Genomic DNA, 115,343 nt, shown 5'->3' on the forward strand with positions numbered 1-115,343 from the left:
GTCCCAGCGGGCGATACTTGCTCCTGCGTCGCATTGTCTCGCCCGCTGGGACGCGAGACGGCCGCGAACCGTCGCTCGTCGGGCTCGCTCCCTTGGGGCTGGGTGGGGGCTTGGAACGAGACACTTGGGGGTTCGCCGAGGGGGGTTTCGGGGGGTGGGGTGGGATGGTCGGCTTTGTTGGTCCATCCGTTGGGGTGGCTGGTCCGAATCAGAGGGGTAGGCATCTACCTCCTGGAGAAGGAAACCATGGTCAATTCTAAGACCGGTATCCATCGTCGCGTGGCTCGGCGCACCACCACTTCTTTGTTGGTGGGGACGCTGCCGGTGGCCGTGGCCATCGCTGCCGCTCCCGCGTTCGCGGCGCCGTCCGCGTGGCCGTCGGCTGTCGGTGAATCCGATTTCGGTGTGCTGGGCGTACCGCTGGCGGCCGTGGCGGAACCGGAGCCGGGTGCGTCTGTCGATCCCGGTGCGCCGGGCGTTCCGCCTGCCTCTGCGAACACCATTCGGATCGGGGATATCGAGACCGGTAGGCCCGATTTCGTTCCGCCGGATATCGCGCAGCAGATCAATGACGGGGCCGAAGCCGCCGAGTCGTCCTTGTCGGATGCGCTGGAGTCGGCGGGGGTGGAGCATGCTCGGTCCGATCGGGTTGCCGAGGATGTGCTCGGGGCCAGTGTGGTCGGGGCGAGCGTCGGGGCGACTCTGGCCAGTCCGGTGGCGGCTACCAGTGCGTTGATCGGGGCGGCGACGGGGCTTGTCGTCGGTATTCCGTTTCTGCCCGCGGGCCTGGTGGTCATGCCGGTGGTGTGCGGGGTGATCGGGTACGGGGTGATCGCCGCGCCCGCGATGGCTATCGGGGCGGCGGTGGGGGCCGCGGTGGGGGCGGTCGAGGGGTTCTCCGCGCCGCTGCCGTCCGATCCGGGTGCGCCGCAGCCGGAGGCGGGCGCGTAGACCGCACCCGCGCTGTCACGGCCTCGGTGTCTCGCGAAGGCGCCGAGGCCGATCCGGTCAGCGTCGGGTGACGGAGGTGGGCAGGTGGGCGAATCCGCGGTTGTTCGAGGAGTGGATGCGCGCTGCCCGCTCGTCATCGATCTCGTAGTCGGCCACCGTCGACGCGATTTCCTGGAGTGCGACACGCAACTCGAGGAGGCCGAGATTGGACCCGAGGCAGTGGTGTCGTCCGCTGCCGAAGATCAGGGCCGCTCCGGTGTCGCGGTCGAGGTCGAAGCCGTCGGGATCGTCGAAGACCTCGGGATCTCGGTTGGCGGCGCCGGTGAGCAGGAGCATGCGGGCGCCCGCGGGGACCGTTACGCCGTGGAGTTCGAATTCGGTGGTCGCGGTGCGTAACTGGGACTGGGTCGCGGGGTCGTAGCGCATCGACTCCGCGATCCAGTCGTCGATGCGGCCGCCGAGGGCCGCGCGGCGCTGGTCGGGGTGCTCGGCGCCGGCGTGCCAGATGTTGCCCAGGGTGAGCATCGTGGTTTCGATGCCCGCGCCGACGAGCAGGATGAGGACGCCGACGATTTCCTCGGGGGTGAGTCGGTCGTCGCCGTCGGCGGCGTCGAGCAGGGCCGAGAGCAGGTCGTCGCGGCGGTCGCGGGCGCGTTCGATGGTCAGTTCGGTGTAGTAGCCGACGAGTGCGCCGATCGCCTGCACCGCCTCGGGGCGCAGGTCGGTCGATTCCTCCTCGGTGTACATGATCTGGGCGCCGAGTTCGCGCAGCTTGGCGCGGTCGGATTCGGGCACGCCGACGAGTTCGGAGATCACCTCGGTGGGGTAAGGGCCCGCGAATTCGGCGATCAGGTCGAATTCGCCGCGTTCGATCAGGGGCGCGAGCAGTTCCTTCGCGATGGTGCGCAGTCGCGGTTCGAGGGCCTGCACGCGGTGCTGAGTGAAGGCGCGCACCACGAGTCCGCGCAGCCTGGTGTGCTTGGGCGGATCCATCGCGACGAACGAGAAGAACTGTTCGGCCTGCGGACCCCAGAACGCGGGTTCCATGCGCAGGCCGTTGGCGCTGGAGAACCGGTCGGAATCACGCAGCGCGGCCAGCACGTCGGCGTGGCGGGACAGCGCCCAGAAGTCGTCGGCCTCGTTGCGGAATACGGGGGCCTGCGCACGCAGCCTGGCATAGTACGGGTACGGGTCGGCATGGACGTCGAAGTCATAGGGGCTGTACTGCAACGGCACGATACGGCCTTCCTTGGGCGCGAAAGTCGGGCTGACAGAATGGACACTAGTCGAGATGAATTGAGGGCGTGGTGGACTCGGATTCGACGTGGCCGGTGATCGATACCTCCAAACCGCATCCGGCCCGGCGCTACGACTACTGGCTCGGCGGCAAGGACAACTATCCGGCCGACCGGGAATCGGCGGACGCGGTGGCGGCCGGATTCCCGACGGTGCGGCTCGCCGCGGTGGAGAATCGCAGTTTTCTGCGCCGCGCGGTGACCTTCCTCGCGGCGGACGCGGGCATCCGGCAGTTCCTCGACATCGGCGCCGGACTGCCGACGGCGGGCAATGTGCACGAGATCGCCCAGGACATCGCCCCGAGCTCACGCATCGTCTACGTCGACAACGATCCCATCGTCCTGCTGCACGCCCGCGACCTGCTGCGCAGTTCCCCAGAGGGCGCGACCGCCTATATCGACGCCGACCTGCGCGACCCCGAGTCCATCCTCACCGCCCCCGCCGTGACCGAGGTGCTCGACCGCAGCGAGCCGATCGCGCTGATGCTGGTCGCGGTCATGCATTTCATCACCGACAACGAGGAGGCGTATCGGCTGGTGCGCACCCTGTGTTCGGCCATGCCGAGCGGCAGTTTCCTGGTGCTGTCGCACGCGACCAGCGATCATCTGGCCGCCGAGGACCTCGCCGACACCGACGCCGCCAACCTGCGCAGCGGTGTCCCGTTCCGACTACGCACGGGCGCCGAGATCACCGAATTCTTCCGAGGATACGAACTCGCGCCGCCGGGAATCGCCTCGGTGATCAACTGGCGACCCGACTCGTGGCGCCCGCATCCGCGCCCGGAAGCGGTGTCGATGCTCGCCGGGGCCGCACGAATCCCCTGATCGCGACGACTCGGGACGCACTCAGTCGCGATGCGCCACGTCGTACCAGAGGTTCGGGACCGACCAGTCCCAGCGCTCGGCGTCGCAGCGGCCGAGATCGATCCGCTCGTGGCCGAGTTCGGCCCTGACCGCCGCCGCGTCGAGGTCGGCTTGTTCGCGCAGCGCTTCCTGATAGCACTGCATGGAACCGCCGACGCTCGCGCCGTACAGGAGCAGGCCGCGTCGCAGGTGCCGCCACAGTGCGCTCACCGAGATGCCTAGTCGCATCGGAACCTCCTCGACCTCGGTGCGGTCACGATACCGACCGCGCGGGCGCCGCGGGCCGGAATTGCGATGATTCCAGTCGAAAAAATTGTTTTCTGCGAAAAACCGAACGGTCCGGTCAGGTCGGCCGATAAAGTTTTACTACGATGCGCGCACCGGATCCGAATGAGATCCGCACACCCCGAAGCGCGGTCCCGAGAATTCGGTGACGAAACGAGACGCATCGCACTGGACAGCGACTTCCGTCGTGGAAAAGGGGTTCCAGATGAGCGTCAACAATTCACGTGTCCGCCTCGCGACCTACGCGCTGCTCGCCGGTATCGCGGCCGTGATATTCGGCGCGACGACAACCGCGCAGGCGACGCCGCTGTGGCCGGGCGGACCCGACATCCCCGGCCTCCCGGCCATCGTGCCGCCGCTGCCACCCGCGCCGGTATATGCGCCCTGCTCGGCCGATACCCGCCTCTGCATGCGACTTTCCACCAACGAGGCCTGGCTGATGGAGGATGGGCGGGTCACCTACGGCCCGACGCCGATCTCCCACGGCCGACCCGGCTACGAAACGCCGCCGGGTCGATTCCGCGTCGCGTTCAAGAAGGAAGACCACTGGAGCACCATGCACAATGCGCCGATGAAGTGGGCGGTGTTCTTCAACGGGGATATCGCCACGCATATCGGACCGATCGAAGAACAGTCGCACGGCTGTATTCGCATGACTCCGGAAGGCGCGGAAGCGACATATAATCACCTGTCGCCGGGCGATATCGTAGAAGTCGTGGAATGAGATCGAACCGCGCCGCGAAAAGTAACCGAATCGAATCGCGGCGAAAGCACCGACTCCGCCGCGCCGGACTCACCGTCGCCGTCGGCATCGGTGTGACGGCGGCGGGCTGCGGCGGCGGCGAAACCGACGGGATCGCCGTCGCGCCGCCGGTGCGGCCCCCGCCCGTCGCCGCGATCGTGGTCACCATCGAACACCAGCACTACGGTGCGCTGCCGCCGATCACCCCCGGCGCCCGCATCACCGTGGTCAACAACGACCTGGTCCGACACAGCGTCACCAGCAAACGGCCGGGACTGTTCGACCTGGTCGTCGAACCCGGCCGCGCGGTGACCTTCACCGCGCCCACCGAGATCGGCTCGCACCCGTTCTACTGCCGCTACCACGCCTTCATGGACGGCTGGCTCAGCGTTCGCACCTGAACGCGGCCGCGCGCCGGGACTATCGTAGGAAATGTGGGTGTCATCGGAGAACTGTTTCCCGGCAAGAAGCTGACCGACGAGAGCGGGCAGACCGGCGACGGGCAGACACATCGCCCGCGCGTCGAACTCGACCTCGACGCGGGCGTCATCCGGCTGTCCGGCCCGCCGTCCGAACCCGACGACGAATCGGCGGACTGACCGGGCATTCAATCCAGCGCGGCGATCTTGCGACCGAGCAGGGCGCGTTCGCGCTCGTTGCCGCACAGCCCGATCGCCGCCTCGAATTCCGCGCGCGCCTCGTCGCGGCGCCCCATCCGGCTCAGCAGCTCACCGCGCACACTCGGCAGCAGATGCGAATTCCCCAGCGCCGCACCGGCGACCAGCTCGTCTACGATCGGCAGCGCGGCGGCGGGCCCACTCGCCATCGACACCGCGACCGCCCGGTTCAATTGCACCACCGGTGACGGCGCGAGCCTGCCGAGCGCCTCGTAGATCAGCACCACCCGTTCCCAATTCGTCTCCGCCACCGACAGCGCGACGGCATGGCATTCGGCGATCGCGGCCTGCAGACCGTAGGCGCCGAGACCGCGGCCGAGCCGTTCGGCCTGCGCGAGCGCGGCACGACCTCGGACGATCGCGGCACGGTCCCAGCGGCGGCGGTCCTGATCCTCGAGCAGCACCGGCTCACCATCGGGGCCCGTGCGCGCCGGGAACCGGGCCGCGGTCAGTTCGAGCAGCGCGAGCAGGCCGTGCACCTCCGGTTCGGTCGGCGCGAGGCGGGCAAGCACGCGCGCGAGCCGCTGCGCTTCGCCCGCGAGGTCGAAGCGGATCAGGTCGCCGCCCGAACTGGCCGACGAGCCCTCGGTGAAGATCAGGTAGATCACGCTCAGGACCGAACCGAGCCGTTCGGCCCGTTCACTCGCCCGAGGCGGCTCGAAGGGCACGCGGGCCGCGCCCAGGGTCTTCTTCGCGCGGGTGATCCGCGCCTGCACGGTCGCGGTCGGCACCAGGAATGCCTTGGCGATCTCGTCGCTGGTCAAGCCGCCGACCACGCGCAGGGTGAGCGCGACCCGCGCCTCCCTGGACAGCACCGGGTGGCAGGAGATGAAGATCAGGGTGAGGACGTCGTCGTCTATCCGGTCGGGATCCCACAGCACGTCGTGGCCGTCGGGGTCGGCTTCCGCGGGGGCGGCGCCGGTGAGGGCGCCGCCCTCGCCAAGGTCGCGGGCGAGAGCGGCGTAGCGGTCGTCGAGGGAGGAGCGGCGGCGGAAGGCGTCGATGGCGCGGCGGCGGCCGACGGTGAGGAGCCAGCCGACCGGATTGTTCGGCACGCCCTCGCGTGGCCAGGTCACCAGCGCCTCGGCCAGCGCCTCCTGGGCGAGGTCCTCCGCGAGCGCGAAATCGCCGGTGTACCGCGCGAGTGCACCGACGATCCGAGCCGACTCCATTCGCCACACTGTGTTTATGGCCGCGCCTTCGGCGCGGCGGGGTTCGCGGCCCCTTTTGTCTCGCGTCCGAGCGATCGATACTCGCGCCTGCGGCGCATTGTCTCGATCGCTCGGACGCGAGACGGCCGCGAACCCTTTGGGGGGTTCCTCGGCCGGGTGCGCGACGGTGTCGGGCGGGTCGGGGTTGTCGCTCACGCCCGCACAATACGTGCGGGCCGTCGACTTGTCCCTCGCGCGTGGGGGCGGGCTCAGTTCGACTGCTCCGGTCCGGTGCAGTGGGCCACTCGTCCCTCACGCGTGGGGGGCGGGCTGGTTGATCAGAGCTGGCCGGTGGCCTCGCGCCATGCTCGTTCCTTCTTGATCCACTCGTTGTCCTGGGGGAACTCATCGATCGTCGGGACTCGGCGGATCTCGGTCTTGAGGCCGGGGCCGCTGAGGGGGGCGCGCTTGGCCCATTCGATGGCCTCCTCCTTGGAGGCCACGTTCAGGATGTAGAAGCCGCCGAACAGTTCCTTGGTCTCGCCGTAGGGGCCGTCGGTGACGACGGGGGTTTCCGAGGAGTGGTCGACCACAACGCCTTCGGAAGCGTCGGCGAGTCCTTCGGCGGCTACCAGCACGCCCGCACGGATCATCTCGTCGTTGTAGCGGCCGATGGTCTCGAGCATCTGCTCGAAATCGATCTCGCCCATGTTCGCGTACGCCTCGTCGGTGGCGCGCATGACCAGCATGTACTTCATGACTGTCTCCCTGTTCGTCCGGGTCCCTCTCGGACCCTCTCACACACTGGTCGAACGGGTACGGCGTCGGATCGACACGTCCGCCGAACTTTTCTCGAAATCTTTTTCCGGCCGTCGCGACGACCCGGCTAACGCGGGTTCACCAGGCGGGTCTCGTAGGCGTAGATGGCGGCCTGGGTGCGGTCGCGCAGGTCGAGTTTGTCGAGTATCCGGCCGACGTGGGTCTTGACGGTCTGATCCGAGATCACCATCTCCCGCGCGATCTCGGAGTTGGACAGCCCGCGCGCGATCAGGATCAGCACCTCGGTCTCGCGGGCGGTGAGGTCGGCGGGTTTGGCTCCGGTCTCCCCCGTTCGGCCGGTGCCCTGGCGCGCGAATTCGGCGAGCAGGCGCTTGGTGACCGAGGGGGCCAGCAGCGCGTCGCCGGTCGCGACCACGCGCACCGCCTCGCCCAGCGATTTGGCCGAGGACTCCTTCAGCAGGAATCCGGACGCGCCCGCGCTCAACGCCGAGTACACATACGCGTCGAGGTCGAAGGTGGTCAGCACGATCACCTTGGTCGGGCCCGCGGCGGTGATGGCGCGGGTGGCTTCGATCCCGTCGCAGACCGGCATCCGCACATCCATGAGGACCACATCGGGTCCGAGACGTTCGGTCTCGAGCACCGCCTGCCGCCCGTCGGCGGCCTGCCCGATCACCTCGATGTCGGGCTGGCTGTTCAGCAGGACGGCCAGACCCTCGCGCACCAGTTCCTGATCGTCGGCGATCAGCACGCGTATGCTCTCGATCTCTTGTTCCGTCAAGGGAATTCGCCCCTCCTGCTACCGGTCCGCCGCCCCGCGGGCGGACCACATGGACACAGCGTAATGCGCGGCGCGGCGGCCGCATCACTCCCGAGAGCTACTCGAAAAGACCGCTCCGAGGTTGGATGTGGTCGAGGGCCGCCGATTCCTACTCTCGGAATATGATCGAAGCACGTAGCTTGACCAAGCAATACGGCAAGACTCGGGCCATCGACGAGTTGACCTTCACGGTCGAGCCCGGCCGGGTCACCGGGTTCCTCGGCCCCAACGGTTCGGGCAAGTCGACCACCATGCGGCTGATCCTCGGCCTGGACAGCCCGACCTCGGGCACGGTGACCGTCCTCGGTCGCCGCTACCGCGAACTGAAATACCCGCTGCACACCGTCGGCGCGCTACTCGACGCCGGTGACGTGCTCGGGTCGCGCTCGGCCGCGCAGCACCTCGCCTTCCTCGCGGCGAGCAACGGCATCGCGCCGCGGCGGGTGGACGAGGTGCTCGACCGGGTCGGGCTGACCGATGTGGCGGGGAAGAAGGTCAAGGGCTTCTCCCTCGGCATGCGGCAGCGGCTCGGTATCGCGGCGGCGATCCTCGGCGATCCGGCGATCCTGATCCTCGACGAGCCGGTGAACGGGCTGGACACCGAGGGCATCCGCTGGATCCGGCAGACCTTGCGTGCGATGGCCGACGAGGGCCGCACCGTACTGCTGTCGAGTCACATGATGAGCGAGACCCAGCTGGTCGCCGACCACCTGCTGGTGCTGAGCCGAGGCAAGCTGATGGCCGATCAGCCCACCCGCGAATTCGTGGAGCGGCACAGCGAGCCGATGGTGCTGGTGCGCAGCGCCGATCTCGCGGAGTTGGCGGCGGCGGTCGGCGCGGACCGCGTCGAGATCCGCGGCGATATCGGCACCGTGCGCGGACTCCGGTCGCGAGAGGTCGGCCGGATAGCCGCGGCACGCGGCATCGCGCTCGACGAACTCACGCCGATCCACGACTCGGTCGAGGACGTGTTCACCCGGCTGGTCTCCGGCCTGCACACCTTCGCTCCCCACGAATCATTACAGGAGTCAGCATGACCACCATCTCCGCGACGACCGTCCCCGCGACCTTCGAACCGCCTTCCGTCTCTTCGGGTTTCCGGGCGGCCATCGGCTATCAGGTGCGGTCCGAACTGATCAAGATCCGTTCCGCGAGGTCGCTGTGGCTGCTGCCGACGCTGGCGGTGGTGATCGGTCCGGTGGCCGCGATGATCGTCGGCCTCTCCAACAGTCTGGAGAAGTCCGACACGGTCATCGGCGGCGCCTTCACCGCGACGACCTTGCCGCTTGCCCTGTTCGGCGCGTGGGGCGCGCTGGTGGTGACCACCGAGTACTCCTCGGGCACGATACGGACGGTCCTCGCGGCCACACCGCGGCGGCACCTGGTCTACCTCGCGAAAGTCCTTGTCGCCACGGTGGTCTCGACGGGCGTCGGCGTACTGTCGACGGCATTGACCTACCTGGTCGGCATCGCGGCCATCGATTCGTCCAAATACGCGGCGGGTCAGCCTTTTCCGGGGCTGCTCGGCATCGTCGCGGTATTCCCGACGGTCGCGCTGTTCGGTATCGCGGTCGGCATCCTGATCCGCAGTTCGGCGGGTGCGGTGGCCGCGGTCTCCGCGCACGTGGTGCTGCCCGAGGCGGCGTCGGCGGCCGCGTTCGGTGAACTGCACAAACTGTCGACGCTGGTGGCCCCGGGCGCCATCGTGGCGAAACTGTCGCAGAGCGCCGACGCCGCGCCGGAATTGATGGGCACGCTCGGCGGCTGGCCACGCTTGGCCTTCGCCGCGATCCTCACGCTCATCGTGCTGGTTCTCGCCCGCCGCGCCCTGCTGCGCCGCGACGTCTGACCCCACCCCTTCGAACATCAGGAGTGCACATGCCCCAGCCGATCGGGCGGTCGATCGTCCGCCTCGGATACCAGATTCCCGACTTCAACTACGGCGGCGCCGTGGCGGAGATATTCCCGACGGTGATCGCGCAGGCGCGGGAAGCCGAACGCGCCGGATTCGACACGGTTTTCCTCACCGACCACTTCTATCAGCGCTTCGGCCCGCCGCACGGGCCGACCTTGGAGGCGTATACCGCACTCGGCGGACTCGCCGCCGCCACCGCGACCGTCAAATTGTCCACGCTGGTCACCGGCAACACCTATCGCAATCCGGCGCTGCTGGCGAAGATGATCACCACACTCGACGTGATGAGCGGCGGCCGTGCGGTTCTCGGTCTCGGCGCGGGCTGGCTGGAGTTGGAGCACAAATCCTACGGATTCGAATTCGGTTCCGTCAGTGATCGTTTCGACCGACTGGACGAGGCGCTGCGCATCATCCGGCCGATGCTGCAAGGGTCACGACCGTCCTTGGACGGCACGTGGTACCGGGTGGAGAACGCCATCAACGAACCGAGGGTGCGCGACGACCTGCCCATCATGCTCGGCGGCGCGGGCGAGAAGAAGACCTTCGCCCTCGCCGCCAGGCACGCGGACCATCTCAGCATCGGTTGCGACGCGGTGGATCTGCCGCGCAAACTCGACGCGCTGCGGCAGCGGTGCGAGGAGATCGGCCGCGACCGTGCGACTCTCGATGTGAGCTACCTCGCGTTCGTGGCGATCGCCGAGACCTCGGAACTGGCCCATCGCACCGTCGACGAGATGTTCGCGACGCGGGTGAAAGATCCGGCGCGGGCCGAACAGGTGCGAGCCTCCATGGCGGGCAAGCTGTTCATCGGCGATCCCGAGGAGGTCGCGGATCAGCTCCGCGACCGAATCCTGCGCCACGGGGTCGACGGGCTGATCGTCAACATGGTCGCCAACGGGCACGAGCCGGGAGTGCTGGAGCTCGCCGGAAAAGCGTTGGGGCCGTTGCTGAAACCGTGATCGGGCGGGTGTCACGGAAGGTGGTGTTCGAGACCGCCGTGACACCCGGCGGGGTGGCCCGACCCGGCTCCAGCCGTTGACATGGCAACAGTCCGAAATGTATAGTCCGGCCCGTAGGTTGCTTGGGGAGTGGAGTAGGCGGATTACGAAACGCGGAAGTTCCACAACAACCGAAACAGGGTCGATCGCCACCATTCGCGACACGGCCTGAAACGCCACCGCCACAAGCGACGGCCCCGCAGTGCGCACGTCGCAACCCGACATGGGAGGAGTGAGCTCTTGACGCCCCTCAAGCTCAGCCCGACGTCCTATCTCGTGCTCAGCCTGGTCGCACGGACAGGACCGTGCACACCATTCGACATCAAGAAACACGTGGACCGTTCGATCGGATTCTTCTGGTCCTTTCCGCACTCCCAGATCTACGCCGAACCCGAACGCCTGACCGAGAAGAAGTTGCTTTCCGGCTATCAGGAACCCACAGGTCGCCGTCGACGAATTTATAGTATCACCGATCTCGGCCGGGCAAAACTGGACGAATGGCTGTCGGCGAGTTCCGAGGATCCGACCCACGAACTCCGGGACAGCGGTTTGCTGAAACTGTATTTCGGCAGCCTGGCCGCACCCGAGGATGTCACCAAGATGGCCGACAACGAGAAGGCGGCCCACCAGAGTCGACTGGACCGCTATCTCACCGCACACAAATCGCTGTCCAAGCTCCCGGACAGCGATGCCAACGAACTCATGGTCTTGGAATTCGGAATCAAATATGAATCACTCGCTGTGGAATTCTGGGAACGGGTCGGCGAACGTCGATGAACAGACCAGTCGCCTTTCTTCGCGCCACCGCGGCGCCCGTCATGCCACGCGATCGACGGACTCCGAGGCGGCGGCGACCGTCGCCGCGATCCGCCGCGCGTCTGCTGCCGAGTAGCTGGGAATTTCGGGATGGGCGCGCTTGCACAGACCGCTCAGCACCCGACCCGGCCCGACCTCGACGAAGGCGTCGGGACCGAAATCGACCACGGTGGCCATGGTCTCGCTCCAGCGCACCGCACCGGCGAGCTGGCGGCGCAACGCGGCCCGCGCCTGCTCCCCCGTCCACACCGGCCGCGCGGTGACATTGGCGATCACCGGCAGCACCGGGTCGGCGAAGCGCACACGGGCCAGATCCGCGGCGAACTCGGCCTCGACGGGCGCCATCATCGAGCTGTGGAAGGGCGCGCCGACCTTGATGCGCTTGACCTTCACCTCCGCGCGACCGAGCGCCTCGACCCGCGCCGTGAACGCGGCGACGCCCGCGACGGCGCCGGACACCACGGTCTGGTCGGCGCTGTTGTAGTTGGCGGGTTCGACCACCGCGCCGGTGTCCGCGCGCACCTCGGCGCACAGCCGCTCGACCTCGGTGCCGGGTAGGCCGAGCGCGGCGGCCATGGCGCCCGGCGTCGACGCGTTGACCTCGGCCATCAGCACGCCGCGACGGCGCACCAAGGCGAGGGCATCGGTCCAGTCGAGGACGCCCGCGGCGACGAGCGCGGTGTACTCGCCGAGGCTGTGGCCCGCGACGACCAGGGGCTGTGGCAATTTTTCGGCAAGCACCCGGTAGGCGGCGAGGCTGGTGATGAATACCGCGGGCTGGGTGATATCGGTCTGTTCGAGACGCTCCTCGGGCCCCTCCCAACAGAGCCGGGACAGCTCGAATCCGACGATCTCGTCGGCCGTGCGGAACAGGGGTGCGACGACTTCCGGATACGCGTCACAGAGGTCGCGTCCCATACCGACGCGCTGCGAACCCTGTCCCGGAAACAGGTACGAAGTTGTTTTCATTCGGATGCTCCAACGAATACTTGGGAGATGATCGGCAAACCCGCGGACCGGGATGTGCGCCGCGCCGCCGCGGCCGTGCCCCCGGTGCGATTATGCGCGGCCGGACGCCGCAATTCAATGGTCGCGGAAATAAGTCAACCGCGACGTGATTTCCACCCGAACGGGCATGTGTACCGTACACATTCCGGCCCGCGCCGACCTGAACGCGGAAAATCGGAGTGATGCTGATCACTTTTCGTCCCGGAAAATAGAAGAAATATTGGCGCGAAAAACTGTTGGACATTGTGTCCGATTATTCCGCGCACCACCCCCGCGCGGCCCGCGCCGGACGCCCGAAAAATAGCCCGCTGCCAGGCAATTCGGACACATCCGACAAATGCCCCCGAGGCCACTCCGAACGAAACGGACCCGAGCGTCTCACTTGCGACATGTGGCCTGGGTCACGTTTAACCCCGGTTGCGTCACCTATCTGCGGCTTGGATCATCGTTTTCGGAAAGTGTGGAAGCGATCGTTCGAACCGAACGGTCCCCGCACCTCCGACCAGCAGTGCCACGGGGAGAATTCATGTCATCTACGCGTACCGCACTGGTAACCGGCGGATCCGGTGGGATCGGGCAGGCCATCTGCCGTCGACTCGCCTCGGACGGGGTCTTCGTCGCGGTCAACTACTACCGCGGCGAGCAGGCCGCCAAGGAGGTCGTCGCCGAAATCGAGCACAACGGCGGCACGGCGATCGCGGTCCAGGGCGATGTCTCGCTCCCCGAGGACGCCGAGCGGGTCGTGCGGGAGACCGTCGAGGCCGCCGGGCGCCTCGACATCCTGGTCAACAACTCCGGGATCACCCGCAACCGCCTGATCATGCAGATGGAACACGACGACTGGCTCGACGTCATGCGGGTCAACTTCGGCGGTGTCTTCAACTGCACCAAGGCGGCGAGTTCCGTACTGGCGCAACAGGACAGCGCGGCCATCGTGAACGTCTCGTCGGTCATGGGGCAGCGCGCCTGGCTCGGCTGCGCCAACTACGCCGCCTCCAAGGCGGCGATCAACTCCTTCACCAAGGCCTCGGCGGTCGAATTCGCCCGCTTCGGCATCAAGGTGAACGCGGTCCTCCCCGGTTTCGTCGAAACCGAGATGATCGCCGACGTGCTCAGCGGCGGCAACGGCGACGGCGTCATCGGCCAGCTCCCGGTGCCGAGCGCGACCACCGCCGACGAAGTCGCCGAGGTGGTCGCCTTCCTCGCCGCCCCCGACACCCCGCACATGACCGGCGCGCTGCTGCCGATCGACGGAGCGGGCGGGGTGACCCTGCTTTTGGGAAAGCCGCTCAAGAAGTCTCGCCGCTGAGCCCAGCTCCCGGCGCCCGCCACCGAGCGCAGCTCGCCTGGACCACAGCCGAGCGCAACTCGCCTCGACCCACCGCCCAGCGCGGCTCGCAGGCGTCAACCGCCACCCGTAAAGACGCGGGGGCGCAACCGATTTCCGAGTCATCGCGGACCGAAATCGACTGTCGGCGGCCGTACACGATGCCGTGTCCGTCGCCGTTGTTCCAGGGGCCCGCCGTTCTCCGGCGCCATTCCCCCGGCACGGAATTCACGATCTCGCCATCCTCGCGCACGTCGACGGCGCAGCCACCGTCACCCGTCGCGCGAAGCACCGCACCCGAGATCGCCTCCACCCCACACGATGTCGTGCGGCGTGGCGCGGCGCGACTACAGCGCCGAGATTCACCAGACAGCGCAGTTCACACCCGAGGAGTACAGCCATGTCCGAAACCAGTGTCATCGACGCCGTCCGCGAGATCGTCGCCGAAGCGGTCGCCCTCGACATCGATGAGGTCGGCGCCGACGCCACCCTGTTCGACGAGGTCGGCGCCGAGTCGATCGACCTGCTCGACATCCTGTTCCGCATCGAACGCAGGCTCGGCGTGAAGATCACCACGACCGAGCTCAGCGAACGCATCCAGGGCGGCATCCCCGACGAGCAGTTCGGCACCGAGGACGGCCTCGTCTCCGATATCGGTCTCGAACAGCTCGAGAAGGTCATGCCGCAGATCGACAGGGCCGAGCTCAGCGGCAATCTCGCCGCCGAGGACGTGATGAACCTGTTCACCGTGCGCAATCTGGCGAACATGGTCGAACAGCACGTCGGCGCGACGGCCTGAGGCGGCGGTCATGCGATTCCATCTGGTCGACCGCATCCACTCCGTCGAGCGATGGCACGGCATCGAGGCGGTCAAGCACACCAGCTCCAGCGAAACCTATTGGTCCACCGATGATCTCGGGCCGTACATGCCGATGGCCATCCAGCTGGAGGTGCTCGCGCAGAGCGCGGCGTGGCTGGTCTACCTGAGTACCGAGCGCACCCGGCGCGCGGTACTGCTCTCGGTCGGTTCGGTCATCACGCGGGCGAAGGTGCGTCCGGGTGACGAGATCCACGCGACGGCCGAGATCCGCTCCACCGGCGACACGATCGTGGTGTCGGGGCGGTTGCGGGTCGCCGACCGGGTGGTGCTCGACGTGGAGGACCTCATGTGCGCGCTCATCGACGCCGACATCCTCGAGGACGCCGATTCGGTGCGCGGGCGCGAAGAACTACTGCGAAGCGGGGAACGAGCATGAACGGCGGTCATGGTCGGCGCGCTCAGCGCGACGTCGTCGTCACCGGCATCGGCGCGGTGACACCGGTCGGGAACACCGCGCCCGACACCTGGTCCGCGCTGGCCGCGGGCATCAGCGGGATCGGGCGGATCTCGACCTTCGATCCGGGGTCGTTCTCGGTCCGCATCGCGGGTCAGGTGCGCGACCTCCCGGACGCGCCCGCGGCGATGGACCTGAGCCGGTGGGAATTGCTCACGCGGGCAGGGCGATTCGGCGTGGTCGCGGCGGCCGAGGCGGTCGCGGACGCGGGCGGGTTCGCCGCGCACCACGAGCCGGGCAACCGAGGGGTTTTCGTCGGCGGGCACGTCGGCAGGCCGGAACCGGAGGAATTGGCGCAGATCGGGCTGGTGCGCAGGCGCAGCGCGGGCGCCGAGATCCACCGCCGCGATCCCGAGAGCACGCTGCGCTGCGACCAGGGCGTCGACCTGGCCGCGATCGCCGAGGTGGCCGGATGTCGCGGTCCGATCAGCGGGATCAGCACCGCCTGCGCCTCGGCCACCCACGCGATCGGCGAGGCGATGCGCCGCATCCAGGCGGGCGAGATCACGATGGCCGTCGCGGGCGGCCAGGACTCCCTGACCACCTGGCTCGACGTGTCCGGATTCGCGCTGCTCGGCGCGCTCACCACCCGGTACAACGACGACCCGACCAGGGCGTCGCGGCCCTTCGACGCCGAGCGCGACGGGTTCGTGCTCGGTGAGGGCTCGGTGCTCATGGTGCTCGAGGACCGCCGCATCGCCGAGGTGAGGGGCGCGCGGATACTGGGCCGGGTCTCCGGTTACGCGTCGACGATGAACGCGTACCGGATCACCGATTCCCCGCCCGACGGCGGCGGCTCGATCACCGCCATGGCCAATGCCATCGCCGACGCGGGCGTGGAGCCGGACGCCGTCGACTGCGTCTACGCGCACGGGACGAGCACACCGGGCAACGACATCTCCGAGACCGCCGCCATCAAGAAGGTGTTCGGGGCGCACGCCTACGAATTGCTGGTGACCTCGCCGAAGTCCATGACGGGCCATCTCACCGCGGGCGCGGGTGCGCTCAACGTGCTCGGCGCGCTCTACGGATTCCGGGACGGCCTGGTGACGCCGACGATCAACCTCGAACACCCCGACCCGAAGCTCGACCTCGACTACGTGCCCAATCACGCACGTGCGAGCGAGGTTTCGACGGCCGTGGTGAACTCGTTCGCCTTCGGCGGCACCAACGCCTCGCTGGTCCTGGAGGCGCCGTGAGCGTCGACAGCATTCTGTCCGCGCCGCGCTGGGGCGCGGCCACCGGCCTGCGAGTGCCCACCGATCAGCTCGCGCTGGCGGGCGGGTTGTGTCTGGATCGCCTGGTCGAACTGCACGTCGGCAAGCGCGCGGTCGCCGTGGCCAATGTGCCGAATACGCTCACCGTCTTCGACACGCACTTCCCGCGCTTCCCCGTGCTGCCGGGAATTCTACTGCTGCACGGCATCTCGAATCTCGCCGACAGCCTGCTCGCCGCCACCGCGGGCGGGCAGTGGCAACTCGCCGGCGTGCGGCGGGTGCAGTTCCGCCACTACGTGCGTCCCGGCGATCAGCTCAGGGTCGAGGTCGACCTGCGCGATCACGACACCACGGGCGCCCGCGTGACCGGGCGGATCAGTCGCGGCGACACCGTGGTCGTACTCGCCCGCGAGGTCACCATGTCCAATTCCGACGCACCCGAGGAGAACTCATGAATCGCGTGGTCATCAGCGGTATCGGCGTCGTGTCACCGCTCGGGGTCGGCTTCCGGGAGACCTGGAAGGCATTGCTGGCCGGGCACAGCGCGGTGCGCCGCATTCAGCACTACGATCCCGCGTCGCTGCGCACCAGCCTCGGCGCCGAGATCCTCGAATTCGACGCCAAACCCGCGGTGCGCAGCCGCAAGTCGCTGCGTCTGATGACGCGGGCGAACCAGTTGGCCCACGTCGCGGTGCGGCACGCCGCCGACGAGGCGGGCATCGATCCGGCGTACGCGGACAACGACAGGGTCGGGGTGTTCCTGGCCAGCGAGAACCAGATCGCCGACCCGTCGCACGTGCTCGACGCCACCGTCGACGCGCGGGAGGAGGACGGGTCGATCGACATGGCGCGGCTCGGCAAGGCGGCCGCGGACATGTATCCGCTGTTCTTCGTGGAGGGACTGCCGTCGGCCGAGATGTTCTTCCTGTCCGACGAATACGGCTTCGCCGGGCCGAGCGCCTTCGGGTCGGGTTCGGCGGACGCGGGCGTCAGCGCCATCGGCAACGCCTACCGCGCCATCGCCCGCGGCGACACCGAGATCGCGGTGGCGGGCGCCTTCGACGACGCGGTCTCCTGGTGGGGCATGTCCAAGATGGACCGGCTCGGCCTGCTCACCGACCGCACCGACGCCGAGGCGGTGCGTCCCTACGATCGCGATTCCTCGGGAACCGTGCTCGGCGAGGGGGCATGCATGGTGCTGCTGGAGAGTTACTCGAGCGCGACCCGACGCGGTGTCCGGCCCTACGCGGAGATCGTCGGATTCGGCGGCGGCTGGAATCCGGTGACGCCCGGCGAATTCTGGGGCGACGGAACGGGTCTGGGCAATGCGGTGCGCTCGGCACTGCGCGAGGCCGCCGTCGCGGGCGGCGACATCGGGTACGTGGCCGCCGACGGGTCGGCGGTGGCGCGCGCCGATGCCGCGGAAGCGCGCGGCCTGCGGGCCGGACTGGGCGCGGGCGCGGACTCCGTCATGGCAAGCAGCGTGCAACCCGCGGTCGGCCAATTGCTCTCCGCCACCGGTGCTTTGAACGTCGCACTGGCCGCGGCGGCATTACGCGAGGGCGCGGTGCCACCGACCCTGAACCTCGACATCGTCGCCGCCGACTGCGACCTGGACTGGGTGCCCGGCTCGGCACGCGACCTGACATCCGACTACAGCGTGGCGATCGGCCGCGGCCTATCCGGCCAGTCCGCCGCCCTCGCACTCAAACGCATCTGAACGCCGACGGGTTCGCGGCCGTCTCGCGTCCGAGCGATCGAGACAATGCGCCGCAGGCGCGAGTATCGATCGCTCGGACGCGAGACAAAAGGGGCCGCGAACCCCGCCGCGCCGAAGGCGCGGCCATAGACACAGCAGGAGCAACCAGTGCAGGAACAAGCAGCAAGACAGCCGATCCCGCTGCGCACCGTCGTCGTGGTCGGCGTCGGTGCGGTGACTTCGCAGGGTGACAACGCCAAGGCGCTGTGGGACGGCGTCAGCACCGGTCACGTCGCGATTCGACCGGTGGAACACTTGCCGATGCGGGAGTACCTGACCGAGATCGGCGGCGAGGTGCTCGCCCCGGTGCCCGCCTCGCCGATCGCCGCGCGGGTCGGCGGATTCCGCGACCGCGCTTTCGATTTCGCCTTTGCGGCAGCGCACGAGGCGATGGACGCCGCGCATACCCTGATCTCCGGGGTCGCCCCGGAGCGCCGGGCCATCGTGCTCGGCACCTGTAACGCGGGCCTGCTCAGCACCATGGCGTGGCTGGGCGACGGCGACGGCGACGGCCCCGCCGAACTCGCCGCCTACGGCCCGCCGCAGGCCATCGCGGAATCGCTGGCCGCCGAATTCGCCTGTCGCGGACCGGTGCTCTCGGTGAACACCGCGTGCGCGGCGGGCGCCAACGCCATCGGCTACGCCGCCGACCTGATCGCCTTCGGGCGCGCCGACATCGTCCTCGCGGGCGGCACCGACGCGCTCTCGGATGTGGCCTACGCCGGATTCAACTCCCTCGGTTCGCTCTCCCCGACACCCGCCGCCCCGTATCAGGACAAGCGGACCGGCCTGTCCCTCGGCGAGGGCAGCGGGATGCTGGTGTTGGCGCGCGCCGACCTGGTGGCCGCCGCCGATATCGAACCGCTGTGCGAGATCATCGGATACGGCCTGTCCGCCGACGGCTACCACCCGACCGCGCCGCGCCCGGACGGCACCGGCGCGGCTCGCGCGATCCGCGCCGCCATGGCGTGGTCGGATCTCGGCGAGGACGATATCGGCTACATCAACAGCCACGGGACCGGAACGCCGCGCAACGACAGCGCGGAGGCCGCGGCCACCCGGCTCGCGCTCGGCGACGCCGCGGATACGGTGCCGGTGAGCAGTTCCAAGTCCATGATCGGGCATCTGCTCGGCGCGGCGGGCGCGGTCGAGGCCATCATCACCGTGGGCGCGCTGCGCAACGGCGTGCTGCCGCCGACCGCGAATCTCGTTGTGCCCGACGCGGAATGCCGCCTCGATCATGTCGCGGTGGAGCCGCGCGTCGCCACGCCGAGCCATGCGATCTCGAACAACTTCGCGTTCGCGGGCGCGAATGCCAGCGTCACCTTCGGGCGCCGCCCTCGCGGTGTGACGCGGCTCGCGCCGACGCGCACCCGTGTGGTGCTGACCGGGGCGGGCGCGGTCGGAGCGGCGGGCGTCGGCGTCGAGGCGGCGTTGCGCGCGCTCGACGAATCCCGCGACTGCGCCCGGCTCGAGGACGGTATGCGACTCGGCCGCGTCGACACCGACCCGTCCGGGCACCTGACCCGTCGCGAGGCGAGGCGCATGGACCGGCTCGGGCTGCTGTCCACCTTCGCGGCGAGCGAGGCGCTGCGTGCGGCGGGCGGCGACCTGATCACCGACGATCCCGACCGGGTCGGCGTGGTGTTCGGCACCGGCATCGGCCCGATGCAGGCCATGGAGCAGTTCGTGCGGCCGTTGCGCGATGAGGGGGCGGCCGCCGCCAATCCCGCGGTGTTCCCGAACACCGTCTACAACGCGGCGGCGGGCAGCGTCGCGACCCTGCTCGGTGCGCTCGGCCCGACCTCGACGGTCACCGCGGGCCACGCCGCCGGGGCCAACGCGCTGTGCTATGGCTACGACCTGGTCTCGGTGGGGCGTGCGACCGCGATCCTGGCCACCGCGGCCGACACGCTCACCCCGCTGGTCGCGCTGGCCTACCGCCGCCTCGGCATCCCGATGGGCCCCGACGATTCGTTCACCCTCGCCGAGGGCGCCGCCACCGTGGTGCTGGAGAGCCGCGACAACGCGCTGCGCCGCGGCGCCACCGTGTACGCGGAGGTGCTCGGGCACGCGGCGGCCTCCGACGCGCTCGGCGCGGGCCGCACCGATCCGCGCGGCGCCGGTGTGGAGCGGGCGGTGCGTTCGGCCATCGACAGCGCCGGGCTCTCGGTCTCCGATATCGAGCAGGTCTGGACCAACGAGGTCGGCTGGCGCGCGGTCGACGGACCCGAGCGACTGGCCCTGCGCCGGGTCTTCGGTGACGGCGGCCCGCGCCGGATCTGCCCGAAGCGCGCGATCGGCGAGCAGATCGGCGTCGGCGGCCTGCTCGCGTCGGCCATGGCCGCGTTCCACGCCGACCGCCCGCGCGGCGGTGCGGTGCTGGTGAACAGCTCCTCGCTCGGCGGAACGCATTTCAGCGTCGTGCTCGCGCCGCACTGATCGAACCCTGGAACCACAGACCGAACGAAGGACAGCACCGCATGAACACCACAACCATGTCGGTTCGGGTCGTGGGAACCGGCAGCTACCTGCACGGCGACCCCATCGACAACAAGCAGATCGAGGCGCTGGTCGGCCCGGTGCCCGAGGACATCCTCGAGGGCATCCAGGTTCAGCAGCGCCATTGGATGATCGACCCGAAGACCGGCGATCATCTGATCACCAACTCCGAGATGGCCGCCAAGGCCGCGGCGGCGGCGATAGCGCAGGCCGGAGCGAGCCCCGGCGACATCGACCTGATCGTGATGTCGACGGCGAGCCCGGAATACCAGCTGCCGCCCGCCGTCACCTTCGTCCAGCAGCATCTCGGCATCCCCGAATGCGCCACCCTCGAGATCCGCTCCGGCTGTGCCGGTTTCGTCGAGGCCGCCGATATCGCGCGCGGCTATCTGGAACGCGGGACCTTCCGCACCGCGCTGGTCGTCGGCGCCGAGGCCATCTCCCCGCTGCTGGTCCCGCTCTACCGAGGCATGGATCCGGAGCGGGTCAGGATGCGGGATCGCCTGGTGGCCTACACCTTCGGCGACGGCGCGGGTGCGCTGATGCTGCGCGCCGAGGAGGCGGGCCCCGACGCGCGGGCCGGTGTGCTCGGCTCATCGATCCTCACCATGGGCGGTGCGAAGAAGCCAGGTATGCAGGTGATCGGCGGCGCCACGCACGCGCCGCTGCACGTGCAGGCCGCGGCGAAACGGCTGGTGAAACTCGACGTCGACGTGGTCGAGTCGGGCAAGTTCATCCCGCACATGATCACCCGTTCGCTGCGGGAACTGTTGCGCGCCGGTGACATCACCGCCGAGGACGTCGCCCTGTGGGTGGTGCCGGAGGGCAACGCGGGCTATATGACGAGCGAACTCGAGGCGGCCGGGCTGCTCACCGACGAATGGCTCGCGCTGCGCGACAAGGTGTACGAGAACATCGCGCGGGTCGGCGCGACCGGGTCGGCGGCGGTGCCGCTGGCGCTGGACGAGGCCGCGCTCGAGGGGCGGCTGCGCGAGGGCGACATCGTCATGCTGCTCGCCATCGAGACCAGTAAGTGGAAGTACGCGGGCATGACCCTGGTGTGGGGCGATCGACGGTGACCGCGACGGAACGCTTCCGCACCGGGACGACCACCTTGGAATACGCCCGCCTCGGCACCGGCGACGGTCCCGCGGTGTGCATGCTGCACGGGTTGGGCGCGCGGTGGCAGACGTTCCGACCGCTGGTGCGCGGCCTCGGCCCCGGCTGGAACATCTTCGCGCCCGACCTGCGCGGGCACGGCAGGTCCGACTGGGTATCCGGCGGCTACGCACTCGCCGATTTCGCCTCCGATGTCGAACAGTTCCTCGACGAGGTGGTCGGCGAACCCGTTGTGCTGTTCGGACATTCGATGGGCGGGTGGATCTCGGCCATGGTCGCGGGCGCGCGGCCCGACGCGGTGCGCGCCGTCGTCATCGTGGACTCGGCGCTGTACCACCTGGGGCAGGATCAGCGGGCGGCGATGGCCGCCTACGCGAATCCGACGCACGCCATGCGGTCGCTCGCGGTCTCGCTGCGACTGGCCGACCCGGAGTTGAAACAGCGCTGGGTGGAAGGCCGCAACCAGCGCGAACAGGATCCCGACGCGATGCTGGCGCGGCTGCGCTGCCCGGTGCTGCTCGTGCAGGGGGATCAGGAGGCCGGTGGCCTCATGACCGACGACCACGTGCGGCGCGCGCTGTCCGCGCTCGCCGACGGACACCACGTGTTCGTGCCGGGCGCTGGTCACGCGGTGCACGCGAGCGCACCGGCCCGCGTGGCGGCCGCGCTGCACCGCTTCGTCGCCACCGAACTCGGAGCAGGCGAACTCGGCGGATTCGCGGTCGAACGTGCCGCGGTGGAAACACCTTCCTGAAGGGAGAACTCGGATGACCGAATTACTCGAAGGCGTCAGCAGACGCCACACCGACCAGGAGACGACATGGGTGAAATGCCCATCCTGTTCGGAATACCAGTACAAGCGCCGCTTGGAACGCAACCTGCGGGTATGCGCGGGCTGCGGGCACCATCTGCGGATCACCGCCGCGCGACGGCTGGCCATTCTGCTCGACGAGAACTCCTGGGAGTCGGGTGATCACGAGGATATCGAGACCGAGGACATCCTCGAGTTCCGCGACCGCAAGACCTACCGGCAGCGCCTCGACGAAGCGCGCCGCAAGACCGGCGCGCACGATGCCGCCGTCTTCGGCTCGGGAACGCTGGCGGGGCACCGAATCGCGGTGGCGGCCATGGAGTTCGGCTTCATGGGCGGCTCGATGGGCAGCGCGGTCGGCGAAGTGGTCACCCGCGCCGCGGAATTCGCGGTGGCCGAACGCCTTCCGCTGCTCCTGAGCTGCGCTTCGGGCGGCGCGCGGATGCAGGAGGGCGGCATCTCGCTCATGCAGATGGCCAAGACGAGTCAGGCCATCGCGCGCATGCACGAGGAAGGTCTGCTCGTGCTCTGCCTGCTCACCGACCCGACCTTCGGCGGCGTCACCGCCTCGTTCGCGATGCTCGGCGACATCCTGGTGGCCGAGCCGGGCGCGCTGATCGGTTTCGCGGGCCCGAACGTGATCCGCCAGACCATCAACGCCGATCTGCCGCCCGGCTTCCAGACCGCCGAATTCCTGCTGGAACGCGGCATGTTGGACGCGGTGGTGCCGCGCCCGCAATTGCGCTCCTACCTGGCGAAGGTACTCACCGCGCACGCCGTGCACGCACCGGCGGGCTACGACGCCGCACCCGTGATCCGCACCGACCCGGACCAACTCACCGCCCGCCCGCCCGAGGCCGTGATCAAGATCGCCCGCGACCGCGCGCGCCCGACCACCCTCGGCTTCGCGGCCGTCGCCTTCGACTCGTTCTTCGAACTGCGCGGCGACCGCCTCTTCGGCGACAGCGCCGCGCTCGTTGGCGGACCCGCGATCATCGCGGGTCGCCCGGTGATGCTGATCGGCCACGAAAAAGGCAGCGACACCAAGGAATCCATCGCCCGCAACTTCGGCATGCCCGAACCCGAGGGTTACCGCAAGGCGCTGCGGCTGATGCGGCACGCGGCGAAATTCGGCATGCCGATCGTGACACTGATCGACACCCCCGGCGCCTATCCCGGCCTCGGCGCCGAGGAACGCGGGCAGGCGGGCGCCATCGCCCAGGCGATCATGGAGTCGAGCAGACTGCCGGTGCCGATCGTCGCGGTCGTCACCGGCGAGGGCGGCAGCGGCGGCGCGCTGGCCCTCGGGGTCGCCGACCGGGTGCTGATGTTCGAGAACTCCTACTACTCGGTGATCAGTCCCGAGGGCTGCGCGGCCATCCTGTGGGGCGATCGCGGGGCGGCGGCACAGGCCGCCCATGCCATGCGGATCACCGCGCCGGAACTGCTGCGGCTCGGCGTCGTCGACGGCGTCGTGCCCGAACCGGAGACCGCCTCCGACGACGTCGTCACCGCGGCCGCCAATCTGCGCGCCGCGGTGGCGGGCGCGTTGGCCGAACTGTCCGCGACGCCCGACCTGGTCGCCGCGCGCTACCGCAAATTCCGCCGATTCGGAATCGGATCGCCCTCGATGATCGGAGCACAATCGTGAACGCCTTCCGCCCGACCACCGCCGACCACCACGGCGACGACGGTTCACTCACCCACCTGATGCGCGAGGCGCGGTCGCTGGTCGCGGGCCTGGACCGGCAGCCGCGCAGGATCGCGGTGCGCGCGGGCGACTGCACCGTCGAGATCGAATGGCCCGACACCGCCGAGAGCGCGGGCGTCGCGGGCCACGAGCGGATCGCGCTCGCCGCGCCGCCGAGCGAGGCCGAGCAGACCGACGCCTTCACCGTCGATTCGCCGCTGGTCGGGCATTTCTACCGGGCCGTCGAACCGGGCGCCGAGCCGTTCGTCACGCCGGGTCAATATGTCGAGCAGGGCGAGGTCGTCGCGATCGTCGAGGCCATGAAACTGATGAACCAGATCACCGCACCCGCGGCGGGCCGGGTCATCGAGGTACTGCCCGCCGACGGCGACGTGGTCGAATTCGGGCAGCGCCTGATCGTCTTCGAACCGGTCGAGCACGCGCCGATGGAGATCGCGTCGTGAGCGGCGCGGCCGCGGCGGGTCCGATCAAGACCGTCCTGATCGCCAATCGCGGCGAGATCGCACTGCGGGTGGTGCGGGCCTGCCGCGAACTCGGATTGCGAAGTGTCGTGGTGTATTCGACCGCCGACGCCGATTCGCTGCCGGTGCGCGCCGCCGACGACGCGGTGTGCATCGGGCCGCCGGAACCGGGACGCAGCTATCTGAACATCCCGAACGTTATCGGCGCGGCGCTGCGCAGCGACGCCGACGCCGTGCACCCCGGCTACGGATTCCTTTCCGAGAGTCCGGATTTCGCCTCGGTGTGCGCCGACGAGGGCCTGATCTTCGTCGGGCCGTCCTCGGAGGTGATGGCGAGTCTCGCCGACAAGGCGGTGACCCGCGCGCTCATGACCGACGCGGGCCTGCCGCTGCTGCCCGGCACCACGGCGGCGCTGCGCGACGCGGAGGAGGCCGAGCGGATCGCGGGCGAGATCGGCTACCCGGTGATCCTGAAGGCCATCGCGGGTGGCGGCGGGCGCGGCATGCGGGTGGTGCGCTACCCCGACGAACTCGCCGACGCCTACCGCCGCACCCAGGCCGAGGCCGGACTCGCCTTCGGCGACAGCGGCCTGTACGTGGAGCGCTACCTCGAGGGCGCGCGCCATATCGAGGTGCAGATCCTGGCCGACCGGCACGGCAATGTGATCCATCTCGGCGAGCGCGACTGCACCGTGCAGCGCAGGCATCAGAAGTTGATCGAGGAATCGCCGTCGCCCGCGCTGGACGAGGCGACGCGGGCCGCGATCGGCGCGGCCGCGGTGGCGGGCGCGCGTTCGGTCGGCTACCAGGGTGCGGGGACGATGGAGTTCCTGCTCGATCCCGACGGCGGGTTCTGGTTCATGGAGATGAACGCCCGCCTGCAGGTCGAGCATCCGGTGACCGAACTGGTCACGGGGGTGGATCTGGTGGCCGAGCAGTTGCGCGTCGCCCAGGGCGAGCCGCTGTCGCTGCGGCAATCCGATGTCGTGTTGCGCGGTCACTCGATCGAATGCCGGATCAACGCCGAGGACCCGCGGCGCGATTTCGCCCCGTCGACCGGTCGGGTGGAGCGGTTCCGGCCGCCGGGCGGCCCGTGGGTGCGGGTCGACAGCCATCTCGAGGAGGGCATGTCGATCTCGCCGTACTACGACGCCCTGCTGGCGAAGGTGATCGTGTGGGCCGGTGACCGCGAGGCGGCCATCGACCGGATGCGGCGCGCGCTCGAGGAACTGACGCTGACCGGCCCCGGCCTCACCACCTGCGCCGAATTCCTGCGCGACACGATTCTCGGCAACGCCGAATTCCGTTCGGGCGATTTCGATCTCGATTTCGTTCGACTCGTTACCCAAAGGCCATAGTCCGAAAAGTATAGTACTATTCGGATGGAGAACTCTCTTCCTGCTCTGGAGTGCGCAATGACGACAACGAACGGACGAGTGATCATCCTCGGCGGCGGCATCGGCGGCCTGTCCGCGAGCATCGCCCTGCGGAAGGTCGGCATCGACGCGACCGTCTACGAACAAGCGCCTGCCTTCGGCACGGTCGGCGCATCCCTACAGGTCTGGGTCAAAGGGATGAAGGCGTTCGCCGAACTCGGCCTCGCCGACGAGATCCGCCGCCGCGGCGCCGAAGTACACCGGCAGCAATTCTTCAACCAGCACGGCACGCCGCTCTACCACGCGCCGCTGGCGGATCTCGCCCGTACCTACGGGGCGCCGATGCCGGTGATGATCCGCCGCTCGGAGGTGATCGAAACCCTGTCCACCGCACCCGATCTCGGCCCGGTCGTCTTCGACCACCGAGCCACGAGGATCGACCAGGACGACACCGGCGCCACCGTCACCTTCGAGAACGGGCGGCGCGAACGCGCCGAACTGGTCATCGCCGCCGACGGCATCAATTCCCGCACCCGCCAGGCGATCCTGCCCGAGGTGAAGATACTCACCGCGGGCTACGTGATCGTGCATGCCGTCGCACAGCACGAACCGCCGTGCGGCGCCAATAATTTCTCACTGTTCTTCGGACGCGGCACCCGGATCGCGATCAAAGACTGCGGCAACGACCACATCTTCTGGGCCGCGGCGCTGCGCGATCCGGCGGTCGCCATCGGCGAACCCAACGAACTGGTCAAATACGATCTGCTGCGCCGCTTCTCGGTATTCCCCGAACCGGTGCACAACCTGATCCGCGCCACCGCCGCGAACGCCATGCTGCACCACGAGGTGCGCGCCCTCGGGCCGATGCCGACCTGGAGCAGCGGACGTGTCGCCTTCCTCGGCGACTCGGCGCACGCGGTCACGCCGAATCTGGGGCGCGGCGCCAGCGAGGCCATCGTCGACGCCATCGTGCTCGCGCGTCAGCTGGTTCCGATCGACATGCGCGACCGCGGCGCGCTGGCGGGCGCGCTGGCCGTCTACGAGACCGCGCGGCGGCCGGAAAGCTCGGCGCTACAGAAGGAATCGTGGAAGATCGGGACGATCTCCTCCTGGCAGGGGTTCGCGGCCACCAAGGCCAGGGATCTGATGATGAAGACCGTCGTCGGCCGCAAGCAGGTCGCCAAGATCCACGGCGAATTCCAGATCGACGTGCCGTCGCTGACCTCCGCCGCGGTATGACCCGGCCCGCGCTGCGCTCCCGTCCGCCACCGACGACGGAGTCGGGTGCACGGCGATGTTCCGAACCCACCTCTCGGACCGGGAGTTCGGGCCGAACGGCGCCGCGCCGGACCTCCGCGGGCGGTGCGGGCGCCTGCACCGATCGACCGGGCCGCGCCACTTTCGCACCTCCGAGTGACACCGCTGTCGAACCACCGGCGCTGCCGTCGAACCACCGGGTGGCGCTGCTCTCGAACCGTCACCACTCCCCGAGACGACGGGGCGCGGCGATACCGCGCAGATCGGAGCCGACATGACAACGACCGCACAGTTCGACCTGCCCCTCGTTCGGACCGAGGCGGCGCCGCGATGAGGCATATCGCGGCCGACGTCCTCGACACCTGGCTGCGCGGGCTCGGTCCGCGCGCCAGGTTCACGGTCGCGGCACTCGCCTCGATCGCGGCCTTCGCCGTGGTCCTCGTCACCCTGCTGGCCGCCACCGAACTGCCCGAACAGCAAGCGCTCGGGCTCGCGGCGGCCCAGGGTGTCGCGCTGTTCGCCGCTACCAGGGCGCCACTGCTCGGCGTCGGGGTCTCGCTCACCGCGGTCGCCGCCGCCTCGCTCGCGGCCCGCACGGCGGTCTGGCTTGACCCGATGCTCAACAGCCACTTCGTCGTCCTCGGCGTGGCCGCCTTCCGCATGCCGGTGCGGCAGGTGGTGATCGCGTGGGTCGCGACGGTCACCCTCGGCTGCGTTCTCGCGCTGTACCTGCGACCGCACGAATGGCTGGTGCAGCTGCTGCTCGCGACGGTGGTCTCCGGACTGCTGTCGACCACGGTTGTCGCGGTGCGCGCCCTGGCCTCGACCACCGCGAGCCTGAGCAGGCAGCGCGACGCCGCCGAACGACAACGTCAACGCACCATGCACTGGGAGGAACGCGCCCGCATCGCGCGCGAATTGCACGACATCGTCGCCCACCACATGACCGTCATCGCGATCCGGGCCGAGGCCGCGCGCTACCGCGACCCCGACATCACGGCACACACCGTCGCCGAACTCGCCACTATCCGCGACAGCGCCACCACCGCGCTCGCCGAAATGCGACACGTCCTCGACGTGCTGCGCAACGGCGATTCCGGGGTGATGCCGCAACCCACCCTCGACGACATCGCCGAACTCGTCGAATCCGCGCGCGCCGCGGGCACCCGCATCGACCTGCGCTTCCACGGCGACACCTCGAAAACCCCCGCGGGCGTCGAACTGTCCGGCTATCGCATCGTGCAGGAGGCGCTGAGCAATGCCATCCGGCACGCGCCCGGCGCACCCGTGCGCATCGAGATCACCGCGACCGGCGAGGCGATCCGCGTGCACGTGGACAACCCGTTGGCGCCGCGCCCCGTGGCCGCCGCGGGGTCGGGTCACGGGCTGCTCGGCATCCGCGAACGGGTCGCGATGCTGGGCGGCACCATCGACGTCGGCCCGTCGAACGGGAAATACCTTGTCGCGGCGATACTCCCGATTCCGCGAGAAGCGTGAGGCTCGGCCGAACCGGTGCGGTCGTTCGCCGGCTACGATCACGTGGTGGACGACCTATTCGCGATGGACGACGAGCAAGCCCTTGCGTGGGATCTCCGCGAACGGAAATACCGGGCGAACGACTACTACGGCGAGGGCCGTCCCGCCGCGATCGACATTCTCGACGGCTCAACCGGCCTGCTCGTCACCGCGCCGCATTCCCTGCACCATTTCCGGCACGGCCGCAAGAAGCCCGCCGACCGCTACACCGGCAGCTACGCCGAACTGCTGCACGCGGCGCTCGACGCGACGGCCGTCATTCCCACCGGGCCGATCGGGCGCTGGGAGAACTGGGAGGACCGCGACGATCCCTTCCGGCACGCGCTGGATCGCCTGAGCACACCGTCCACGCTGGTCGTGGACCTGCACGGCATGTCGGACCGGCACGGCGTGGACGTCTGCCTCGGCCTCGGTCCCGCGCCTACCGCGGCGAGCGAGGAATTGGCGCATCGCCTCGCCGAAGAGCTACACCCCTACCAGGTCTCGATCAACACGCCCTTCGCCGCCACTCCGCACTACACGGTGACCGCCTACGTCCAGACGCGCACACCCGCCGACGCCATCCAGATCGAAATGGCGGCCAATATCCGGAATCCGGTGCTGCATCCGAAAAGATCCGGGGACTTCCTCGGCCGCCTGATCCGCGGCCTGGAGAGATTCCGAACCTGATCCGCGACGTCATCCGGGGATGGTGAACACCGTCGACACGTCGGCTCCCACGGTCCGCAATACCTGCCCCGTGAAGGTCGCGGTGCCGACGACCAGTACCGAACCCGTGCCCATGAGTTCCGGCAGCGCGTCGTCCTCGACCCACGACCACGGCCACGCGCCGGGGTCGGGATACGGCAGGTGGGATCCGCGCATCCGCACGAAATATCGGGCGGTGCCCACACCGTGCAGTTCGGCCACGAAACCCGCGAAATCCTTGTGCGCCGGAACCGACACTACGATCTTGTCCGGCAACCCGCCGAAACGGTCGGTGGCGAATTCCAGCGCGGCAACCAGGCCGTCCCGCGATATGGCGGAGTCGATGACCACCGCGGCGTCTCGATACCGGTGTTCGGACAATCGGCCGGGATAGTTCACGGTCGCGAGCGTGCGCGCCAGCGCCGCGCTGTCGACGGTCCGCTCGTTCATCGAGCACACCGCGAGACCCGCGCGCACACCGGCGGCGGCATTGCGTCCGCCGTAACCGGGGGCGAAGGCGGGCTCACCGGAGTCCACCCAGATCGGTTCCGCCCCGACTCGCGCGCACCGCGCCACGACCTCGCGCCGCACTTCCTCGGTCTGCGGCAGGCTCACCACCGCGCGCGTCGTCTCCGACACCACACCGAGTTTGTCACGGGCGATATCCACGACCGTCGGCCCGAGCACATCCCGATGCTCATCGAACACCCGCGTGAGCAGAACCGCGTCCAGGGCGAGCAACGACAATTCGTCACTGCGCCCGCCGATTCCGGCCTCGACAACCAGCACATCGCAGCCACACGCCAGCAATGTGTCGATTCCGCCGAGCAGATAAAGACCGCTCGGCGACAGATAGCCTGATTCCGCATCGGGCGCGGGCAGTTCCGCCCGCACCGCGGCGATCTTCTCGAGCATCGCGCGATAGGTACCGTGTTCCAGTATTCGCCCGTCGATGCGAATTCGGTCGATATTGTCGGTCACCCCCGGACTCGTGACGGTGCCAACGGTGAAACCGGCCGCCGCCGCGGTCGCCGACGCGTATATCGCCGCGGTCCCTTTGCCTTTCGACCCAACGACGCCGAGCACCGTCACCGCGCGCGAACGCTCGGGCAGCTCCAGAATCCGCGCCACCGCCCCCGCTCGCTCCAGACTTCTGGACGAGACCCGCCGGAGTCCGGACCATTCCTCGAAAATCGCCCGCTGCTCGAGGTCTTTCAAGCCACCGTCCACGGCGGAAATGTACACGTCGCGAATCCGCGCCGACGCGAACGTCGTGTCTGTGCCGACGCGAGCGTCGTATCTGCGCCCACGCCAGCGTCGTATCTGCGGTGCGGCATTTCGTCGAGCCTCTGCCCGCGAGACCGCCATCGACAGGCTGCGGCGCGTGGTGATCACCGCCCTCCGCATCCCCGAACGCACACCATCACCACCTCGACGGGCCCTCAGCGCGTCGACGGTCGTCGCAGCGAGCGGCGCCAGCAGTGGCCTCGGCACCATCCCGCCGAGCACCGCCTGCTGATACCGGGTCTACCCGCCGTCGATCTGGTCGGCGCTGTTGAGCAGCTGCGCCGCGATCCGGCAGGCGTCACCGCCGGTCAGTTCGGTGGCGATGGCCTGCACGATCATCTCCAGGCACACCTGACGCTCACCGTCGGAGTCGAGCGCGGTGACCCGCACCGCGATCGCGAGACCGCTGGCGAACGCGTCGGGTTGCCGCACCACCATGAATGGCCCGCGATGGCGCACACCAGCGGCGTCGGTTTCGCGATCGAGTTGCCCGTGGCCGAGACACCACGCCGGGCAGTCGCCGTCGGCGGGCGCGAGCCGCAGGTCGGCGCCGACCATCAGGATCTGCGCCACCTGCCGCGCCTCGACGCCCGTCATCTCGACCGTGAGCCCGTTCGGGTCGACCAGTCCGATCGTGCTGTGCCGCCTGCGCCCGCGATCGTGGGCCACCACCTGCGTCCAGATGCGACGTGCCGGTTCGGATTCGGGAATGTCCTCGAGATCGACGGCGAGTTCCGCGCCGTAGTGCACGCCGCCGTCCCCCGCATCCTCCGGTATCGGCTCGCGGTGGTCGACGCACCAGGACGGACAGGAAAAGACAACGGCCACAACGACTCCCCACAAGTCACCCGAACTCCGGACCTCCCCTGACCAGGGTCCGCCACTTCACTGTAGCGCCTGTGCACCGCCCCGCACCCACGACACCCCGCCGAATGTCGTTTCCGGCGTGGAAAGTTCGCCGAGAAGTCGCCACCGGAGGTCATCCGGAACGGCCGTGCCCATCCGCGCGGACGCGGTGGTTCCGTTCGGTAGCTCGTCCCGCGAAAGCCGCTGTCGCGGAATGCTTCCGTGGGCCGCGAGAGTTCGAGAACCGACCCGGAACTCAGCCGAGGTCGAACGGCCCTTTCTGGATCACGGCGGCGAGCTGGCCGAGATCGATGCCGAGGTCGGACGTTGCCGACACGCAGGCCGCGACGTCCTTGCGCAGGAAGGGTCCCGCGACCTTCTCGAACTTGTCGAATCCGCCCATGCGGCGGATCGAATCCGCGGCGTAGCTGCGGGCACTGGCCTCCGACAGCACGTGCAGCAGCTGGTCGTCGGCGATGCCGAGTTCGCGTCCCACCTCGGCCGCCACCGCGACCAGTTGCGCGTTCGCGGCGAACAACGCGTTGTTCACCAGTTTCACGCCGAGTGCGCTGCCGAGCGCACCGGTGGCGATGATCGAGGCGGAATAGGCGGCGAGCACCGGCCGCACACTTTCCACGGCCTCGGGCGGGCCGCCGAGCAGCACGGTCAGTTTCCCGGCCGCGATGTCCTCGGCCGAGCCACTGACCGGCCCGTCGAGCAGGGTGGGGCCGTCGGGGCGCAGCGCGGCCAGATCCTTGATCGTGGAGACGGTTCCTGTGGTGTGCGAGACGATCACCGCGTCGGGTCGCGCGGCCGCGAGCAGGCCGTCGTCACCGCCGAGCACCTCGACCAGTTGGCTGTCGGAGAACAGGCAGGCGATCACGATATCGCTCGCGGCGGCGGCCTCGGCGGCGGAGTCGACCACTTCCGCGCCCGCGTCGCGCAACCGGTCGCGCACCTCTGCCCGCCGCGCGAAGACCACGGTCCGGTATCCGGCCCCGACGAGCCGCAGCACCATCGGCTCGCCCATCTGACCGGCTCCGACGAATCCGACGACCTGCGACATCCGCGCACTCCTCACTCGCAGCCCGCCCACCCCACGGTCCCGACCAGCGGTCGTTCGGAGGTGAACAGATAACCATCCAGTAATGGCAACTGTAACAGTGCGGTCCGGTATCGCGCAGAGACTTCGACCCAAGCGGCGCAGACCGAACCAGCCCGCGGGGGCCCGACGCCCCAGCGCGTCGAACCGCGACACGCCGTATGTAGCCGGGCAATAGCGACAATGTCGAGTCGAACCGCAACCCCGGTCCACAATCGTGTGCTATGCGCCATCTGCCTGGAATCGGGCCCGCCAGGCAACTGAGTTGCCGGGTCGAACTCGCGTGGCCGGGCAATCACGGGCTGTGGTGGAATCCGCATCTGCAGGGCACCCACGACCAGATCGCCGGTGCGCTCGACGAGTTGGCGGTCCGGGTCCGCATCGACCCGCTCACCCGCGTGATCCTGCGCGTCGACCCGGCCGCCCGCATCCGCTGCAATCTCGAACTGAGCGCCGCCGCGCGCATACTCACCCACCACCACCCGGCGGTCGACCTGGCGGAACTGCCCGCGCTGTTACGCGAGCACGCCCGCGCCATCCGCGGCCGCACATCCCGTCACTAGCGCTTGGCCGCGGCGTCGTCGGGGAAGAAGAAGCGCCGCGCGTTGCCGTACAGGAAGTTGTCCATCACATCGTCGGGCAGCGCGAGCGCCGACGCCTCGGGCACCACCCGGCGCATCGGGAGCACCGGCCAGTCCGACGCGAAGAGCACCTTGTCCTTGCCTCGGGTCCGCATGTAATGCAGCAGGCTCTCCGGAAGATATTTCGGCGACCACGCCGATGTCATCAGACGCAAGTTCTCGTACTTCAGCAGCAGCCGGATCGCGACGTCCCACCACGGATCGGCGCCGTGGATCATGCACAGCCGCAATTCCGGGAAATCGACGCAGACGCGGTCCAGATAAATCGGATTCTGCGCCTCTCCGGGAATCGGCGGACCGGGCAGCCCCGTATTCATGCACAGCGGCACATCGAGTTCCGCGCATTTGTAGTACAGCGGATAGTAGACCGCGTCGGTGGGCCGGAATCGTCCCTCACCCCAGAATCCGGGACCGGTCACCGCGTAGGCCAGCGGCAGATCCGCGGCCATCGAGGAGAATTCCCGCAGCGCGGCGACCGGATGCTCCAGATCGACGCCGCCGAGCGCGACCGCGAACCGATCGGGCGCCGCGTCGATGAATTTCCGCACCGTCGGCGACGGCTGCGTCACCGAATACGTCAGGATCGCCTTCTCGACACCCTGTTCGTCCATCTCGTCCAGCAGCTCCGCCAGATCGGTCGGCGCGTACATCGAAGTCGGCCCGCGAAAGTAGTCGTCGCGCACCTTCAACATCCAGCCCGGCTGCTCCCGCTCCCCGAAATGCACGTTGACCAGGCAATCGATAACTCTCGGCATGACCGCTCCGCACTCGTCACGCGATCCGCGCGGCCCGGGCGAAACCCTCGCCGCACCTCACACCGGAACCGCTTCTCATATTTTCGAACATTAGCATCGAGGTATCGAGTCGACAACCACACAGTTGACACTACTGTTGCGGAGACGGGCGCGCTCCGGGCGCAGAAGGCCGACCCGGATCCGAAAGACGCTCACCGAGCTGTTCGGGGACGGAGGCCGCGGTCCTGAAGGTGACCGAGTAGCGCACCAGCTCGGGGTGTCCGTCGACCGACGCCGCGGCGCCGAAGTCGAGCAGGACGGGCCATTCGTCCGTCCTGGCCAAGTGGGCGCGCACGTGCCGGGCGATGAAACCCGGGCGTTCGCGGTCGCTGAGTCGTTGCGGAACGAAGACGTCCATGGTGTCGCGACGGGAACGTGGCATCCGTCGATAGTCGACCGAATGCCTTCGACCTGGCGTCGGACACGCCGTTGACCGGTGTGCACCGGGCGGTCAGGACGGCACGCGCGGGTCACGACCGAGGTAGCGGAGGAGTTCGTCCACCGCGGGCGTCGCGCTCTGCCCGGCCGCGTCCACCACCGGCCCGTAAGCGCCCCACTGCCGCAGCGGCTCCACCGTGCCGGTGGCGGCGGCGAGCAGGTGACCGGCGAGTTCGTCGGTCAACGGCGAAGGCCGACCGGTCGCCACGGCGATGTCCCAGGCGTGCACGGCCGCGTCGAGCGCGCACAGGACGGCGGCGATCGGGGTTGGCAGCGGACCGTGCGGCAGCGGGGTCGGGACGGTTTCGGCGGCGTCGGTGACCGTGGCCCACGCCGTCGCGGTCACGGCGATCGCGTTCTCGACCAGTGCGGCGGCCGTGCCGTCGAGCTGCCCGGATGGCGCGAACGGATCCTCGGCGGGGCCCGCGCCGACGCCGAGCGCCGAGGCGTAGGCCAACTGGTCGCCCGCCGCGTGCTGGACGACTTGGGTGACCGACCATTCCGAGCAGGGCGTCGGCAACTGCCACTGGTCGGCAGCGACGTCCGCGACAGCCTGTTCGAGGGCGCGATGGGAGGCGGCGAGGACCGCACGCCACACGGGCGCGAGTGCGGCGACGACGGCGGGGGCGGATTCGGTGATCATCGGCGGTGGCCTTTCAGCTGGTTGTCGGCTGGTGTCGATACCGAGCGTATGCGTCTATTAGGCTCGTTTTCTTCCTAATCAACCCACCCGCCGACAGGGCCGAATGTGACCTCGACCACTACGCGTCTGCTTCGGATGCTTTCGCTGTTGCAGGACCGCGTCCACACCGGCGCCGAACTCGCCGACCGCCTCGAGGTGTCCGGCAGAACCGTGCGCCAGGACATCGCCCGCCTACGCGAACTCGGTTATCCGGTGCACGCCGAACGCGGCGCCGTCGGCGGCTATCGACTCGGCCAGGGCAAGAACATGCCGCCGCTGCTGCTCGACGACGAGGAAGCGGTCGCCGTCGCGGTGGCGGTCGCCGCGGCCGAAGACGGCTCGACCGGAATCGCCGATATCGACCGGAGCGTGGCGCGCGCGCTCGCGAAGATGGAGCGGATCCTGCCGAAGCGCTTGCAACACAAGGTGACAGCACTGCGCAAGGCCACCGATATCGGGCCTGCGGTCACCGATTCGCGCGAGCCCGACGCCCCCGTCCCGGCCGAAACCCTGACGATCACCGCGGCGGCCATCCGGGCGCGACGCACCCTGCGCGTTCCCAGCGCGGGCGAAATCGAACCGTACCGCCTGATCAATTGGCAGCGCCGCTGGTATCTCGTCGCCTACGCCTTCGACACCGGTTCGTGGCGCGCGCTGCCCGTCGCCGGGTTCCGCGAGATCGAGACGACCGGCCGCCACTTCGCCGAACGCACACTGCCCGACGCCGACCTGGTCGCCTTCGTGCTGCGCGAAATCGCCACCGCCGGGTGGAAGGTGCACGCGCGGATCACCGTGCTCGCGCCCGCGGACGTGGTGATCGCCCGCATCAACCCGACCGTCGGCGTGGTCGAACCCATCGACGACCGATCCTGCGCGCTGTTCACCGGAGCCGACACGATGGAGACGATAGCGATCTACCTGAGCATGCTCATGATGGATTTCCGCGTGGACGACCCACCCGAACTCGTCGCGCACGTCCGCACGCTCGCCCGCCGCTATACACAGGCCACTCAGAACGAATAATATTTTCCTGCAATAGGATTCACGATCCGAGACGGCTGGTGAAGAAGTCGAGGATCGGCCGGTTGTAGTCGTCCTGCCACAGATGGTTCGCCAGACCGCGCCGCCCGCCGTGCAGCAGGAAATCCGGTTCACCGGGATAGCCGTGCGCCCGCAACTGCCGAACCACCTTGTCGGCGCAGGACAGGTCGTTGATGCCGTCCAACTCGTGATGGAACATCCGGAAGGTCGGCTTCACCGCGGCCTTTCCCTCGTCCCACGCGACCTCGTTCGGATAACTCTCCGATCGGCACGCGTCGGATTCGATGATCTGCTTGCCGGTTTCGTTGTCGTAACCCGCGCCCTCCACCTTCACCCGCGGCGTCAACCCCGCCTCGCACACGCGGTGCCAACCGTAGGGGTCGCCCGATGACACCGGCGCGAATCCCTTGACCAGCCCGTTGAAGTGGGTGGCGGCCCTGACCGTCATATATCCACCCGAGGACAGGCCCGTCAAGAAGACGGCGTCGGCGCTGCCCGCAGGTCGCGATCCCGGAATCGTCTGCCGCATAACCTGTTCCAGGAACGGTAGATCCAGATTCGGCCTGCCGCGGACCTCATCGTCCCAGACCTTGCCGCAAACCCGCCCTTGCTCGTCGCTGACCTCGTCGGAAGAATTGACCAGGAAGATCCCGAATCCATCCGCCACGGCGAGCTCACCGAATCGCACCTGCGGCGCGGCGATTCCGGAATCCCGTCCGCACCACTGGTCGTATTCGCCGCCACCGCCGTGCATGGCGATGATCGCGCCCTTCGGCCACGCCCCCGCCGGACCCTTCCACAGCACCTCCCGCGATCGGCCCGCGACATCAAGGACGACATGCCGCCATCCCTCGTCGACGCACCGACGCTCCCGCAGCGTCGGATCGCCCTCCTGGGCGAGCGCGTGGGTCACCGTCACCGCTCCCGTGATCGCGGCCAGCAGCACCGCGCCGACCAGCAACCAGAGCTTGGAAAACTTCACGTTCGGACTCCGATCCGAGGCGGACATCACCGCCGAGCATGCCACCGATCACGTTAGGACAGCGTGCGGCCGTCGGCACCCGGACTCGGTATCTCCCCCACACGGGAAACGGATTCCCCCGGCCGGGGGAGGCGGACGGGAACCGCGGATTGCGACGATGACCAGGTCACTTCGTATCAGGAGGATCAGACATATGTTCGCGATATTCCGACGGCTGACCGATCCGGTGACCTACACCCGCGCCGTGCACCTGTGCCTGCCGTTCGCACTCGTGGCAATCTGGGCGTTCATCTCTCCGGACAGCCCCTACCTGCTCGCGCTGTTCGTCGTTCCCATCGGCCTGCTGTCGGTGACGCGGCTCTCGGAGGGCGTCCAGGCGCAACTGTTCCTCACCCCGCGCGAACGCGGCAGACCGGACGCCACCATCACGGCGGCGCCCGCGAAGACATGGGCGGATCGGTGGCGGACCGTGTGGTGGTTGGAGATTCGGCTCCTCTGCGCCGCGGCCCTGCTCGGGGTCGGCGTCTCGATGGTGTGGATCACCACCGACCTGATCCGCGCGGCCGTCGGCGCGGGCACCACCCGCGATACCGTGCTCGACCTGCCGTCGCACTGGTGGTGGGCGCTGCTGGTCCCGCTGCCGGTCGCCGTCGTGCTGACCGCGATCGCCGTGCTCGGTGCGGTGGTGACCGCGGCCGCCCGGCGACTGCTCGGGCCATCGCCCGAGGAACGGCTGCGCGTGCTCGAGGCGCGCACCGAACAACTGGTCGAGCACAATCGCCTCGCTCGCGAGGTGCACGACTCGGTCGGTCACGCGCTGACGGCGATGGTCCTGCAGGCGAATGCCGCGGCGACGGCCGACGACCCGCGATTCACCGCGCGCGCACTGCGCGTCGTCGAGGACACCGGCCGCGCCGCCCTCGACGACCTCGACCGGGTGCTCGGCGCGCTGCGCACGGCCGGGCAGGCCTCGTCGGAAGGCCCGACTCTGACCGCCGCGTCCACCCTGTTCGAGGCCGCGCGCGCCGCGGGGGTCGCGGTCGACGTCGTCATCGAGGGCGACGTCGCCGGGGTACCCGCCCCGATATCTCGCGAAGGCTATCGGATACTGCAGGAATCGCTCACGAACGTGCTGCGGCACCGCGGCCGAACCTCGACCGACGTCGAAATCAGATCCGACGGCTCGCGACTCGAACTTGTTATCCGTAATCCTCTGTCCGAGATGCAGATTCCGTCACGCTCCGGGAACGGTCTACACGGTATCCGGGAGCGCGTCGAACTGCTCGGCGGACGCGCCGAACTCGGACCGCACGAAGGCGACTGGCGGGTCCGCGTCGAAATCCCGATCCGATGACGGTTTCGCCGATCACCGTTCTGCTCGTCGACGACGAACCGCTCGCCAGAACGGGCCTGCGCACCATCCTCGATGCCCAACCCGGCATCGAGGTGGTGGGTGAGGCGGGCGACGGGGCCGAGGTGCTCGCGCTCGTCGAGCGACTGCTGCCCACCGTGGTCGCGATGGACGTGCGCATGCCCCTGATGGACGGCATCGAGGCGACCCGCACGATTCTGTCCACCGTGGCGGCGCCGCCGAAGATCCTGATGATCACCACCTTCGAGAACGACGACTACGTCTATCGCGCCCTGCGGGCGGGCGCGGACGGCTTCCTGCTGAAGCGGGCCACGGCCGTCGAGATCGCGAACGCGGTGCGCACCGTCGCGGAGGGGGACTCGCTGTTGTATCCCGCCGCGGTCCGCGCACTCGCGTCCGGGCGCGCTGACCCCGCCGCACGCACGGTGCTCGCGAAAGCCGGCCTCACCGAACGTGAGGAGACGGTGTTGCGGTACCTCACCCGCGGGCTTTCCAATGCCGAGATCGCCGCCGACATGTTTCTCGGCGCCGAGACGGTGAAGACGCATGTCAGCGCCGTGCTCACCAAGTTGGGGGTCCGTGACCGCACCCAGGCGGTGATCCTCGCCTACGAGTCGGGATTCGTGGGCACATGACGCTCGGGCGGGAGATACTGCCCGGGCGTCGAATCCGCGCGTTCGAGCCGTGGTGTCAGCGGATATACCGTTCGATGACGTCCTGGACCGACCGGTAGCTGAGCGCGGTGTCGGTCGTCCGACCGTCCCGCACCGCCTCGGCCACCCGCACCGCCGATTCGAGGGCGGTGCGAAACAGCAGCGAGCCGGTGCTGATCCTGCGCACGCCGAGCTCCATCAACTCCCGAACATTACGCTGCGCAAGCACATTCAGAGGTACGGGAACCACGCGCGCCAGCGCTTCGATCTCGTGATCGGTGACCAGCCCAGGCACGAAGACGCCGTCCGCGCCCGCGTCGGCGTATCGCAGAGCGCGGTCGACGGTGCTATCCCGGTCGATTCCGAGCCAGTAGGTGTCGATGCGGGCATTGACGAAAAGCGCCGGGGCGCCGTCCTTCATCGCTCGAACGGTGCGCTCGTGCGCGGCCGGACTCCCAGCCGCGTCCTCGACATTGACTCCCACGACTCCGATCTCCCACAGCCGCGCCGCCAACTCACCGGGATCGACACCGAACCCGGACTCGACGTCGACCGTGATCGGCACCGGAAGCCTGACGAGTTCGCTTGCCAGATACATTGTTTCGGCTCTCGTAGTGCCCGCCGCGTCGATCAGCCCGTGCGCGGCGGCAACCCCGAGACTTGTGGTGCCGATCGCCGCGAATCCGGCCTCGACCAGCATCGCCGCCGAAGCGAAATCCCAGGCATTCGGCAACACCAACGGCAGGTCACCGTGGTGCATGCGATGGAACTCCCCCTCGGCCAGCGCCGAAGCGTGTCTGCGGCCGGGACAACTGTGCCGGCCCTCGCCGAACGGCCTGCCGGTGAGATCGACTTCGACGATCGCACCGGACGGCGCGACGCGACGCGTGCTGGGAACCGGCGGGTTCCGTCCCTCGACCATCGCCGCGGTGGCGGCATACGCTTGAACGAGGATCCCGATCCGGTTGGCCGTCACCTCGTCGGCCACCCCACCGCACGCGGCCACCAAGCGAGCCACCGCGCTGTCGGCCTCGGCGGTGACACTCTCGTGCGGCTGATAACACCGCGCGACCAGAGCGACATCCGTCTCAACAATCCCCGAAAGCTTCAGTGCCGCAGCTAATTTGGTGACAACACTCCCCATGCCACCCCGCAGCGCGTCGATATCGACACCCGCGAGCTCGGCTTCGACGATCGCCCGCCTGCGCGTATGCGCCTCGCCCTCACTGAAACGCACGACATTGGCCCGCAGCCAGGCGACACCGTAAGCGGCGTCGGGAACCGCGGGAACCGGATAGTTCAGCATGCGCACAAAACTAGGGCGGAAACACATCGGCGCTCACCGAACCGTCCCCGATGCACAATGAGCCGATGGCCGCCGACGAACTCGCTCGCTTCGCCGCGCTGCTCGCCGACCGCAGCCGCGCCCAACTGTGCCTGGCCCTACTGGACGGCCGGGCATGGACCGCCACCGAACTGGCGAAAGCCGCCGAAATCGCACCGTCCACCGCCAGCGAGCACCTGACCCGCCTCATCGCGGGCGGACTCCTCGTCGAGCACCGCCAAGGCCGACACCGCTACGTGGCCCTCGCGGGCCCCCGAGAAGCCGAACTACTGGAATCCCTACTCGCCTACCTCGGCCCGACCCCACCGAAACCCACCCTGCGCGCCGTCCGCGCCTCCGCCGCCCTGGCACGCGGCCGCACCTGCTACGACCACCTGGCAGGCCGCCTCGGCGTAGCGATAACCGACGCGATGATCAACCGCCGCCTGCTGACCCCCGACCTGACCCTCACCCCCGACGGCCTGCACTGGCTGACCGAAGAACTCGCCGCCCCCGAACCCAACCTCCGCTCCCCCACCCACCCCACAACCCGCTCCTGCCTGGACTGGACCGAACGCCGCCCCCACCTGGCAGGCACCGCGGGCGCCCACATCCTCACCGAACTACAAGCCCGCACCTGGCTCCGCCGAATCGGCAAAACCCGCGCCGTACTCCTCACCCCCACGGGCGAAAAAGCCATGCAAGCCCTACTCGGCCTGGACGTATCCACCCTGCCCCAGTGAGCGAAGCCATCATCTGCCGCGTCTGTCGAATCCGTAGCCACGTGGGATCGCCCCGACGTCGTCCACGTCATTCTGTGCACTCTCAGCTCGATCTCCGGATAGCACGGACGGAGTCCGATACAGCGAAGTCCGGGCCGGGTCGCGCCGACAGGCGTGGAATCACGGAAGCGCGGGGACCATACCGCCGTACCGCGCTCACGCCGCAGGATCGGTAGGCATCTTCAGAAGGTGTCCACCGATATCGGCCAGCAACTCCAACTTTCCCCCCAACGCGGCCACGTAGGCGGCGAGCGCTTCGACCGTCGCGACCTCTCCGTGCTCGATCTGCGACACCCGCCCCGGAGTGACTCCCATGATGTCGGCCAGCCCCGCCTGCGTGAAGCCGAGCCGCCTCCGCTCCTCCGCAAGCTGAAAGCCCCATTGCTCAGCCATGATCTCACGGCGACGCCGCGCGGCCTCCTGCTCACCCACACGGCGACGATAACCCTCGCGATCCCACTTGGAAAAGCTGCTCATCACCCTTCCTCCTCCACTCTTGCCTTCAGATACACCGCGTACAACTCCTCAGCACGCGGAATCGCCTGCTGAGGATTCGCGATAGCCTGCCGGACCGAGCCGATGTCCACCGATCCGTATGTCCCCGTATGCAATACATGCGGGTGAAACAAACTTCGAGCTATCCCGATACAGCGGGTATCGAACGAGATAGCCGAAGCCGCCGCCGCGGGTTCGATGGTCTCGATGTATTCAGAAGGTCGAGGGACGATCAGATGTCGGCAATCGCAGGGGTTCTCACACTGATATGGCTGGTGATGGTGGTCACCGCTGTAATCGGTTTGATACGAGGGCATCTGGATTGGGCGCGGCTACGAAATCGCAGGCACGCCTGCATTCTGCTCGCCGTGTCATTCGCGGTGCTCGTCCTCATCGGCGCCATCGCACCGAAGCGGCCGACCGACGATGCGGGACCGCAAGGCTCGACCAGCTCCGTGACCACACCTGCGCGGGCAACCTCGTCGCAGGCCGCCTCCGCGACAACAACCCAGCCGACCACAACCACCTCCGCGGTGTCCGAACCGCCTGCGCCGGTGCCACTTGCGCCATCTGTGACACCGTCACCGCTCCCAACACCCGCCCCGCCATCGTTCGTGCCACCGCCGATCATCCCTCAACCTGTTCCATCACCACCGGCCCCCACGAAAACAACGGTGTACTACGCGGACTGCGCCGCGGCCCGAGCCGCAGGCGCTGCTCCCTTGCACCAAGGAGAGCCCGGCTACCGATCGGCACTGGATCGCGACAAGGACGGCGTCGCCTGCGAATAGCGTTTCGTGTGCGAGATCGGGCGGATTGCCTCCGATACGGTCGAACCACCCTCGGCGGTCGTGCGCGGCGGTGTCGTTTCGTTCGGTCGGTGTGCGATGAGGGGCAGGGCCTACGGCAAACCTTTGGGACGCATTGCCGCGGCCGCTTCCGTGCGGCCCAGCGCGTCGAGGATGTCGGCGAGGGTGGTGCGGACGCGGATCAGCAGATCGACGTCATCGACGCGGTCGCAGATCGCGCGCGCCTCCTCCGCGGTGTCCAGCGCGCGGTCGTACCTGTGTAGGGCACTCAACTGGAGCGCCATGATGTCGAGCGCGAGGACGAGGTCGCGTTCATAGGTGGCGGGTTCGGCCGCAGAGAGCCTTCGAAAGAGATCGACGGCCTCCTCGGCGTAGTCGAGGGCTTCTTCGTGGAGGTTCTCGCGATCGCACAAGCCCGCGAGTCGATAGAGCACGCGCGCGATATCGAGAATGTCGGTCGCTGAATCGATCGCCGTCAGTCTGCGGGTGATCGCCAGGGCCTCGCGTGTCACCTCGACCGCTTCGGACCGGCGGCCCGTGCGATTGAGTTGCACTCCGAGAGTGTTCAATTCGTGCGCGAGCGCGGGGAGGTAGGGGTCAGGGTCGGTGGCCGCCAACCGCTTCAGGATCAATACCGCCTGACGGGTGACGTCCACCGTCTCGGCCCGATGGCCCGACTCCTCCATTCTCATCCGCAGATAGTCGAACGCCTGGGTGGGGTCGGCGACGCGCAAGGTGGGGTGGGTCACCCGCAACCTCCGCGCGATCGACTCCGCCTCCCGTGTCGCCACGATCGCCTCCGCGAGATACCCGGCGCGACTGTACTGAACGGCCAGATTCTGCAGCGCGTCGATCAAACCGGGAAGGTAGACCTCCGGCTCGGCCGACGCCAGGCGTCGCGCGACCATCACTGCCTCGCGGGCCGCCTCCACCGCCTCGGTGAACAGACCAGCCCTGCTGAACCGCATGGCCGAATTCATCATGGCGTCATTCAGTTCGGGCAGATACTCGTTCGGCGACTCGGCCGCGATACCCCGCACCACATCCACTGCTTGCTGTGTCACCTGCACCGCCTCGCGGATGTGACCCGATGTCTCCAGTTGGTTTCCGAGATTCTGCAGCATGCTGCCGAGCAGCGGGAGGTAGGTGTCGGGATCCGTGTCCGCCAACTGCTGCGTGAGGAAAACAGCCTCGCGTGTCACCTCCACCGCCTCCGGATGACGGCCGAGTTCGGCGAGCTGTGCGCCGAGATCCTCGAGTATCAGGGGTAAGTCGACTTCGACGCCATCCGCCGGGGCCACGCGCACCAACTGCCGTATGAGAGCCAACGCGGCAAGAGTGATATCCAGCCCAAGGGTTCTGCGGCCGAGCCGCACGAGTTGCCGTCCGAAATCGTGCAACGCGCGGACGAGAGCGAAGTGTCGGGCCTCGGGTTCGGTGATCGACAACCGACGACATGCCGACACGACCTCGTCGATCGCCGCCATTCCCCCTGTGGCGTCGCCCACGAGCGTTTTCCGTACGCCCAGATCGATTAAAGCGTGCGCGAATTCCACGAGGCTGGTGCGCTCGAGCCTGCGCAGCAGGTCGACGGCCTCCTCGGTCGCGTCCACCGACCTGAGCCGATCACCCACGGCCCACCACCGGTCCGCGAACCCCGACAATGCGCGCACCAGTTCGAGCTGATAGAACGGCTCGGCTTCCGATTCCGCCCGTCCACGCAGCATCCGCAAGGCGTCGTCGGCGACCGACAGGTCGATGAGTTCGAAGCGCAGTAGTTCGTCCACGGCCAGCGAATTGCCCTCGGAATCCACAGCCGCGAAGTCCACCTCGGAGAAGGCACTGGAAAGTTCCCCGAAAAACATTGTCAATTCCCGCACCAAATCGGCGGGCGGCGTATCGCACAATCCAAGCCGCAACCTCAGGAAGTCTTCATCCTGCGGCCGCAGTTCGGCGCGGATACGGGAATCGTCCCCCTCGTTCAGCAGCGAGTTGAGTAGATTCGCGAACCGCCGCGGTTGTTCGGCGGCGAGGCCCATCGCAGCAACGAACCACGACTCCGCTCCTCGTCCCCGGTACATCCGAGCGCATTTGTCGTTGATCGCGCCGACAATGTCGAACAGGTCATCGACCGACATACCCAACCGCGAGGCGAACTCCGCCGGATCGGGATCATCCCGGAATCCCAGCAAAACCGTCTGCTCGTTCGCGGTGAGCAAATCGGACGTGGTCAACGAGACGAGGGCTCGTGCCCATTCGGCCGAGGGATAATGCCGCCCCGAAGCGCAGACACGCACGGCCTCCAAGACTTTCTCCGCGGGCCGGTCCTTCGCGAGCACACCCTTTGCTCCGCTGTCGATCGTCACGCGGACAGACGTCGGCGTCGGCCGACCCGAGTAGATCAGAACGTTCTCGATACCCGCACCGCGAATACGCGCCACCCGCTGACCGGGAGGGACGCGCGAACCGAACAGATCCATGATCACGAGATCGAGATCATGGGTCATCGCGAGGAGAGCCTCGGTCGTCGGCGCGCGAGCCGTGAGTTGCAGCCCCTGCGATCCTTCGAACAGTCCGGCCAGAAACGCCGAGACGAGATCCAGATTGTCGTCCACGAGACCGATCCGCAACGACGAAGTCTCGACGGGCGGCTCCTTCGGCTGACCTCCCACTCCGCCGGCCCCGGTGCCCGCATTCGCGGCGAGTTCCTGCCCGACGGGCCGAATCGGACCGGGCGCGGAAATCCGATCCGCCAGCACCGCGTATCGTCCGCCCATCCTGGCCAATATCGAAGCGGCGATCACCGCCAGCGGCGGCGGACTGCCGAACTCGCCGCCGTGCACCGGGAGCTCGGCGCCTTCCGGATCCTCGAGCAGCGCCCCGAAATCGAAAGGCTGCTGTCCCAGCCGTTCGGTGACGAATTCGCTCGTGGCTCGCAGAATGGTGAGCGCGTCCTCGCGCAGCAGATAGCCGTTGAGTTCCTCGCGCACCCCCGGCAGGAAATCATATTCCACCAGCTCCGGCGTCGACTGCCCTTCCCACCTCAGCAGTAGCCCGCTCAGGAAAACCTCGGCGAGATGAGTGACATCGGAGTCGGGCATCATGACGCGCTGGACGAGTCGCATGACAGGTAGGGAGAGAACGGACGCGGACAAGTAGCAGCCGAGGCGAAACCCCGCTGTCGAGGCCGATATTCGGAACCGGTCGACCAATTCGGCGGCGTCGCAGGCGGGCGGCGGGGCGGGGGCGGTCGCGACGGTCAAGCGTGGCGGCGCGGGAGGCGTGTCCAACAGCGCGATGCGATGGTATCCGGGAGCGGCGGTGACGATATCGGTCCAGCGTGCCACCCAGGCGGGCGCGCATTCGAGCAGTGGAATGGGCACCGGTTCGGAATCACACCGCCATTCGGCATTGCAATCGCCCGGCCAGACCGCGGAAACCTCGCCCGCGGAAACCTCGACTCCGGTGCCCTCCCACATTCGCTGCGGCAGCAGGGTGAGTACCGCCACCGGAACGGATCTGCCGATCTCGCGCAGCACCGCGTCCATGGTGCCGTCCTGCCACACGCCGCCGAGCAGATCGGAGACGACCAACACCACACGACGGCCGATGCCGATGTCGCGCAACACACTTGCCGAATCGATCGGCTTGGTCGCATCGAATTCGCGGACGCGGACGTCGCCGAAAACGCCGAGCCATTCCGTCAGCGACCGGAATTGCGCGAATGTCTGCTGCCACACCGTCATGGACGCGCTCGTATCGAGCAACAAGGTCAAATTCAGCCAGCGCTCCGGGGCGGGCCGCACGGCGGGCTCCCAGAGCTTCTCTTCCGCGATCCGCGTCACGGTGGCGACTTCATCGATGAGTGTGGCGGTACGGCTGGGAACCCGGCGCCCGAACGCGCGCAACGCCCTGGTGAACGCGAGCTGATCGCGTAACGCGGGAACGGCGGGACTGCGGAAGCCGATACCCCTGTGCCGGGCCGTGGACTCTTCGGTTCCCTCCGCGTAGATGGGCAGCGACGGCGGGTCGACGGCGGCGGACTCGGCCTCGGCAGGCTCGGCCACGGACCGCTCGGACAGATCGGCCGCCTGCTCGGCGCTGCCGTCCGCAGCGCGTGCTTCGGTCGCGCCGGCAGCGGTTCGGTCCGCCTCCGGCGCGCGGATGTGCTCGGCCAACCAGAACGCGTCGCGTAGATCGCTCGCCCCGATCACCAATCCCGCCGCGACGAGCTGCTCGACGAATTCCGTTATCGACTCACTCACCCTGCGCCGCTCAACGGGCTGAGCAGCTTCGCGATCAGGTCGTCCAGCCCATCGAAATCCCCTGCCGAGGTGGCGACGAAGACGGCATTGAGCAACTGATCGGTCGCGACGTCACCGCGTTCGAGTTTGTCGCGGAACTGCTCGATACGCCGTTTCGACTTCTCGGCCTCCGCCGGGCCGATATGGGCCGCGACCATATCGGCGATCTGCGCGGCGCTGGGCACCTTCAGATCCAGGCGCAGGCAGCGACGCAACAACGGCTTGGGGAATTCTCGTTCGTTATTGCTCGTCAAGACCACGAACGGGAAAGCCTCGCAGGCGACGCGCCCCCGCCTGATGGCAACGGGCGAACCGCCGTCCGCGGTCGGAACCTCGATCTTCTTCCCGGTCGACAGCCGCGCGAGCTCATCGATGAGGAACTGGCCTTCCTCGAAGACATTGAGCAGATCGTTCGGCAGATCGATATCGCTCTTGTCGATCTCATCGATGAGCAGCACGCGCGGCCGTTTGTACGGGAGCAACGCGGTACCGAGCGGACCGAGACGCAGATGCCGCCCGATTTCGGTGTCGTCGCTCGCGGGTCGGCCCCTGGCTTGTCTGAGGTGCTCATCCCGGAGTCGGCCGATGGGGTCGTAGTCGTACAGACCTTCCCGCAGCGTCGAACGGCTTGTGATCGGCCAGCGCAGTACCGGTCCGAGTTTCAACTCGCGGGCGACCTGGTAGGGCAGCGTAGATTTGCCGGTTCCGGGTTTGCCGGTGACCAGCAGCGGTCGGCGCAGGAACAGCGCCGCGTTGACCATCCGGATCTCGTCCGTGGAGGGTTTGCGCCAGTGCTCGCCGTCGCCGAGGCGGCGCGCCGCGGTCGGATCGATCCGCTCCGGGGGCACGTCGAGCGACTCGCCACTGCCCTCGAAGGTGCGCCACCGGGGCGGGTCGGGTAGGTCGGCGATCCCGTCGTGTGGTTCGAGTTCACCGCGATAGATCGGCCAGCTCCCCATCACGCCCCTCCCACTGTGATCGGCGCCCGCATGATCTCGGGCGCCGGGCCTCGCGTCGGATCATCCCACAGCAGAACGAGATCACGCGCCTCATGCTCGCAATCGTCGAGAGAATATTTCCGGTAGTTCGCTCGCCTGCGGCGGACGGTCGCGGGCAGCTCAGCCAATGGCTGCCCCTCGAGAAGACGTCGCAGGGGCTCTCGGCCACCGGTCCGACCTGCTCTGTGCCACAACGCGATCGGCGTGCCCGCGTAGAACAGTTCGCGCAGCAGATTCCACCGCACCTTGGCGGGCGGACGCGTCGTCCAGGCGAATGCCACACAGACATGGTGACCGAGTACCGAGGGATCGATCGAACCGTTCTCCGCCCACCAGATCACGGACTCCTGGTAGCTCTTCAGCCCCATCAGCGTCGACCAGGCCGCATCGTGGGCCGCGCGGCGCCGCGTGTCGTCCCTGGATTTGAACAAGGGCCGCACAACCACTCGGCACATCGAACCCAGAGTGCTGTCACCGGAGACCATCATCTCCTCGAACGGTGCGTCGATCAGATTCTTGGGCTCCAGCCCGTTCCTTTTCTCCTCCTCGGTGCGAATTACTTCTCCGCGTACGAGAAATTCGACCTGCGGAGCAGGCGTACCGTACTCGGTCACCAGACGACCGACCTCCGATTCGATCTCGTCGAAGTTCAAGAGCGGTTCGGGCATCGTCCGCTCCAGCGCCCCGCGCTTGGAGTATTCCCACGCTCTGACTTCATATCCGTGCCCCAATCCGTCGGGGATCACCCGCACCACCAGATAGGTCGGTTGTCCGTCCTCGATCCTCGCTTCGAGCTCCGCCAAGTCGATGCCGTGTCGAGGTGCGGCGCCCGCCAGCCAAGCCTGAAGGCTGCATTTGGCGCCGCGATCCCGGACGCTCTTCGCAAGACGAACGAGAAATTCGAAGAGCGGATCGGCGCGAGTCGGCCTGCGCAACGAATCGACCATTGCGTGCACATCGGACGAACCGGGGTCGGAGACGTCCACCCCCTCGGTAGCCTTGCGGTAGAGAGCGGCAATGTCGGACGGGGGATGCACGCCGAGCAGGATGTCGTGCAGCTCCTCGAATTCCGGCCGTTCCAGCAGGAGCATACCCAGCGCGCGAGCCGACCCGTCGGGAGCCGCCGGGTCGGCGGTGAAGCTCAGTTCTTCTTCTCTGTCGCGCAGCTTGATATACACACGATTCGGCACTTGGCTGGTGGATCCGTCATCGCGCAATTTCTCGAACCTCGGGTTGACATGCAGTTCGATCTTGCGGAAATCCGGTGGCCACATCCCCCCGGGCGGCGCGCAGAGCGCTCGGAAAACCTCCTTGGAGAAGTAACCTGCCGCTTCGGCCACCGAGTTCATAGCGGCTTCCCCGGCGCCGGCCGCGTAATAGATCTGCTGTTCCTGACCGACGGACTTGACATCGAGATAGTCGTCGCACAGCGCCAGGTACTGCCAGTCGGTCTTCGCACGCACCGCGCAGGCGTCGATGATGAACTGCTGCAAACGGTGCCTTCGATATTTCGGCTTGCGCAGCATACCGAGAAGGTGCGTGAAGTTCAACGCGTCTTGTTTTTCCTCCGCCGACTCCGGAAACATGAGCAGGCGCTCGCCGCGGTTCCACTCCAGCCCGTGTCCGCCCCAGTGCACCAACAACAAGTCGCTTCGCTCTTTCGGGAGCTGTATGCGGAAGCGGTGGATGATGGAATCGGCGTTCGCCTCCGTCACCGTGACGCCCGAAAGCTCCAGAGCCGTACAGTGCGTTCTGTTCTCGTCCAGCGGCGCGGCCAGCACCGTGATATTCCGCGCGGGCACACCGCGCTCCAGCAGCCATTCCGTGAAATGGCGGGCGTCACCCATCGGCCCGTTCAACGCGGGCCACCGCATCTTGTTGGTCTCTATACCCACGATGATCGCCAAGGTATCGGCGGGCGACACGATCACGCCAGTACCTCGCCCAACAGCCGGTAGAACCGCTCGTTCTTCCGGAAGAAGTACGCACTGTGCGACCACGGGAACGGCGTCCTGTTGTCGATCTCGTAGTCACGTACCCGTCCGGGGAACACCCCCGCGCCACGATAGGCGAGCAGATCTCGCGGATCGTAGATATTGCTCCACTCCGGCACGGAATTCGGCAGTCGCAGGCCGAATCGCAATGTCGGCAGCGCGTCGAGCTCATACAGCAGCGGCCCCTGCGACCCGACCGTCACCAACTGCCGAACATTCGGCAATTCCTGCGACACCAGCAATTCGAGTGCCGCGATTCCGCCGAGGCTGTGCGCGAGAAGTATTACCGGCCCGGCGATCTCGCGCACCCTGGCGGCGATGAAATCCTTGATGCCGCCGCCTCTGGTGAGGTAGACGAGCACGTCACCGGCCAGCGGCGCGGCATCGGTCGACCAGGTCCGGCGTTTCCGGTCGACATACCGCGAACCGCCGGATCGCATCGCCAGGTTGAACGCGAGTTTCTTCGCCGCGGCGCCGAATTCACCGCGCGCTCGGCCGTCGTAGAGCGCCGCCGATACCGCCGAGACGAGTTCATCCAGACTTGCGCCGTCGAGATCGACCGGCGCCTCCCTGACAACGGATTCCGCGAGCGCCGCGGCGACGATCGCGCGCGCCAGCGGGCCGACCAGTTCCGCCGCATCCCTTTCCTCGATCACGGGACATGTGACCTCATCGTCCAGTACCGCGTCGACGGCGTCGGCGAACACCGCGCCGAGGCCCGCTTCCGTCACGGCGACGGGCGGGTCCTCGACCGAAAGACGCCGGGCGGCGGCGAGCAACACCTGCCCGGACCGCCGCACCATGGGCGGCGGCTCGACATCGGGATCGGATTGTTCCGTTGCGAGCAAGCGCAATTCGAACATCGGATCCCTGGCCAGCGCCCACCACGGGCCGAGGCCGTCCGCATCGTCGAAATCCTCTGCGCCGCGAGCGGACATCCCGGGAATACTGGCGCCGTCGGCATGTAGCCGCGCACCGTATTCGTCTCCCCAATAACAAGGTTCGACCGTCCATTGCGGCCTCGTCTTCGCCATTCCCGCGCGTACGTCCTCGAATCTTTCCGCATAGGAATAACTTCGAACACCCGTGCCGTGCACGAACAGAACTGTAGTCACCAATGTGCTCCCTGGTCGCCGATCCTCGGCGCGAACCCACGTCGACCGAGGTTCGACGACCCCCTCCGGCTCGATTCGAGCGATCGAGCGAAAACCATTAACGCCCAGATACTCTCGCATCCTCGACGGAGCCTGGCAAGCGCAGAGCGGATCGTACCGGACGCAGGCGGAAGCCCCGAATAGCGTGGTCATATCGATCGAAGGCGCCGACTCCCACGGCATTCCGATCGGTATCCTTTCGCTCGGCTATCGAAGAGCGTTGACCGGAGGTATTGTTGGCCGCGACAGCACGGGACGGACGCGCCCGACTCGTCGACGCGCGAACCTCGGATTGCCGCCCGGCAATCGGCCGGGGAACGTAACGAAACGCCCCACTCACCGATACCCCGGCGATGGCGCGTATTCAACGGTGCCGTATTCGCAAGTTCCAGTGGGGGGTGTCAGTGTCCAGAGTTCCGTCGATCCGGCGACTCGGCGACTCCGCGATCCTCTTCGCGGGCGTCGACCCCGCCGAGTTGCGCGATCCCGACGACAAAGTGCTGGTCGGCGACCGCGTTCGCTATATGGGGATGGGAATATCGGTGGTCGTCACCTCGGTATTCGCCTGCGTGGCCATGCCATTGGCACTCACCGTGATGACCGGCCACTTCTCCCCGCTCTATCTGATCGCGGGATTGCTGTACGGCGCCTTCATCATGAACTTCGACCGGTGGCTCGTCTCGGGCTTCGACTACGACACCGGCTGGAAAGCCACCGTCCGCGCGGTCGCGGGCGTGTTGATCCGTCTTCCCATCGCCGTTCTGATCGCATTCTCCATCGCCGAACCGATCGTGATGTTCGTCTTCGCCTCCGAAGTCGACGCGAAGATCGCCGAGCTGAAACAACACCAAAAGGTCGAGGAAGCGGACAAGATTCGCGCCGACCCGTTCTATGCTCCGGACAGAACCGAGGAAGCGGCGGCCGTGGCGCGGGCGAACGCGGCGGTCGACACGGCCGCGAAGGCCCTTTCCGAAGCGGAGTCGGCGCTCGACTCGGAAGAAGGCGGAACGGGCGGTACCGGCCGTGCGGGCCAGGGCACCCGTACGAATGAGCGGCGCGAGGTGCGCAACAAAGCCAAAGAGGCTTACGACGACGCGATCGGGAAGCAGATCGACGCGGGGAACAAATACACCTTCAGAGCCGAGCAACTCGACGCCGACCGTAAGAAAGCGATCGACGCGAACAATGACCGCATCGACAAACGCACCGCCGGTCTCGCCGACCGCGAGAAGGCGCTCTCCGCACTCGGCGACGACCCGGCCATCGCGAAAACGGCACTCGCGGTGCGCGGTCTCCTGTTCCTCATCGACGTCGCCCCGCTGCTGCTCAAATACGCCATGCCCGAGACGTTCCACGAGAAGATGCTGCGCGCCCGGCGCAGGCGCCTGCTGGACAGGCACGCGGACGATATCCAGGCCGCCGAGATCGTCGCGAACGACCGGAGAACCCTCAAGACGGCCATCGAGCGGTATCGCCTGCAACTGAAGGCGACCTTCGATGAGGAGCAACTCAGCAGGAACAACGATTTCGACCTCAGGGAACTCATCAGCGACCACGCCGCGCGAATCCGGAGTTCGGGTTTCGTAGACGTCGACGCGGGCTTCATCACCACCGGCTCACGGAATCCTTTCCGCGGTGGCACCGGCTCGAGCACGAATCCCGAGCCGAGCCCGATGCCCGGGCCGCCCCCGCCGAAAACCGAGACAAGCACCGAACCGCGCGAGCCCGATCCGCCCCCGCCTCCCACGGGCGACGGCACGGTTGTCGATCAGCGCTGGTTGCTCGGAGCCCCGCTGACCCCACCGCGCGCCGACCATCCGTGGTTGCGCGCCTATCTCGCACGGGACCTGCACGCCAAAGGCAGCGGAGACTACGTCGTCAAACGGATCCATCAGCCCGGTCCACGGGTAACCACGGGTCTCAACGAATTGCATTCACTGCCGCCCGGTGTCGAGGTCAGCCCCTATGTCGCGCCCATGGTTCACGGCGGATACGACGTCGATTTCGGTCTGTTCGTTGTCACCCGTTACTACCGACGCGGCACGCTCACCGACCGCATGCGAGACGACGCGCGACCACTGACGCTGCGCGATACGCTGCGCTACGCCGAGCAGGTGCTCCAGGGCCTCGACGCGGTCTTCGAAGACCGCAACCTCATCCATTTCGATATCAAACCCTCGAATATCGCGTTGGACGACAACGGGAACGTCCGCATCATCGACTGGGGCTTGGCGGCGGCGGGCGATGCCGCGGACGGCGCGCCGACCGGATACTCGCTGTGGTATGCCCCGCCCGAACAGGTCGCGACAGTCAAGCAGCCCAAGGAATGGCGGTCGGGACGCTGCGACGTACGTGCGGTGGGCGCCACGCTGTATCACCTGATCGCCGGGACTCCGCCGCTGCAGATGGAGGCCGAGCACTTGCGGTTGCTCGATACGAACGGCGTGCTGCCCGACGAGCGCAAGCACGATTTCGAGGAACTGCTGCAAACGATCTCACCCACATCGCTGAAGGAATTCTTCTCGGCGAACGAAGGGTGGGATATCGATCAGATGCAACCGCTGTCGGACCTACTGTTCCGATGGCTCGATCCCGATCCCGCGATGCGCGCGCCGGGCAACGGCTCCCCGCAACGCAACGCCCTTGACGCGCTTCGCCAGGTCGCCGAGCAATTGGTGAAGAACAAGTCCGCGGCACTGGACCGGAAAGTCGGGGCCGCCCATCTCAAACGTCCGCTCATCTCCGTTACCACGCCCGGCGACCGGGCCGAGAAGATGCGCACCACACCCAACACACAGTCCACCGTCGTACGTCCCCGCAAACCGCGGGCGCCGCGCGGACCCGATCCGTTCACCTTCGGGAACAAGGAGGGGACGCCATCGTGACGGACTCATCGGATTCCACGACGACCGTACTCACCATTGTCATCCTGCTGCTCGCGTTCGTCGCGGTCTCCCTCGTGCTCGCGAGAATCGGGAGACAGCGCGCAGCACAACGGATTACAAGATCCGCCGATGACACGCCGGGTGAGCGCCCTCCGGGTTCCGGATCGAAGGAGTATGTGATGGGCCAGGATCCGGGACCGTCCGGCGGTCACCGCGGCGACCCCGCGCTACCGCGACACCATGAGCAGACCCGACACCTCGAGCGGTCACCGGCGGTCGAGACACGCCGGCTCGAGCAACCGCCCCACCTCGAAGACGCTCGACGCGATCCCGAAACACCGACCGACCGACTGGCACTCCCCCCCTACATCGCGATCTCCGAACCGATCCTTCCCCCGGCCGATACCGAACCGATGCCGCAGCCCGCCTGGTTCAAGGCGGTGCGCGGGTCGTCGCTCGACGCGTTGCTGACCCGGTCGAGATTCGTCCTCGGACGGTCCACGAATTGCGATCTCCAGGTGGACGACGAGATGGTCAGCCGCGAGCATTGCACCCTCACCCACAGCCGAGGCCAGTGGTACATCACGGATCTCGATACGCCCAACGGCACCGCTGTCAACGGCGAACAAATACCCGCCGGGCAACCGGTCCAACTCGAGTCAGGTGACGCCGTCCAGATCGGCGACGCGGAATTCGTCCTCACCCTGCGCGGAAAGCGCCCGATTCCCATGGAATTGCATGCGGGCGGCGCGACCGCGCGCGGCGGCCGGGACCGCAACGAGGACGACTATGTGATCGGCGCGAATCTGCTCGCCGTCGCGGACGGCGTCGGCAGCCGCCCCTCCGGTGATATCGCCGCGGGCATCGCCATCGATCTGGTGGGGACCCCGAGCCGAAATCTTCGATGGACGCACGTCGTCACCGCCATCGAGGCGGCATTGCGCGCGCACGGCGAAGACGATCCGACCTCCGTCGATATGGCGACGACACTCGAGGCGGCGCGCTTGATCGATCGCAACGGGATGACTTTCGTCTCCGGCGTGCACATCGGAGACGGGGTCGCCTTGGTGGACGACGGATTCGAACTGCGCGAACTCACCGTCGCGCACACCTTCGGAAAGGAATTGGCTATCAAGAATCACCCCGAGGCCGGTCGACACCCCGATCGCGAAAAACTCGTCAAGGGCATCGGGCTGGAGGACGGGAAGCCGGATCTATGGGAGGAACGGGCGATCGTCGGCCATCGCTACATCTTGTCGACCGACGGCATCCTTCGGGCGCTCGGCCGCAGGCAGCTGATCGAATCGCTGGCGAATGTGCGGCATCAGCCCCCGCAGATGGCGGCGGAGACCGTGATCGCGCTCGCCCAACAATCCGACCTGCCGCCCGAGGTGCTGGACAACATGACCATCGCCATTGCCGACGTCTGCAGATCGGGACGGTCGGGCCGCGCGTACGACAACCAGATCAGGTCCGCGCTTCCGGCCGCGGAGAGATGAGTCGAATGGACATCAGGAATGCCGATATGGTCGACAAAGGAATCGCATTGTACTGCGGCGCCACTTTCCACAAGGAATTGTCCTACGGAGATGCCACCTATCTCAACCGCTCGTTGATCGCGCCCGCGGACGTCTTCCTGAGCGAGGCGAACGCGCCTCAAGTATATTCTCAGGGACGCCGGTGGCACATCCGCAATAATTCCTCGTACAAAAAGCTGGTGATCGCCGAGTTGACCGACGAGAAGGGCACCCTCGGCCTCATCAACCGCATCCCGCCGAACCTGAGTCAGCGGCTCCCGTCCCTCGAGACATACATCTACCTCGGCAGCTACCGGGTGCGAGCCGACATCATCGACGCCCACTACTTCGACGACCCGGACATCGGCCCGTCCTACGAGCCCACCCATACGAGCAGCGGCATGGCACGCGACGCGGACGCCCTGATCCGCGAGCTGTTGACCGAAGAGCCATGGCGCACTGTGACTTTGGCCCGTCTCCAAGAGTTCATGGATCCGCACAACGCGCGCCCACAGCCGCTCGCGTCGCAGCGTGTACTCGACTGCATCGCACCGCATCTCGGCCTGGACGCCATCGAGGAGACCCAGCGGCGCGTCAAGGACATCACGGGCATGGACACCACCGCCGAACTCGGCGATTGGATGACCCACCGCGGGATCCTGCTCGGCAGATACCTGGACGAAGTAAGCCACGGCCCGAACTGCGCGCACCGGCGGATCTGAACACGCCGTCGACGTCGGTTGCGGGCACGAGCATCCCCCGATGCGTCACTTGATTCGGATGTGCACCCTGCCCGCGCCGTCGTCGCCCACTCCGTGCAGTGCGGCGGAGATCATCCGGCTCAGGTCGATGCGCGGCAGTGCGCCCGCGGCTTCGTCGGCCAGCGGTTGCAGGGCGGGGGCGAGCAGCCTGAAGTCCGGTCCGACCTCTCGACTCCAGTCGGTCAGGCGGGTGAAGAAGGGCACGAGCCCGTCTTCCTCGACGTACATCTGCGGCGGGTTCGCGGGACTGAACAACCGATCGAGGGCCTGGGCGACTTCCTCGACCCGCTCGCCGAACTGCACGAACGCGGACGCGGCGTGCGGTGCGGCCTGCGGCACCCATGCCGAGTCGGCGGCAAGGGTTTGCACGTCGTCGATGGTCGCGCCGATCGCGGGCATGCGCACGTTCATGGCGGCCGCGAGCAGTTCGGTGGAGCGCGCGAGTTCGGGAATGACGGATTCGGTGCCTTCGACCGCGGTGCCGAACGTATCGACCAAGGCGCGCAGGGTTTCCGGGTCGAGTTGGTCGAACACCGCGGTGAGCATGCGCGAAACCGTTGGGATCGACATCGGCACTCGCACTCGCTCGGTGTCGAGCCGCTGACCGTCGGTGAGGTACGGACCGTCCTCGGTGCGCGGCGCGAATTCGATGTAGGGCTCGCCCAACGCGGAAAGGCTTTCGATCGACACGTCGCTGTCGATCGGTACGCGATGGGCATCGTCCACCCGGAACCGGACTTCCACACCCGTTCCGATGTGTTCGACGGCGGTGACATCGCCGACTTCGACACCGGTCAACAGCACCGGCGAGCCCTCGACGAGACCCGACGCGTCGGACAGCGTCATGGTGGCCGAGGTGAATTCGGTGAACCGATCGGTGCCGACGACTCCGAAGGTGAGGTAGGCCGACCCGAGCAGGCTCACCGCGGCGATACCACCGAGCGAGGCGATCGAACTTGCCTTCATCGGACCACTCCCACCATCCGCAGCGCCCGAATGATCTGCTCCACTTGGGCATCCACGGGCACTGCGTCGGCGCCTTCGATCCGCACGGACCGGACGTTCACCTTCGGTCCGTGCTCGACGAACGGAATGATCTTTTCCCGCAACAGTTTCACGAGCGCGTTCAGGTTCGAGGGTGCGTCGAGGTCGAGCGGCCGCGTGGTGAGGAACAGCGGCACCAGTGCACTGGCCGCGGCGTCGCCACTGGCGACCAGGGGCGTCAACCAGATCAGGGCGTGGGCGACATCGCCGAGAGCTCCGATGATCCCGATGGTCGCGACCAGCGTTTGCACCGCTCCCGAGGTCTGTTCCACGGCGGCGGGCGCGAGTTGTTCGTGCAACACCGGTGCGCGCTCGTGCACCACGCCGACCGTCTGCTCTATCCCGGACAGGAACGAATCGACGCGGTCGAGGTTCGCGGCGAGGTCGCGGGCGTCACCGCCGAGCACATCCGCGATCCGGGCCGTTTCCTTCGGATCGCGGGGCAGCACACCGTTCAATTGGTTCACGATGTCCTGGAATCGGGTGATCGCCCCGCCTTGGACGAAGGTGGCGAATCCCGCCATGGCGTCTTCGATCTGGATCGGCGGCACCGTCTGGTTCAACGGAATTCGACCGCCCGGAGCCAGCAGTTCCCCGAAACCGGAAGGCGGAGTTGTCAATGCGATGAACGAATCGCCGAGAACGGTGCTCTGCCGCATTTCGGCGACGGTGGAGACGGGCAGCCGCACCGAATCCATGATCTCCGCGCGCACCGTGACATAGCCGCCCGCGCTGTCCTGCACGAGGTCGATCCCGGTCACCGACCCGACCACGGCACCGTTGGCGACAACCTTCGCACGGGAGGGCAGGTTGAGGACGTTGGTGAATTCGATTCGCACGTCATAGGTCGAACCCGAAACACCGCTGCCCGGAACAGGAATCGCCCCCGGATCGAACCCACAGCCCGACGCGACGACCACACAGGCCACGACGAACCACGAAACCATCCGACGTTTCATCGCACACCCACCGATCCGAGAACCAACTGCACCAACCGGGTCCGCGCGATTCCGTCGCCCGCTCCCGTGCACAATCCGGGCGACGCGGCGTTCACCAGGGCGCAGAGTTGTTCGGCGTCCCCGTGCGGTATCGCGACCTGCGGCGGCGCATAGGTGAGACCGGTTCGTCCGCTGCCCGGATCGGTGACCGTGACGAAAGCGCCCGCCAGCGCGGGCATCATGGCGATGATCTCCCGCAGCGACCCCACATTCGCGCTGAGGAAACGCACCAGCGGCACCGCTGCGTCCAACGTGGCGAAGATCGGATCGGAGAACAGCGTGGTGATGTCGTTGAACAGTGGCAGCGCCCTGGCGAACCCGTCGAGGATGAGCACTGTCTCGGTGAACAATTCGTTGTTGACCTGATCGAGCACCGGACCCATCCGACTCAGCATCGACGTGATGTCACCCCAGTGGGTGGTGATGGCATCCGACAGCGACGTGATGGCGTCCACGCTGCCCGCCAAGTGCCCGATCGCCGCGTCGGGCGCCTCCAGCGCCTGCCCGAGTCGCACGACGATCGAATTGATCTGCGCTCCGGTGCCTCTGGTCGCCTTGTCCATTCCGGTGATCGCGCGCCCGAGCGAGTCGCGGCCACCGGATTCGGGACCGAGGATCTGCTCGGACAACCGTGCCATGGCATCCAGCGTGCGGCTGATGCTCTGCGGCGTGAGGGTTCTGGTGATGCACGTCGCGGGGTTCCACGGATTCACGTCACGACCCGTATTCAGCACGGCCAGTTCACGATCGGCTACCACCGTGTCCGACACCGTGGTAGCCGCCGCGTCGGCCTGCACCGGATGCGCCGCGTCGACCTCGAATTCGACCCGCACCTTGGGACCCCGCGGCGCCAGCGCGGTGACTCGCCCGACCCGCACACCGCGCATCGTCACATCGCTCCCCGCGTACAGTCCGATGCTGTCGGGCATCATCGCGCAGTAGGACTGCGTCTTTCGCAGCGGATCGAAGAACACGACATAGGCCACGACCGTCACCGCGCACAGCAACAGGATCGCGAGCACCGAGACGAATCCGCGGGACTCCAGCACGCGACGCATCAGCACCCCCGCCCCGGAACCGGCACGCACACCGGAGCCGACATCGCGAGCGGGTCCGCGCCCGGCGGCGCGTCGACCGTCGCACCGGAGTGGTCGACCTCGACGGTCCCGTCGGGCAGCATCATGGCACGCAAAGTTGTGCCGAGTTCCCGCACTTGTCCGAGCAACGGTTCCAGCCGGTCGCCGAGGGCGAGCAATTCCGCTGCGGCAGCTGATAACTGCCGAGCCATCGGTTCGAGCGTGCCCTCCCACGCGGGTTGGAGCGCGGCGACCCGGTTCACCACCCGACGCAGCGCCGACACGGCTTCGCGCAACTCGGCGCGATGGTCGATCAGCAGGTTCTCCAGCAGATTCACCTTGTCCACCAGCTTGCGCAGCGCACCGCGGGCGGCGTCGATGGAGTTCAGGTATTCGTCGGCGAAGGCGATCGCCTTCGAGACGTCGGAACGCTGCCGGTCCAGCACGTCGACGAATTGTTCGACGCCGTTCAGGATCTGACGCAGCCCGTCGGGCGACTGTTCCAGCGAGGTGGCCAGCGCCGCCAGATTTCGGCGGACGGTGTCGCCGTCGATCTCGCGCACCGGGCGTTCCGCGTCCTGGAAGGTCTGCATCAGGCTGTAGGGCAGTCGCACGCGATCGGCCGGAATCGCGCGGTCGCCCAGCGGTTCGGCGCCCGCGGGCACGATCGCGACGTAGTGGCCGCCGACCACGGTGAGCATCCTGATATCCAATGACGTCTGGGCGCCGAGGAAGACATCGTCGCGCACCGAGAAACGCATCCGCACCTTGTCGGGATGGAGATCGAGTCCTTCGACCCGACCGACCGAGATCCCCGCCAGTCGCACGTCGTCACCGACCCGAACCGATTGCGCCTCGGTCAGATCGGCGGTGTAGGTCCGGTCCCCCAGCGGGATCACATACAGGATCGCGACCGCCAGCATCGCCACCGCGACGAGAAACGCCACCGCGAGCCCCGCCCGTAATTGCCCACGCTCCACGGCGCGAGCGGATCGCGCTTCCGGCCGCACCCCGCGGCGCCTGATCAGCCTTTGCACAATGTCACCTTCTGCCCAGCGAGCAGAACCGCCAGCGCTTGCGGCGGCACGGCTTCACCTTTGCCGCACAGCGGACCGGACCCCGCGAAGTTCGGCAGCGCGGCATTGAGCGCGGCGAGCACGGCGGGCAACCGACTCAAAACGTCCACCGCTTCCTGCGGATCGGGAAAAAGCTTGCGCAACAGGGCATCCAAGTCGGGATTCTCGTTCTCGGTGAGCCCGAGCGTGGTGAGCAAGTTGTCCAAGGGGTAGAGCACCGGCGGCGCGGTGAGCGCGAAATCGAGCAAGCCGTTCATATTGACCTGCAACGACTCGAACACGTCCGCGAGCCGTCGCAGCAATGCCACCAGCCCCGGCGACTGCCCGCCGATCCGGTCGGAGATCTGCGCGAGATTGTCGAACAGCACCGAGATGACCCGCTGCCGGTCGCCCACATAGTCGGCGAGCCGACCGATGGCGTCCAACGCGGGCCCGATGCCGTTCCCGTTGCCTTCGATCAGCGCGATCATGCTCTCGGCGAAGGAATTCAGCGCCTCGGGACGCAATGTCGCGAGCACCGGTTTCAGCCCGTTGAACAGCGCGGTCACGTCGAAGGACGCGACCGTGCGTTCCTTCGGGACGAGCGCGTCCGCCCGCAACTCGCCACCACGCTCGGACTCCGGCTGCTGCACGTCGATATAGCGCAGGCCGGTCATGTTCTGGTATCGGATCGCGAAACGGGTCGACTCGTACAACGTCACTCCGGTCCGCGCGGTGAACCGAACGACCGCATCGGAACCGACGAGATCGATGGACTCGACCTTGCCGACGCCGACCCCGTGCAGCCGCACATCGTCACCGGCGCCGAGCCCGTTGGCATCGGTGAAGACGGCACGATAGGTGTGGGTCGACCCGCCGACCGGCCGGGCGATCGCCGCGAGCACCAGCGCCAGCACCGCGATCATGGCCGCGGCGAACAATGCCAACCGCCAGATCGCGGCGGACAACGACTTCATCGCACAGCTCCCGCGGTTCGACCCCCGAGCAGCGGGACGGCCACGGCAGGAACTCCCGACAGGTCGACATCCACGTTCAGCACCGGCCCCGAACCCGAATCGGGCATCGCGGCGTCGACTCGCCCGATCAGTTCACCCAACTCGGCCCCGGATCGCGTCGGCGTCGGCACGGACTGGGCCAGCACATTCAGCAGCGGGGCCAGCATGTTCGTGTAGCCGGCAAAGGTTCCGTCCAGACTCGACAGCATCGTCGTCAATGCCGGGAACAGGGTGTCGACCACCAATCCGATGCCCGCGTCGATGCGCGGACGGTCGGTGCGCAGCACATCGATGCCGTTGATCCGCGCGATGACACTCACCGTTGCGTCGACGAGACCGGCACTCGCGCCGAGTGATTCGCCGAAACTGCCGAGCACCTCCGACGGCGGCATCCGCTGGTGGTCGGCCACTGTCCGCGCGAACTGGATCACGGCCTGCATGAACGGGGTGAAGGCGCGCAGGTCGGTGGCAAGTCGCCCGATCAGTTGACTCAGCTGCGGTGTGGCGACCGCCACGGAGGTGCGCGACAGCGACCGCAGCAACTCGCCCAGCGTCGCGTCGTAGACATCGCCCGACCGGTCGCCGGTCAGGTGGATCTCACTGCCGGGGCGCAGCGCGGGCCCGCCCGCGCCGCGCCGCAGCTCGATCACGCTGATGCCGAAGAGGTTGGCGGGCGCGTAGTCGACCCGCATGCTTTCGTCCAGGTTCGCGAGCCGATTCTCGTCCACGTGCAGTTCGATCCGCTGTCGTCCCAGCGGCGCGGGGTCGATCGCGGCGACCTCCCCCACCCCGACACCGTCGAGGCGCACGTCGGTGCCCTCCGCGATCCCGTCCCCGATGTTCTCGGTGTACAGCACGATGGACACGACGTGCGACTGCGCCAGCATTCGATGGACGCCGACCAGCGCGCAGACCAGGACGATCACCAACATCGCGGCGACACCGATCACCCGTGCGCGCGGCCGATCGATATGCACTCCGGGCATTCCGTAGGCGGGCATCACATCACCCCGTGAACTCGACGGCCGAATCGACGCCCCAGAACAGCAAGGTCAGGAGCATGTCGAGGACGACGATCAGCACGAAACTCGCGCGAACGGCCCGGCCGGAGGCGACGCCGACACCTTCGGGCCCGCCAACGGCGAAGAATCCGTGATAGCTGTGCACGAGAATGACCGCGATGCTGAACACCAGCACTTTCGCCACCGCGGCCCAGATGTCGGGACTGGTGATGAATTGGGAGAAGTAGTGGTGGTAGACGCCCGCGGGTTGCTTGTGCAGCAGGGTCACCACCCACGAACAGGACAGGTAGCTGAGGATCAGCGCGATCAGGAATGTCGGAACGATCGCCAGCGCGGCGGCCAGTACCCGCGTGGTGACGACGAAGGCGACCGATTGCAGCCCGAGCGATTCGAGCGCGTCGATCTCCTCGGAGATCCGCATCGAGCCGATCTCCGCGGTCATCCGGCAGCCGCCCTGCGCCGCGAATCCGACTCCGGCGGCGATCGGGGCGAGTTCGCGCGTATTGGCGAATGCCGACACGATTCCGGTCATCGATCCGAGGCCGAGCAGGTCGAGTGTCGCGGCGGCCTCGATACCCACCGAGGCGCCGATGGCCACGCCGAGCACGGCCATCATCGGCACGGTGCCGCCGCCGACGATCAGCGATCCGCGGCCCCACGTCATGCTCGTCACCGCGCGCATGGTCTCGGCCCGGTAGCGGCGCAGGGTCAGCGGTATCGAGGCGACGACCTGCCAGACGAAACCCAGGCCGAAACCGAACGCGTCGACCGGACGTATCAGCTCCGAACGAACCCTTCGCCCCGGTCTCAGGAAGCCGGGAAGATACGCGGACGGGGTCATCACGCCACCTTCGTCGGCAGGAACATCGCGACGACCTGGGTGATGACCACGTTCACCACGACCAGGCCGACCACCGACAGCACCACCGCGGCATTCACACCGTCGGCGACGCCCCTCGGGCCGCCTTTCGCCTCGAGGCCGCGTTGGCAGGCGATGATCGCGACCAGGAACCCGAAGATCAGCGACTTGATCACCGATATCCACACGTCGGTCGCGGAGGTGAAGGAGCCGAAGGTGGCCCAGTAGCTGCCCGGCGTCACGCCCTGGGCGATGACGGCAACCGCATAGCCGGAGATCACACCGACGAAGATGATCAGCACATTGAGCAGGGGCGCGACGACGATCATCGCCACCAGTCGCGGGACGACCAGCCGATCGATCGGATCGATGCCCATCGTGCGCAGGGCGTCGACTTCGTCGCGAATGGTGCGCGCGCCCAGGTCGGCGGCGATCGCCGCGGCGCCTGCGCCACCGAGGAGCAACCCGGTGGCAAGCGGGGCGCCCTGCTTGATCACCCCGAGACCGCCCGCGGCGCCGATCAGCGAATCCGCGCCGAGATTGTGGATCAGGTTGCCGACCTGAACAGAGACTATGACGCCGAACGGCACCGCCATGAGCACCGCGGGCACAGCGGTGACCCCGACCAGATACCACGCCTGAATCACGGTGTCCCGCCACGGGAATCGCAGCCGGACCGCCCCGAGGACCGCCCCGCGCACCGCGGCGGACGCCGTCTGCGCGGCCCGTCCGAGGGTGCGCAACGCCGAGGTTCCGGCCGCGCCGACGTTGGCGGCCACGGCTGCGCCGGTCGAACGTTCGGGCTCGGTGGTCGACATGTTCGCCGCGGTCATGCGCCGAGATCGTTTTCTGACCGGCCGAGCGGCGGTTCCGTCGACTTCACGGGGTTCTCCGCCGTTCGAACGTACTCGAGCATCGTTGCCGCACTTCCTTTTCCTTACCGGGTTGCCGCAGGCACCCACGCAGAGAGCCTACATGTTCGTACCTACATCTGCGTCCACTATTTTTATTCACCCCGGAATTCCTCGATAAAGCAGCCCGTATATGCGCGATAACGTGCACGTTTCCGGCCGCCCGCACCGATAGCCTGGAGTCTTCTGGGCCGATGAACCACTGTCAAGTGCCGCACTTCCCGACCCCGGCCGAGAACGACGCTTTACACGTGTACATGCATGTAGGTACGCTTCAGTAAATCTACTGTATGGCAGGCCGGAAGAAGGAAGTCATGTCGCGCAGAGCCACACCGCCCACTCGCTTCGTCGATGTCCCGTGGGGCAGGCTCGCGTATACCGAGCACGGCGTAGGAACCGATGTCGTGGTCTTGCTGCACCAGTTCCTGCTGGACAAGCGCGTGCAGTGGCCGGTGGCCGAATACCTGGCCGAACAGGGATACCGGGTGCTGTGCGTCGACCTGCCCGGCCACGGCGAATCCGCGGCGCCGCACCGCCCGGACGCCTACGGCCTGTCCAAGTCGGCCGCCGCCGTCATCGACCTGCTCGACGCGCTCGGCCTCGACAAGGTCTTCCTCGGCGGCGCGTCCTTCGGCTCGCTCAACGCCCTGCGCATCGGCCTGGTCGCCCCGCACCGCCTGCACGGACTGCTGCTGGAAATGCCGATCCTGGATCGCGGCATCCGCGCCGCCTGCTATTGGGGCGGTCCCGGACTCGGGCTCTACACGCTGCTCGGCCCACTGCTGCGCCGCCTGGTCCCACTCGCGAGACGCCCGGCGCGGCGGCCCGACTACCTCGGATTGGCGCTGAGCCTCATCGCCCGCGACCCCATCGCCACCCGGCACATGGGTGTGGGGCTGCTCGGCCACGGCCTGGAACCCTGGATCGCGGACTGGCGGTCACTGCGGCTGCCGACGCTGGTCATCGGCCACCCGCACGACCCCGTGCACCTGCTCGCCGACGCCGAACAGCTGCACCGCGAACTCGACGATGTGGAATACCTCTACGTCCCTTCGTTCTTCGCGCTGCGCCGCCGTCCGGAAACCTTCCTGCCGCAAGTCGCGCGGTTCGTCGACCGCTGCTGTCCGCCCCGCGCCGCCGACCTTGCTTCGTGATCACGACCGGTCGCTCGCACAGCGCCCCCTGAATACCGCCGATTATTCGCACCGAATTCCGGACGACAAATGCCGCGAATTCCATCGCGAGTGCGGGTCCGGAAATACCGTGGCGTCGCGGGAACCGGTATCACCGCCCGCGAGCGGGCACGGCGTGAATACTATGATGATTGTAGAGATGCGATGATCATGCCGACGGGCGCACGATGGATGTGGAGGGCAGGTGCCGGAGCGGACCGCCGCGGGTGGCAAGAAAGCTCCACGCATGAGTCCGGAGCGACGGCAGCAGCAGATTCTCGATTCGGCGCAGCGGTTGGTGCTGCGGCAGGGTTACGGCGCGGCCACCATGCAGGCGATCGCGCGCGAGGCAGGCGTCACGCGCCCCGTCGTCTACGAGTTCTACGCCGATCGGGAGGAACTGCTCGAAGATCTGGTCGGCCGCGAATCGGAGAAGGCGCTCGGCGTCGCCCTCGGCGTTGTCCCGGCCCTGCTGGCCGGTGAACACCCCGAATCGCTGCTCGAGCAGTCCCTCACCTCGTTCCTGCACATAGTCGCGGACTCGCCGGACGCATGGCGCCTGATCCTGCTGCCGCCCGCGGGCGCGCCCGAAGCGGTGCGCAACGCGATGGAACTCGCCCGCACCGTCGTGCGCGAACAGATCCGGTCGAACCTGTCACTGCTGCCGCCGATCGAGGGCGGCGGGGTCGACCTCGAACTGCTCTCCGCGATCGCGTTGTCGGCCAGCGAAGGAGCGGCGCGGGCGATGCTCACCGATCCCGACGAGTTCTCCGCCGAACGCTTCACCGCCGTGGTCGAATGGCTGACGCGATACATCGAGGTGGCATGGTCGAGATGAACCGCACCGAACGACCTCGCCTGCGTTCGGCCGGGCGCAGAAGCACACCCGAACGCAAGGAGCGGATCGCCGAGGCCGCCGCCGATATCGCCGTCGAATCCGGATTCGCCGCCGTGACAATGCAATCGGTCGCCACCCGCGCGGGCTACATCCGTCCTGTCGTCTACGACTGCTACGGCTCCCCCGACGCGATCCTGCACACCGTATTGGAAAGGGCCGAAACCGCTTTGGCGGCGGCGCGGTCCGAATACGAGTCGGGGGACTCGGATTCCGCGCGATTCGTGTTGGGATATCTCAGCGCGGTGCACGCTCGCCCGCGGGAATGGCGGTTGTTCACGCTGTCCACCGTCGGCGTCGACGACTCGATCGCGAATCGGGTCGCGGCGGTGCGGGAAGGACTGCGAGCAGACATCGCGTCGTGGCTCGTTGTCCTGACCGCGGGCTTGCCCGAACCGGCCGATATCGAAGCACTGTCGGTCCTGTTCCTCGCGGGCGTGGACGGGATCGCGGCACTGGTCGCCGCCGACCCCGAACAGTTCGACGCGTCCCGCAGCGAGCGATTCGTCGAATTCTTCCTGCAGAACACACATCCGGCGGTCGCGGACGGCCGGATGCGTGTCGATCGAACGGCGCGGACCACCGACTGATCAGTGCAGCGGCAGCCGGTAGCTGCCGATCGGCGCGACCTCGTAGGCGTAGTCCTCGAGGTCGAAAGTGCGGCTCGCCCACCACAGCGCAGGGCCGGACACCGGACGCACGAAGGGCGCGTCGCCGTGCCGGTCGAAGTAGTAGCTGTTGGCCTTCACGCAGCTCGGCTGCGCGAACACCGTGTGGCGCACCTTGCGATACATCTCGCTCATGTAGTCGTCCTGCGCGCGCTGTTTCACCGTCATCCGGTAGGCGGCGCGCTTGCGCGCCTCGTCGAGACACCGAACGATATGCCTGCTCCCGGACTCGATGATGCTGAACCACGAACTGCCCGCGACCGACCACGGACCGTTCATCAGCCAGAAATTGGGCGCGAGCGGAGTCGAGATCCCCTCGTAGTTCTGGTAGCGGTTCTCGTCCCAGTACTCGCCGAGCTCGACTCCGTCGAGCCCGTAGACCGGAAACGCCGGAACCGTACCGCGTTCCATCGTCTTGAAACCGGTGGCAAGGACGAGCACGTCGACCGGATGCCGGGTCTGCACCCGCGCACCGGTCCTCTCGTCGACGCGGACGGTGACGATCGAGTCCTCGGCGATGTGGTCGATCGACTCCGTCACCAGATCGACGTTGTCGCGGTTGAAGGTTCGCAGATAGGTGCTCGAGAACGACGGACGCTTGCACCCGAACGCGTAATTCGGGGTGAGTTTCGCGCGCAGCTCCGGATCGTCGACCTGACGCTCCAGGTGTTTCAGGCATACCCGCTCCACGACGCGGACCGCATACGGCAGCCGCATATGGTAAGCGCCGCCGACGGTCATGATGAAGTCGGCGATGACGACGCTCACCAGCCGCAGCGCCCGCAGCGTGAGCGGAACCCGACGGAAGACGGTGCGCAGCCAGGGGCGGATCGACAGATCCGGTTTGGGCACAACCCAGATCGGCGTGCGCTGATACACGTCGAGATGTTCGGCCTGCGGCGCGAGATTCGGAATCACTTGCAGCGCGGAAGCTCCGGTGCCGATGACGGCGACCCTCTTGCCCTGCGTCCGCAGCGAATCGTCCCACCGCGCGGTGTGCACGATCTTCCCCGCGAACTTGTCGATACCCGGAATGTCGGGATAGTAGGGACTGTCCAGCGGACCCACCGCGGGCACGAGGTAGCGAGCGACGATGGTCCCCCGCTCGGTTTCGATGTGCCACACGCTGTCGGCCTCGTCGAACCGGGCCGAGTGCACGCGGGTCCTCACCCGAAGATGTTCGGCCAGTTCGTATTTGCGCACGCAGTGTTCGGCGTATTCGCGCAGTTCGGCGCCCGGCGCGAACAGCTGACTCCAATCCGGGTTCGGCTCGAACGAATACGAGTAGCTGCTGGTGGGCACATCGACCGCGATACCGGGATACACATTGTGCCGCCACACGCCGCCGACACCGTCCGCGGCATCCAAGATCACGAAGTCGTGAAAGCCCGCCCGCTTCAGATGAACGCCGAGACCGATGCCGGAGAACCCCGCGCCGACGACCACGATCTCGTGATCCACTTCGCGTGCGATGGACCGTTCGGCGCGCGTTGGCTCCCGCCGCAGACGTTGCTTGCGCGTCTGCGGCTCCCGGATGTCCTCCAGCGTCATGCTCACCACTTCCTCGTGTACGGCTGTCGACCGAGATGGCCGCTTTACGACATAGTACCTACATATATGTACACAAGCTAGAGTGGCCGACGACCTGCGGATTCATGTGTCGATTCGGTGAGGCGCGGCGTAACCGCCGCGAATATTCGATGGGCACGCGCCGAGCTTCGTGGTAGGAATCCACGCTATGACCGTCACACCTGGTTTCTTCGCCGGAACGGACGTGGTCGGCCGGATCGAAGCCGCCGAACGAACGCTCATCGAGGAGGGCGCACGGGCGGCGCGGGCTCGGGCGCCACACGAACCGGTGATCTCGCTGCCGATCGGAGGCGGCAGCGCCGTCTGGGCGGGTCCCGGCTCGCCATTGAACAAGGTCGTCGCGACCGGACTGGGTGCGGATTGGGACGAAGGCGAACTCGTCGCCGTGGAAAAAGCGTTCGCCGAGCGGAATTCGCCAGTTCAGTTCGAGGTGTCGACCGCAGCCGACCCCGCGGTCGTGAACCACCTGAGCAACCGCGGCTACGTGACGATCGGATTCGAGAACGTACTCGGCATACCACTGACGCAGGCGCGAACCACCGCGCCCGCGGTCGACGGAATCGCCATCGAGCCGGTCGCCCCCGAGGACTTCGACACCTGGGTGCAGGTGGTCGTAGACGGATTCGCGACCCCCGATACGCAAGGCGTCGCCTCCCACGAGGAGTTTCCTCGCGAGGTCGTCGAACGCGCCGAACGCGATATCGGAGCCACCTCCGGCTTCCGCGCGGTACTCGCCCGTTCGGGCGCGGGCCCCGTGGGAGGAGCAGGTCTGCGCCTGACCGAAGGAATCGCCCAACTGTGCGGCGCGGCAACCCTTCCGCACCACCGCCGACGCGGCGTCCAAGCCGCGCTGCTCGCCACGCGATTGGACACCGCGAGGAACGCTGGCTGCGACCTAGCCGTGGTCACCACGCTGCCGGGCTCCCGGTCACAGCACAACGTCCAGAGGTTGGGATTCCAACTCCTCTATGCCCGAGCGATACTCGTACGGCCGGTTCCCGATTCGACCACCGGTCGAGAGGATTCTCGGGGAAATGACGGCAGGTGAGCGATGTTCGTGATGGGCATGCGGGCACCGGGCCGCACGAATAGCCCTCGCACAGCGGATCGGATGTCGAGCCGGTCGCGCCGTCGCCGATTCAGGACACGAAGTCCGGGCACAGATTCGTCGTCGCGGCGCTGACGAACAGCGTGCCCTGGTTGAACTTGTAGGCCCCTTCGACCGCAGAGATCTCATCGAGAACCGACACGCCGCCGCGCAGATGACCGCAGGTCAGATACCCCGCGGTGACCATCTCGGACGCCGACTTCCCCGGCAGGCCCGCACCGTTCACGCCGATCTCGTCGAGAAAGGCGGCCTCGGCGCCGGCGTCGGCCGCCGCGAGGGCACCGCCGCCCAGTGTGGCCAGTGCCACGGCGCAGGCGACCGCGAAGGAGCGGGTGCGGATTCGGTTGACCATCATGATGTCGTCCTCGGGTTCGAGCGTCGTTGTCGATGTTGCGTCAACGATCCCTCGAGCGGCACCGACAGAGAACCCACCCAAGGGCTGACTCGGGCCACCCCGCACGATCACTTCCGCACCCACGGCCCCAGTCCGAAGTACAGAATGCATCTCGCCGGGACATGACGATCTCGGGCGATAACCAATCGTGATCGGCCATACTCGAGTCCGGTATATCCGATGGGGAGGGACGACAATGGCGGGCGAAACCGACGGGACCGGTGGCGGGGCGAACTCGGGGCCTCCATCGGTGTGGCCGACGATCGCCACCGCCGCGACCGCACTGGGTTTACCCGCGCTGCTGGCAGCGGTGACCGGATTCGCTCAACGTCATCCCGTACTGGCGATCCTGCTTTTCCTCGGTTACTGCGCCCTCCTGGCTGTCGTCGGTGTCGTGAAAGACGTACTGACCCCACGCAGACCCCAGCTGATCGCTATGGTCGACACTTGGATGGTTCGATCGCTGGCCTTCTACGGTCCCGGCTACCGAAAGTGGCTGCGGGCTCATCTGCATCGGGTGGATCTGACCGGACTCGGCACCCGTCCCGGCAAGGTGCCACCGTTGGACACCGTCTACGTCGACGTGAGCTTGATCAGCCGCAGGCTGCACGAGATCACCACGAACCCGGTCGGCGACCATCACACTCCCGAGCAGCACGGTAAACGCCGCCAGATCGCGGATCTGTTGTCGCAGAACACACCTCAGGTTTTGGCGGTGCTCGGTGCGCCGGGATGTGGAAAGACCACGCTGGTACGCCACACCGCCCGCGCGGCATCCCGGCGGAGTCTACGTCGACGCGACGTGCCGATACTGCTCTACCTGCGCGAGCACGCGCAAACAGTGGCCGACGATCCCGATGTCGTTCTGCCCGACGTGGCCGCCCCCCGTGACTACCGGCGCACCCCGCCTTCGGGCTGGTTCGACCAGAAGCTGAAGCGCGGCAAATGCGTTGTGCTTCTGGACGGTTTGGACGAAGTCGCCCGCGAAGACCAACGCCCCGCCGTGGTGGAGTGGGTGAAACGGCAGATCGAGCTCTACCCCGAAAACCACTACATCATCACCTCGCGCCGCCACGGCTACGAAGCCGCCGACATCAACCGGGCCGACATCTTCGAAGTCCGTCCCCTCACCGAGAATCAGACCGCCCGATTCGTCAGCAAGTGGTATCAGGCGGTCGAAGACGACCTGGCCACCGCCAACCGGGCCGCGGGCAACTTCCTGGCACAGGTACGTGTCCGCCCCGATCTGCGACCGCTGGTGGCCAACCCGTTGCTGCTCACGATGATGGTCATCCTGCATCAGGAACGACCGGGCACCATGCCCGACGGCCGGATACAGCTGTACAAGGAGATCTGCGAAGTCCTGCTGTGGCGACGACGCGACGCCAAACAGATCCCCGCCTCGATCAACGAGACCCACCGACAGCAGATCATCCAAGTCCTCGCGTTGACCATGATGCGACAAGCAACTCGCGAAACGGGCAGACAGGACGCCGCGAAAGTCGTCCACAAAGCTCTCGGGCGCATCGGACTCGATCTCGACGCCGAAATCTTCCTCGACGACGTCGTCAACGACGGTCTACTGGTCGCGCCCGCCGAAGACCGGATCGCGTTCTGCCACCTGACATTCCAGGAATACCTCGCTTCGCTCGAGATTCAGCGGCAAGGGAAGGTCAGTGTACTGGCCGCCAACGTCGATTCCGATTGGTGGCGTGAGACAACGCTGCTGTACGCGGCCCAACACACCTCCGACGCGATCGTGACCGCGTGTCTGCGATCCCGGACGGTGAAGGCGCTGGCGCTGGCATTCGACTGCGTCGACCAAGGCACCGAGATTGCGCAAGATCTGCGAGCACAGGTGAACTCCCTGCTTCGCGATCTCGAGCGGCCGGACCTCGATCCGGAATACCGTCGCCTGCTCAACGGTGTGATGGTGGCCCGCCACCTCCGCCGGACCGTCGACATCACCGGTGGGCGCCGCGCCGTCCCGCCACTGCCCGCGAAGCTGTTCAACCTGTTCGTCACCGAAGAACAAGCGGCGGGCCGTCACCGTCCGCCGGACGCACCCTCGCCCCACGACGGCGACGACCCGGTAGTGGGCGTGCGCCCCGAGGACTCCGTCGCGGTCCTCGCCTGGATCAACTCGATCACCGGCGCAACCTACCGGCTACCGACCGCGACGGAAATCGCCGACCTCGCCGACCGAGGAACACTCGGCACCACACCACTGAACGCGTGGGCCACAGAAGCCGACAGCACGCCGAACCGATGGACGACGGCCACGCGCAGAGAAGCGGACACACTCGACGCCGCCACCGCCATCGCGCACCATCTGGACACAGATATCCTCCGCTATACGCTCATCAAGTATCTCGCCCAGACTCGAGATGGCGCTGCCAACCCCGAGCTCGCCCGCGACCTCGACCACGCTCGTGCACTTGCCCGCACCAGGGATCTCGACCTCGACCGCGACCTCGACCGTGCACTCACCCTCGCTCTGGCCCGCGCCCGGACCCGCGACCTCACCCTCGCCCTCGCCCGTACTCGCGCCCGCGACCTCACCCACACCCGCGACCTCACCGACGCACGCGACCTCGCCCTAACCCTCGCGCGCGACCTCGCCCTAACCCTCGCCCGCGACCTCGACGGCACCCGTACCCGCACCCGCACTCGCGACCTCACCCGGGACCTCGCCCTCGACCACGACCTCGACCACACCCGCGACCACGCGCGGGCTCTCGCCCGCGACCTCGAACGGGCCCTCGACCACGGCATCGCCCGCGACCACTCCGTCGACCGCATTCTCAGTCTCGATCTCGACCGTGCCTTCGCCCGCGCCCTAGACCTCGACCGCGACCTCGAAGACGCCCTCGCCCGCGACCTCGAACGCGCCCGCGACCTCGAACGCGCCCGCGACCTCGAACGCACTCTCGGTCTCGGCCTCGGCCTCGGTATCAATGCCGAGTTCATACTCGACCTCGCCGTCCACGCCGATGACGTCGGCTCGGTCACAGCCGCAGGCAGCATCGCCGACAACCCCGACCTGGACGATGTGCTCCGTGCCGCGGTGCGGAACGGGTTCGCCGCGCGGCAGAAGGTCAGGAAACAGGACAAACCCTTCGCGTTCTGGAAGGGGCTCGTGACAACACTGATGGCGGACTACTCGACGACACTGCAGTTTCCCGTGGGCAGTTTCGATACCGCCACCTTCGAGTTCGGCAGGTCCGAATCCGAACAACAGTTCTCACCTTGGGCACGCGAGATATTCGAGCGGGTGCGCACCATAGCGGCCCCGGTACTCGACCGGACCGAGCCACTGACCACTGTCGATGCCAGCCTTATCCGGCTCGCGACACTGCTACTGGCCGCCGTCGCCGACAAAGCCGACGCCCACCCTCTCGGCAGAATTCTCCGACAGATCGCCGTCGGGGTCACCGCGTTGGAACATCGCCTCTACGGGGATACTCCACCGGACGAAGTCGTCATCGTCGTGTTGGAGGAATAGCTACGCACCGACGACAACACTCCGTGAGCAGAGATGGATGCGTTCGTACAGTTCACTCGAGCCATCCGAACCACCGTGGTGGCCGACCTCGGGCGGCAGAAAGGTTCGGTGCCCGAAGATCCGCGTGCATCCGGTCTCCAGCGCCGAGGCCGACAACAGTGCGGGCGCCTACTCGCTGAAATGGAGATTCGGTTGTCATCTCTCTCACATGGTCGACAGGTCGGACGAACGTCGGCCATCGACGGGTTCCGCCTGACCTATGACCGCGTCGGGGTCGGCGCCCCGGCAGTGCTGCTGCACGGTTGGCCCAGCGACAGGACCGAATACCGCGAGGTGGTCGCGTTGTTGGACATGCTGGACGTCGTCGTGCCGGACTTACGTGGCTTCGGCGAATCCGACAAACACGCCGAGGACGCGGCGACCTTCTACAGTGCCGATGCCCAGGCCCGAGGTGTGATCGGACTCATCGAGGAGTTGCGATTGGATCGACCGGTGTTGGGCGGACACGACATCGGCAGCAGAATCGCGGTCGCGGTCGCGCGCCTGCGTCCGGATCTGATTCGGGGATTGGTATTGACACCGCCATTGCCCGGTATCGGTGCGCGAATTCTGTCATCCGAAGCTCAACAACAGTTCTGGTACGTGTCCTTCAACCAGCTCGGACTCGCCGACGAACTCATCGACGGAAACCCCGATGCCGTGCGCGCATTTCTTCGGCACTTCTGGTCACACTGGTCAGGACCCGGCTTCACCCTGGCCGACGACCATCTCGATCACCTCGTCTCGGTGTACTCTCCGCCGGGCGCCTTCACCGCATCGGTTGCGTGGTACCGGGTCGGTGCCGGAGGAGTGGCCCGAATCGCGGCCGAACGCGCGCCCGCCCCGAATCGACGCCTTGCTGTACCCACCGCCGTTCTCTGGCCCACCGACGATGTGTTGTTCCCCAGGAGTTGGGCCGATCGCCTGCCCCACTACTTCGCCGACATCGAGGTTCACTTCGTAGACGCGGGGCACTTCGTTCCGCTCGAGAGTCCTCGAAGGTTCGCCGACGCCGTGATCGACGCCGCAGGTCGAAACCAGCCCCGCAGCGCATACTGAAGGCGACCGATCCTGGGGCCAGAACGCACGAATTCAGTGTGGTCCACGTGTCAGGCCGAGCTCGGCATCGAGATAAGGCAAGTCGGGGTGATCCGTGCGAGCGTTCGCGGTGAAAGTCAGAGCGCTCGGGTCGGCTACGCCGAAGACATCACGAAAAGTCGCGACCGTACGCGGAACGAGTCCTTGCATCGTGCGTGCGGGCGCGACTCTCCAGATCGGGTATTCGAGGCCGTCACCGCCGAGTGGTTCCCATTCCCATCCGAGTTCGCCCATGTCCTCCCGCAACCGCGCGCGGTCACGGGATGTGTCGGGACCCACGAGACATCCGCTGTGGATGGTGAACACGCTGGTGAACTCGACGGTGGTGTAGTCGGGGTCCACGCTGGGCGCGGACAGGCTCAAGACCGCCCCGTAGGGCAAGGTGTTGACCGCCCATTCCAATCGCTCGGCGAAATCATCCCAGTTCGTACAGGTTTCGGCCGCACCGCCGTGAGTCGGGCGAGCCGGAGGCACCGCGGTAAGTTCCCCGCTGACTCCGTACAGGATGACCCTTGGCCCCTCGCCGTCGGCCACCGTGTAGCGAAGTCGCTGCGGGGAGGCGGCCCAGCCATCGCGGAAGATCTCCACGAGGGCGGCAGCCACTTCCTTGCGGAACTTCGGGTAGTCGGTGAATGCGGTCCGGACTTCGACCACCGCCATATCCGCGGGATTCTCGAACACCGAAGAAGGGCCCCACATCGGTCGGTTCTCGGCGCGGATCACCTCGCCGGTGGGCAGATACAGTCTCCCGACGTTGGTCGTGCGTTGCGCCCGGAGGATCTCGACGAAACGCTGCCGCTCCCGGGGTTCCTCGGGGAGTGCGAGCAGTACCTCGATCCCGCCGTTGTCGCGGAACAGAACTCGATACCCCGAGTCGACATCACGGATCTGGATCAGTGCACCCCGCCGCTCGACCGGAGGGTACGGATACTCGTACAGATACAGCGGCATCTCCTCGAGCAGCTGCTCCCAGCTGTGGTCGACCACGGCTCTCCTCGACTCGTCCGATGCCGACAACGTAGCAACGCCCACCGACAACAATCGTTCATCCGGTCGTCGGCACGATTGGTGACGACCCCGACTCACCGATCGAACCGGTCCCGGCCAACGACTGTTCCCGCCTGCTGTCGCAAGTCGAACTATCGCGGCTCAGAGCACCTTTCGCCATTTCTTCCGCAGGTCGGAGGCTGTTTCCATGACTAGGTGAAGCGCAGCGGCAGCGACTGCATTGCGACGCCGACATTGTTCAGAGGGCCGACATTGAGCCAGGTCGGTTCTCCGGTGACCTCGATAGTGGCGAACCGGCGCAGGATCGCCGACACGAGCACGTTGATCTCGGTCCGCGCGAGGCTTGCCCCCAAGCAGAAATGCGCCCCTCCGCCGCCGAACGCGAGGTGCGGGTTCGGGGATCGGTGGATATCGAACCGGGTCGGTTCGTGGTAGACGGCCTCGTCGAAGCTGCCGGACGGGTGGAACATCACGACCCGGTCGCCTGCGAGCAGCCGCTGACCGCCGAGTTCGGTGTCGCGGGTGACGGTGCGGCCGAAGGAAACGACGGGGCTCGACCAGCGCAGCATCTCCTCGGTCGCCGACCGCTGCAGCGACGGGTCGCGGCGCAGCTGATCGAGCTGGTCAGGATTGTTCACGAAGGCGAGGATGCCCTGCGACAGGGCGTTGCTGGTCGTTTCGCTCCCCGCGATCGCGAGGACGGTGAAGAACAGGTCGAGCTCGAACGGCTCCAGAGTTCCGTTCGCCAGGATCGACCACACGTCGTCGGTCGGGTTCGCCCGTTTCTCGGCACTCAGGCCGGTGGCGTAGGTGAAAATCTCCATCTCCGCGCTCTGCCGGTCCTGCACCGACATGCCCTGGCTCGGGTCGAGGGCGCGGATCATGGTGTCGGTCAGCCGGAAGACCTCGGAGCGATCCTGCTCCGGGATGCCCATGATGTCGGCGATGACGTGCATCGGAAGCTGGAAGGAGACGTCCGCGACGAAGTCGACGTCGACTCGGGCTGCGGCCGCGTCGAGAATCCGCTCGGCCCGGTCCGCGATCTTCGCCTCGAGCCCGGCGACCATCCGCGGCGTGAACCCGGAATTGATGAGCCGCCGCATCCGGGTGTGGTCGGGCGGGTCCATCGAGAGCAGCATCTTCCCGCGCCGCTCGGGCGGGAGCGGAACGAGGCCGTGCCCCTCCGCCGCGCTGAAGGTCTCCCATTCCTGGTTGGCCCGCCGGATCTCGGCGTTTCCGAGAAGCGTCCAGAATTCCCGGTCGAAGCCGTGCTGCGGGATAGGGCCGTGCCGCAGCACCCGGCCGTGCCGCCGGAGCTCGGCGAAAAGCTCGTGTGGAAAGCCCGACGCGTAGTGGGACCGATCCGTCAGATCGATTTCCAACACATCGGTGTGCGAGGTGAACATACGACCAGCTCCATTGGGACGGGGGCTTCAGCGGTTCACGCGGCGGTGAACAGGCGGTTGCCACTACTAAGCGACAAGAGTGGCACACATGAGTGTCACGCGAGTGTCGATTGCTAGGATCGGCGCATGCCTGCGACCACCCCACAACTGTCGGAGGCGAAGCGGCAGGCGGCGATCGACCACGTGCTCACGGCCGCGCGGCAATACGTCTGCGCGAACGGCATCGATGTCACCATGGACCAGCTCGCGGAGGCGGCCGGGGTCAGCCGCCGCACCCTGTTCCGCATGTTCGGCACCCGGGAGCGGCTCGTCGCCACCGCCTACCAGATCGAGGTGGAGCGCTACCTGCACGCCCTACCGGCGTTCGACGGCGACACCGACGCCTGGTTGCGGGCCACCTGCGATACCGCGCACCGGATGCACACCTCCGTCGGCCCCGGCCATTTCGATCTCGTCGCCCGCTCCGACCTGCCGCCGGAACTCGCCGCGCTCCGGCGTGCCACCAGACTGGCCTGGCAGAGCCGGATCGCCGACATCACCGCCACACTCTGGCGCGCGCACGGACACGACAGCCCCGCCCCGGACGTCCTACTCGCCACCGTCGGCGCCCACCTGAACGCCCACTTCACCGAAGCCGTCTTCACCGCGGTGAACCGCGACTGGCATACCGCGAGCGCCCTGGCCTACACCGCCATCCTCAGCACGATGCACTTGCTCGCCGCAGGTGGGAATCCCATCTAGCGCGTCCTCAGCCAAGCCATTCGAGAGCGCACCGCCACATCAGGCATCGCCGCAGGCACACAGCCGGCAGCATTTCGGCGGCCGATCCTGCCGAGGCGTCAGCGTGCCAGAATCTCCGCCCACAGCACTGCTACCAGCACAAACGCGCCCACAACCCCCAAGAACCACACCGACTGGCGCAAGTCAGGTTCGATGGTCGCCGTCACGTAGGGCGTCGGTGACGGCTCGGATCAGCAATGCGCGCATGGTGTCCCAGCTCAAGCCGAGTTCGGCGGGCTCGCCGATGGCCATCGATTCGACCGCGCGTTCGATGAGCATCACCAGCAGCACGTCGGCCTCAGGCGGCCGGGTCGTGCCCGGGCTGATCTGTTCGCGCAGCCGCGCCAGGATAGCGACCTGGCGGCGCTGGAGTTCGCGGTAGGCCCGTGTGGCGTTCTCGTCGACGAGGCGGTAGCCGGCCAGTGCGTCGCGTAGTCCGTGCCAGCGGGCGTGCAGATCGGCGCTGATGTCGATGATGCGTTCGGCTCGCTCCCCGGCGCTGCCGGGTGCGAGGATCGCCGCGCCGAGCGCCTCCCACTCGGCGACCACCCACGCTTCGTAGGCGGCCAGCAGCGCGGCGCCCTTGTGCGGGAAGTGACGGTAGAACGTGCCGGTGGCGTATCCGGCGGCGGCCACGATGCGCCGCACGTCGGTGCCCGCATAGCCGTGGGTGTTGAACATCTCGGCCGCGGCGCGCACCAGGCGTTCGCGGGTGTCGTCGGGGTGTCCTCGACGTGGCCTGTCCACCGGCTGCTGCGACATAATGAACATTCTGTCATTATGGAAGCCGTTGGGGCGACGACAGGAGCGAAAATGCGGATCACACCGGGCGACACAGCCCTGATCACCGGGGCCTCCCGCGGCATCGGCCGCCATATCGCGGCAGCGTTGGCGGGGCGCGGGGTGAATGTCGTCCTGGCCGCTCGGACCGCCGAACGGTTGAACGAGGTGGCCACCGAGATCCGGTCACACTCGAACGTCGAGGTGACCACATTGCCGGTGGATTTGAACGATCGTGAGCAGACCCGCGAGTTGATCGCCAGGGCGGAAGCCGCTTCAGGGCCGGTCGATCTGCTGGTCAACAACGCGGGCGTGGAAGCCACCCACCGGTTCGAACAGCGCGACTTCGACGACATCGCGGCTTTCACCGACGTCAACCTGCTGGCCCCGATGCTGCTGACCCGCGCGGTACTGCCCGGCATGATCGAACGCGGCCGAGGCCATATCGTGAACATGGCCTCGATCGCCGGATTGCTGCCCTCCGCGTACGAAGAGCCCTACAACGCGACGAAGTTCGGACTGATCGGCTTCACCCGGTCGCTGCGACTGACCGCGCGGGACCGCGGATGGAATGTCAGCGCCTCCGCGGTCTGCCCCGGCTTCACCGAAGGCGCGGGAATGTTCGAGGACATGCGCGCCGAATTCGGCATCCGTGCTCCCGCCATCATGGGTTCGCTCCCCGTGGACCAGGTCACCGACGCCGTCCTGCGCGCTGTCGAACGCGACCTCCCCGAAACCGTGGTGATGCGCGGCGCCCCCCGACTGGCCGTGGCCACCGCGGCCGCCGCACCGCGGGTGTTCGAACGCATCGCGCGCCGCCTCGACCTCGCTGCGCCCTTCCGCCTCATGGCCGACAAACGCAGCGCCGCACAAACCTGAAGACCACACCCTGCAGGCCGGCCAGTTCTGCAGAATGCCTCAGGTATCCGAGCCCTCCGTGAAAGCGGGGGAAGCTCAACCGCGAGGCCAAGACTCGCAGCGTCCCCCGATGACGTGCCACCGAATCTCTCAATGGCCGCAGGCGCCCTACCACCTGCACCGACTTCGATACAAGTCGTCCGTTCGACCGACAGATATGCGACCGGCTAAGTCATACACTGGCCTGGGCGGTTCGCGCCCTATCCGAGCCAGGGGCCTGCTCCGCCTGTGCTTGAAAGGTCTGTCATGAGATTCGGAATCAAAGCACCTATCATCGTCGCTATCGGCTGCGCCCTCACCTCCCTGTTCAACATCGGCGTCGCCCACGCCGATGCCGCTTCGTATATAAAGGCGCTGGTAAAGGCTGGAATTATCGAAGCCGACTCCACGGACAGGCTGAAGTCGACTACGGTAGAGGTCGGGCGAGTCCACTGCGAATCACTGGCAGCAGGCTATCCGGTGAACACGGTCGTTCAGATACAGGCCGAATACAACACCCTACCCGAAGCGAGGGCATGGGTGTACATCTCCGCCAGAGAATTGTGCCCGCAGTACCTGCGCCTTTTCCAGTAGCCGATTCCCGCCGGATCGATCGAATCGGAGAGTCGAAAGATCCGATTCCTACGCCGCATTCGCAGATGAAGGAACCCGGCATTGGAGAAGCGCGAGAGGCTTCGCGAAATGTTGAGCGAAGCAACCGAACTCTACGACGCAGGGCTTTACGACGACGCCGTAGCAGCGTTCGGAGGCTTGGCCGGCGCATTCGATGAGGATCGCGGATCCATAGAATACGCGCACTGGTGCTCAAATTACGGAGCGGCGCTCGCGGAAACTGGCAAATTCAAAGCGGCAGAGCTTCTGACCAAAGAATCCATAACTCGCTGCAAATTACTCGAAGACGATCGCGGCGTTGCCGTCGGCTATTTCAATCTGGGAAATATTTTCCGCTACATGAACTATCTGATTCCGATGAGCGACGCCTACGAGGCTGCGATCGAATACTTTCGCAAGGTCGACGATCGCGAGGGTGAGACTATAACGCGGTTGACGCGCGCTTCGATTCTGCCCGATTCCCTGCGCGCGGATGAGCTCTCCAACGCCGCAGAGCCCGGGCGAGAGTCACCGGGGATTCATTGGTCGCTGTTGTTTCAACGAGCAATGCTCGCTCTGTCCGGCGGCGACGCCGACGGCGCACTCGAACTGCTCGAACAAGCCCGAAATTACGCGAAAATCATGCAGGACATCACATATTTAAGGGAGACCGAAAACAAGATACTGTCGGTAAAAATGGCCGCGGGTTACACCGTGAAGTCGACTGAAATCGATCATGCAGTCGATGGTTTGCAGGTCGAGAATCCAGATCGCAGGCTGCGATCGTTGTACGAGTTCGCACTCCATCTGCGCGACCGTCGGGACAATGCGCAGGCAGCTACGCTCTTCGAGTCATGTCTAGACCTGATCGATGCAACCAGATCACAGCTGGAGTATTTCGAAAGATTTCACTACATGGAGGCCGTGGCCGATATATCTCATGCCTATAGCGTTATGCTGATCGGAGAAAACCGATTCGAGAAGGCTCTAGAAGTATCGGAGCGAGGCCAAGGCCGCGCTCTGCTGGATCTCATGTTTCGACATCAAATCCGCCGCCATGGCGGGCGCAAAGTGGGCATATCCGGCGGACGGGTGTTCTTACGCAACGTGACCACCGAAGCAATACGATCCTATTGCCAGGATTCAGATCTACATATATTGAAGATTCTTGCGCACCGAAATGGCGTCGTCGCCTGGTTCGTGGAACCAGACGGCGCCATCGACGGCTGGGACGCGGGCGCCGGACAAGAAGCAATCAGCGAATTGATATCTATTCTGCACTGGAACGGCAACGAGCAGATCGGTCACGAAGCTACCGCAGAAACCGCGGCGACTCCACTCGAACCGCCACCCCCCGAATTTCTAGCCGCCGCGGCTGCCAAATTGTATACAGCACTCCTCCCCGAACGAGTGCGATCGAAACTAGATACAAAATCCGGGCGATTGCTGATAATCCCCCATGGTGGGTACTTCAATATTCCGTGGTCGTTGCTCGGAGCGCCGGACGGTCCGCTGGGTGAACGGTGGGATATCGGTGTGAGTGCTTCGATTTCCGTTGCCCTTCAACTCGACCGCAGGCGCGATGTCATTCCATGGCGGGGACTGGACGGGTATGCGATACCCGCTGTCGCGTTCGGAGGCATTCCGGAGCAACGAATCAGCGTACCGCTGATTCGCAACGCGGAAAACAGCGCTACAGCCGCGATAGGCGAAATCCCTCTACAGTTCCAGGAACTACCTGCGACTGTAGAGGAAGCCGATCTCGTCGCCCGAGCAACCGGCGGCACTCTCATCATCGGGAGGGCCGCGACCCCCGACGCATTTCTCGCTGCACTACACCAGGCCGGCGTGGTCCACCTGGCAAGCCACGGGTACGCACATCCACTAGGTGAATCATTCACAGTCCTGGCTCCGAGTCCGACCACCGGCGAATCCGTCTTCTATCCAACCGATCTCGTGTTCACCGACAAGATCGTCAACTCGGAACTGGTTGTTCTGGCCGGTTGCGAGACCGGCATAGGCTTGCCTCATCCCGACAGCTATGTCGCCATGCCGAATGGGTTCTTGGTCGCCGGAGTTCGATGTGTGCTGATCAGCCTCTGGCCGGTACGCGACCACGTCGCCGCCGCATGGTTCGAGTCGTTCTACCGTCACCTCGGTGATGGCAGATCACCGGCCAGCGCACTCCGGGCAACGAACGATGAGCTCGCGGGTGTGCTGGATCCCTGGGACTACGGCGCGTACGAGTTGGTCGGAAGTCCGTTCTTCCCCATGGCAACAGGCGACTCGGCCGAGCCGTGCGACGGTCCCGCATTCTGCGGCGGGGACGTGGTGGTGAGCGACGCCCGGAACAATACCGATCTGGATCTGTCGCTGTATAGGAACGAAATACAGAAATATAATGAATGGTGGCTCATCGGTAAATTCGGCAAGCTCGAGCGTATGAAACACAGATAGGTTGAAGAAATATGCCAGACGCGCTCGTCGCGACACTGAACAGGGCCGGTTATCAGCCAATTTTCTTGGCGCAAACAGGACTGACTCCCCCGGAGCTGTACAATCTAGCGAGCAAGAATCGGAAGCCCCGCCTTGTGCGGCGCGGCCCACTAACCCACTACCTTCCACATCGGCAATTCACGCCCATACGCAGCGCGCTCCCAGATATCTCCAATCAGCGGAGCACCGGAAAGACTATTTCCGGCTCGGCAGAGTTCCTGTCACGCTGCCTGACCTGTATCGGATTCGCAAGTCCTCCGACCCTGGACATGCGATTCGCCAACAACGGGAGAATCGCCTTTTCGTTGGGTGGCGTCTTCAGCCTCCGCATCGATCCGGCCGACATCGATCACGCTTTGACCGATCTCGATCTCGGCGCCATTCCGGAAGACTATGTCACCCGAGGCTTTCTGCACATTGCCTACGAATACGCATTCGCTACCAGTTTGATAATGCAAACCGACGGTCAGCGCGAGTTCGATATGCACGCCGCTTCGGACCTTCCCGAGCTCGCCACGCTGAACGGACGGTTCTCGATGAACCGATTGAGCCACAACAGGATCAGTTTCGAAGCCAACTCCGATACCGATCTGCCCGCGTTCGCATACAGAGCCGGTAGGCTGACTCGTGATACGAGGTGGCGCTTCTACCCACAAGAGACCTACCGGTCGGAGCTGGAAATGCCACCGCAACCGTATGTGCTGCGTCGCGGCGTAGTCCTGGACGCGGAGACTTCCGCGTGAGCTGTCGCGGTACCTGGCAACAGAATTCAGCGTGACGTGACGGAAGGCCCCGGAAATTTGTAGCAGCAAGTGCAAACAGGACAGGCCCCACCTGAATCTTTCGCTGGACCTGCGGCCTGGCGAGACGCCTGCGGGCCACACGAGCCGCACCCACCCCGTCGCGCACGGCCGCAGCGGCGCCGCCGCGAATTTTCGCAGGAGACGGGGTGGGAAGCCATTCCGGATCGTGAACGAGGACGACCTTCCCGCCCCACCCGCGCGAGCGTGAATTGCGCAGCGCACCGGCAGTTTCGGGGTTCTGGTTCACCGAGACGCGTTGCGAGTGGTCCGACGCGGTCGCCGCCATGCACGGCGCGCTACAAGGTCTGCGGTCGGCTGCGAGGTCCAACCTTGTCGCCGGGATCGGAGTCCGGCGATGACATCGGAACGGACCGAGGCGAACCCGCGGGAGAGGGTGAAATATTGCCGTCGGTGCGGTCTCGCATCATCGCGACTCCGACGGCGAACAGCCAGATCGTGATGGCGGTGCTGGACAGCGACACCGAGGCTTCGGCATCCACCCCGGCGAGTTCGATCGCGGGTGCGGCAAGGGCCACCAGGGTCAGCGCGCCGGTGATGCGCGCCCACCGGGGGAGTCCGGGACCCGCGATGGTCGCGCCGAGCCACACGGCGGCGAAGATGCTCACCCCGAGCGTCTCGCCGATGGCGCCCGCGAAATCGTCGAGGGTCTCGAACTGGACGGCGAGTGCTTCACGTGTGGCCTCGGAGGTGCTGTGCTGCCATCGTTCGGCGAGCGGGAATGCGGCCGACAGCCACCGCGTGATGCCGATGCCTCGGGCCAGAGCGGACACCGCGGCAGCGCCTATCGCGATCCCGAGCGCGCAGGTGAGGTTGGCGGACGTTTCGCGGCGCCACATCGAAATGCTCACGGCGACAGGGAAGAACGCGACGCTGTAGGTGAGATAGGCGAGATAGCCCAAGCGGGTGGCGGATTCATGGTCCAGTAGGCGCGGCAGAGCGACCTCGGCCGGGTCGCCGAGGGATCCCGGCCAGCCGATGGCGGCGCCGAGGACGAGCAGCGGAACGAAGACGAGCAGGCTCACGACGATCGTGAGCAGACCTCGGGTACGTCGGTGGGTGGGAACAGCGGACATCGCGGCATCTCCTGCGGGATCGGCCTCGAGGACCTGCTCACCGCGTTGATCACCGCGAGCTTCCACGCGCTCGCCGAAACGGTCGGTCGGGCATTCGACGACAGCGACGGCCGCGAGCCCGTCGATCGGCTCCTCGCCTGCGCGCGTGCGTACAGGGCGTGGGCGGTAGCCAACCCCCGTCGATTCAACCTGATCTGGACCGACCAGGTACTCGGCTACGCCGCACCGCCGGGCGGCCCGACCGTCACCGCCGAGCGTGCGGTATATCGTCCGTTCCTGCTCGCGATCGGACAAGCGCAGGGCAAAGGCGATCGACTGGTCGACTTCGCGGCCCTGCCCACGGAGGACCGGCACCGGCTACTCGGACTGTTCGCCACCATGCACGGTCTGGTGTCCCTCGAGATCAACAGCCATCTCGCACCGGGATCGATCGACGGCGAGGCACTACTCATCGACCAGATGACCCACGCCTCGAGACACCTTCTCTCCCCACAGGACTGAGCTCGCGCACGTCGACCGACCCGCCGGCGCACTGACCACCCCCATCCACACCACGGTTGGACGAAACACTGACCGACCTTCACGGCAACGGCCCCTCGGGAGCCGCGCGACCACTCGCCGATACTGGCTGTTTGTCGACACTAATACTATTGTGGCACTACATGATTGATCCCTTCTGCGTATAGTCGTGGACGCGACCGAGATGTTGCGGTGATCCGACCGAAACAGGTTTCGTTCCCGCCAGGTCACCTGGGAAACGGCGAACGCGACACCCGCGCAGTGCGAAAGGATCGAATATGACGTGGCATCCGTGGAGGCAGGCGTTCCTCATGGCAGGGGCGCCCGTGGTCGGCTTCGACCCGTCCACGCGCACGTGGGTCACCGACGCCGCCGAGTCCCAGGGGATGGTCGGCCTGCCGGAGCTGAAGGGCAGGGTGCTGACCGATCCCGGCTCGCTCGGCCAGGCGGCCGACGACTTCGGGCACCTGATCCATCGGACCCCGGGAGCCGTGTTGGAGCCCGGCGCCGCGTCGGACATCATGCTGATGATGGCCTACTGCCGGAGAAACGGTGTGCAGGTGGCCGCGCGCGGCCAGGGACACGCCACCTTCGGTCAGGGCCAGGTCGCGGGCGGTCTGATCATCGACATGACCCCGCTCGACAGGGTCGAGGTGCGCGAGGACACGGCTGTCGTGGAAGCGGGCGCGCTCTGGAGCAGCGTGGCGAAAGCGACTCTGGCCCAAGGCCTTACCCCTGCGGTCTTCACCGACTACCTGGAACTCTCGGTCGGCGGCACGCTGTCGGTGGGCGGTTTCGGCGGCCAGACCCACCACCACGGAGCCCAGGTGGACAGCGTCGTGGAACTGGAGGTCGTCACTGGGGACGCCGCCATGCGGAGATGTTCGCCGGAGCTGCGCCCCGACCTCTTCCACGCGGTACTGGCCGGAAGAGGACAGTGCGCCGTCATCACCAAGGCCACCGTGCGCCTGCTGCCCGCCCCCGCGACCGTCCGCCACTACCTGCTCTTCTACCCGAGCGTCGCCGCGCTCACCGCCGACCAGCGGCTCGTGGTCGGCGACGGCCGCTTCGCCTACGTGGAGGGAGAACTCGGACTGCCGACCGACTCCACCGGCTGGAGCCACCAACTCGAAGCGGTCGCCTACTTCGACGGCACGACCCCGCCCGACGACACCAGGCTCCTCGACGGTCTCAGCGACCAGCCCGGCGACCGGCAGATCCGAGACATGTCCTACTTCGACTTCCTCAACCGGATCGCCTCCGGCGTAACCTATCTGAAGTCCACGGGCGAGTGGTACCGCCCGCACCCCTGGTGGAACATGTTCCTGCCCGCGAGCCGCACCGACGCCTTCGTGGAGGCCACCATCGAGGACCTGACCGAGACCACGGTCGGCGCCAGCGGCGTGGTCCTGCTCTATCCCTTCCCACGCGCCCGCGTGCGCCTGCCCTTGCTGCGCCTGCCCGACGAGGAAACGATCTTCCTCTTCACACTACTCAGAACCGCCTCACCCGGAGCCGAGAACCCGCAGGACATGGTGGAGGCCAACCGTTCCCTCTACCTACGCGCCCGGGCCGTCGGGGGTTACCAGTACCCGGTCGGCGCCATACCCACCACGCCCGAAGAGTGGCAAACCCACTACGGCCCCGCATGGACCGCCTTCGAAGCGGCCCGTGAACGCTACGACCCCGATCAAATCCTCACCCCGGGCCAGGGCATCTTCCCTCCGGAACCGTGAAATCCGCAGCCGGATAACCCTTTGTCAGCTCGGGTGGGTCGCCGAACCGCATCTCGCCGAAGCCGCGACAGCCTGCGCGAGCTCGCCAACTCGAATCTCCTGCAACGGAAGCCAACCGGCGAAGATCAGCCGCCAAACGGTTCCGTCGTCCTGGCCGACGATCGGCACAGGACGATCAGCGACATCGCCGATGCCGCCCGTCACGGTCCGAACGAACGTCGTCCACGATTGCACGCGCTCCCGAGTGCGTCGGCGAGATCGATAGTTACCCATCGACCTTCGTGCTCGCTGACGTCCGGTTCGCGACATGAGCGGACGTCAGGTCCATCGGCCCGGACGTGTTGGCCGACACCTGGTCGGCCGCGTCGATCCGCGGTAGGCAGCCGATATAGCACCGCAGTCGGATTCCATCTCGTACCAGAGGATTACGGGTAACGAGAATTCGGCCGATAGCTTCGGGGTATCGAAATCGGCGCCCCGCTCCGACGTCGACCGACCGGGCATCGTCCATGGACGGAAGCGGGCGTCTCCGACTCAGCTCTCAGGAAGATCTATGACGACACCTGCTTTGGTACCCGAGCCATCTCCACGGTCACCGCGGCGCGGCGCCGACGGTGATTACGCCCGTCTGTTGCGCAGGATCTCCGACGCGGGGCTGATGAACCGGCGTCACGTCTACTACGCCGTCCGGTTCGGCCTCGTCGGGGTCGCGTTCGCGGCCTGCTGGGCGGCATTCGTCCTCATCGGCGATTCGTGGTGGACGCTACTGGTCGCGGGATTCATGGCCGTGACGTTCGCTCAAATCGCCCTCGTCATGCACGATGTCGCGCACCGCCAAGTCCTGCGGCTACGGCAGCCGACAGAGCTCGTGGGACGACTCGTCGGCAACGCGGGCATCGGCCTCGGCTACGGCTGGTGGCAGGACAAGCACACCCGGCATCACGCCAATCCGAACCACGAGGAACTCGACCCCGATGTCGCGCCCGACATTCTGGTGTGGTCACAACGGCAGGCACGATCCAGCCGCGGTCCGACACGTCTCATCGGGAGGGCGCAGGCGTACCTGTTCTTCCCCTTCCTGTTGCTGGAGGGCCTGAACCTCCATGTGGCCGGAGTACGTGCGCTCAGAAACCGATCGGTCGAACACCGCGGATTGGAGGGCACACTGCTGTTCACCCACTTCGCCACCTATCTCGCTGCATTGTTCGCAGTTCTGCCCGCCGACAAGGCCTTCGCGTTCCTCGCTGTCCACCAGGGCCTCTTCGGCCTCTACATGGGCTGCATCTTCGCCCCGAACCACAAGGGCATGCCGACCTCGACCGGCGAGCAACGCTCCGACTATCTCCGTCGCCAGGTGATCACCTCCCGCAACGTGCGAGGTGGCGCGTTGACCGACCTCGCCCTCGGTGGGCTCAACTATCAGATCGAGCACCATCTGTTCCCGAGCATGCCGACGCCGAACCTGCGTCACGCCCAAGTGATCGTCCGCGACTACTGCGCCGAAATCGGAGTTTCCTACCATGAGACCGGGCTGATCTCCGCTTACCTCGAGGCGCTGAGACACCTACACCAGGTCGGCGCTCCACTGCGCACTCCCGATCGACACTTCGATGCCGAAGCGCCACAACGCAATCGTTGAACACAAGCCGGACATCAAACGATGCCCCGGACACACCGAGGGCAGGCGGCAGCGGCGGTATCGGGCGTCCGGCAATCTGCATGCGTGAATATGCTGTGACGCAAATGATCCCGTAAGCCCATTACGGGATTGAAGCAAATACACAGACCGCGCGGCATGGAATCCATTTCGCCGCTACCTCACGCTCAATCGTCTCGAAGATGCCAATACCGGTCTTCTGCTGCCGCTCGGGCAGCCGATCCCACGGCGCAACGTATCCGGCTTCGGATCTGGGATACGGGCGTAGATTTGCCCGATCGGCCCGGACGATGCCGCGCGTCCAGGGGTTCGGCGATCAGTAACGAACGACCCCGGCCAGTAGTGGCGGATACACGGTGGACGGTTCGCCGTCGACGGTGGTTCCGGCGAACTGGAGCATCGCGCGCTGCGTGCCGTGCATCGGGGCGGGGTAGTTCAACGTCGGTGCGGACACCTTGTCGAGTCGTTGTATCTGGTCCGGGCTCAGCGTCACGTCCAGCCCGGCGAGGTTGGCCCGCAACTGCTCGACCCGCCGAGCGCCGACGATGGGTACGATCTCACCCTCCCTCGCGCGTAGCCATGCCAGCGCTACCGCGGCCGAACCGGCGCCGAGTTCGTCGGCGATCGCCGCGACCGCGTCGATGACGACATAGTCGCCCTCGCTCGGACTACCGACGAACGCGGTGCGCGCGGAATCGGCGACCTCGGCGCCGCGCCGGTACTTGCCGGACAGGAACCCATTCTTCAGCGGGCTCCACGGCACCAGAGCCAGGCCCTGATCGAGGGCGAACGGCGCGAGTTCGCCCTCGACGGTACGGGCCAGCAGCGAGTACTCGACCTGTAGAGCTACGAGCGGAGTCCAGCCACGCAACACGGCCATCGTCTGGGCCTGCGCAGTCACCCAGGCGGGCGTGTTGGAGAAACCGATGTAGCGGATCTTGCCTGCCCGGACCAGGTCGTCCAGGGTGCGCATGGTTTCCTCGATCGGGGTGTTGCGGTCCCAGTTGTGCAGCCAGTACAGGTCAAGGTAGTCGGTGCGCAGCCTGCGCAGGGTCTCGTCGAGCTGAGTCACGATCGAGGAGCGCCCGGCGCCGCCACCGTTCGGGTCGCCGGGAAACATGTTCGCGAAGAACTTCGACGCCAGCACGACGTGTCCGCGGCTACCGGGCTGCGCGGCGAAAAAGTCGCCGAGGATTTTCTCGGAATGGCCGTTGGTGTAGAAGTTGGCGGTGTCGATGAAGTTCCCGCCCAGGTCGAGGTAGCTCGCGAGGATCTTTTCGGCCTCCTCGACGCTGCATCCAGCGCCGCCGGGGTCCTCGCCGAAGGTCATCGCGCCGAGTGCGAACGGGCTGACCCGCAGCCCGGATCGGCCGAGGGTGACGTAGTGGTCGAGAGGCATGAACGGCTCCTGTGTGCGGCTGTGTCGGTCACATTCATCGAAACGCACGCCCGCGCGTCGGCGGTAGATCGATACCCGCTGATTCTTGCCTGATCCTGCCGCATAGTCCTGAATCGGACTTGCCGCCGACAGTCCGGGATGCTTCAGTGAAGCCGTGTTCCCAGCCACCGGACCACTGGACGAGATCCGCCGTCTCATCGCTGCCAACGCCCGCGACGATCTGCGCACGCCGATCGAAGGTCTGCTGCTGTCCAGCGTGGCGAGTACGGCACCGGACCATTCCTTGACCGAGCCCCTGCTGGTCGTCATGGCGCAGGGCGGCAAGCGACTGCTGCTCGGCGACGAGGTGTTCGAATACCATGCCGGGCAGTTCCTGGTCGTCACCACGTGCCTGCCGGTCACCGGCCACTTCGTGAAGGCCACCGATCAGGCGCCGTCACTGGCTCTCGGTATCACCCTGCACCCGGCGAAGATCGCACAACTGCTGCTGGAGAGCCCGATTACCCGATGGTCCCGCACGACGGCGGTCGCGCCCGCGATCGCGACCGGCACCGCGGATCCCGAACTGCTCGATGCCGCCGTCCGACTGCTGCGCCTGCTCGACCACCCGACCGACGCACCGGTGCTCGCACCACTGATCGAACGCGAGATTCTCTGGCGCCTGCTCACCGGTCCGCACGGCGGCACGATCCGCCAGATCGGCCTCGCCGACAGCGGCCTGTCCCACATCGACCGGTCCATACGGTGGATCCGCGACAACTACACCCAGCCGATGCGCATCGCCGATCTGGCCGCATCGGCCGGGATGAGCGAGTCGGCGTTCCACCGGCACTTCCGCGCCGTTACGACCATGAGCCCGTTGCAGTTCCAGAAACGGATCCGCCTACAGCAAGCACGGTCGCTGCTGATCAGTCGCCCCAGCGACATCGCAGGCATCGGCCACACAGTCGGCTACGACAGCCCGACCCAGTTCAACCGGGAGTATCGACGCTTGTTCGGCGTCCCACCCGGCCGGGACGCGGCGCGACTGCGCCACGAACCCGCCTCCCCCAGCTTGCGCACCCTGCCCTGAACCGATGTCCAGCAGCCCGACTCCACCGCGGCAGCAGCAGCTCGGTCGGCCCTCGCCGCGGGTGAGCCGAAGTAGCTCCTGCCGGTCTTGATCTGCGGCGCGACCGGAGACTCTCCGAGCCGCGATGCCGCACAGCACGGGTTGCCGACCGCTGGGGTGCACGAACCAAAGCTGGAGCGGCAACTCCATCCGTTCCGTCCAGGTCGCTCGAACCCGGACGGCGTCCCGCGTTGGTTTCGACCGAAAGCTGTTGCCGCACCTACATTTTTGTAGGGCGCTCAGCGTGTGGAATCGGTAATGAAGTCCCGACCCAGCCCGAGCAGGACACTGTCGGCTGTCAGCAGCGACAGCCGCTCGCAATACGCCTGCGATGTGATCAACCGATCGAACGGATCATGCCGCACCAACTCCGGGAACTCACGCAGACCCTCCCCATGCTGACCGGTCACGTCGAGAATCCCCAACCCTTGATCCCCCAACGCGTCGGTAAGGTTCGCCGGGACCGTCAACGTGCCCAGCATCGATTTGATGGTCAACTCCCAGATCGTCGCCGCGGATACGTATACCTCCGATGCGGACGTGATGGCCTTGCGCGCCGACGAACCCAGCCGGGGATTGCCGTCCACGAGCCACAGCACCGTCCGACTGTCAAGCAGAAGCATCCGTGTCATCCCCGTAGAACATTCGTTGAATATCGGGATCGATATCGAATGCACTGTCGTCGTACCGTACCTGCCCCCGCAGCCCGCCGATCGTCACGGGAGCGGCCCGGTGCGGAACCAGATCGGCGATCGGCTTTCCCGCCTTCGAGATCACGATGCGCTCCCCCCTGGAGACACGCTCGAGCAATCTGGATAGATGTGTCTTGGCCTCATGGATATTCACTGCTGTCATTCCATCATTGCACCAAAGTTAGTCTAGTCTAGTCTAGTCTTTAGGATGAGAACCGCCCTCTCTCCACCACCACCTTTCCCATCGGGCTCACAGCACCGCAATGCGTTCGGGGGCGACCGTGACACGCACCCTGACATGCAGGGATAACGGGCGGGATGGCTGCTTGCATGGATAGGTGACGCACTCAGGTGGCGGCGAGCTCGTTGAGCCAATCGTGCAGGATCCGGCAGCCTGCGGCGGCATCGATCGCCGAGCCGAGGAATCGGTCCGAGCCGCCGGGATCGACCTCGAGAAATTCGATCAATAGGCGTGTGGTCGAGTCGTTGCGGACCTCGACACGAATTACTGCTGCGTGGTGGCGGAGGCCTTTCATCGTGTCAGGATCGCCTGGGAGTGCCTCGGAAGCGTCCGTGCTTCGTCACCGCGACGTCACCGCCGAGGCGGTCGATCAGTTGACGCAGGTCGGCTGAGGGAGGGACGCCGAATTCGTCGGCGAGCCTTTCGTGATACGAGCGGTATTCTCGTAGTGCCGCAGCGATATTGCCTTGTGCGATATGGATATCGATCACGATTCGGCGCGCGGTTTCTCGAAGCGGTTCGGTGCCGACGGCAGCGCTAGCGGTGAACAGCGCCTCGTGATGGCGCTGCTGGTGCAGCAGTTCTATCGCCGCCCGCTCGAGCGCCTGCAGTCGTACCAAACGGTATCTCTCGCGGTCCGCGACTATCCATTCCTCGTCCCAATCGGGTAGCACTTCGGAGGTCGCGACCAACAGGGAGAGCTCGGCCGGAACCGGATCGCACGGGCCGTGAATGAGCTTGTGCGCCAACACTGTCAGCTCGCCCAGATCGATGCTTACCGTGGGGTCGAGGCGCAGCCGATCGTCGTGTGCGCCGATCAAATCGACACCGAGAGAGTGCAGCCGCCAGAGCGCACTGCGCAGGCTTTTCGCGGCTCGTTCGGGGGGAGTGTCGGGCCATAGCGTTCCCGCCAGCCGGGATCGCGCGACCGCTCGGTCGGCGAGTGCGAGATAGGCGACGACCCGTTCGGCCATCCGCGGAATCATGCGCTCGCGTCCGGCGATGATCAGTGCGAACTCCCCCGTCAGATTCAATCGGATCCGCCCTGCCGACTGCGTGTCAATTTTCGTTGTCAACGCCACGGTTCCCACCCATCTCCATTTGCGCCGGAGAGCTTTCAGTATCGATGATATGACCTGGACAACGAAACCTTGTGAGTAGTCGACTACCCGAACATCCGGTCGTACTATTCCGGCTCCGTTGCGTTACCGACGCCCGCGGTCTCGGAGGAGACAGTCTTCAGCCCCGTGATGTCTTCGACCGCACACTCGTAGAACTTCGTCTTGAACTCGTGCCAGGGGTTCTTCTGGTAGGTGACGTCGAGAACCTCTGCCCGGCCTCTGGAGGGCAAAACCTCGACTACATCGGGACGCTTGTCACCCACGACCGGCGGACTCTTACTCGACGGCTTCCCGAAGAAGAAGTTCCACATTTCGGTGACCAGCTGCGGGTTCTGGCTCAGACGTTTGAAATCGATCGGAAGCCCGCGGTATTCGGTGGTTCGCTGGAATTCCCGATTGCCGACACCTTTCAGCACAATCTCGAGGGGGGCAAAACTCTGTCGCAGACCTTCTCGTTCGCGCGCGTAGTCGTAGGCAGATTTTTCGAGGAGGTTCCGCTGTGCCTTGCTCGAGTTCTTCTGTCCGATGGCACTGTTGTACTCGTTCGCTATTCTCCGCAGTCGGTTCTGGCGCTGACCGGGTCCGATCGGCTCGTGGAGCAGCAGGTCACCGATCTCGCGGGTGGCCTGTTTCCGCACATCGGCGATGTACTTGATGGTCTCGCGCTCGTTCGCTTTCGGGTCGAGCCGTTTCCGGCTCGGAGGGTATTTCTTCGCTTCTGTCGCCGCCCGGCGTTCCGCACGCTCGGGCGCAGGCTTGGTCCATAACTTGCGTTGTTCCGGTGTGGGCGGGTTGACTTCTTTGCCGGGAGCGGAAGCTCGGGTGGCTTCTGGAGCGTTGGCGGCCCTCGGTAGTACGTTCGCCTGTTCGTGTGCTTGCTGCGACGTCCGGGACTGCTCATCCGCTTGAATCCGAGCCTGTCGCTTCCGTGCCGCTTCGGCCCAACTGATGCTGTTGTCGTTCGCCGCCCGGGGGATGTCGTTGTCGTTGGCGGCTCGGGGTCTTGCCGCCGATGTCGGCCCGGTAGGCGGCGCCTCGTGGGGTTGGCCCTTCTCGGCGGTCGATCCCGGGCCTGAGGCCCCGCTGATGACAGCATGTTGAGCGGCGCCGATCAGGACGGCTTTCAGCAGTTCGCCGCGGGTGAATTCCTCGGCGAGAAGCTCCAGCACATGTTCGTAGGTGACAGGGGCTTTGTCGGCCCGCAGGCGGCCGAACAATCCCATCGCCACATGCTGCAACCCAGCGAACCCGCCGTGTATCAGCGATTCGACGGCAAGGCGGATCGCGGGACGTGTATACGCACCGCGTGCGACCACCCACACCTTCGCCCCCGCAGCCTCGGCGAGCCTGCCACCGAACTTGAGCAACAGCATTTGCAGCAGCGTCTCGAGACCGATTCCCGCCCAATCGATCTTGTCTCTGAGGCCTGCGTCGACCTCCGACTTCTGGCCGACGACCTCCATGGCAGCACCGGCAACGACGAAGTCCGCGTTCAGGGCCATCGCGGCCCCGCGGCTGAGTCCCTGGCCGAGTCCGGGCAGCATGATCGTCACGGCGAAGAGAGCGGTGTCGACCGCGCTGATCAGCATCCTGGTGTCGGTCGCCTCGCTGATCCGCAACAGCTGTTCGGCCTTTATCCAGACCAGCCGTTCGTTGTCGTCGTACAGCCGCACGCCGACCGTCTCATCGGGCGCGAGCCGAATGCCCCCGGTGAAGGTCGACAGCGGAAGCGTCTTGACCTCCCGTCGAAACATCGGATCGCCGTACACCGCGTTGAGTGGTTGGCTCACGAGGATTTGGCCGTGGTCCCGGCGTGCGGTGATCGGTGCGACGCTGATACGCCATAAGCCTTTCGGCATCCGCAGCGGAAAAATCTTCCGACCGGTCTTGTTGTCCGACCCGCTGGATCCGGCTCCCCCGCCTGCACCGCTACCGGCGGCATTCTTGGTCTGTTCTTTTGCCCGGATCGCTCGGTAGGTCTGTTCGGTGGCCTGCGCGACCGGTGAGTCCTTGCCGACGTCTTCGGCTCCGAGCGCACCGGCATGCAGCCAATAGAGCAGATCGGGATCCTTCAATGTCTGGATGTAAACGCGCAGTTCGTAGGGACTCAACCGATTCGCCAGGCGAGCCGCCGTCTGCCATTCCTTGCGGTCGGCGGCATCGAACGCTTGTTGCAGGACGGAGTCGCTGTGTGACCTGTCGGCATCGCCGCCGGCAGTCTCCGGCGACGGCGCGCGGTGCAGGGTGGTGTTCTGACCACTTGTGCGATGTTGCGTCACATGAGCGAGTTCATGGGCGAGCAGCCGATCACCGGCCCGGGTACCGGGCGCGAACTGTCCGCTGCCGAAGACGATGTGCGCGCCGACGGTGAACGCGGTCGCGCCGATCATGCGGGCCGCGGCGGCGCCGATGGGATCGGCATGGATGGTCACGTCACTGAAATCGTGTGCGGCCCTGCCGATATCGCTGGATGGCTGCCGTTGGATCGCGGCGTCGGCGATCGAGTCGGCCTCCCGCTCGCTCGGATCGCCGGGCCCGCTGATCCGCTCGTGCCGCGTGACAGGCGCGGTCGGCGAGATCGGGTGGGTCGGCGCCGCGGTGTCGAAGGCATGTTCCATGCCGGAGCGTACGTGCGGCGGCAATGCGAACCCCGGTCCGGCGAGGGCGTCACGGACGGTCCCGGGTACCGGAGCGTCGCCGTACGGGACGGACATCGAGGCACTGCGGGCGACCAGCAGAGTGGCGCGGTTGCCGAGCACCCGGTGCGGGGCACCGGCGATGGGCCGCCGGGGCTCGGCCGGTTCGGCGGCCGGTTTACGCGCCGCCGGTGCGGACTTCCGCACCACGAACTCCGGCCCGCTCACGGGTTCACCGCCGATTCGACCTGGAATCGCTGCCCACATTCGATTCGGTGATCTCCAGCGACGAGGGAGACGACCGCGACACCGCTACCGAGCCCGTGGATCCCCGCCATCGCCAGGCTCGGAACGCGCACCTGCACGCTCACTCCCGTTGACGTGCCGATGATCTCGGCGTCCACCACCTGCTGCGGCAATCCGAACCACAGTGGCTGGAACCCGACTTTCAGTGGCTCTTGTTCCGGGTTCACCACGTGCAGGGTGATCGGGTCACCGCGCTTGGCCCGCTCCGGCGTGAAGGGCGGGTCAGCGAAACCGATCGTGGCCGCCAGTGGCGCGACGACATGATAGTTCGCCTCGGGAAGGGCAAGGATTCGCACGACCTCCGCCGCGACATCCGGTCCCGGCTGCCGCACCACCGAGTGCGGGTCGAGCGGTGAGATATGCACTCCCGCGAGCAACTCGCGTGTCTCGGCTTCGACCAGCGCTTGTATCTCCGGGTCTGCGACCACATCCGTCTTCGTGAGGACGATCGCGGCACGGGCCACGGTTCTCCCGCCGAGACTGTGTAGAGATCGGCGCATATCCGGCATCGGGCCGTCGACACAACTGACCACCGCCGCGACCAAAGCGGTATCGGCGGTGAATGTTTCGGCTCCGACCGTCACCGTCCGGAGGCCGCGGGCCCGCAGCGCGGCGGCGACGTCTTCGACGCCGTGATCGGCACGGCCCAGTAGGACCACCTGCCGGGCGACCGCACGGAACCGCACCGTGCTGACCGCTGCCCCCGCCGTCGTGGTGACCGTGATCGGTACGGCGGTCTCGGGGTCGAGGCCCTCGGGTACGGCCGCCACAAGCCGCGTCCGAGACGGCGAGCCGATCAGTTCGGTGGTGATCGCGCCGAATGCCACCCGCACCGCGCCGATATCGAAGTTGTCGCCGGTGAGGGTCACCGGTGTGCCCTCAGCCGCTGTCACCGGTTCGAATTGCGCCGCCGGGGGTTCGGCGAAGCGCGGCCGGAACGTGGCGGGGTCGACCCAGGCGTTGATGGTCTCGGCCGGAGTCTCGGCGACGATCCAGGTGAACAGCCGCACAGTGGTCGGATCATCGTTCTCGATACCGAGTTCCCACCGTTCGGTCGTCGCCTGATCGAAGCCGACCACGATCTCGAACACCTGGTTCGAGACGGCGATCGAGAAGACGTCCCCGACCAGCCCGGCGGCGCCAGCTGCGGCGGCGTCCCGGAATATCGGTGTCGGATCGGAGACCGCCTCGACCGGTGGTCCGGCCCCGGCCCGCAGGAAGAACCGCGGCGGCACCATCGCGGGGCCGATCATCGCCACCCGCAGGAACATCATCTGGGCATAGATACCGGCGAATTCCGGCATTGGCACGCCCGCGTGCTGGACGAACACCGTATCGACGCGGACACCCTGTGGACCGACCGGTAGCGGCGTCACCGGCGGATCGGGAAAGAGCTCGAAGGCCATCGTAGTTCACCTCATCCCGCAAGGACACGGAAAGTCGTGGTCGCCTCCACCGATCCACGCGGGGCGGGGAAGGAGACTTTGAATTTGAAGTCGCCGTTGGGGGCGAGCCCCTCTGGCACCAGCACCCGCAGTTCGTTGTAGGTCGCGCTCTGCACGGGGGCGACCTTGTCGCCGAGTGTGACCGCTGCCGTGCCCGGCGTGAAGTTGAACCCGCGCAACAGCACCGGAGTCTGCGCCGACCCTTGCTTGGGTTCGAACTGCTGGGCCGCATCGGCGACGAACACCGGAATCGGCTGCACCAGATACACTTTGTCGCTGATCGCTGATCCGATCTCATTACGCACGGTGATCCTGACATTGCGACTGACACCCTCCCTGGTGACACCGCCCGGCACCAGCGCGACGATCGTGTCGTCGGTCAACGGTGGCTTCAGTTGCGCGGCAACGTCTGCGAACAGCACTTCGATGGCGCCCTTGTCGAAATTTCTGCCCCTGAGGATGACCTCCTGCCCGACCCGGCCGAATTTCGGCTTCACCTGTCCGATGTTCACATCCTGGGTGAACGATGGCGCGAACAGCGCGTTTTCGAGTCTGCTGAGCCGGCTCTCTAGCGAGGCGACGGTGAGCCGTCGACGTCGCAGATCGGTGATGCGCTGGTCGAGACGGTCCTCGAACAACAGTCCTTCGGTGATCGTGGCTTCATCGCGACGGCGCAACAACTGTGCTAGCGGATAATGCACGTGCCCGTCCGCCGGGGGCGGGACCGGGTGGATATCGACATCTTCGGCGACCCGAACGATCCAGGCCGGTTTGATCCGCACCGAGGTCTGCATTCCGACATCGCGACCGTTGTCGAGATCCGGCGTGCCGTCTACCTCGACGAGGAAGATATCGAGGTAGACGATGTCGCGTCGAGGATCCGACTGTGGCGCGACCGGCACCGTCAGCGCACTCGGACTGCCACCGGGTTGACTGCTGTAATCGGTGGCGGCGTCGATGGTGACCTCGATACCGCCGACCAGGCATTGCCCCGGCCCGGTGATCATGACGTTGTTGGCGGGCGTCGGCATGGCCCGGATGGCGAACGCGTCCTCGCCGCCGGTCGGGACGCCGTCGCCGATATAGCGGGCGAACAGCGATCGCACACCGGCGGCGAGCAGGTCGTGCATCAGATTAAGGTCGCGGTCGAGGATCGGCACGCCCTGTTCGATATGAATCCCGCTGTATCCCTTGACAAGGCTCTCACGCAGCACCGTGGCAGGTTGTCGAGAGAAGTCGCTCATGTCGGGCCTCCAGTAAAGCGGGTCAGTGCTGGATGAGAATCGCCCGCGCGTTGACGGGCAGGAATTCGGCCGCCACCGATGCCAGTCGCGCGGTGGCCGCCGCGAGCTGTTCGGGAGGCAACCCGGGCTGTGGTGGGATCAGGAACAACCCGACCGCGTCACGCGCGAACCGGCCGTCCCCGGCGACGCCCCCGCCTGCGGCGGTGTACGTGTAGGTCTGGGTGTCATCGAAAGTCCCGTACGACACCGGTCTCGTGCCGTGAAACGTCGTGGTTCCGGCTGCGGTGCTGTCGGTCCCCGCCGCCGAGACGCCGTCCGGGGCGAGACGGTCACCCGCGCGATACGTCAGCACCGTGCCGGTCGAGGTACCGAACGCCAGCGACGCCCGCCTACCTGCCGCGCCCGTCGCGACCGGGCGCGGATCGGCCCAGGTGTTCGTGGCCGGGTCGAGCAGTTCGGTCCGATGTATCGACCAGGCCGCTCGGCCCACCTCACCGGTGACCGTGGGACGGGTACTGCTGAAGAACAATTCGATGCGATCGCCGCGCAGCAGCGGAGCGGGCTCGCGATCATGGACTGTGGCAGCCGGTTTCGGCAGCAACCGCGGCGGCGACCAGTCACTCGTCTCGTTGGGATCCAGGGCGTTCTTCACCCGGTAGGTCACGGACCACCGCTTTTCCCCCGCCAGGCCACCGGGCACCTGGCGGGCGCCGAACAACCACAGGCGCCGATCGGCGCCCGACGGCCGGACGAGCACGGACATATCGGCCGCGATGCGCTCATCCGCATTCTGTGGCAACGTTTTCGGTGCCGTGAGCTGCCAGCGTGTACCGTCGTGGCGGTTGTATCGGATCTCCCAGTGATCGCCGGACAGCTCCTGCCAGAACAGCCACAGCCCGCCCGCGCCATCGGCGGCCACCGCCGGACGGCGCCGTTCGGTATCTCCCGCACCGGCGAATTCGCCGCCGGGGCCGCCCGAGACGACGATTTCGGACCAGTCGCTGTCGGTGTCGGCGCGGTTGCGCAGGGCGATCCGCCGTCGCGCCGCCCGCTCGTCGGGGTCGTAGCTCTCCCAGCACAGCCACGTCCGATTGCCGACGCGCGCGGCCGCGGGATATCTTGCGTCGCCGCGGGTCTCGACCACCGGCACGCTCGCGCTCCAGACACCGTCACCGTCCAATCGTTTCGCCCAGATGCCCCAACCATGGACCCGGTGGGTATGGAAGAACAGCATGTCGTCGGCGGCGGCGCGGATATGCGCGGGTCGACCGTCGAAGGCCACACTCGGCGAGACGAGTACCGGCGTGCTCCAATCGGAGCCGGGATCCCGGCGGAAAACCGACCAGATCATCAGCTGTTCCGGTTGATTCGCCCGGGCGATATTGTGGACGAATTCCTTCGCACGGACCTGCATCCCGGTGACCCGGCGCGCGGTCGCGTCGATGGCGTCGAACGTTCCGATCCGCTGGTAGATCGCGGGCGCGAACCGGATCTCACGACGTTGATCGCGCACCGCAAGCCGATGATCGGTGCGCCAGCCGATCCATTGCGCGAGTATCGGCAGCAACCGTCCGTCCACGCGGTCCAGGTCGTGCAGATCGAGGGCGGCGCGGGCCAGGCTGTAGAGCTGATCGAGTTGTCCCCCGGTGAGTTCGAGGTATCGCCGCAACACACCCTTGCCCTGATGGTCCGGACCGTCATCGATGTCCCCGCTGGGCGCGTCGTAGCGCCGGTAGATCGCAGGCAGCATCGAATACAACAGCTTGCCCATGTCGTAGTTCGAGGTCGCCATGGCACTGACCATGTTGCGCGGGTCGGTATCCCAGGCCTGATCGTTGTCCGCACGTGTGAAAAACGTGTAGTAGTAGACCGTTTCGCCGTGCAGTCGGTCGTCGGTGGCTGCACCGTCTCGGATGTCGGTGACCTCGATGCCGTCGCCGATCCCGGCGGGGTGGGTGCCTGCACCGCGCCTGATCATGATCTGCGGGCCTGCCGGACCGAACACGCGCCAGGTCAGCTCGATTCGGTTGCCGTCCGGATGGGCGAATGCGGTGATGTCGGACACCTGCGTCACGGTTCGTTCCTCTCCTGTTCGGCGGGCACGATCTTGATTCCCGACGCGTATTCGTCCGTCCGGGGCGCGATGGGTATCTGACTGCGGCTCAGCTTGATCCGACCCGAGGGTTCCACCGGATGCTCCGGATCCGACGCGGTGTTCGGCGCGAGCGCCTCGAACCGGGTGATATTGGTGAACCGCACACCGGCGGTGCTCTGGATCGCGTCATAGAACCTGCTGAGGTACACCGTCTCCCCGAAGCCGACGGCGTCGAACGCCAGCAGTCGGCCGGTCGCGCGCCGAACGGCGGCGACGACATCGGCGGTGCGAAAGTAGGGTTCGAACCCGACCTCGGCGGTGACGAAGATCTCGACGTACTCGACGTCCCGCACCTCGATGATCTGAGTCAGCATCCGCTTGTCCTCGAGGAACCGCTTGATGCCGAGTTCGAGTGTGTCGCTCACTTTTCCGCCACCGGACGGCGCCACGAACAACAACACCCGATTCCAACCGCCTGCGGCCGCACGGACCTTGCCGACGCCGTCGTAGCTGCGCACGAGTGCCTCGTAGTCGGCGGTGGTCACCGCGCGCTGGCTGGATCGGAACACCGCGGGCGCGTGTTCGACGGCGGCGTCGATACTTTCGCGTTCGGCGCCGCCGGTCGCGGGGATCCGGTTGACGACCCGCGCACCGAGCGCGGCCAGTCCGGGGACATCCACGACAGCGCAGATCGCGCCCACCCCGACATTGCCCTCCGGCCCGCCGCCGACCCGGTATGTGGCGGTGATCAGGGCGCCCAGGTCCGGTCGAGCGCCGAAGGTCCCGTCGCCGAAGACAATGGTCGCCTGGTCGTTCTCGTCGATGTCGACCGTGAATTCGAAGCGGTCGGCCCGGCTGAAGGCGAGGGTGTCGCAGTAGGACCACCGCCGCGGCTGTCCACCGGCGGGGGTGGAGGTCTGCAGGATGATGTCTGGCCCGCTGTGCGCCTGTGGTCCGGACGGGCGCAGGATGAGGCCGCGATGGATCAGCGGATACCGCTGGCCCGGTGTGCCGTCGGCCGTCCCGATGACCTCCGCCGCGATCAGCCTGCCTTCCTCGACCGGGATTTCGGCGGATTTGGGGCCGTCCGGGAATCGTTCGTCGACCGGGGTGAAGGTGACAGCGAGGTCGTCGGCGCGGGCGTATTCGAACCGGACGCTCGCGGCGTCCGACCGGCTCTTGGTGGCGAAGGCCGCCCCTCGTCTGATCACCAGCGGCGGCGCGGGGACCGGCGCGCCGCCCGGAATCGTGACGGTGAGGACCGTAGCCGCCGGTGCGGCGGTACGCATGCGGTACCCGATCAGCCGCAGGTGTTCGATCACGCTGCGCCGGGTCACCGCGGTGGCGAGGAATGCTTCGTTGGCGACGCGATCCTGGTAGTAGCTCAGCACGTCGGCCATTTGCGCGAACAGCTCCAGCAGCACATTGCCGAAATCGGCCTCGCTCGCGTGACCGGTCCACTCGGGGAGTTTGCGGGGGATCTGTTCCCGCAGCGCCCGCAGGATCGCCGAGTAATCCCGACCGGTGTAGTCGATCACCGGTTTTCCGTCGGAGGCAACGATATCAGCCATTTCGCGCTCCTCAGCTGTATTGGATTCGCAAGGCGCGGCGGGCCCGGTCGCGGCGGCGGAAGTAGACCAGCTCGACGGTGAGCGTTTCCTCGACCGCGCGGACGCCGACATCGATGACAACGAGTTCCTCCCCCAGCCACCGGCTCAGCGCCTGACCCGCGGTGAATTCAACGGCTGCGGCGAGGATCTCGTTGTTCGGATCGAACACCAGATTCCCCAGGCCGCAGCCGAAAGCGGGCTGGTTGACCCGTTCACCCGGCGCGGTGAACAGCACCTGGACGATCTTGCCGCGCAGTTCGGCATCCTCGTCGTCGTCCGGGCGGATCGTGCCGGTCGCATCAACCCGGAACGGAAAGACGAAACCTGTTGTCATGCTAACGCTCCCGTCGCCTACTACTTCACATGGCCCAGCACGGCGCCGCTCTGGGCGAAGGTGACCGACTGCTGAGTCGCGCTGAGATTCACCGGATGGGTGTGCGGCCCCGGAGGCGCGGCACCGGTCGCCCCCGCGACCGTGGCGGACACATTGCCGGTGGTCTGGATTCCGCTGATCTCCATGTTCGCGGTCAGATGGGTGATCACACCGTTGGCGATGGCGAACGCGAGTCTGCGCCAATTGCCGCGGGCACCGTCGAGTGCCTCCTGCGCCACCTGTTTGGACGCGCCGCTCGCCGCATCGACCGCCTGCTGCAGCGGTGGCGACAACAATGCGTCCAGCTGGACGAAGATCTCCTTGCTCAGCCCGCTGTTCGCCTCGGCGGTCCCGATGGTCATGGCCATGATTCGCCCCTATCCGACTGTGTGCTTCGTGGACAACGGCACGTCGAGCGTCATCGGTTTGACCGGTGGCGAGGTAGGCGCGCCCATATTGCCGATATGGGTGTGGGTCATGAGGGCGGCCATGAAAGTGGCGACATTGGCCTTGAACACGTCACCGTGCACCAGGTGCTGCACCGCACCGCCGAGATGAATACCCGACGCGTCGATCTGCAGCGAGTCTCCGCCCTTGTACTGCACGGTGATTCCGCTCGCGTCGATCGAGATCGAATGACCGGCGCCGCCGACGGTCACGACCACTCCCGAACCGTCGAGGGTGATCCGGTGGCCGTGCGCACCGTCCTGCACGTACACCGCTTCCCGGCCGGGCGCGTCCTCGAACTGCAACGTGTGGCCCGCGGCGGTCTTGATCGTCTTGCGGCTGGCGGGATCGGATCCGATCGCGGTGGTGGATCCGTCGGCGTCGTTCGGCTTCGGCGCCTCGCTGCTCCCGTCGGGGCGACTCACATACGCCCCGGTCCAGATCGGAAATTCCCGGTCACCGCCTTCGAATTCGACCCAGGCTCCAGCGCCGACGGCCGGGATGAACAGGCAGCCTTGCTGATCCAATCCTCCGTAAGGGATGCAGGCGCTCGCCCACCCGGTCACCACGTCGGGGCCGAGGGCATTCGGCACCCGTAGGCGCAGGCGCCCGAGGTGGTGCGGATCGGCGTTGTCGACCACGATGCCTCGATACTTGCCGAAGTAGCGGTGATGCAGTTGCTCGGTCAGATCGCCGAGCGCGCGTTCGAGATCCATACTGTCGCTCCTGTCAGATCGGCAGATCCGGTAGACCGGTTCCCCCGTCGACGAACTTCTCGGAGCCGTTGGGCTGCAGAGCATTCCGTCTGACGGTGAAAATCTGGGTGTATCCGTCGGGCACGAACGAGTGGATGACGCGCGTGACGTGGTATATCCCGCTGTAGGTCGCGCCGATGCCTTTGATGGTGACCGTGCGATGCGGCAGCAGAATCGTGCCGTAGTAGTTCGCCGCCACCTCACCTTCCCCGGTGACGAACCATTCGCCGCGCTCGTACAGCGCCTGACACAGTGCTTCGGCCTCCGCGTGCCCGGTTGTCACGCACTGGCCGACCTGAACGTGTGCCCCCTCGACGCCGGGAGGAAGGTAGCTCGCGGCGGTTCTGGCGCCCAACGATTTCAAGGTCGATTTCTCGATGGTCACCTCGACCGATTCCTTCGTCACCGGATCGATCTGGGCCAGCCCGACCGTGGCGGGCCCGACTGCCTCGACCTCGATCGCGAACTGGGTGACGTTCGTTTGTTCACCGCACATCACCCGCAGCAACGGCTGCGGTGAACGGGCCAGCTCCGGCGGGCCGAAATATCCCAGCTTGCCCGAGACGTAGCACTCGAATCCGTTACGTCGCGCGAGCCGCCTGAGGAAGCGAATGTCGGTCTCTCCCTGAATGATCGTCGAGACCAGATCGTCGTGGACGACCCCGGTGCGGATCACGTTCGAACTCAGACCGTAGGAGGAGAAGATCTCGGTCGCGATATCACTGTCACGGCGATTGGGCCAGTCCTTGCACACCTCGCGCCGGTCCATCAGCACGGTCACGTCCATCGCCCAGATCTCCAGCAGGCACTGATCGCGCGTACCCGGAAAATCCGGCCGTAGATGGGTGACATAACCATGTAGCAACGTCTCGATCGCGTCACCGAGCCCGACCGTGATCTCGACCGTCTGCCACAACCGGAATCGGTCGTCGTCGAGGTAGGGCCAGGTGCCGTCATCGCGCTGCACCACGGCCAGGCTGATACGTGCCAGCCCGGCGAGTTCGTCGTCGAGTTCGACCTCCAGCGAAACGAGGTCATCGTAGAGTGCGGGCAGCTCCGTGCCGCCGAACTCGATACGCACTTTCTCCTGCTTCATGATCGCGGACTCCCTACACCGCGCTCGGTGGCGGTATGACGATCTCGCGGCCCAACCGGCCGGTCTCCACCGGAGTCCCACCGGACAGGCCCGCGTCCCGGATCGCGGCCAGGAGCACGCCGATGGTGACCAGAGTCCGGTTGCATCGGACCACCAGTGCCCGCTCGAAGACCTCGCGCGCGAATCCCGCAGCGGCCGCGACATATTCGATGTCCTCCGCCACAGCCACATCCTCCACGCCCACAATGGCGGTCAGCGCGCCTACCACGGCGCGCCAGTCCGGTGCGGGCCCGATGTCCAGGCCCAGCAACGGGATTCGGACCGTGAACACCGGCTCCTGCCCGAGCAACTCCAACGGCGAGAGGAACGCGGCATTCGCATCGCAGATGCGCCACCACGCGGTCGATTCCTCGTAGTAGCGGTAGGCGAGCTGATCGAGCCGCTCTCCCTCGGCCACCACATGCCGGAAGGTTCCCGTCGTCGCGGGGCGCCTGCGCAGCGGCGTGGTCGCGGGTGCCCGGCCGTGCACATCCGGTGGGAGGGTGACGGTCGGGTCCCGATAGCGGGAGTGTCGTACGGCCATGGCGTTCACCCCGGAATCACTACATTGGCGACATCGCCGATATTGGCGAGGTTGAGCAGCGACATCGCCTCGGTCATCGTGTGCGAGTAGACGAACGGCGGATTCTTGCCCTCGATGACAGTGAGCTGCACCGCCACCGTCGCTCGGATCGGATTCAGGTCGGCGCTGAACTCGGTCTCGGTGATATTGAGGCTGTTGATGTTCACCGGCAGCACGCGCTTGCGCCCGAAGATGAACAGGATCAGCGGCGGATTGGACCGGCGCGGGTGCAGGAAATCCTTCGGCTTGCCCAGCAGTGCCGAGACCGCGGCGCCGAGCACGCCTTCACCTTTCGGATACACCATCAGCTCCAAAGTCGACAGCTGCGGGGAGATGCCGAATTGGGTGGTGAGGTCGTCTTTGCCGTCGAGTTTGTCGGTCGCGTCCAAACGAATGTCGAAACCGATGGTCGGTTCGTTGACGGTCACGATCTGATGGCGGCGCAGCTCGTCGAGGTCGTCGAAATCGGTCCGGTCGTGGAACTCGCGCATCGACTTCGGTTCGGGCGTCTGCGGATTCGGACGGGCCCGGGTCGCCCGCGGCGTCGGCATGGCAGGGGGCGCGAAGGTCAGCGAACGGTTGCGGGTGAGCTGCAGCGGGTTGTACTGGAAAACCACGATCAGTGGCGGCAGGCTCAGCCCGAACTCCACGAACGCACCCCGCAGGATCTTGGGCTTGATCGCGTTCATCCCCGCACCTCCGCCGCCGGTTCGGTCCAGAGCTTGCCGAGTTTCTCGAACTCGCGGCGCGCGCCCCGAACGATGTGCCTGGCCCCCAGTGCGCTGCCCTCGGCGGCCGCCAGGAACGCGGCATTGAGCACGATGTTCCGGATATCACCACCGGCCACGACGATATCGCGGGCCAGTCCCGCGCAGTCGACATCGGCGGACACCGGCGCTTCGGTAGGCAGGTGTGTCTGCCAGATCCTGTGCCGCAGTGCGGCATCGGGGAACGGAAACTCGACGATATGCCGGATTCGCCGGGTGAACGCGTCGTCCAGGTTGGCGCGAAGGTTGGACGCGAGCAGTACCAAACCGTCATGGGAATCCAGCTTCTGCAGCAGATAGCTGGTTTCGATATTGGCGTAGCGATCGTGCGCGTCGGAGACTTCGGTTCGTTTGCCGAACAGTGCGTCGGCCTCGTCGAAGAACAGGATCGCGTTGTGACGGCAGGCTTCGTCGAAAACCCGGGCCAAGTTCTTCTCGGTCTCACCGATGTATTTGCTCACTACGCCCGATAGGTCGACTTTCACCAGCGCCAGCCCGGTCGTCGCGGCCACGACCTCCGCGGCCATCGTCTTCCCGGTGCCCGGCGGCCCGGCGAACAGGACGCTGAGCCCCCGGCCGTGGCGTACGGCCCGCCCGAACCCCCATGTCTCGAACACCAGGCGATGGTGGCGCAGCTGAGCGCAGATCTCCTCGAGCTGTGCGATCTTCGCCGCGGGCAGCACCAGATCGTCCCAGCCGTAGCGTGGTTCGACCAGGACCGCGAGCCCGTCGAGCTGAAAGTCGGCCTGTTTCCGGCATGCCGCGGCGAGTGCCTCGACGGTGAACGGACCGTCGCCGGGTTCGGGTGCCTCGTCCGTACTGGCGACGGCGGCTCTGATCCGGCTCGGTGTCAGTGCGAAGCGCGCGGCCAGATCTTCGGCCCAGCCTCGGGTCACCGGCGTCCGGCCGTTGAGCGCTCGATGCCAGATCGACACGCGTGCGCTGAAATCCGGCGCTGCCACGTCGATGGCGCGGAAGGCCGCGCCGGTCAGCAGGTGATGCGCTGTCCACGGCTGCTCGCCACCGAGCACTACCGTGGCGCCCGGTTCGGCGCACACCTCACGCAGTGCCTGCGCCGCGGTCCCGAACGGCTCACGCAGTAACGCGTCGGCGCGGTCGAGATACAACACGCCCTCACGCAGCGCGGCCTCACAGCACGCCGACCGGACCGAAGTCGCGGCGTCTACAGGCGCGAGGCTCAGCAGCGCCTCGACATCGAGTTGCACCAGCGGCAGTCCACGGGCAGCACACACTCGCAACGCGACCGGCGACGGATCCGTTCCCGCAGGCCCGCGCAGATAGGCGACCATGGGGTATGACCCGTCCTGGAACGGTGGGAACAGAAAACGATCCAGGATTGCCACAGCGGCCGGGTCGGCGACATCGCACTCGCCAGGATGGTTTCGCACAGTCGCGACTCGGGCCAGCTGTCGGTCCAATTGCGGGTCGTTGAGCAGATATCGGCAGATGCGCGGATCGAGCCGGAGGGTGCACGCCAGTCCGCTCGACCCCGACGGGCTGTCGGGATCCGTCGTCGCGTGCAGCAGCCGCCACCGCAGCAGCGACCCCGTCGGCGCGAACCAGCGCCGGGCCTGCCATCGTTGTGACTCGTCGTCGCACAGCAGGTCCAGCACCAGATCCACGCTCGGGCGTCGGCGCGTGATGTCATCCTGCAGATAGGCGTAGAGCCGGTCGTATCGGATCCGCAGTTCCGGTGCCAGGCAGACGATCACGGCCGCCGATTCGAGCTCGTTGAGGCCGAAGCGGCGGCACAGCCGCGGCAGGGGCGGATCGAACCCGGCAGCCCGGCTCGCGGCGAGCCTGCCCTTGATCGTCGCGGCGAGCTCGTCGATCGCCGGTCGCACCGGATCGGCATCCTGGGCGGCCGCCGCGCTGTCGTCACCGCGGTCGAGCAGCCAGTACACCTCCTCCGGGGTGATGAAAGCGGTGCGAGCGATCTGTGACTGCGGCGCCAACTCGTTGAGCAGCGGCGAAGTCAGGAGACGAGACCGGATCCGTAGGTCGAGCAGCCGCAACTCGTCCCGCAAATGCTGGTAATCGTCGGTGTACGGCGGATATCTCACGACGTCACCTCGAACAGGAAGGTCCGCACCAGCTCCGGCGACACCGCGGCGCGAATCTCGTAGGTTCCCTCGCTCAGATCATCGGGCAGCGGCACGGGCAGCGTATCGGCGGCATCATGTCGATCGAGCAGCACCCGACCGGCCACCGCCACCGAGATCAGCCGACCTGCCAGATGACGACCGGAGAAGGTCACCGTGGTCCCCGCGAGGCCGCGCACCGGCGTCATATCGTCGATCACCGGCGGCGCGACGACGGTAGTAACCGCCGGAACACCTACTCGGCGTATACGTTTCGGCACGAACTCCGGCGGAGTGCGCGGCAGATCCAGCTGCACGCAGGACACCTGATACAGCACCGAGAGCCGATACGGTTTGGCGAACGTGGACCAGATCCGGCTCAGCTCCTCGGGATCCGGTTTGCGACACACCATCTGTAACCGCTCGCCTGCATCGCGGAGCCCGGCGTGCAGATGCGCGCGCGGGATCGGCGAATGCTGGCGCAGCACCCGCATCACCTCACCGAGGATCTCGTGCGCGGGCACATTGCCGAGCACGGTGTCATTCTGCGCGTAGACGGTCACGAGATAGGTCAGGTTGAGCGACAACGGCGGTGGGACGAGCTGATTGCCCGGACCCGTCGTTGAGTCCCCGTTGGCCAGGTACTCGTTCTCGTCGACCCGGTAGAGATAGAGATTGACCCGGCGTGCGACGCCTGCCTCGTCCGGGCTGAGCAGGGTCACCTCGACCGCGGGGGTCAGCTGCATCTCGGCGAGCAGCAGATCGCGCAGCGAGGTGCTCACCATGCCGATGGCGGTCGACGCGCTCACCGCAGGATTCCCGTCTGCCATCGGCGCAGCCGCCGCCGCGTCCAATACCCGGGGGTACCGCCGTGCGGCTCGTCCCATGCCGGCTGGATGATGGTCGCCTCCGGCGTGGGTGCGGTGCTCGACGCGGGGATCACGGGCGCCGTGTGCTCAGCCGTAGGCACGATATCGTCGGCCTCGATCGGGCCCCAGAACTCCTCTGCGACCACGAATCCGGGTACCCCGGTGCCAGGCGCCGCGCTGCTCGCCGGGTGTGGCAACCGGTGCCCGATGCGCGTCCCGTCCGCGGGGATGCCCTGTTCCGGAGTCATCTCGCCGATCTCTTCGACCGTGGTCGGAGGGAAATCCGGCGGCTCGGACGCATCTTCCGCCGCACCGCTGCCTTCGAACAGATCGATGGACTTCCGCGCAGTGACGCCGGTTCTGCACTGCGCCTGGGCCGGAAGCGGCGAAACAGTCATGGCGGTAGCCGTATTCATGTACCGCGCGTCCGACAACGCGGCTTGGCCGGTCGATGTCAGCGGCCCAGGTCGCTCCTCCGGACCATCCGGGGTAGCCTGCCCCGCGTATGTTGCGGGAGGTAGGGATCGGCCCATACCCGCGATCGCCGGATCCGACACCTTCACAGCCGATTCCGGCAGTTCACTCGTCGCGGGGAAGTCCGGCCTCGCATCGACGATACTCGGGCGCTCGCGCCGAGCCGATCGTGAATCGGGATCCCGTCCGGGGCGGTACTCCGGCGCGGCAAGCCATTGGGACTCGGCAGGCGATTGCTCGCCTCTCGTTTCGAACCACGCGGGCCCGGCTGCTGTTCGGCGAGAGCGCTGAGTACCCTCCGGCGTCGAGGAATTCGATGCGGCGGTCGGTTCGGCGGTCGGCCGTGGAGCCGACATGCCGACCTCGACCCTGGCGGCTGTGGCTGGCGATGTGTCCCCGGTCGGTGTGGCGAACTCCCATATCTCACCGTCGGTCGGCGCCACAGGTGTATGAGGATCGCCGGTTCGTGCAGCGTGCGGGCGGGTGAAGGGCTGTAAGTCGACGGCTGTCGGCCCCACCACGGCACCGGGGAGGCCAACTGTACGACCGGTCGGTCGAGCCGTGATATCCAGGGGTGCGGCGGAACCCCGATCACGGGTCGGGCGCGCTGATTTCGGGTACGGGAACCGTGGAAGAGGATCCGCGATGGGCGACAGGAAATTCCCGACCGCGTCGGGCTGACCGAGAAGAGCCGCGACGCCCGCGCGATACCGGAAGTTCCGCGCACCGTCGGCGAGGACTTCGCGAAGGTAACTGTCACGCATCGCCGTTACTCCTCTCGATCTCGTCGCCGAGGACCTCGAGGTAGGTGCGGCGCTGTTCACGCGTCATCGACATGATCTCGGCTTCGGACCAGTGATAGTGGTAGGCGAGGTAGTGCACCTCGCGGTACAACAACTCGCGGTCGGTGCGCAGCTCGCCGAAGAAGTAGCGCGCCACATCGAACGGCACCAGGAAGGTCCGGCCGCACTCCGCGCAACCGGCCTCCAGCACCTGTTCTACACCCGGTGCGGCCCTGCGCATTTCCGACTCGATCTCCGCACGAGCCAGCGATGACAACGACAAGGTGATCTCCGCGCCGACACAACGATCCAGCAGCATGGTCAGCGCGCGCGCCTCGTCGACCGCCAGCCATCGGGACAGCTGTTCCTGGTCGGCTCCGGTCGGCAGCCGGAAGCTGATCGGCGCGCCGCCGTTCGTATCCGTGGTCGCCGCGTCGGAGAGTCGCATCGTGTACACGGGTCCCTTGGCCGTCGATTCGACGACCGGGACTTCCGCGAGTGAGAACTCCATCGTCACTCGTTGCCCACAATCGGCCCACGGGCAGATCAACGCCGCACGCACCAGATCGCCGAAGGTCGCCTGCCGCAATCGAAGCAACAGCAACTGCCGGTCCCCGACCAGCAGACCACGCGCCACCTCCGCCGAGACCGACTCGATGTCGCCGATCCTGTGCACACCTCGGGTAAGTACCTCGGTGACCAGCTCCGCCTGCGGTCGATCGCTCGCGTGCACGAGCAGCTCTTCCTCCCGCCCGGTCAGAGGTACGAGATCGTAGGTACGGTGCAACACCCCGGCGGCGTCCCAGTAGCCGCCGGGCAGCGTCCCGGTGAGTGCGTTCACTTCCATTCCTTTCGATCGCGCGATCGATCGCCGATCAGGTCTCCTTCGGTTCGACGACCGCGGTGTCCCGCACCCAGCCCTCGTTCTCGAGCTTGACGGTGGAGATCATCACCGCGTTCGCGCCGGCATCGAGCTGCGGCAATGCCTGATACTCGGACACCCAGCAACGGAAAATGTTGTACGCGAGCACTTTCTGTCCCTGATGGTTGAACACTTCGATAGTGATGTCCTTGCGGAAACCGGCCAGCGACATCGCGGCGTCGCCCTTGAAGTTGTTCACCTTGTTGGCCCAGTCCTCGAACGCGGTGTCGTGGGTGACGCCCGCTTCCAAGGTGATCGCGTCATATTTGGTCTTGCCCGGAATCTGGTGAGGCCCACTCGAATCACCGCCTTCGTACCAGGAGGTGACCTCTGTTGTTCGTTTCAGCGCGCCGCATTTGTTCATCGCGGCGACGTACTGACCATCCCACTTGATCTTGAATCGATAGCCGAGGTACGGATCGAATCGAGTGCTGTTGACCGTGAAGCGTGCCACGGGATGCTCCTTAACTGGATGCCTGTCCGGCCTTTTGGCTGATCTTCACCACGACGAACTCGGCCGGTTTCACCGGCGCGAAACCCACCTCGACATTGACGACACCGCGGTCGATGTCCGCCTGCGTGGTCGTATCGGCGTCGCATTTGACAAAGAACGCCTCCGTGGTGGTCGAGCCCTGGAAGGCGCCCTGCCGGAACAACGTCGACATGAACGAACCGATGCTCAACCGCAATTGCGACCACAGCGGCTCGTCGTTCGGCTCGAACACCGCCCACTGGATCCCGTAGTAGATGCTCACCCGCAGCATGATCACGGTGCGGCGCACCGGCACGTACCGCCATATCGCGTCCGATGGTCCCGCGACCGTCCGCGCGCCGAAAGCCACCACTCCCGAGGTCGGGAATCGGCGCAACGCGCACACGCCTTTCGTGTTGAGGTCACCGTGCTCGACGTCGGTGAGCTCGTAGCCGAGGCCGAGCACTCCGTGCAGTGTCGTATCGGTTCCGGCCGGTGCCTTCCAGACACCGCGGGCGGCATCGACGCGCGCGTAGAGCCCGGCGATGTACCCGGACGGCGGGAGCAGCACCGGATCCTGCGAACGCCCGGTGAGATCTATCCCCTTGACCCATGGGAAGTACAGCGCACCGAAGGAATTCGCCGCCAGCTCGGCACGGAATCCCACCGCCCCCACGGGGCTCTGGTCCGCGCGGGTGGTTTCTCCGACGAAGAACATGTCGCGCAGCGGGCGCCCGGCGCAGTAGGCCAGGCCCTGGTTCATCACCGTGGTCGACGCCTCGCCGGGTACCGCGAGCAGGCTCACGTCGGTGATCGCGTCGAGGCGGGGGAAGGCATCGGTGAAACTGTTCGCGGTCAGCGTGGCATTGCCATCATCGCCCGGCGTGATCTCGAGGACGCCACCTCCCTTCTCGGCGTCGCCGACCTGCACCGCCGCCGCGTTGACCGGTCGCCGGACCGCCGCGCCGGTTTCCGAAACCCCGCGTGCGGGGCCGAGTTTCAGCTGTACAGTCGCGTCATCGGCCGGAGCCGCGGCGATCAGAACCGCCGACGACGCCTTTTCCGTGCCCGATCGCAGCACCAGGCGCTTCGGGCCTGCACCGGCGGTCGGCTCCACTGTGCAAGTGAACTGGGTGAACGCCTTGGGATCGGTCGACGCGCGCTTCTTGGTGAGTGCTTTGACGGCGGTCTCGATCGCCGCGGCGACGCCTGCCAGGTCCGCGGTACCAGCGGTGCCGGGCAGGGATACCAGCTGGAATCCGTCACCGTCGACATCGATCTGTAGGTTCAGCGCGGCATTGAGCGGCAGGGTCGGGCTCACGCCGCCACGGTGCAGACCCTTCTGAAACTTGTTGGTGTCCTTCATCGTCGCGGTGATCAGCACCGACTCCCGCGCCAGGACGGTCTCGACGAAACGCGGCGAGACGGGATCGGCGCTGAGATCGTCGAACTGCTCGATCGGTGGCGTGTCGTTGATATTCACCGGCACGATCGCCGGATCGGGCTGGCGGCGCACGCTGACCCGGAAGTCGTTGCCGGGGTTGGTCGCCGCATCCTCGATTTGCAGGACCAGGCTGTTACCCCACGTGCCCTTGCTCCTCGCGGCGAACACGACACCGGCCACCGGTGTCGCGGCGCGATTGGCCAGCGTTACCGACGCCGCGGCGGCGTCTGTCTTCACCACGCGGACGATGTAGCACTGTCGCCCGCCGTTGTTGAAGTACTGGAACACGCTCGGGGCCAGGTAGCTGTCGGGCAGGACGCCACCGTACAGCCGTTGAAACTGCGCCCAGCTCGTCACCTTCGTCGCGGCTTCGGGTCCCATCTCGGCCGTGCCGACGAACGCGGCGGTCGAGGTGCTCGCGATCTCGAGCGGTGCTACACCCGAGGAAACCTCGTCGATGTAGACACCTGGGTAGGTCTGCTTCGCCACGTTGTTCTCCTTTCGAATAACTGGTTGCGCCCCGCCATAGAACTTCCAGCACGCACACCTGACTTCGGCACCGAGTATCGAGACCCGGCTTCACTCACTCGCGCCGTCCACGTCACCCGGCAGACCGACATCGGCTACTCCTTCACGTACTGCAGCAGCGATGACCGCCCGAGAATCTCGAGGATCGTGATCCGGAACCGATGACCGGCCGCGTCTACGACACGGAACGGGATACCGACCCGGTAGCCGACCGGCTGGTCCGCCGAGCCGTCGATGGTGCAGTTGTCGGCGTAGAGGTAGAGCCGGTCCAGCCAATCCCGGATCGGGTTGAGCCGCCCGTTGAGGCCGGGGACGAAACCGGTCGAGGCGATGATGAGCGACCCGCCCGCGGCGGCGGAAACCGTGAGCGTCTTCTCCCCGATCCATTGGCCCGCGCCGAAGGTGGCCGCGGCGGCGGTCCAGCCAGGACCTCCGGCCAGCAACTTCACCTCGCCGGTGAACCAATCGTCGAACACCCACCTGCCCTGGCTGTCGGTCTGGCCGCCGAGGAAGGTGCCGTTGGCCGCGACTCGCATGACCGCGAGACCCGCGACGGGCGCGCCGTTCGAGTCGATGACCCGCGCGCTGCGATGGATGGTCGAGGGTTCCTGTCCTGCTTTCGAATATGCGAGCAGGAAGATATTGCCCGCGCTCGCGCGCACCTCGGTCCGGAACGAGACACCGAGCGCGTCCTGCAGTGTGAACGGGGCGCCGACGGCGAAGGTCACCGGTTGATACGACGAGGAGTCGACCGAGATATTGTCGGCATAGAGATACAGCCGGTCCAGCGCGTCCCGGATCGGATTCAACCGGCCGGTGAGCCCGGGAATGGACCCTGTTCGATTGACGATCAAGCCGCCACCGTTCGGGACCGCGGACACGGTGAACGTTCGTTCCCCGATCCAGTCGTCGACCTCGCACGCCGCCGCCACGGCCGTCCAGCCGGGCGCGCCGATCATGAGTTTCACCGGATCGAAGGCGGTCTCCTGGAAGCCCCAACGCCCTTGCGCGTTCGTACTTCCGGTCACCGCGGGATCGCCCGGCAGCGGCGCCCGCAGGACCGGGACATTCGCGACGGGTGCGCCCGCACCGTCGAGGATCTGGACGGCGCGCGCGAAATCCGGCCGCACCCGGAAGACGTCGGTGCTGAGGACACCGCCTCCGGTCGTGATCACCTCGACCGTGACGTCGCTCCCCTGAGTCAGCGTTGGCACGCTCACCCGGACGCCGGTCGAGGTCGGTGGGGCCAACTGCGGAGCGAGTTTCCCGCCGAATTGGACCACGAGCCCGCC

General features: G+C 66.7%; 105 protein-coding genes (1 of these 105 running past the window's edge). 48 read left to right on the forward strand and 57 right to left on the reverse strand.

The genetic code is table 11. From position 1 onward, the window contains the following. Positions 1-177: 177 nt before the first annotated feature. The gene (locus IT779_RS04035) at positions 178-951 is read left to right on the forward strand and encodes a hypothetical protein (protein WP_196147827.1); all 774 of its coding nucleotides are present in this window, start codon (positions 178-180) and stop codon (positions 949-951) included. 57 nt (positions 952-1,008) lie between these two features. Here the strand turns inward: IT779_RS04035 and IT779_RS04040 are convergent, their stop codons facing one another. Beyond that, positions 1,009-2,187, reverse strand: coding sequence for a cytochrome P450 (locus IT779_RS04040; protein ID WP_196147828.1), 1,179 nt, complete (start codon positions 2,185-2,187; stop codon positions 1,009-1,011). A gap of 71 nt (positions 2,188-2,258) precedes the next feature. Here IT779_RS04040 and IT779_RS04045 point away from each other — a divergent pair, with 71 nt between their 5' ends. Then, positions 2,259-3,071, forward strand: coding sequence for an SAM-dependent methyltransferase (locus IT779_RS04045; protein ID WP_196147829.1), 813 nt, complete (start codon positions 2,259-2,261; stop codon positions 3,069-3,071). A 21-nt stretch (positions 3,072-3,092) separates the two neighbouring features. Here IT779_RS04045 and IT779_RS04050 read toward each other — a convergent pair whose 3' ends face one another. Beyond that, positions 3,093-3,338: a hypothetical protein gene (locus IT779_RS04050; RefSeq protein ID WP_196147830.1), complete on the reverse strand. Its 246-nt coding sequence runs from the start codon at positions 3,336-3,338 to the stop codon at positions 3,093-3,095. 262 nt (positions 3,339-3,600) lie between these two features. Here IT779_RS04050 and IT779_RS04055 point away from each other — a divergent pair, with 262 nt between their 5' ends. Genes IT779_RS04055 through IT779_RS04065 form a run of 3 tightly spaced genes read left to right on the forward strand, consistent with a single transcriptional unit; the run spans position 3,601 to position 4,736 of the window. Next, positions 3,601-4,119 (forward strand): L,D-transpeptidase, encoded by a 519-nt coding sequence (locus tag IT779_RS04055; protein WP_196147831.1) that lies wholly within the window; start codon positions 3,601-3,603, stop codon positions 4,117-4,119. Beyond that, complete coding sequence (locus IT779_RS04060; protein ID WP_196147832.1) at positions 4,116-4,538, forward strand: cupredoxin domain-containing protein; 423 nt, start codon at positions 4,116-4,118, stop codon at positions 4,536-4,538. The genes IT779_RS04055 and IT779_RS04060 overlap by 4 nt, the downstream gene beginning before the upstream one ends. Before the next feature lie 33 nt (positions 4,539-4,571). Further along, positions 4,572-4,736: a hypothetical protein gene (locus IT779_RS04065; protein WP_196147833.1), complete on the forward strand. Its 165-nt coding sequence runs from the start codon at positions 4,572-4,574 to the stop codon at positions 4,734-4,736. Between the two features lie 8 nt (positions 4,737-4,744). Here IT779_RS04065 and IT779_RS04070 read toward each other — a convergent pair whose 3' ends face one another. The 3 genes from IT779_RS04070 to IT779_RS04080 form a co-directional block, all read right to left on the reverse strand. After that, complete coding sequence (locus IT779_RS04070) at positions 4,745-5,986, reverse strand: RNA polymerase sigma factor (RefSeq protein WP_196147834.1); 1,242 nt, start codon at positions 5,984-5,986, stop codon at positions 4,745-4,747. A 317-nt stretch (positions 5,987-6,303) separates the two neighbouring features. Beyond that, positions 6,304-6,723 (reverse strand): YciI family protein, encoded by a 420-nt coding sequence (locus IT779_RS04075; protein ID WP_196147835.1) that lies wholly within the window; start codon positions 6,721-6,723, stop codon positions 6,304-6,306. A gap of 128 nt (positions 6,724-6,851) precedes the next feature. After that, positions 6,852-7,526 (reverse strand): response regulator, encoded by a 675-nt coding sequence (locus tag IT779_RS04080; RefSeq protein ID WP_196147836.1) that lies wholly within the window; start codon positions 7,524-7,526, stop codon positions 6,852-6,854. 161 nt (positions 7,527-7,687) lie between these two features. On the opposite strand from IT779_RS04080, the gene IT779_RS04085 reads away from it, so the two are divergent. From IT779_RS04085 to IT779_RS04100, 4 genes are all read left to right on the forward strand, one after another. Further along, positions 7,688-8,602, forward strand: coding sequence for an ABC transporter ATP-binding protein (locus tag IT779_RS04085; RefSeq protein ID WP_196147837.1), 915 nt, complete (start codon positions 7,688-7,690; stop codon positions 8,600-8,602). Continuing rightward, entirely contained in the window at positions 8,599-9,414 is an 816-nt protein-coding gene (locus IT779_RS04090) for an ABC transporter permease (RefSeq protein WP_196147838.1), read from the forward strand. The genes IT779_RS04085 and IT779_RS04090 overlap by 4 nt, the downstream gene beginning before the upstream one ends. Positions 9,415-9,443: 29 nt before the next feature. Further along, a complete protein-coding gene (locus IT779_RS04095; protein ID WP_196147839.1) occupies positions 9,444-10,439 on the forward strand; it encodes a TIGR03560 family F420-dependent LLM class oxidoreductase in 996 nt (331 codons plus the stop codon). Between the two features lie 279 nt (positions 10,440-10,718). Continuing rightward, a complete protein-coding gene (locus IT779_RS04100; protein WP_196147840.1) occupies positions 10,719-11,255 on the forward strand; it encodes a PadR family transcriptional regulator in 537 nt (178 codons plus the stop codon). Between the two features lie 39 nt (positions 11,256-11,294). On the opposite strand, the gene fabD is transcribed toward IT779_RS04100, so the two are convergent. Further along, positions 11,295-12,263 (reverse strand): ACP S-malonyltransferase, encoded by a 969-nt coding sequence (fabD, locus tag IT779_RS04105; RefSeq protein WP_196147841.1) that lies wholly within the window; start codon positions 12,261-12,263, stop codon positions 11,295-11,297. Positions 12,264-12,828: 565 nt separating this feature from the next. Here fabD and IT779_RS04110 point away from each other — a divergent pair. From IT779_RS04110 to IT779_RS04180, 15 genes are all read left to right on the forward strand, one after another. Then, a complete protein-coding gene (locus tag IT779_RS04110; RefSeq protein WP_196147842.1) occupies positions 12,829-13,611 on the forward strand; it encodes a 3-oxoacyl-ACP reductase family protein in 783 nt (260 codons plus the stop codon). Positions 13,612-14,029: 418 nt separating this feature from the next. Then, positions 14,030-14,428, forward strand: coding sequence for an acyl carrier protein (locus IT779_RS04115; RefSeq protein WP_196147843.1), 399 nt, complete (start codon positions 14,030-14,032; stop codon positions 14,426-14,428). A 10-nt stretch (positions 14,429-14,438) separates the two neighbouring features. Further along, positions 14,439-14,885, forward strand: a complete 447-nt coding sequence (locus IT779_RS04120; RefSeq protein WP_196147844.1) for a hotdog family protein — start codon at positions 14,439-14,441, stop codon at positions 14,883-14,885. Next, entirely contained in the window at positions 14,882-16,162 is a 1,281-nt protein-coding gene (locus IT779_RS04125) for a beta-ketoacyl-[acyl-carrier-protein] synthase family protein (RefSeq protein ID WP_196147845.1), read from the forward strand. Before IT779_RS04120 ends, IT779_RS04125 begins: the two co-directional genes overlap by 4 nt. Next, positions 16,159-16,635: a 3-hydroxyacyl-ACP dehydratase FabZ family protein gene (locus IT779_RS04130; RefSeq protein ID WP_198428190.1), complete on the forward strand. Its 477-nt coding sequence runs from the start codon at positions 16,159-16,161 to the stop codon at positions 16,633-16,635. The genes IT779_RS04125 and IT779_RS04130 overlap by 4 nt, the downstream gene beginning before the upstream one ends. After that, a complete protein-coding gene (locus IT779_RS04135; protein ID WP_196147846.1) occupies positions 16,632-17,900 on the forward strand; it encodes a beta-ketoacyl-[acyl-carrier-protein] synthase family protein in 1,269 nt (422 codons plus the stop codon). Before IT779_RS04130 ends, IT779_RS04135 begins: the two co-directional genes overlap by 4 nt. A 147-nt stretch (positions 17,901-18,047) precedes the next feature. After that, a complete protein-coding gene (locus IT779_RS04140; protein WP_196147847.1) occupies positions 18,048-20,381 on the forward strand; it encodes a beta-ketoacyl-[acyl-carrier-protein] synthase family protein in 2,334 nt (777 codons plus the stop codon). A gap of 41 nt (positions 20,382-20,422) precedes the next feature. Next, positions 20,423-21,520 (forward strand): 3-oxoacyl-ACP synthase III family protein, encoded by a 1,098-nt coding sequence (locus tag IT779_RS04145; RefSeq protein ID WP_196147848.1) that lies wholly within the window; start codon positions 20,423-20,425, stop codon positions 21,518-21,520. Further along, positions 21,517-22,314, forward strand: coding sequence for an alpha/beta fold hydrolase (locus IT779_RS04150; RefSeq protein ID WP_196147849.1), 798 nt, complete (start codon positions 21,517-21,519; stop codon positions 22,312-22,314). The genes IT779_RS04145 and IT779_RS04150 overlap by 4 nt, the downstream gene beginning before the upstream one ends. 13 nt (positions 22,315-22,327) lie before the next feature. Continuing rightward, a complete protein-coding gene (gene accD / locus IT779_RS04155) occupies positions 22,328-24,022 on the forward strand; it encodes an acetyl-CoA carboxylase, carboxyltransferase subunit beta (protein ID WP_196147850.1) in 1,695 nt (564 codons plus the stop codon). Beyond that, positions 24,019-24,525, forward strand: a complete 507-nt coding sequence (locus IT779_RS04160) for an acetyl-CoA carboxylase biotin carboxyl carrier protein (protein ID WP_198428191.1) — start codon at positions 24,019-24,021, stop codon at positions 24,523-24,525. Before accD ends, IT779_RS04160 begins: the two co-directional genes overlap by 4 nt. Then, on the forward strand, positions 24,522-25,901 hold the full coding sequence (gene accC, locus IT779_RS04165; RefSeq protein WP_196147851.1) for an acetyl-CoA carboxylase biotin carboxylase subunit: 1,380 nt from the start codon (positions 24,522-24,524) through the stop codon (positions 25,899-25,901). Before IT779_RS04160 ends, accC begins: the two co-directional genes overlap by 4 nt. 57 nt (positions 25,902-25,958) lie before the next feature. Beyond that, entirely contained in the window at positions 25,959-27,158 is a 1,200-nt protein-coding gene (locus IT779_RS04170; protein ID WP_196147852.1) for an FAD-dependent monooxygenase, read from the forward strand. A 348-nt stretch (positions 27,159-27,506) separates the two neighbouring features. Beyond that, positions 27,507-28,673 carry a sensor histidine kinase gene (locus tag IT779_RS04175; RefSeq protein ID WP_196147853.1) on the forward strand — a complete coding sequence of 389 codons (1,167 nt, stop codon included), beginning with the start codon at positions 27,507-27,509 and terminating at the stop codon, positions 28,671-28,673. A gap of 45 nt (positions 28,674-28,718) precedes the next feature. After that, positions 28,719-29,381, forward strand: coding sequence for an N-formylglutamate amidohydrolase (locus tag IT779_RS04180; protein WP_196147854.1), 663 nt, complete (start codon positions 28,719-28,721; stop codon positions 29,379-29,381). 9 nt (positions 29,382-29,390) lie between these two features. Here the strand turns inward: IT779_RS04180 and IT779_RS04185 are convergent, their stop codons facing one another. The 3 genes from IT779_RS04185 to IT779_RS04195 all read right to left on the reverse strand — a co-directional run bounded on the left by IT779_RS04185 (position 29,391) and on the right by IT779_RS04195 (position 32,598). Next, positions 29,391-30,629 carry a folylpolyglutamate synthase/dihydrofolate synthase family protein gene (locus IT779_RS04185; RefSeq protein WP_196147855.1) on the reverse strand — a complete coding sequence of 413 codons (1,239 nt, stop codon included), beginning with the start codon at positions 30,627-30,629 and terminating at the stop codon, positions 29,391-29,393. Positions 30,630-30,926: 297 nt separating this feature from the next. Beyond that, on the reverse strand, positions 30,927-31,514 hold the full coding sequence (locus IT779_RS04190; protein ID WP_196147856.1) for a DUF6907 domain-containing protein: 588 nt from the start codon (positions 31,512-31,514) through the stop codon (positions 30,927-30,929). Between the two features lie 274 nt (positions 31,515-31,788). Further along, on the reverse strand, positions 31,789-32,598 hold the full coding sequence (locus tag IT779_RS04195) for an NAD(P)-dependent oxidoreductase (protein ID WP_196147857.1): 810 nt from the start codon (positions 32,596-32,598) through the stop codon (positions 31,789-31,791). A 260-nt stretch (positions 32,599-32,858) separates the two neighbouring features. Here IT779_RS04195 and IT779_RS04200 point away from each other — a divergent pair, with 260 nt between their 5' ends. Continuing rightward, a complete protein-coding gene (locus IT779_RS04200; protein WP_196147858.1) occupies positions 32,859-33,197 on the forward strand; it encodes a hypothetical protein in 339 nt (112 codons plus the stop codon). Here the strand turns inward: IT779_RS04200 and IT779_RS04205 are convergent. From IT779_RS04205 to IT779_RS04215, 3 genes are all read right to left on the reverse strand, one after another. Further along, positions 33,194-34,030 (reverse strand): amidohydrolase family protein, encoded by an 837-nt coding sequence (locus tag IT779_RS04205; RefSeq protein ID WP_196147859.1) that lies wholly within the window; start codon positions 34,028-34,030, stop codon positions 33,194-33,196. The two genes, IT779_RS04200 and IT779_RS04205, sit on opposite strands and share 4 nt — an antisense overlap. A 130-nt stretch (positions 34,031-34,160) precedes the next feature. Next, a complete protein-coding gene (locus IT779_RS04210; protein ID WP_196147860.1) occupies positions 34,161-34,451 on the reverse strand; it encodes a hypothetical protein in 291 nt (96 codons plus the stop codon). 69 nt (positions 34,452-34,520) lie between these two features. Continuing rightward, the gene (locus IT779_RS04215; RefSeq protein ID WP_196147861.1) at positions 34,521-35,150 is read right to left on the reverse strand and encodes a TIGR03086 family metal-binding protein; all 630 of its coding nucleotides are present in this window, start codon (positions 35,148-35,150) and stop codon (positions 34,521-34,523) included. 105 nt (positions 35,151-35,255) lie between these two features. On the opposite strand from IT779_RS04215, the gene IT779_RS04220 reads away from it, so the two are divergent. Continuing rightward, complete coding sequence (locus IT779_RS04220; protein ID WP_196147862.1) at positions 35,256-36,212, forward strand: helix-turn-helix transcriptional regulator; 957 nt, start codon at positions 35,256-35,258, stop codon at positions 36,210-36,212. 19 nt (positions 36,213-36,231) lie between these two features. Here the strand turns inward: IT779_RS04220 and IT779_RS04225 are convergent, their stop codons facing one another. Further along, a complete protein-coding gene (locus IT779_RS04225) occupies positions 36,232-37,212 on the reverse strand; it encodes a hypothetical protein (protein WP_196147863.1) in 981 nt (326 codons plus the stop codon). A 193-nt stretch (positions 37,213-37,405) separates the two neighbouring features. Here IT779_RS04225 and IT779_RS04230 point away from each other — a divergent pair, with 193 nt between their 5' ends. Continuing rightward, on the forward strand, positions 37,406-38,566 hold the full coding sequence (locus IT779_RS04230) for a sensor histidine kinase (protein ID WP_196147864.1): 1,161 nt from the start codon (positions 37,406-37,408) through the stop codon (positions 38,564-38,566). Next, entirely contained in the window at positions 38,563-39,219 is a 657-nt protein-coding gene (locus tag IT779_RS04235; protein ID WP_196147865.1) for a response regulator transcription factor, read from the forward strand. Before IT779_RS04230 ends, IT779_RS04235 begins: the two co-directional genes overlap by 4 nt. A gap of 55 nt (positions 39,220-39,274) precedes the next feature. On the opposite strand, the gene IT779_RS37425 is transcribed toward IT779_RS04235, so the two are convergent. Further along, a complete protein-coding gene (locus IT779_RS37425) occupies positions 39,275-40,543 on the reverse strand; it encodes an isocitrate lyase/PEP mutase family protein (RefSeq protein WP_196147866.1) in 1,269 nt (422 codons plus the stop codon). A 65-nt stretch (positions 40,544-40,608) separates the two neighbouring features. Between IT779_RS37425 and IT779_RS04245 the strand changes: the two genes are divergently transcribed. Further along, entirely contained in the window at positions 40,609-41,304 is a 696-nt protein-coding gene (locus IT779_RS04245) for an ArsR/SmtB family transcription factor (protein WP_196147867.1), read from the forward strand. Positions 41,305-41,499: 195 nt separating this feature from the next. Here the strand turns inward: IT779_RS04245 and IT779_RS04250 are convergent, their stop codons facing one another. Then, positions 41,500-41,820 carry a helix-turn-helix domain-containing protein gene (locus tag IT779_RS04250; protein ID WP_196147868.1) on the reverse strand — a complete coding sequence of 107 codons (321 nt, stop codon included), beginning with the start codon at positions 41,818-41,820 and terminating at the stop codon, positions 41,500-41,502. A 250-nt stretch (positions 41,821-42,070) separates the two neighbouring features. Continuing rightward, on the reverse strand, positions 42,071-42,469 hold the full coding sequence (locus IT779_RS37430) for a hypothetical protein (protein WP_232541449.1): 399 nt from the start codon (positions 42,467-42,469) through the stop codon (positions 42,071-42,073). Between the two features lie 43 nt (positions 42,470-42,512). On the opposite strand from IT779_RS37430, the gene IT779_RS37435 reads away from it, so the two are divergent. After that, positions 42,513-42,629: an excalibur calcium-binding domain-containing protein gene (locus IT779_RS37435; protein WP_332838648.1), complete on the forward strand. Its 117-nt coding sequence runs from the start codon at positions 42,513-42,515 to the stop codon at positions 42,627-42,629. 110 nt (positions 42,630-42,739) lie between these two features. Here IT779_RS37435 and IT779_RS04260 read toward each other — a convergent pair whose 3' ends face one another. From IT779_RS04260 to IT779_RS04275, 4 genes are read right to left on the reverse strand one after another with little or no spacing between them, the layout of a single operon-like run. Continuing rightward, positions 42,740-46,912, reverse strand: a complete 4,173-nt coding sequence (locus IT779_RS04260) for an SAV_2336 N-terminal domain-related protein (RefSeq protein ID WP_196147869.1) — start codon at positions 46,910-46,912, stop codon at positions 42,740-42,742. After that, complete coding sequence (locus IT779_RS04265) at positions 46,909-47,910, reverse strand: AAA family ATPase (RefSeq protein WP_196147870.1); 1,002 nt, start codon at positions 47,908-47,910, stop codon at positions 46,909-46,911. The genes IT779_RS04260 and IT779_RS04265 overlap by 4 nt, the downstream gene beginning before the upstream one ends. Continuing rightward, complete coding sequence (locus tag IT779_RS04270; RefSeq protein ID WP_196147871.1) at positions 47,910-49,880, reverse strand: VMAP-C domain-containing protein; 1,971 nt, start codon at positions 49,878-49,880, stop codon at positions 47,910-47,912. Before IT779_RS04270 ends, IT779_RS04265 begins: the two co-directional genes overlap by 1 nt. After that, positions 49,877-50,881 (reverse strand): hypothetical protein, encoded by a 1,005-nt coding sequence (locus tag IT779_RS04275; protein WP_196147872.1) that lies wholly within the window; start codon positions 50,879-50,881, stop codon positions 49,877-49,879. Before IT779_RS04275 ends, IT779_RS04270 begins: the two co-directional genes overlap by 4 nt. A 620-nt stretch (positions 50,882-51,501) precedes the next feature. Between IT779_RS04275 and IT779_RS04280 the strand changes: the two genes are divergently transcribed. From IT779_RS04280 to IT779_RS04290, 3 genes are all read left to right on the forward strand, one after another. Next, positions 51,502-53,982: a DUF4407 domain-containing protein gene (locus tag IT779_RS04280; protein WP_196147873.1), complete on the forward strand. Its 2,481-nt coding sequence runs from the start codon at positions 51,502-51,504 to the stop codon at positions 53,980-53,982. Between the two features lie 413 nt (positions 53,983-54,395). Next, positions 54,396-55,481, forward strand: a complete 1,086-nt coding sequence (locus tag IT779_RS04285; protein ID WP_196147874.1) for an FHA domain-containing protein — start codon at positions 54,396-54,398, stop codon at positions 55,479-55,481. Positions 55,482-55,507: 26 nt separating this feature from the next. Next, on the forward strand, positions 55,508-56,221 hold the full coding sequence (locus IT779_RS04290; RefSeq protein WP_196147875.1) for a hypothetical protein: 714 nt from the start codon (positions 55,508-55,510) through the stop codon (positions 56,219-56,221). 45 nt (positions 56,222-56,266) lie between these two features. Here IT779_RS04290 and IT779_RS04295 read toward each other — a convergent pair whose 3' ends face one another. Genes IT779_RS04295 through IT779_RS04330 form a run of 8 tightly spaced genes read right to left on the reverse strand, consistent with a single transcriptional unit; the run spans position 56,267 to position 64,163 of the window. Beyond that, complete coding sequence (locus tag IT779_RS04295) at positions 56,267-57,226, reverse strand: MlaD family protein (RefSeq protein WP_196147876.1); 960 nt, start codon at positions 57,224-57,226, stop codon at positions 56,267-56,269. Beyond that, positions 57,223-58,251 carry an MlaD family protein gene (locus tag IT779_RS04300; protein WP_196147877.1) on the reverse strand — a complete coding sequence of 343 codons (1,029 nt, stop codon included), beginning with the start codon at positions 58,249-58,251 and terminating at the stop codon, positions 57,223-57,225. Before IT779_RS04300 ends, IT779_RS04295 begins: the two co-directional genes overlap by 4 nt. 8 nt (positions 58,252-58,259) lie before the next feature. Then, entirely contained in the window at positions 58,260-59,360 is a 1,101-nt protein-coding gene (locus IT779_RS04305) for an MlaD family protein (RefSeq protein ID WP_232541450.1), read from the reverse strand. Beyond that, positions 59,360-60,358, reverse strand: coding sequence for an MlaD family protein (locus IT779_RS04310; protein WP_196147878.1), 999 nt, complete (start codon positions 60,356-60,358; stop codon positions 59,360-59,362). Before IT779_RS04310 ends, IT779_RS04305 begins: the two co-directional genes overlap by 1 nt. A 44-nt stretch (positions 60,359-60,402) precedes the next feature. Next, positions 60,403-61,410 carry an MlaD family protein gene (locus tag IT779_RS04315; RefSeq protein WP_196147879.1) on the reverse strand — a complete coding sequence of 336 codons (1,008 nt, stop codon included), beginning with the start codon at positions 61,408-61,410 and terminating at the stop codon, positions 60,403-60,405. Continuing rightward, entirely contained in the window at positions 61,407-62,450 is a 1,044-nt protein-coding gene (locus IT779_RS04320; RefSeq protein ID WP_196147880.1) for an MlaD family protein, read from the reverse strand. Before IT779_RS04320 ends, IT779_RS04315 begins: the two co-directional genes overlap by 4 nt. 4 nt (positions 62,451-62,454) lie before the next feature. Beyond that, positions 62,455-63,312: an ABC transporter permease gene (locus IT779_RS04325; RefSeq protein WP_196147881.1), complete on the reverse strand. Its 858-nt coding sequence runs from the start codon at positions 63,310-63,312 to the stop codon at positions 62,455-62,457. Further along, positions 63,312-64,163 carry an MlaE family ABC transporter permease gene (locus tag IT779_RS04330; RefSeq protein WP_232541451.1) on the reverse strand — a complete coding sequence of 284 codons (852 nt, stop codon included), beginning with the start codon at positions 64,161-64,163 and terminating at the stop codon, positions 63,312-63,314. The genes IT779_RS04325 and IT779_RS04330 overlap by 1 nt, the downstream gene beginning before the upstream one ends. A 392-nt stretch (positions 64,164-64,555) precedes the next feature. Between IT779_RS04330 and IT779_RS04335 the strand changes: the two genes are divergently transcribed. The 3 genes from IT779_RS04335 to IT779_RS04345 all read left to right on the forward strand — a co-directional run bounded on the left by IT779_RS04335 (position 64,556) and on the right by IT779_RS04345 (position 66,898). Continuing rightward, positions 64,556-65,395: an alpha/beta fold hydrolase gene (locus IT779_RS04335; RefSeq protein WP_196147882.1), complete on the forward strand. Its 840-nt coding sequence runs from the start codon at positions 64,556-64,558 to the stop codon at positions 65,393-65,395. Between the two features lie 265 nt (positions 65,396-65,660). Continuing rightward, positions 65,661-66,251, forward strand: coding sequence for a TetR/AcrR family transcriptional regulator (locus tag IT779_RS04340; protein ID WP_196147883.1), 591 nt, complete (start codon positions 65,661-65,663; stop codon positions 66,249-66,251). Beyond that, the gene (locus IT779_RS04345; protein ID WP_196147884.1) at positions 66,239-66,898 is read left to right on the forward strand and encodes a TetR/AcrR family transcriptional regulator; all 660 of its coding nucleotides are present in this window, start codon (positions 66,239-66,241) and stop codon (positions 66,896-66,898) included. Before IT779_RS04340 ends, IT779_RS04345 begins: the two co-directional genes overlap by 13 nt. On the opposite strand, the gene IT779_RS04350 is transcribed toward IT779_RS04345, so the two are convergent. Continuing rightward, entirely contained in the window at positions 66,899-68,527 is a 1,629-nt protein-coding gene (locus tag IT779_RS04350) for a flavin-containing monooxygenase (RefSeq protein ID WP_196147885.1), read from the reverse strand. It lies immediately after the preceding gene. Between the two features lie 187 nt (positions 68,528-68,714). On the opposite strand from IT779_RS04350, the gene IT779_RS04355 reads away from it, so the two are divergent. After that, positions 68,715-69,614, forward strand: a complete 900-nt coding sequence (locus IT779_RS04355; RefSeq protein WP_196147886.1) for a GNAT family N-acetyltransferase — start codon at positions 68,715-68,717, stop codon at positions 69,612-69,614. Positions 69,615-69,705: 91 nt separating this feature from the next. Here IT779_RS04355 and IT779_RS04360 read toward each other — a convergent pair whose 3' ends face one another. Then, positions 69,706-70,152, reverse strand: coding sequence for a DUF732 domain-containing protein (locus tag IT779_RS04360; protein ID WP_196147887.1), 447 nt, complete (start codon positions 70,150-70,152; stop codon positions 69,706-69,708). 112 nt (positions 70,153-70,264) lie between these two features. On the opposite strand from IT779_RS04360, the gene IT779_RS38425 reads away from it, so the two are divergent. Both IT779_RS38425 and IT779_RS04370 read left to right on the forward strand, forming a co-directional pair. Continuing rightward, entirely contained in the window at positions 70,265-73,573 is a 3,309-nt protein-coding gene (locus tag IT779_RS38425) for an NACHT domain-containing protein (RefSeq protein WP_196147888.1), read from the forward strand. A gap of 192 nt (positions 73,574-73,765) precedes the next feature. Continuing rightward, a complete protein-coding gene (locus IT779_RS04370) occupies positions 73,766-74,671 on the forward strand; it encodes an alpha/beta fold hydrolase (RefSeq protein ID WP_232541452.1) in 906 nt (301 codons plus the stop codon). Positions 74,672-74,704: 33 nt separating this feature from the next. Here the strand turns inward: IT779_RS04370 and IT779_RS04375 are convergent, their stop codons facing one another. Together IT779_RS04375 and IT779_RS04380 are read right to left on the reverse strand one after the other, a co-directional pair. Then, the gene (locus IT779_RS04375; RefSeq protein WP_196147890.1) at positions 74,705-75,697 is read right to left on the reverse strand and encodes a TY-Chap domain-containing protein; all 993 of its coding nucleotides are present in this window, start codon (positions 75,695-75,697) and stop codon (positions 74,705-74,707) included. Between the two features lie 212 nt (positions 75,698-75,909). After that, on the reverse strand, positions 75,910-77,124 hold the full coding sequence (locus IT779_RS04380; protein ID WP_196147891.1) for a cytochrome P450: 1,215 nt from the start codon (positions 77,122-77,124) through the stop codon (positions 75,910-75,912). A 126-nt stretch (positions 77,125-77,250) separates the two neighbouring features. On the opposite strand from IT779_RS04380, the gene IT779_RS04385 reads away from it, so the two are divergent. After that, entirely contained in the window at positions 77,251-77,865 is a 615-nt protein-coding gene (locus tag IT779_RS04385) for a TetR/AcrR family transcriptional regulator (protein ID WP_196147892.1), read from the forward strand. Between the two features lie 183 nt (positions 77,866-78,048). On the opposite strand, the gene IT779_RS04390 is transcribed toward IT779_RS04385, so the two are convergent. Further along, positions 78,049-78,675, reverse strand: coding sequence for a TetR/AcrR family transcriptional regulator (locus IT779_RS04390; RefSeq protein WP_196147893.1), 627 nt, complete (start codon positions 78,673-78,675; stop codon positions 78,049-78,051). Positions 78,676-78,717: 42 nt separating this feature from the next. Between IT779_RS04390 and IT779_RS04395 the strand changes: the two genes are divergently transcribed. The 4 genes from IT779_RS04395 (at position 78,718) to IT779_RS04410 (ending at position 83,432) form a co-directional block, all read left to right on the forward strand. Next, positions 78,718-79,563, forward strand: coding sequence for an SDR family NAD(P)-dependent oxidoreductase (locus tag IT779_RS04395; RefSeq protein ID WP_196147894.1), 846 nt, complete (start codon positions 78,718-78,720; stop codon positions 79,561-79,563). 285 nt (positions 79,564-79,848) lie between these two features. Next, positions 79,849-80,175 carry a DUF732 domain-containing protein gene (locus tag IT779_RS04400; protein ID WP_196147895.1) on the forward strand — a complete coding sequence of 109 codons (327 nt, stop codon included), beginning with the start codon at positions 79,849-79,851 and terminating at the stop codon, positions 80,173-80,175. 81 nt (positions 80,176-80,256) lie between these two features. Further along, positions 80,257-82,650 (forward strand): CHAT domain-containing protein, encoded by a 2,394-nt coding sequence (locus tag IT779_RS04405; protein ID WP_196147896.1) that lies wholly within the window; start codon positions 80,257-80,259, stop codon positions 82,648-82,650. Between the two features lie 11 nt (positions 82,651-82,661). Then, positions 82,662-83,432: a hypothetical protein gene (locus tag IT779_RS04410; protein WP_196147897.1), complete on the forward strand. Its 771-nt coding sequence runs from the start codon at positions 82,662-82,664 to the stop codon at positions 83,430-83,432. Positions 83,433-83,788: 356 nt separating this feature from the next. On the opposite strand, the gene IT779_RS04415 is transcribed toward IT779_RS04410, so the two are convergent. Beyond that, positions 83,789-84,586 (reverse strand): DUF4386 family protein, encoded by a 798-nt coding sequence (locus IT779_RS04415; protein WP_196147898.1) that lies wholly within the window; start codon positions 84,584-84,586, stop codon positions 83,789-83,791. Here IT779_RS04415 and IT779_RS04420 point away from each other — a divergent pair. The 3 genes from IT779_RS04420 (at position 84,566) to IT779_RS04430 (ending at position 88,480) form a co-directional block, all read left to right on the forward strand. Further along, positions 84,566-85,087, forward strand: a complete 522-nt coding sequence (locus tag IT779_RS04420; protein ID WP_196147899.1) for a TetR-like C-terminal domain-containing protein — start codon at positions 84,566-84,568, stop codon at positions 85,085-85,087. The two genes, IT779_RS04415 and IT779_RS04420, sit on opposite strands and share 21 nt — an antisense overlap. A gap of 296 nt (positions 85,088-85,383) precedes the next feature. Beyond that, positions 85,384-86,841: an FAD-binding protein gene (locus IT779_RS04425; RefSeq protein WP_196147900.1), complete on the forward strand. Its 1,458-nt coding sequence runs from the start codon at positions 85,384-85,386 to the stop codon at positions 86,839-86,841. A gap of 553 nt (positions 86,842-87,394) precedes the next feature. Then, positions 87,395-88,480, forward strand: a complete 1,086-nt coding sequence (locus IT779_RS04430; protein ID WP_196147901.1) for a fatty acid desaturase family protein — start codon at positions 87,395-87,397, stop codon at positions 88,478-88,480. A 334-nt stretch (positions 88,481-88,814) separates the two neighbouring features. Here the strand turns inward: IT779_RS04430 and IT779_RS04435 are convergent, their stop codons facing one another. Next, on the reverse strand, positions 88,815-89,897 hold the full coding sequence (locus tag IT779_RS04435; RefSeq protein ID WP_196147902.1) for an aldo/keto reductase: 1,083 nt from the start codon (positions 89,895-89,897) through the stop codon (positions 88,815-88,817). 154 nt (positions 89,898-90,051) lie between these two features. On the opposite strand from IT779_RS04435, the gene IT779_RS04440 reads away from it, so the two are divergent. Continuing rightward, positions 90,052-90,969 carry an AraC family transcriptional regulator gene (locus IT779_RS04440; RefSeq protein ID WP_196147903.1) on the forward strand — a complete coding sequence of 306 codons (918 nt, stop codon included), beginning with the start codon at positions 90,052-90,054 and terminating at the stop codon, positions 90,967-90,969. 278 nt (positions 90,970-91,247) lie between these two features. On the opposite strand, the gene IT779_RS04445 is transcribed toward IT779_RS04440, so the two are convergent. From IT779_RS04445 to IT779_RS04550, 22 genes are all read right to left on the reverse strand, one after another. Next, positions 91,248-91,631, reverse strand: a complete 384-nt coding sequence (locus IT779_RS04445; protein WP_196147904.1) for a type II toxin-antitoxin system VapC family toxin — start codon at positions 91,629-91,631, stop codon at positions 91,248-91,250. Continuing rightward, positions 91,618-91,863 (reverse strand): type II toxin-antitoxin system Phd/YefM family antitoxin, encoded by a 246-nt coding sequence (locus IT779_RS04450; RefSeq protein ID WP_196147905.1) that lies wholly within the window; start codon positions 91,861-91,863, stop codon positions 91,618-91,620. The genes IT779_RS04445 and IT779_RS04450 overlap by 14 nt, the downstream gene beginning before the upstream one ends. A gap of 184 nt (positions 91,864-92,047) precedes the next feature. Then, positions 92,048-92,236, reverse strand: coding sequence for a hypothetical protein (locus tag IT779_RS04455; RefSeq protein ID WP_196147906.1), 189 nt, complete (start codon positions 92,234-92,236; stop codon positions 92,048-92,050). A gap of 4 nt (positions 92,237-92,240) precedes the next feature. Then, positions 92,241-92,975 carry an AfsR/SARP family transcriptional regulator gene (locus tag IT779_RS04460; RefSeq protein WP_196147907.1) on the reverse strand — a complete coding sequence of 245 codons (735 nt, stop codon included), beginning with the start codon at positions 92,973-92,975 and terminating at the stop codon, positions 92,241-92,243. A 152-nt stretch (positions 92,976-93,127) separates the two neighbouring features. After that, entirely contained in the window at positions 93,128-95,680 is a 2,553-nt protein-coding gene (locus IT779_RS04465; RefSeq protein ID WP_196147908.1) for an eCIS core domain-containing protein, read from the reverse strand. A gap of 242 nt (positions 95,681-95,922) precedes the next feature. Then, positions 95,923-97,410: an IPT/TIG domain-containing protein gene (locus tag IT779_RS04470; protein WP_196147909.1), complete on the reverse strand. Its 1,488-nt coding sequence runs from the start codon at positions 97,408-97,410 to the stop codon at positions 95,923-95,925. A gap of 11 nt (positions 97,411-97,421) precedes the next feature. Further along, on the reverse strand, positions 97,422-98,693 hold the full coding sequence (locus IT779_RS04475) for an IPT/TIG domain-containing protein (RefSeq protein WP_196147910.1): 1,272 nt from the start codon (positions 98,691-98,693) through the stop codon (positions 97,422-97,424). Between the two features lie 22 nt (positions 98,694-98,715). Continuing rightward, positions 98,716-100,767: a phage tail protein gene (locus tag IT779_RS04480; protein ID WP_196147911.1), complete on the reverse strand. Its 2,052-nt coding sequence runs from the start codon at positions 100,765-100,767 to the stop codon at positions 98,716-98,718. Further along, positions 100,764-102,359 (reverse strand): baseplate J/gp47 family protein, encoded by a 1,596-nt coding sequence (locus IT779_RS04485; RefSeq protein WP_196147912.1) that lies wholly within the window; start codon positions 102,357-102,359, stop codon positions 100,764-100,766. The genes IT779_RS04480 and IT779_RS04485 overlap by 4 nt, the downstream gene beginning before the upstream one ends. 10 nt (positions 102,360-102,369) lie before the next feature. Then, positions 102,370-102,732, reverse strand: coding sequence for a GPW/gp25 family protein (locus tag IT779_RS04490; RefSeq protein ID WP_196147913.1), 363 nt, complete (start codon positions 102,730-102,732; stop codon positions 102,370-102,372). Between the two features lie 20 nt (positions 102,733-102,752). Further along, positions 102,753-103,133 carry a hypothetical protein gene (locus tag IT779_RS04495; protein ID WP_196147914.1) on the reverse strand — a complete coding sequence of 127 codons (381 nt, stop codon included), beginning with the start codon at positions 103,131-103,133 and terminating at the stop codon, positions 102,753-102,755. Between the two features lie 15 nt (positions 103,134-103,148). Beyond that, positions 103,149-103,934, reverse strand: coding sequence for a phage baseplate assembly protein V (locus tag IT779_RS04500; RefSeq protein ID WP_196147915.1), 786 nt, complete (start codon positions 103,932-103,934; stop codon positions 103,149-103,151). A 13-nt stretch (positions 103,935-103,947) separates the two neighbouring features. Beyond that, complete coding sequence (locus IT779_RS04505; protein ID WP_196147916.1) at positions 103,948-105,069, reverse strand: phage late control D family protein; 1,122 nt, start codon at positions 105,067-105,069, stop codon at positions 103,948-103,950. A gap of 13 nt (positions 105,070-105,082) precedes the next feature. Further along, positions 105,083-105,652, reverse strand: a complete 570-nt coding sequence (locus IT779_RS04510; RefSeq protein WP_196147917.1) for a hypothetical protein — start codon at positions 105,650-105,652, stop codon at positions 105,083-105,085. Between the two features lie 5 nt (positions 105,653-105,657). Next, complete coding sequence (locus tag IT779_RS04515; protein WP_196147918.1) at positions 105,658-106,380, reverse strand: hypothetical protein; 723 nt, start codon at positions 106,378-106,380, stop codon at positions 105,658-105,660. Next, a complete protein-coding gene (locus tag IT779_RS38685; protein ID WP_196147919.1) occupies positions 106,377-108,542 on the reverse strand; it encodes an ATP-binding protein in 2,166 nt (721 codons plus the stop codon). Before IT779_RS38685 ends, IT779_RS04515 begins: the two co-directional genes overlap by 4 nt. Further along, positions 108,539-109,369: a DUF4255 domain-containing protein gene (locus IT779_RS04525; RefSeq protein WP_196147920.1), complete on the reverse strand. Its 831-nt coding sequence runs from the start codon at positions 109,367-109,369 to the stop codon at positions 108,539-108,541. The genes IT779_RS38685 and IT779_RS04525 overlap by 4 nt, the downstream gene beginning before the upstream one ends. Further along, positions 109,366-109,827: a hypothetical protein gene (locus IT779_RS04530; protein ID WP_196147921.1), complete on the reverse strand. Its 462-nt coding sequence runs from the start codon at positions 109,825-109,827 to the stop codon at positions 109,366-109,368. Before IT779_RS04530 ends, IT779_RS04525 begins: the two co-directional genes overlap by 4 nt. Before the next feature lie 832 nt (positions 109,828-110,659). Next, a complete protein-coding gene (locus IT779_RS04535) occupies positions 110,660-111,526 on the reverse strand; it encodes a T4 family baseplate hub assembly chaperone (protein WP_196147922.1) in 867 nt (288 codons plus the stop codon). Positions 111,527-111,560: 34 nt separating this feature from the next. Next, positions 111,561-112,061, reverse strand: a complete 501-nt coding sequence (locus IT779_RS04540) for a phage tail protein (protein WP_196147923.1) — start codon at positions 112,059-112,061, stop codon at positions 111,561-111,563. Between the two features lie 10 nt (positions 112,062-112,071). Then, positions 112,072-114,012 carry a phage tail sheath C-terminal domain-containing protein gene (locus IT779_RS38690; protein ID WP_196147924.1) on the reverse strand — a complete coding sequence of 647 codons (1,941 nt, stop codon included), beginning with the start codon at positions 114,010-114,012 and terminating at the stop codon, positions 112,072-112,074. A gap of 134 nt (positions 114,013-114,146) precedes the next feature. Beyond that, positions 114,147-115,343 carry the 3' portion of an IPT/TIG domain-containing protein gene (locus IT779_RS04550; RefSeq protein WP_196147925.1) on the reverse strand. It continues 891 nt past the right edge of the window, so only the last 1,197 of its 2,088 coding nucleotides appear in the window; the start codon falls outside the window, past its right edge — the gene reads right to left on this strand; it ends in the stop codon at positions 114,147-114,149.

The sequence above is a fragment of the Nocardia bovistercoris genome (assembly GCF_015674855.1).
Classification (GTDB): Bacteria; Actinomycetota; Actinomycetes; order Mycobacteriales; family Mycobacteriaceae; genus Nocardia; species Nocardia bovistercoris.

Coding starts and splice junctions, on each gene's coding strand:
- IT779_RS04345 (WP_196147884.1), top strand. CDS start 66,239: ATGGTCGAGATGAACCGCACCGAACGACCTCGCCTGCGTTCGGCCGGG.
- IT779_RS04250 (WP_196147868.1), bottom strand. CDS start 41,820: ATGAGCAGCTTTTCCAAGTGGGATCGCGAGGGTTATCGTCGCCGTGTG.
- IT779_RS04470 (WP_196147909.1), bottom strand. CDS start 97,410: ATGGCCTTCGAGCTCTTTCCCGATCCGCCGGTGACGCCGCTACCGGTC.
- IT779_RS04400 (WP_196147895.1), top strand. CDS start 79,849: ATGAGATTCGGAATCAAAGCACCTATCATCGTCGCTATCGGCTGCGCC.
- IT779_RS04395 (WP_196147894.1), top strand. CDS start 78,718: ATGCGGATCACACCGGGCGACACAGCCCTGATCACCGGGGCCTCCCGC.
- IT779_RS04075 (WP_196147835.1), bottom strand. CDS start 6,723: ATGAAGTACATGCTGGTCATGCGCGCCACCGACGAGGCGTACGCGAAC.
- IT779_RS04290 (WP_196147875.1), top strand. CDS start 55,508: ATGGTCGACAAAGGAATCGCATTGTACTGCGGCGCCACTTTCCACAAG.
- IT779_RS04430 (WP_196147901.1), top strand. CDS start 87,395: ATGACGACACCTGCTTTGGTACCCGAGCCATCTCCACGGTCACCGCGG.
- IT779_RS04085 (WP_196147837.1), top strand. CDS start 7,688: ATGATCGAAGCACGTAGCTTGACCAAGCAATACGGCAAGACTCGGGCC.
- IT779_RS04120 (WP_196147844.1), top strand. CDS start 14,439: ATGCGATTCCATCTGGTCGACCGCATCCACTCCGTCGAGCGATGGCAC.
- IT779_RS04285 (WP_196147874.1), top strand. CDS start 54,396: ATGCCGCAGCCCGCCTGGTTCAAGGCGGTGCGCGGGTCGTCGCTCGAC.
- IT779_RS04450 (WP_196147905.1), bottom strand. CDS start 91,863: ATGACAGCAGTGAATATCCATGAGGCCAAGACACATCTATCCAGATTG.
- accD (WP_196147850.1), top strand. CDS start 22,328: ATGACCGAATTACTCGAAGGCGTCAGCAGACGCCACACCGACCAGGAG.
- IT779_RS04315 (WP_196147879.1), bottom strand. CDS start 61,410: ATGAAGTCGTTGTCCGCCGCGATCTGGCGGTTGGCATTGTTCGCCGCG.
- IT779_RS04195 (WP_196147857.1), bottom strand. CDS start 32,598: ATGTCGCAGGTCGTCGGATTCGTCGGAGCCGGTCAGATGGGCGAGCCG.
- IT779_RS04090 (WP_196147838.1), top strand. CDS start 8,599: ATGACCACCATCTCCGCGACGACCGTCCCCGCGACCTTCGAACCGCCT.
- IT779_RS04445 (WP_196147904.1), bottom strand. CDS start 91,631: ATGCTTCTGCTTGACAGTCGGACGGTGCTGTGGCTCGTGGACGGCAAT.
- fabD (WP_196147841.1), bottom strand. CDS start 12,263: ATGAAAACAACTTCGTACCTGTTTCCGGGACAGGGTTCGCAGCGCGTC.
- IT779_RS04295 (WP_196147876.1), bottom strand. CDS start 57,226: ATGAAGGCAAGTTCGATCGCCTCGCTCGGTGGTATCGCCGCGGTGAGC.
- IT779_RS04175 (WP_196147853.1), top strand. CDS start 27,507: ATGAGGCATATCGCGGCCGACGTCCTCGACACCTGGCTGCGCGGGCTC.
- IT779_RS04135 (WP_196147846.1), top strand. CDS start 16,632: ATGAATCGCGTGGTCATCAGCGGTATCGGCGTCGTGTCACCGCTCGGG.
- IT779_RS04200 (WP_196147858.1), top strand. CDS start 32,859: ATGCGCCATCTGCCTGGAATCGGGCCCGCCAGGCAACTGAGTTGCCGG.
- IT779_RS04205 (WP_196147859.1), bottom strand. CDS start 34,030: ATGCCGAGAGTTATCGATTGCCTGGTCAACGTGCATTTCGGGGAGCGG.
- IT779_RS04495 (WP_196147914.1), bottom strand. CDS start 103,133: ATGACCATCGGGACCGCCGAGGCGAACAGCGGGCTGAGCAAGGAGATC.
- IT779_RS04325 (WP_196147881.1), bottom strand. CDS start 63,312: ATGACCCCGTCCGCGTATCTTCCCGGCTTCCTGAGACCGGGGCGAAGG.
- IT779_RS37430 (WP_232541449.1), bottom strand. CDS start 42,469: ATGATCGGCGGTGGCACGAACGATGGCGGGGCGGGTGTTGGGAGCGGT.
- IT779_RS04515 (WP_196147918.1), bottom strand. CDS start 106,380: ATGAACGCGATCAAGCCCAAGATCCTGCGGGGTGCGTTCGTGGAGTTC.
- IT779_RS04340 (WP_196147883.1), top strand. CDS start 65,661: ATGAGTCCGGAGCGACGGCAGCAGCAGATTCTCGATTCGGCGCAGCGG.
- IT779_RS04415 (WP_196147898.1), bottom strand. CDS start 84,586: ATGTCCGCTGTTCCCACCCACCGACGTACCCGAGGTCTGCTCACGATC.
- IT779_RS04475 (WP_196147910.1), bottom strand. CDS start 98,693: ATGAGCGACTTCTCTCGACAACCTGCCACGGTGCTGCGTGAGAGCCTT.
- IT779_RS04390 (WP_196147893.1), bottom strand. CDS start 78,675: ATGTTCATTATGTCGCAGCAGCCGGTGGACAGGCCACGTCGAGGACAC.
- IT779_RS04505 (WP_196147916.1), bottom strand. CDS start 105,069: ATGAAGCAGGAGAAAGTGCGTATCGAGTTCGGCGGCACGGAGCTGCCC.
- IT779_RS04385 (WP_196147892.1), top strand. CDS start 77,251: ATGCCTGCGACCACCCCACAACTGTCGGAGGCGAAGCGGCAGGCGGCG.
- IT779_RS04490 (WP_196147913.1), bottom strand. CDS start 102,732: ATGACAACAGGTTTCGTCTTTCCGTTCCGGGTTGATGCGACCGGCACG.
- IT779_RS04145 (WP_196147848.1), top strand. CDS start 20,423: ATGAACACCACAACCATGTCGGTTCGGGTCGTGGGAACCGGCAGCTAC.
- IT779_RS38425 (WP_196147888.1), top strand. CDS start 70,265: ATGGCGGGCGAAACCGACGGGACCGGTGGCGGGGCGAACTCGGGGCCT.
- IT779_RS04335 (WP_196147882.1), top strand. CDS start 64,556: ATGTCGCGCAGAGCCACACCGCCCACTCGCTTCGTCGATGTCCCGTGG.
- IT779_RS04210 (WP_196147860.1), bottom strand. CDS start 34,451: ATGCCACGTTCCCGTCGCGACACCATGGACGTCTTCGTTCCGCAACGA.
- IT779_RS04465 (WP_196147908.1), bottom strand. CDS start 95,680: ATGGAACATGCCTTCGACACCGCGGCGCCGACCCACCCGATCTCGCCG.
- IT779_RS04235 (WP_196147865.1), top strand. CDS start 38,563: ATGACGGTTTCGCCGATCACCGTTCTGCTCGTCGACGACGAACCGCTC.
- IT779_RS04530 (WP_196147921.1), bottom strand. CDS start 109,827: ATGACTGTTTCGCCGCTTCCGGCCCAGGCGCAGTGCAGAACCGGCGTC.
- IT779_RS04060 (WP_196147832.1), top strand. CDS start 4,116: ATGAGATCGAACCGCGCCGCGAAAAGTAACCGAATCGAATCGCGGCGA.
- IT779_RS04265 (WP_196147870.1), bottom strand. CDS start 47,910: ATGGGGAGCTGGCCGATCTATCGCGGTGAACTCGAACCACACGACGGG.
- IT779_RS04050 (WP_196147830.1), bottom strand. CDS start 3,338: ATGCGACTAGGCATCTCGGTGAGCGCACTGTGGCGGCACCTGCGACGC.
- IT779_RS04115 (WP_196147843.1), top strand. CDS start 14,030: ATGTCCGAAACCAGTGTCATCGACGCCGTCCGCGAGATCGTCGCCGAA.
- IT779_RS04435 (WP_196147902.1), bottom strand. CDS start 89,897: ATGCCTCTCGACCACTACGTCACCCTCGGCCGATCCGGGCTGCGGGTC.
- IT779_RS04510 (WP_196147917.1), bottom strand. CDS start 105,652: ATGGCCGTACGACACTCCCGCTATCGGGACCCGACCGTCACCCTCCCA.
- IT779_RS04305 (WP_232541450.1), bottom strand. CDS start 59,360: ATGCGTCGCGTGCTGGAGTCCCGCGGATTCGTCTCGGTGCTCGCGATC.
- IT779_RS04125 (WP_196147845.1), top strand. CDS start 14,882: ATGAACGGCGGTCATGGTCGGCGCGCTCAGCGCGACGTCGTCGTCACC.
- IT779_RS04500 (WP_196147915.1), bottom strand. CDS start 103,934: ATGGATCTCGAACGCGCGCTCGGCGATCTGACCGAGCAACTGCATCAC.
- IT779_RS04320 (WP_196147880.1), bottom strand. CDS start 62,450: ATGCCCGCCTACGGAATGCCCGGAGTGCATATCGATCGGCCGCGCGCA.
- IT779_RS04095 (WP_196147839.1), top strand. CDS start 9,444: ATGCCCCAGCCGATCGGGCGGTCGATCGTCCGCCTCGGATACCAGATT.
- IT779_RS04215 (WP_196147861.1), bottom strand. CDS start 35,150: ATGATCACCGAATCCGCCCCCGCCGTCGTCGCCGCACTCGCGCCCGTG.
- IT779_RS04170 (WP_196147852.1), top strand. CDS start 25,959: ATGACGACAACGAACGGACGAGTGATCATCCTCGGCGGCGGCATCGGC.
- IT779_RS04245 (WP_196147867.1), top strand. CDS start 40,609: ATGGCCGCCGACGAACTCGCTCGCTTCGCCGCGCTGCTCGCCGACCGC.
- IT779_RS04275 (WP_196147872.1), bottom strand. CDS start 50,881: ATGTCCGCTCGCGGCGCAGAGGATTTCGACGATGCGGACGGCCTCGGC.
- IT779_RS37425 (WP_196147866.1), bottom strand. CDS start 40,543: ATGCTGAACTATCCGGTTCCCGCGGTTCCCGACGCCGCTTACGGTGTC.
- IT779_RS04350 (WP_196147885.1), bottom strand. CDS start 68,527: ATGACGCTGGAGGACATCCGGGAGCCGCAGACGCGCAAGCAACGTCTG.
- IT779_RS04300 (WP_196147877.1), bottom strand. CDS start 58,251: ATGGTTTCGTGGTTCGTCGTGGCCTGTGTGGTCGTCGCGTCGGGCTGT.
- IT779_RS04055 (WP_196147831.1), top strand. CDS start 3,601: ATGAGCGTCAACAATTCACGTGTCCGCCTCGCGACCTACGCGCTGCTC.
- IT779_RS04485 (WP_196147912.1), bottom strand. CDS start 102,359: ATGGCTGATATCGTTGCCTCCGACGGAAAACCGGTGATCGACTACACC.
- IT779_RS04425 (WP_196147900.1), top strand. CDS start 85,384: ATGACGTGGCATCCGTGGAGGCAGGCGTTCCTCATGGCAGGGGCGCCC.
- IT779_RS04330 (WP_232541451.1), bottom strand. CDS start 64,163: ATGACCGCGGCGAACATGTCGACCACCGAGCCCGAACGTTCGACCGGC.
- IT779_RS04110 (WP_196147842.1), top strand. CDS start 12,829: ATGTCATCTACGCGTACCGCACTGGTAACCGGCGGATCCGGTGGGATC.
- IT779_RS04355 (WP_196147886.1), top strand. CDS start 68,715: ATGACCGTCACACCTGGTTTCTTCGCCGGAACGGACGTGGTCGGCCGG.
- IT779_RS04455 (WP_196147906.1), bottom strand. CDS start 92,236: ATGAAAGGCCTCCGCCACCACGCAGCAGTAATTCGTGTCGAGGTCCGC.
- IT779_RS04230 (WP_196147864.1), top strand. CDS start 37,406: ATGTTCGCGATATTCCGACGGCTGACCGATCCGGTGACCTACACCCGC.
- IT779_RS04380 (WP_196147891.1), bottom strand. CDS start 77,124: ATGTTCACCTCGCACACCGATGTGTTGGAAATCGATCTGACGGATCGG.
- IT779_RS04410 (WP_196147897.1), top strand. CDS start 82,662: ATGCCAGACGCGCTCGTCGCGACACTGAACAGGGCCGGTTATCAGCCA.
- IT779_RS04070 (WP_196147834.1), bottom strand. CDS start 5,986: ATGGAGTCGGCTCGGATCGTCGGTGCACTCGCGCGGTACACCGGCGAT.